The 115,343-nt window shown below is 47.8% G+C and carries 94 protein-coding genes and 3 pseudogenes (2 of these 97 cut by a window edge); 35 read left to right on the top strand and 62 right to left on the bottom strand.

From position 1 onward, the window contains the following. Nucleotides 1-889: the 3' portion of an adenosine deaminase gene (gene add / locus ACL9RG_RS11485; protein ID WP_422792746.1), read on the top strand. The gene continues 113 nt to the left of window position 1, outside the view; 889 of the gene's 1,002 nt are visible here — the last part of the coding sequence; the start codon falls outside the window, past its left edge; its stop codon occupies nucleotides 887-889. An 89-nt stretch (nucleotides 890-978) separates the two neighbouring features. On the opposite strand, the gene ACL9RG_RS11480 is transcribed toward add, so the two are convergent. After that, on the bottom strand, nucleotides 979-1,995 hold the full coding sequence (locus tag ACL9RG_RS11480) for a bile acid:sodium symporter family protein (RefSeq protein ID WP_422792745.1): 1,017 nt from the start codon (nucleotides 1,993-1,995) through the stop codon (nucleotides 979-981). 417 nt (nucleotides 1,996-2,412) lie between these two features. Between ACL9RG_RS11480 and ACL9RG_RS11475 the strand changes: the two genes are divergently transcribed. The 9 genes from ACL9RG_RS11475 to ACL9RG_RS11435 all read left to right on the top strand — a co-directional run bounded on the left by ACL9RG_RS11475 (nucleotide 2,413) and on the right by ACL9RG_RS11435 (nucleotide 9,637). Beyond that, the gene (locus ACL9RG_RS11475) at nucleotides 2,413-2,868 is read left to right on the top strand and encodes a DUF2569 domain-containing protein (RefSeq protein ID WP_422792744.1); all 456 of its coding nucleotides are present in this window, start codon (nucleotides 2,413-2,415) and stop codon (nucleotides 2,866-2,868) included. Nucleotides 2,869-2,966: 98 nt separating this feature from the next. After that, the gene (gene rsxA, locus ACL9RG_RS11470; RefSeq protein ID WP_422792743.1) at nucleotides 2,967-3,548 is read left to right on the top strand and encodes an electron transport complex subunit RsxA; all 582 of its coding nucleotides are present in this window, start codon (nucleotides 2,967-2,969) and stop codon (nucleotides 3,546-3,548) included. After that, a complete protein-coding gene (gene rsxB / locus ACL9RG_RS11465; protein WP_422792742.1) occupies nucleotides 3,548-4,114 on the top strand; it encodes an electron transport complex subunit RsxB in 567 nt (188 codons plus the stop codon). The genes rsxA and rsxB overlap by 1 nt, the downstream gene beginning before the upstream one ends. Nucleotide 4,115: 1 nt before the next feature. Further along, nucleotides 4,116-6,299 carry an electron transport complex subunit RsxC gene (rsxC, locus tag ACL9RG_RS11460; protein WP_422792741.1) on the top strand — a complete coding sequence of 728 codons (2,184 nt, stop codon included), beginning with the start codon at nucleotides 4,116-4,118 and terminating at the stop codon, nucleotides 6,297-6,299. After that, on the top strand, nucleotides 6,300-7,352 hold the full coding sequence (rsxD, locus tag ACL9RG_RS11455; RefSeq protein ID WP_422792740.1) for an electron transport complex subunit RsxD: 1,053 nt from the start codon (nucleotides 6,300-6,302) through the stop codon (nucleotides 7,350-7,352). A gap of 9 nt (nucleotides 7,353-7,361) precedes the next feature. Then, nucleotides 7,362-7,994 (top strand): electron transport complex subunit RsxG, encoded by a 633-nt coding sequence (gene rsxG, locus ACL9RG_RS11450; protein WP_422792739.1) that lies wholly within the window; start codon nucleotides 7,362-7,364, stop codon nucleotides 7,992-7,994. Then, nucleotides 7,987-8,706: an electron transport complex subunit E gene (locus tag ACL9RG_RS11445; RefSeq protein WP_422792738.1), complete on the top strand. Its 720-nt coding sequence runs from the start codon at nucleotides 7,987-7,989 to the stop codon at nucleotides 8,704-8,706. The genes rsxG and ACL9RG_RS11445 overlap by 8 nt, the downstream gene beginning before the upstream one ends. Next, a complete protein-coding gene (gene nth, locus ACL9RG_RS11440) occupies nucleotides 8,703-9,341 on the top strand; it encodes an endonuclease III (RefSeq protein ID WP_422792737.1) in 639 nt (212 codons plus the stop codon). The genes ACL9RG_RS11445 and nth overlap by 4 nt, the downstream gene beginning before the upstream one ends. 71 nt (nucleotides 9,342-9,412) lie before the next feature. Then, nucleotides 9,413-9,637 (top strand): hypothetical protein, encoded by a 225-nt coding sequence (locus tag ACL9RG_RS11435; protein WP_422792736.1) that lies wholly within the window; start codon nucleotides 9,413-9,415, stop codon nucleotides 9,635-9,637. A 161-nt stretch (nucleotides 9,638-9,798) separates the two neighbouring features. Here ACL9RG_RS11435 and ACL9RG_RS11430 read toward each other — a convergent pair whose 3' ends face one another. The 3 genes from ACL9RG_RS11430 to dacD all read right to left on the bottom strand — a co-directional run bounded on the left by ACL9RG_RS11430 (nucleotide 9,799) and on the right by dacD (nucleotide 13,327). After that, complete coding sequence (locus ACL9RG_RS11430; RefSeq protein ID WP_422792735.1) at nucleotides 9,799-10,293, bottom strand: DUF2501 domain-containing protein; 495 nt, start codon at nucleotides 10,291-10,293, stop codon at nucleotides 9,799-9,801. A gap of 147 nt (nucleotides 10,294-10,440) precedes the next feature. After that, the gene (locus ACL9RG_RS11425) at nucleotides 10,441-11,355 is read right to left on the bottom strand and encodes a LysR family transcriptional regulator (RefSeq protein ID WP_422792734.1); all 915 of its coding nucleotides are present in this window, start codon (nucleotides 11,353-11,355) and stop codon (nucleotides 10,441-10,443) included. 802 nt (nucleotides 11,356-12,157) lie between these two features. Further along, nucleotides 12,158-13,327, bottom strand: coding sequence for a serine-type D-Ala-D-Ala carboxypeptidase DacD (gene dacD / locus ACL9RG_RS11420; RefSeq protein ID WP_422792733.1), 1,170 nt, complete (start codon nucleotides 13,325-13,327; stop codon nucleotides 12,158-12,160). A gap of 385 nt (nucleotides 13,328-13,712) precedes the next feature. Between dacD and ACL9RG_RS11415 the strand changes: the two genes are divergently transcribed. Both ACL9RG_RS11415 and ACL9RG_RS11410 read left to right on the top strand, forming a co-directional pair. Continuing rightward, on the top strand, nucleotides 13,713-16,019 hold the full coding sequence (locus tag ACL9RG_RS11415; RefSeq protein ID WP_422792732.1) for an FdhF/YdeP family oxidoreductase: 2,307 nt from the start codon (nucleotides 13,713-13,715) through the stop codon (nucleotides 16,017-16,019). A 145-nt stretch (nucleotides 16,020-16,164) separates the two neighbouring features. Next, nucleotides 16,165-18,129 carry an exoribonuclease II gene (locus tag ACL9RG_RS11410; RefSeq protein ID WP_422792731.1) on the top strand — a complete coding sequence of 655 codons (1,965 nt, stop codon included), beginning with the start codon at nucleotides 16,165-16,167 and terminating at the stop codon, nucleotides 18,127-18,129. A 456-nt stretch (nucleotides 18,130-18,585) separates the two neighbouring features. On the opposite strand, the gene zntB is transcribed toward ACL9RG_RS11410, so the two are convergent. Continuing rightward, nucleotides 18,586-19,566, bottom strand: a complete 981-nt coding sequence (gene zntB, locus ACL9RG_RS11405) for a zinc transporter ZntB (RefSeq protein ID WP_422792730.1) — start codon at nucleotides 19,564-19,566, stop codon at nucleotides 18,586-18,588. Nucleotides 19,567-19,743: 177 nt separating this feature from the next. Beyond that, the gene (locus ACL9RG_RS11400) at nucleotides 19,744-21,378 is read right to left on the bottom strand and encodes a peptide ABC transporter substrate-binding protein (protein WP_422792729.1); all 1,635 of its coding nucleotides are present in this window, start codon (nucleotides 21,376-21,378) and stop codon (nucleotides 19,744-19,746) included. 241 nt (nucleotides 21,379-21,619) lie between these two features. Here ACL9RG_RS11400 and tpx point away from each other — a divergent pair, with 241 nt between their 5' ends. Continuing rightward, nucleotides 21,620-22,123 (top strand): thiol peroxidase, encoded by a 504-nt coding sequence (gene tpx / locus ACL9RG_RS11395; RefSeq protein ID WP_422792728.1) that lies wholly within the window; start codon nucleotides 21,620-21,622, stop codon nucleotides 22,121-22,123. 71 nt (nucleotides 22,124-22,194) lie between these two features. Here the strand turns inward: tpx and tyrR are convergent, their stop codons facing one another. Then, nucleotides 22,195-23,769: a transcriptional regulator TyrR gene (gene tyrR, locus ACL9RG_RS11390; protein WP_422792727.1), complete on the bottom strand. Its 1,575-nt coding sequence runs from the start codon at nucleotides 23,767-23,769 to the stop codon at nucleotides 22,195-22,197. Nucleotides 23,770-24,012: 243 nt separating this feature from the next. Here tyrR and xthA point away from each other — a divergent pair, with 243 nt between their 5' ends. Next, the gene (gene xthA / locus ACL9RG_RS11385; protein ID WP_422792726.1) at nucleotides 24,013-24,822 is read left to right on the top strand and encodes an exodeoxyribonuclease III; all 810 of its coding nucleotides are present in this window, start codon (nucleotides 24,013-24,015) and stop codon (nucleotides 24,820-24,822) included. 440 nt (nucleotides 24,823-25,262) lie between these two features. Here the strand turns inward: xthA and ACL9RG_RS11380 are convergent. The 25 genes and pseudogenes from ACL9RG_RS11380 to tssK all read right to left on the bottom strand — a co-directional run. After that, nucleotides 25,263-25,520, bottom strand: a pseudogene (locus ACL9RG_RS11380) (phage baseplate assembly protein V); the annotation flags it as partial. Between the two features lie 8 nt (nucleotides 25,521-25,528). After that, nucleotides 25,529-27,313: a hypothetical protein gene (locus ACL9RG_RS11375; RefSeq protein WP_422792725.1), complete on the bottom strand. Its 1,785-nt coding sequence runs from the start codon at nucleotides 27,311-27,313 to the stop codon at nucleotides 25,529-25,531. Then, a pseudogene (locus tag ACL9RG_RS11370) lies at nucleotides 27,313-27,853 on the bottom strand (DUF3304 domain-containing protein). The gene ACL9RG_RS11375 and the pseudogene ACL9RG_RS11370 overlap by 1 nt, the downstream one beginning before the upstream one ends. A gap of 220 nt (nucleotides 27,854-28,073) precedes the next feature. Further along, entirely contained in the window at nucleotides 28,074-28,457 is a 384-nt protein-coding gene (locus ACL9RG_RS11365; protein ID WP_422792724.1) for a hypothetical protein, read from the bottom strand. Beyond that, a complete protein-coding gene (locus ACL9RG_RS11360; protein ID WP_422792723.1) occupies nucleotides 28,445-29,419 on the bottom strand; it encodes a DUF6402 family protein in 975 nt (324 codons plus the stop codon). The genes ACL9RG_RS11365 and ACL9RG_RS11360 overlap by 13 nt, the downstream gene beginning before the upstream one ends. A gap of 5 nt (nucleotides 29,420-29,424) precedes the next feature. Continuing rightward, nucleotides 29,425-31,887: a type VI secretion system Vgr family protein gene (locus ACL9RG_RS11355; protein ID WP_422792722.1), complete on the bottom strand. Its 2,463-nt coding sequence runs from the start codon at nucleotides 31,885-31,887 to the stop codon at nucleotides 29,425-29,427. 15 nt (nucleotides 31,888-31,902) lie between these two features. Beyond that, entirely contained in the window at nucleotides 31,903-32,427 is a 525-nt protein-coding gene (tssJ, locus tag ACL9RG_RS11350; protein ID WP_422792721.1) for a type VI secretion system lipoprotein TssJ, read from the bottom strand. Nucleotides 32,428-32,464: 37 nt separating this feature from the next. Further along, nucleotides 32,465-33,547 carry a type VI secretion system baseplate subunit TssG gene (gene tssG / locus ACL9RG_RS11345; RefSeq protein WP_422792720.1) on the bottom strand — a complete coding sequence of 361 codons (1,083 nt, stop codon included), beginning with the start codon at nucleotides 33,545-33,547 and terminating at the stop codon, nucleotides 32,465-32,467. Beyond that, the gene (gene tssF / locus ACL9RG_RS11340) at nucleotides 33,511-35,280 is read right to left on the bottom strand and encodes a type VI secretion system baseplate subunit TssF (RefSeq protein ID WP_422792719.1); all 1,770 of its coding nucleotides are present in this window, start codon (nucleotides 35,278-35,280) and stop codon (nucleotides 33,511-33,513) included. Before tssF ends, tssG begins: the two co-directional genes overlap by 37 nt. Before the next feature lie 125 nt (nucleotides 35,281-35,405). Continuing rightward, nucleotides 35,406-38,777: an ImcF-related family protein gene (locus tag ACL9RG_RS11335; protein ID WP_422792718.1), complete on the bottom strand. Its 3,372-nt coding sequence runs from the start codon at nucleotides 38,775-38,777 to the stop codon at nucleotides 35,406-35,408. 21 nt (nucleotides 38,778-38,798) lie between these two features. Continuing rightward, the gene (locus ACL9RG_RS11330; protein WP_422792717.1) at nucleotides 38,799-39,992 is read right to left on the bottom strand and encodes a hypothetical protein; all 1,194 of its coding nucleotides are present in this window, start codon (nucleotides 39,990-39,992) and stop codon (nucleotides 38,799-38,801) included. Nucleotides 39,993-39,994: 2 nt separating this feature from the next. Then, nucleotides 39,995-40,258 carry a PAAR domain-containing protein gene (locus ACL9RG_RS11325; RefSeq protein ID WP_422792716.1) on the bottom strand — a complete coding sequence of 88 codons (264 nt, stop codon included), beginning with the start codon at nucleotides 40,256-40,258 and terminating at the stop codon, nucleotides 39,995-39,997. A 137-nt stretch (nucleotides 40,259-40,395) separates the two neighbouring features. Next, on the bottom strand, nucleotides 40,396-40,743 hold the full coding sequence (locus ACL9RG_RS11320) for a hypothetical protein (protein ID WP_422792715.1): 348 nt from the start codon (nucleotides 40,741-40,743) through the stop codon (nucleotides 40,396-40,398). A gap of 35 nt (nucleotides 40,744-40,778) precedes the next feature. Continuing rightward, entirely contained in the window at nucleotides 40,779-41,150 is a 372-nt protein-coding gene (locus ACL9RG_RS11315) for a lysozyme inhibitor LprI family protein (protein ID WP_422792714.1), read from the bottom strand. 659 nt (nucleotides 41,151-41,809) lie between these two features. Beyond that, nucleotides 41,810-42,031, bottom strand: coding sequence for a glucosaminidase domain-containing protein (locus ACL9RG_RS11310; RefSeq protein WP_422792842.1), 222 nt, complete (start codon nucleotides 42,029-42,031; stop codon nucleotides 41,810-41,812). Between the two features lie 305 nt (nucleotides 42,032-42,336). Next, on the bottom strand, nucleotides 42,337-42,993 hold the full coding sequence (locus tag ACL9RG_RS11305; RefSeq protein ID WP_422792713.1) for a hypothetical protein: 657 nt from the start codon (nucleotides 42,991-42,993) through the stop codon (nucleotides 42,337-42,339). A 145-nt stretch (nucleotides 42,994-43,138) separates the two neighbouring features. Beyond that, nucleotides 43,139-45,958: an N-acetylglucosaminidase gene (locus ACL9RG_RS11300; protein WP_422792712.1), complete on the bottom strand. Its 2,820-nt coding sequence runs from the start codon at nucleotides 45,956-45,958 to the stop codon at nucleotides 43,139-43,141. Between the two features lie 151 nt (nucleotides 45,959-46,109). Beyond that, on the bottom strand, nucleotides 46,110-46,562 hold the full coding sequence (locus tag ACL9RG_RS11295; RefSeq protein WP_422792711.1) for a DUF3828 domain-containing protein: 453 nt from the start codon (nucleotides 46,560-46,562) through the stop codon (nucleotides 46,110-46,112). Nucleotides 46,563-46,592: 30 nt separating this feature from the next. Then, nucleotides 46,593-47,402: pseudogene (locus ACL9RG_RS11290) on the bottom strand (DUF2345 domain-containing protein); the annotation flags it as partial. 86 nt (nucleotides 47,403-47,488) lie between these two features. Then, a complete protein-coding gene (locus ACL9RG_RS11285; protein WP_422792710.1) occupies nucleotides 47,489-48,349 on the bottom strand; it encodes a hypothetical protein in 861 nt (286 codons plus the stop codon). Beyond that, complete coding sequence (locus ACL9RG_RS11280) at nucleotides 48,346-51,228, bottom strand: hypothetical protein (protein ID WP_422792709.1); 2,883 nt, start codon at nucleotides 51,226-51,228, stop codon at nucleotides 48,346-48,348. Before ACL9RG_RS11280 ends, ACL9RG_RS11285 begins: the two co-directional genes overlap by 4 nt. Before the next feature lie 14 nt (nucleotides 51,229-51,242). Continuing rightward, nucleotides 51,243-53,600, bottom strand: a complete 2,358-nt coding sequence (locus ACL9RG_RS11275) for a type VI secretion system Vgr family protein (protein WP_422792708.1) — start codon at nucleotides 53,598-53,600, stop codon at nucleotides 51,243-51,245. A 271-nt stretch (nucleotides 53,601-53,871) separates the two neighbouring features. After that, nucleotides 53,872-55,518, bottom strand: coding sequence for an OmpA family protein (locus ACL9RG_RS11270; protein WP_422792841.1), 1,647 nt, complete (start codon nucleotides 55,516-55,518; stop codon nucleotides 53,872-53,874). Next, the gene (tssL, locus tag ACL9RG_RS11265; RefSeq protein WP_422792707.1) at nucleotides 55,518-56,189 is read right to left on the bottom strand and encodes a type VI secretion system protein TssL, short form; all 672 of its coding nucleotides are present in this window, start codon (nucleotides 56,187-56,189) and stop codon (nucleotides 55,518-55,520) included. Before tssL ends, ACL9RG_RS11270 begins: the two co-directional genes overlap by 1 nt. After that, nucleotides 56,186-57,535: a type VI secretion system baseplate subunit TssK gene (gene tssK / locus ACL9RG_RS11260; RefSeq protein WP_422792706.1), complete on the bottom strand. Its 1,350-nt coding sequence runs from the start codon at nucleotides 57,533-57,535 to the stop codon at nucleotides 56,186-56,188. The genes tssL and tssK overlap by 4 nt, the downstream gene beginning before the upstream one ends. A 1,127-nt stretch (nucleotides 57,536-58,662) precedes the next feature. Between tssK and ACL9RG_RS11255 the strand changes: the two genes are divergently transcribed. Further along, nucleotides 58,663-60,573 (top strand): NAD(P)-binding protein, encoded by a 1,911-nt coding sequence (locus ACL9RG_RS11255; protein ID WP_422792705.1) that lies wholly within the window; start codon nucleotides 58,663-58,665, stop codon nucleotides 60,571-60,573. Further along, nucleotides 60,570-61,760: a c-type cytochrome gene (locus tag ACL9RG_RS11250; RefSeq protein ID WP_422792704.1), complete on the top strand. Its 1,191-nt coding sequence runs from the start codon at nucleotides 60,570-60,572 to the stop codon at nucleotides 61,758-61,760. Before ACL9RG_RS11255 ends, ACL9RG_RS11250 begins: the two co-directional genes overlap by 4 nt. 83 nt (nucleotides 61,761-61,843) lie before the next feature. Here ACL9RG_RS11250 and ACL9RG_RS11245 read toward each other — a convergent pair whose 3' ends face one another. Then, nucleotides 61,844-63,343 carry a PLP-dependent aminotransferase family protein gene (locus tag ACL9RG_RS11245; protein WP_422792703.1) on the bottom strand — a complete coding sequence of 500 codons (1,500 nt, stop codon included), beginning with the start codon at nucleotides 63,341-63,343 and terminating at the stop codon, nucleotides 61,844-61,846. A 111-nt stretch (nucleotides 63,344-63,454) separates the two neighbouring features. Here ACL9RG_RS11245 and ACL9RG_RS11240 point away from each other — a divergent pair, with 111 nt between their 5' ends. Both ACL9RG_RS11240 and ACL9RG_RS11235 read left to right on the top strand, forming a co-directional pair. Next, nucleotides 63,455-64,738 carry a 4-aminobutyrate--2-oxoglutarate transaminase gene (locus ACL9RG_RS11240; protein WP_422792702.1) on the top strand — a complete coding sequence of 428 codons (1,284 nt, stop codon included), beginning with the start codon at nucleotides 63,455-63,457 and terminating at the stop codon, nucleotides 64,736-64,738. Nucleotides 64,739-64,825: 87 nt separating this feature from the next. Next, entirely contained in the window at nucleotides 64,826-66,058 is a 1,233-nt protein-coding gene (locus ACL9RG_RS11235; protein WP_422792701.1) for an aromatic amino acid transport family protein, read from the top strand. A gap of 37 nt (nucleotides 66,059-66,095) precedes the next feature. Here ACL9RG_RS11235 and ACL9RG_RS11230 read toward each other — a convergent pair whose 3' ends face one another. The 3 genes from ACL9RG_RS11230 to ACL9RG_RS11220 form a co-directional block, all read right to left on the bottom strand. After that, nucleotides 66,096-66,401 carry a DUF1496 domain-containing protein gene (locus ACL9RG_RS11230; RefSeq protein ID WP_422792700.1) on the bottom strand — a complete coding sequence of 102 codons (306 nt, stop codon included), beginning with the start codon at nucleotides 66,399-66,401 and terminating at the stop codon, nucleotides 66,096-66,098. Beyond that, on the bottom strand, nucleotides 66,391-68,328 hold the full coding sequence (locus ACL9RG_RS11225; protein ID WP_422792699.1) for a DNA topoisomerase III: 1,938 nt from the start codon (nucleotides 68,326-68,328) through the stop codon (nucleotides 66,391-66,393). Before ACL9RG_RS11225 ends, ACL9RG_RS11230 begins: the two co-directional genes overlap by 11 nt. 332 nt (nucleotides 68,329-68,660) lie before the next feature. After that, complete coding sequence (locus ACL9RG_RS11220; RefSeq protein WP_422792698.1) at nucleotides 68,661-69,212, bottom strand: NAD(P)H nitroreductase; 552 nt, start codon at nucleotides 69,210-69,212, stop codon at nucleotides 68,661-68,663. A 182-nt stretch (nucleotides 69,213-69,394) separates the two neighbouring features. On the opposite strand from ACL9RG_RS11220, the gene sppA reads away from it, so the two are divergent. The 3 genes from sppA to pncA all read left to right on the top strand — a co-directional run bounded on the left by sppA (nucleotide 69,395) and on the right by pncA (nucleotide 73,320). Beyond that, complete coding sequence (gene sppA, locus ACL9RG_RS11215; RefSeq protein WP_422792697.1) at nucleotides 69,395-71,251, top strand: signal peptide peptidase SppA; 1,857 nt, start codon at nucleotides 69,395-69,397, stop codon at nucleotides 71,249-71,251. 151 nt (nucleotides 71,252-71,402) lie between these two features. Continuing rightward, on the top strand, nucleotides 71,403-72,413 hold the full coding sequence (gene ansA / locus ACL9RG_RS11210) for an asparaginase (RefSeq protein WP_422792696.1): 1,011 nt from the start codon (nucleotides 71,403-71,405) through the stop codon (nucleotides 72,411-72,413). 268 nt (nucleotides 72,414-72,681) lie between these two features. Beyond that, the gene (gene pncA / locus ACL9RG_RS11205; RefSeq protein WP_422792695.1) at nucleotides 72,682-73,320 is read left to right on the top strand and encodes a bifunctional nicotinamidase/pyrazinamidase; all 639 of its coding nucleotides are present in this window, start codon (nucleotides 72,682-72,684) and stop codon (nucleotides 73,318-73,320) included. Between the two features lie 121 nt (nucleotides 73,321-73,441). Here the strand turns inward: pncA and ACL9RG_RS11200 are convergent, their stop codons facing one another. Both ACL9RG_RS11200 and msrB read right to left on the bottom strand, forming a co-directional pair. Next, nucleotides 73,442-73,714, bottom strand: coding sequence for a YeaC family protein (locus ACL9RG_RS11200; RefSeq protein WP_422792694.1), 273 nt, complete (start codon nucleotides 73,712-73,714; stop codon nucleotides 73,442-73,444). A 106-nt stretch (nucleotides 73,715-73,820) separates the two neighbouring features. Beyond that, on the bottom strand, nucleotides 73,821-74,234 hold the full coding sequence (msrB, locus tag ACL9RG_RS11195) for a peptide-methionine (R)-S-oxide reductase MsrB (RefSeq protein WP_422792693.1): 414 nt from the start codon (nucleotides 74,232-74,234) through the stop codon (nucleotides 73,821-73,823). A 350-nt stretch (nucleotides 74,235-74,584) separates the two neighbouring features. On the opposite strand from msrB, the gene gapA reads away from it, so the two are divergent. Both gapA and ACL9RG_RS11185 read left to right on the top strand, forming a co-directional pair. Further along, nucleotides 74,585-75,580 carry a glyceraldehyde-3-phosphate dehydrogenase gene (gapA, locus tag ACL9RG_RS11190; RefSeq protein WP_422792692.1) on the top strand — a complete coding sequence of 332 codons (996 nt, stop codon included), beginning with the start codon at nucleotides 74,585-74,587 and terminating at the stop codon, nucleotides 75,578-75,580. Between the two features lie 130 nt (nucleotides 75,581-75,710). Then, entirely contained in the window at nucleotides 75,711-76,586 is an 876-nt protein-coding gene (locus tag ACL9RG_RS11185) for a D-hexose-6-phosphate mutarotase (RefSeq protein WP_422792691.1), read from the top strand. A gap of 131 nt (nucleotides 76,587-76,717) precedes the next feature. Here the strand turns inward: ACL9RG_RS11185 and ACL9RG_RS11180 are convergent, their stop codons facing one another. Next, nucleotides 76,718-77,467: a MipA/OmpV family protein gene (locus ACL9RG_RS11180; RefSeq protein WP_422792690.1), complete on the bottom strand. Its 750-nt coding sequence runs from the start codon at nucleotides 77,465-77,467 to the stop codon at nucleotides 76,718-76,720. A gap of 475 nt (nucleotides 77,468-77,942) precedes the next feature. On the opposite strand from ACL9RG_RS11180, the gene yeaG reads away from it, so the two are divergent. Beyond that, complete coding sequence (gene yeaG / locus ACL9RG_RS11175) at nucleotides 77,943-79,877, top strand: protein kinase YeaG (protein WP_422792689.1); 1,935 nt, start codon at nucleotides 77,943-77,945, stop codon at nucleotides 79,875-79,877. A gap of 130 nt (nucleotides 79,878-80,007) precedes the next feature. Beyond that, nucleotides 80,008-81,282 (top strand): YeaH/YhbH family protein, encoded by a 1,275-nt coding sequence (locus ACL9RG_RS11170; protein WP_422792688.1) that lies wholly within the window; start codon nucleotides 80,008-80,010, stop codon nucleotides 81,280-81,282. Nucleotides 81,283-81,336: 54 nt separating this feature from the next. On the opposite strand, the gene zigA is transcribed toward ACL9RG_RS11170, so the two are convergent. From zigA to ACL9RG_RS11150, 4 genes are all read right to left on the bottom strand, one after another. After that, nucleotides 81,337-82,560: a zinc metallochaperone GTPase ZigA gene (zigA, locus tag ACL9RG_RS11165; RefSeq protein WP_422792687.1), complete on the bottom strand. Its 1,224-nt coding sequence runs from the start codon at nucleotides 82,558-82,560 to the stop codon at nucleotides 81,337-81,339. Nucleotides 82,561-82,742: 182 nt separating this feature from the next. Beyond that, on the bottom strand, nucleotides 82,743-83,411 hold the full coding sequence (gene alkB, locus ACL9RG_RS11160; protein WP_422792686.1) for a DNA oxidative demethylase AlkB: 669 nt from the start codon (nucleotides 83,409-83,411) through the stop codon (nucleotides 82,743-82,745). A gap of 24 nt (nucleotides 83,412-83,435) precedes the next feature. Further along, on the bottom strand, nucleotides 83,436-84,083 hold the full coding sequence (locus ACL9RG_RS11155; protein ID WP_422792685.1) for a Qnr family pentapeptide repeat protein: 648 nt from the start codon (nucleotides 84,081-84,083) through the stop codon (nucleotides 83,436-83,438). Nucleotides 84,084-84,454: 371 nt separating this feature from the next. Next, a complete protein-coding gene (locus ACL9RG_RS11150) occupies nucleotides 84,455-85,219 on the bottom strand; it encodes a DUF481 domain-containing protein (RefSeq protein WP_422792684.1) in 765 nt (254 codons plus the stop codon). Nucleotides 85,220-85,681: 462 nt separating this feature from the next. Between ACL9RG_RS11150 and nadE the strand changes: the two genes are divergently transcribed. Next, nucleotides 85,682-86,506, top strand: a complete 825-nt coding sequence (gene nadE / locus ACL9RG_RS11145) for an ammonia-dependent NAD(+) synthetase (RefSeq protein ID WP_422792683.1) — start codon at nucleotides 85,682-85,684, stop codon at nucleotides 86,504-86,506. Between the two features lie 207 nt (nucleotides 86,507-86,713). Then, entirely contained in the window at nucleotides 86,714-87,907 is a 1,194-nt protein-coding gene (locus ACL9RG_RS11140; protein WP_422792682.1) for a multidrug effflux MFS transporter, read from the top strand. Between the two features lie 16 nt (nucleotides 87,908-87,923). Here the strand turns inward: ACL9RG_RS11140 and dadX are convergent, their stop codons facing one another. Beyond that, nucleotides 87,924-88,994 carry a catabolic alanine racemase DadX gene (gene dadX, locus ACL9RG_RS11135; protein WP_422792681.1) on the bottom strand — a complete coding sequence of 357 codons (1,071 nt, stop codon included), beginning with the start codon at nucleotides 88,992-88,994 and terminating at the stop codon, nucleotides 87,924-87,926. 202 nt (nucleotides 88,995-89,196) lie between these two features. Further along, complete coding sequence (locus tag ACL9RG_RS11130; protein ID WP_422792680.1) at nucleotides 89,197-90,498, bottom strand: D-amino acid dehydrogenase; 1,302 nt, start codon at nucleotides 90,496-90,498, stop codon at nucleotides 89,197-89,199. Between the two features lie 620 nt (nucleotides 90,499-91,118). Here ACL9RG_RS11130 and ACL9RG_RS11125 point away from each other — a divergent pair. Together ACL9RG_RS11125 and ACL9RG_RS11120 are read left to right on the top strand one after the other, a co-directional pair. Beyond that, on the top strand, nucleotides 91,119-92,651 hold the full coding sequence (locus ACL9RG_RS11125; RefSeq protein ID WP_422792679.1) for a SpoVR family protein: 1,533 nt from the start codon (nucleotides 91,119-91,121) through the stop codon (nucleotides 92,649-92,651). Nucleotides 92,652-93,295: 644 nt separating this feature from the next. After that, the gene (locus ACL9RG_RS11120; RefSeq protein ID WP_422792678.1) at nucleotides 93,296-94,429 is read left to right on the top strand and encodes a hypothetical protein; all 1,134 of its coding nucleotides are present in this window, start codon (nucleotides 93,296-93,298) and stop codon (nucleotides 94,427-94,429) included. A 520-nt stretch (nucleotides 94,430-94,949) separates the two neighbouring features. Here the strand turns inward: ACL9RG_RS11120 and ACL9RG_RS11115 are convergent. The 7 genes from ACL9RG_RS11115 to aspS all read right to left on the bottom strand — a co-directional run bounded on the left by ACL9RG_RS11115 (nucleotide 94,950) and on the right by aspS (nucleotide 100,900). Further along, nucleotides 94,950-95,096, bottom strand: coding sequence for a hypothetical protein (locus ACL9RG_RS11115; protein WP_422792677.1), 147 nt, complete (start codon nucleotides 95,094-95,096; stop codon nucleotides 94,950-94,952). Between the two features lie 373 nt (nucleotides 95,097-95,469). Then, a complete protein-coding gene (ruvB, locus tag ACL9RG_RS11110) occupies nucleotides 95,470-96,486 on the bottom strand; it encodes a Holliday junction branch migration DNA helicase RuvB (RefSeq protein WP_422792676.1) in 1,017 nt (338 codons plus the stop codon). 8 nt (nucleotides 96,487-96,494) lie between these two features. Continuing rightward, nucleotides 96,495-97,109, bottom strand: a complete 615-nt coding sequence (gene ruvA / locus ACL9RG_RS11105; protein WP_422792675.1) for a Holliday junction branch migration protein RuvA — start codon at nucleotides 97,107-97,109, stop codon at nucleotides 96,495-96,497. A 103-nt stretch (nucleotides 97,110-97,212) separates the two neighbouring features. Then, complete coding sequence (gene ruvC, locus ACL9RG_RS11100) at nucleotides 97,213-97,734, bottom strand: crossover junction endodeoxyribonuclease RuvC (RefSeq protein ID WP_422792674.1); 522 nt, start codon at nucleotides 97,732-97,734, stop codon at nucleotides 97,213-97,215. 130 nt (nucleotides 97,735-97,864) lie between these two features. After that, complete coding sequence (locus tag ACL9RG_RS11095) at nucleotides 97,865-98,608, bottom strand: YebC/PmpR family DNA-binding transcriptional regulator (RefSeq protein WP_422792673.1); 744 nt, start codon at nucleotides 98,606-98,608, stop codon at nucleotides 97,865-97,867. A 58-nt stretch (nucleotides 98,609-98,666) separates the two neighbouring features. Then, a complete protein-coding gene (gene nudB, locus ACL9RG_RS11090) occupies nucleotides 98,667-99,104 on the bottom strand; it encodes a dihydroneopterin triphosphate diphosphatase (RefSeq protein ID WP_422792672.1) in 438 nt (145 codons plus the stop codon). Then, nucleotides 99,104-100,900 (bottom strand): aspartate--tRNA ligase, encoded by a 1,797-nt coding sequence (gene aspS, locus ACL9RG_RS11085; protein ID WP_422792671.1) that lies wholly within the window; start codon nucleotides 100,898-100,900, stop codon nucleotides 99,104-99,106. The genes nudB and aspS overlap by 1 nt, the downstream gene beginning before the upstream one ends. A gap of 468 nt (nucleotides 100,901-101,368) precedes the next feature. Here aspS and ACL9RG_RS11080 point away from each other — a divergent pair, with 468 nt between their 5' ends. The 4 genes from ACL9RG_RS11080 (at nucleotide 101,369) to cmoB (ending at nucleotide 104,932) form a co-directional block, all read left to right on the top strand. After that, nucleotides 101,369-101,944, top strand: a complete 576-nt coding sequence (locus ACL9RG_RS11080; protein WP_422792840.1) for a hydrolase — start codon at nucleotides 101,369-101,371, stop codon at nucleotides 101,942-101,944. 359 nt (nucleotides 101,945-102,303) lie between these two features. After that, the gene (locus ACL9RG_RS11075; RefSeq protein ID WP_422792670.1) at nucleotides 102,304-103,122 is read left to right on the top strand and encodes a DUF72 domain-containing protein; all 819 of its coding nucleotides are present in this window, start codon (nucleotides 102,304-102,306) and stop codon (nucleotides 103,120-103,122) included. Between the two features lie 98 nt (nucleotides 103,123-103,220). After that, nucleotides 103,221-103,964 (top strand): carboxy-S-adenosyl-L-methionine synthase CmoA, encoded by a 744-nt coding sequence (gene cmoA / locus ACL9RG_RS11070; RefSeq protein WP_422792669.1) that lies wholly within the window; start codon nucleotides 103,221-103,223, stop codon nucleotides 103,962-103,964. Beyond that, nucleotides 103,961-104,932 (top strand): tRNA 5-methoxyuridine(34)/uridine 5-oxyacetic acid(34) synthase CmoB, encoded by a 972-nt coding sequence (cmoB, locus tag ACL9RG_RS11065; RefSeq protein ID WP_422792668.1) that lies wholly within the window; start codon nucleotides 103,961-103,963, stop codon nucleotides 104,930-104,932. The genes cmoA and cmoB overlap by 4 nt, the downstream gene beginning before the upstream one ends. A gap of 77 nt (nucleotides 104,933-105,009) precedes the next feature. Here cmoB and cutC read toward each other — a convergent pair whose 3' ends face one another. Continuing rightward, nucleotides 105,010-105,768, bottom strand: a complete 759-nt coding sequence (gene cutC / locus ACL9RG_RS11060) for a copper homeostasis protein CutC (RefSeq protein WP_422792667.1) — start codon at nucleotides 105,766-105,768, stop codon at nucleotides 105,010-105,012. Nucleotides 105,769-105,888: 120 nt separating this feature from the next. Here cutC and ACL9RG_RS11055 point away from each other — a divergent pair, with 120 nt between their 5' ends. Then, nucleotides 105,889-107,028: a MalY/PatB family protein gene (locus ACL9RG_RS11055; RefSeq protein ID WP_422792666.1), complete on the top strand. Its 1,140-nt coding sequence runs from the start codon at nucleotides 105,889-105,891 to the stop codon at nucleotides 107,026-107,028. Nucleotides 107,029-107,041: 13 nt separating this feature from the next. Here the strand turns inward: ACL9RG_RS11055 and ACL9RG_RS11050 are convergent, their stop codons facing one another. After that, nucleotides 107,042-107,605 (bottom strand): VOC family protein, encoded by a 564-nt coding sequence (locus ACL9RG_RS11050; RefSeq protein WP_422792665.1) that lies wholly within the window; start codon nucleotides 107,603-107,605, stop codon nucleotides 107,042-107,044. A gap of 291 nt (nucleotides 107,606-107,896) precedes the next feature. On the opposite strand from ACL9RG_RS11050, the gene argS reads away from it, so the two are divergent. Then, nucleotides 107,897-109,630: an arginine--tRNA ligase gene (gene argS / locus ACL9RG_RS11045; RefSeq protein WP_422792664.1), complete on the top strand. Its 1,734-nt coding sequence runs from the start codon at nucleotides 107,897-107,899 to the stop codon at nucleotides 109,628-109,630. 82 nt (nucleotides 109,631-109,712) lie between these two features. Here argS and ACL9RG_RS11040 read toward each other — a convergent pair whose 3' ends face one another. The 8 genes from ACL9RG_RS11040 to ACL9RG_RS11005 all read right to left on the bottom strand — a co-directional run. Next, nucleotides 109,713-110,180, bottom strand: coding sequence for a DoxX family protein (locus tag ACL9RG_RS11040; protein WP_422792663.1), 468 nt, complete (start codon nucleotides 110,178-110,180; stop codon nucleotides 109,713-109,715). Nucleotides 110,181-110,189: 9 nt separating this feature from the next. After that, the gene (locus ACL9RG_RS11035) at nucleotides 110,190-110,975 is read right to left on the bottom strand and encodes a putative DNA-binding domain-containing protein (RefSeq protein WP_422792662.1); all 786 of its coding nucleotides are present in this window, start codon (nucleotides 110,973-110,975) and stop codon (nucleotides 110,190-110,192) included. Beyond that, complete coding sequence (locus ACL9RG_RS11030) at nucleotides 110,975-111,805, bottom strand: DUF692 domain-containing protein (RefSeq protein ID WP_422792661.1); 831 nt, start codon at nucleotides 111,803-111,805, stop codon at nucleotides 110,975-110,977. The genes ACL9RG_RS11035 and ACL9RG_RS11030 overlap by 1 nt, the downstream gene beginning before the upstream one ends. Nucleotides 111,806-111,822: 17 nt before the next feature. Further along, complete coding sequence (locus tag ACL9RG_RS11025) at nucleotides 111,823-112,089, bottom strand: DUF2282 domain-containing protein (RefSeq protein ID WP_422792660.1); 267 nt, start codon at nucleotides 112,087-112,089, stop codon at nucleotides 111,823-111,825. Between the two features lie 240 nt (nucleotides 112,090-112,329). Next, nucleotides 112,330-113,121: an alpha/beta fold hydrolase gene (locus ACL9RG_RS11020; protein WP_422792659.1), complete on the bottom strand. Its 792-nt coding sequence runs from the start codon at nucleotides 113,119-113,121 to the stop codon at nucleotides 112,330-112,332. A gap of 166 nt (nucleotides 113,122-113,287) precedes the next feature. Continuing rightward, a complete protein-coding gene (locus ACL9RG_RS11015) occupies nucleotides 113,288-113,554 on the bottom strand; it encodes a YdgH/BhsA/McbA-like domain containing protein (protein WP_422792658.1) in 267 nt (88 codons plus the stop codon). Nucleotides 113,555-113,739: 185 nt separating this feature from the next. Then, nucleotides 113,740-115,044 (bottom strand): ATP-binding protein, encoded by a 1,305-nt coding sequence (locus tag ACL9RG_RS11010; protein ID WP_422792657.1) that lies wholly within the window; start codon nucleotides 115,042-115,044, stop codon nucleotides 113,740-113,742. Beyond that, nucleotides 115,041-115,343 carry the end of a response regulator gene (locus tag ACL9RG_RS11005; protein WP_422792656.1) on the bottom strand. Its footprint extends 438 nt past the window's final position, so only the last 303 of its 741 coding nucleotides appear in the window; its start codon lies off the right edge, out of view — the gene reads right to left on this strand; it ends in the stop codon at nucleotides 115,041-115,043. Before ACL9RG_RS11005 ends, ACL9RG_RS11010 begins: the two co-directional genes overlap by 4 nt.

Below are 115,343 nucleotides of genomic sequence, written 5' to 3'. Positions count from 1 at the left end.
TGAGCTTGAAGCTCTGCGTCCGCACGTACAAGTAATGGAAACTGCGCCAGATTTAGTCAGTTTCTTGCAAAAACTGGACTGGGGTGTAGCGGTGCTAGGCTCGCTCGATGCCTGCCGTCGAGTGGCGCAAGAAAACGTTGAAGATGCGGCACGCGCGGGTTTGCACTACGCCGAGCTGCGTTTCTCTCCTTACTATATGGCGATGAACCACAAACTTCCGGTGGCAGGCGTGGTTGAAGCGGTGATCGATGGCGTGCGCCGCGGCTGTCAGGATCACGATATCGATGTTCGCCTGATTGGTATTCTCAGCCGTACTTTCGGTGCTGACGCTTGCCGCCAAGAGTTAGAAGGCCTGCTGGCACATAAACAAGGAATTACTGCATTGGATTTGGCCGGTGACGAACTCGGCTTCCCAGGCGGTTTGTTCCTCGATCACTTCAACAAGGGTCGTGATGCTGGCTGGCACATTACTGTGCACGCTGGCGAAGCTGCTGGCCCGGAAAGTATCTGGCAGGCGATTCGCGAACTCGGCGCTGAGCGTATCGGCCACGGTGTGAAAGCCGCACAAGATCCGGCGTTGATGGATTATTTGGCGAAACACCAGATTGGTATCGAATCCTGCCTGACCTCGAATATCCAGACCAGTACTATCGCATCACTGGATAAACATCCGCTGAGTACCTTCTTGCGCCACGGCGTGCTGGCGTCAATCAATACCGATGATCCAGCGGTTCAAGGCATTGAGATTGAACATGAGTACCGCGTTGCCGCGCCGGCTGCCGGTCTGACACCCGCAGAGATCCGTCAGGCACAGCAAAATGGTCTGACAATGGCCTTCTTGTCTACTGCAGAGAAACAAGCGCTGCGCGATAAAGTTGCCGCACGTTAATAAGTCTCTCCCATGATTTAGGGAGGAAGTCACAATAAAAAAGGGCGCAATCTTTGAAGGTTGCGCCCTTTTTCTATCATGTAGCCCGCTTATTTCGCTTCTGGTTTCGCACCTGACGTCCCTAAAGCAGCCTGCTCTTTAGCAACTTTTTTAGCGTAACGCTGCGCCAATACCGCACAAACCATGAGCTGTACCTGATGGAAGATCATCAATGGCAATACCATCGCGCCAACAGCTGCCGCTGGGAAGAGTACGTTCGCCATTGGAATACCGTTCGCCAGGCTTTTCTTCGAACCGCAGAACACAATGGTGATCTCATCCTGGGTATTAAAGCCCAGCCAGCGCGCCACATAGGTATTGATCAGGATAACAATGGCCAGCAGCACAATGGTGCAGCCCAGAATAGCCAACAGCGACCAGCCATCAATTTGATGCCAAATCCCCTCAACGACCGCTTCGCTGAATGCAACATAAACCACCAGCAAAATAGATGACCGGTCAGTAATATTAACAATCTTTTTATGACGAGTAACCCAGGCCGCAATCAGTGGGCGACAAAGATGTCCTACGACGAAAGGCACCATCAGTTGCAGCAGGATTTTGCCGATCGCATGCAACGTATCGCTAGATCCGCCCTGAGTGTGCATCAGCAATCCCACCAGAATTGGCGAGAGGAATACCCCGAGAATACTCGATGCCGATGCGCTACAAATTGCGGCGGCAATATTACCACCGGCTACCGAGGTATAGGCAATCGCCGATTGTACCGTCGCAGGCAATGCACAAAGGTAGAGGAATCCAAGATATAGCGTTGGAGTTAGCACGCCTGGCACCAACCATTGCATTCCCAATCCCAACAACGGGAATAAAGCAAAAGTACTAAGGAACACCACCAGATGGAGACGCCAATGGCCAATACCCGCCAGAATATTCTCGCGAGATAATTTTGCCCCATGCATAAAGAACAACAGTGCAATCGCGATAGTAGTCAAATGCTCAAACAGCACTTTGTAAATCCCCTCACAAGGGAAGAACGAAGCGATGATCACCACAGAAATCAACACCAGTAAAAACTTATCAATACGTAAACGCTGCAACCAAGACATAAAACCGACTTCCCTTAATCAATACGTACCCTGCAAATACCAAACCCTGAGTGTGAACGTCACTCTGTGGCGCTGATAGATAATTTAATCAATTTCACTATCGGTTTACTCATCACTGAACGAGCAACCGACTATTTTTTACAAAAACGCTGTAATTTGACACAAGCAGAAACCCTGCCACAACCACTATGTAAAACAATATTCATTTTGCAGACATTTTCCTTCACAAGACATCGCATAAATTCGATAGAGTCGAGCTCTACAGCAAGGTAAACTGTTGTGTTGAAAAAAGGTCATCGCGCCTAAATAAAGTCACTATGCCTCAAATAAGGTCATTGATCTCATTAACCTTCATTAGATCTAGACTGGTGATGGCAATACTGACGAGCATTCCCTGCATACGAATAAAGGCTAATTATGTCTCACAACTCGCTTGTTAACGACCCAAGCTATCAGCGCATTGGCGGCTGGCTATTGGCCCCATTGGCTTATCTGTTTGTTACCTTTCTTAGCGTACTTTTGATGCTGGCGCTTTATTCGATGGCATTTTTTGTGCCTGAATCGCGCACCTATCTGTTGACCAATTCACAAGCCTTCACCATGCAATGGTTCTTCTCTGTTGTGACTACACTGGCGATGGGATTGTTCACTGCCGTGGTGATATGGCAATTTTGTAAACGTGCTCGTGCCTTACCCAAGCTGTTTATTATTTGGCTGCTCTGTACCGTGCTATTAGCGGTTAAATCTTTTGCCTTTTCGCCGATTAACGACGATATGGCAACACGCAATTTATTAATGCCTTTACTGGCAGCGGCATTATTAGTGCCGTACTTTAAGCGTTCTCGTCGCGTGAAAGGGACATTTACCGAGTAAATTTATCAATAAAATCATTGAAATCAATGCAATAAACCATTGATTAACTCATTGATTTTAATTGATAATGGTTGGGTTTTTTATTTTCAGGCACTATTATGACTTCATACCTTTTATTGTTTGTCGGCACTGTTCTGGTCAACAACTTCGTACTGGTTAAGTTTTTAGGACTTTGCCCGTTTATGGGCGTATCCAAAAAACTGGAATCAGCCATTGGCATGGGCCTGGCGACAACCTTCGTTATTACGTTGTCGAATATCTGCTCGTGGATAATTAACACCTTTGTGTTGATGCCATTGGGTTTAGTGTATCTACGTACCATGGCATTTATTTTGGTGATCGCCGTCGTCGTGCAATTCACCGAAATGGTGGTGCGTAAAACCAGCCCGTCACTTTACCGCTTGCTCGGTATCTTCCTGCCGCTGATCACCACCAACTGTGCGGTGCTTGGCGTGGCGTTACTCAATATCAACGAAGCCCACAACTTTATGCAGTCGGCACTGTATGGCTTTGCTGCCTCACTCGGCTTCTCATTGGTGATGGTGCTGTTTGCCGCCATTCGTGAACGTCTGGTCGTCGCTGATGTGCCTGCGCCCTTCCGTGGCTCGTCGATTGCGCTGGTTACTGCCGGTTTGATGTCTCTGGCCTTTATGGGCTTTACCGGGCTGGTGAAAGTCTAATGTTTGAATTATGGGTTGCTATTGCCGCGTTAACCTTACTGGCACTCATGTTTGGCCTATTGCTCGGCTATGCCTCGCGCCGTTTTGCCGTAGAAGGCAATCCGGTGGTCGATCAAATCGATTCGCTGTTACCACAAAGCCAATGTGCGCAATGCGGTTACCCCGGCTGTAAGCCTTATGCCGAAGCGGTAGCCAACGGCGACAACATCAATAAATGCGTCCCTGGCGGCGAAGGCGTCATGCTAAAACTGGCCACCTTGCTTAACGTCGACCCACAGCCGCTAGATGGCGATATGGCCGTTGCTGAGCCGGTAAAAAAAGTCGCTTACATTGATGAAAGTAACTGCATTGGCTGCACCAAATGTATTCAGGCTTGCCCGGTTGACGCCATCGTTGGCGCAACCCGCGCCGTACATACCGTGATTACCGATCTCTGTACCGGTTGCGACCTGTGCGTCGCCCCTTGCCCCACCGATTGTATTGAGATGAAGCCGATTAAAACCACCACTGCTAACTGGAAGTGGGATATGAAAACTATTCCGATTCAGGTCGTCCATGCTGAATAACATGTTTACTCTCTTTGGTTCGTTTAAAAAAGACAAAATCTGGGATTTTGACGGCGGTATTCATCCGCCCGAAATGAAAACGCAATCAAGCCAGGTTCCACTGCGCGTTGCCCCTCTGCCAGCACGTTTTGTTGTGCCTTTACAGCAGCACCTTGGCCCTGAAGGTGAACTATGCGTGAAAGTCGGCGACCGGGTATTAAAAGGTCAGCCGCTGACCGTCGGTCGTGGCCGGACGGTGCCAGTACATGCCCCAACCTCTGGCACCATCACGGCCATTGAGCCGCATATCACCGCGCACCCTTCTGGCTTAAAAGAACTTTGCGTGGTAGTAGATGCTGATGGTGACGACCGCTGGAATGAAAGACAACCGATAGCCGATTATCAGCAATTAGATGCCGCTGCGCTCAATCGCCTGATTCATCAGGCCGGCATTGCAGGATTGGGCGGCGCAGGCTTCCCAACCGCCAGCAAATTGCAAAGTGGATTAACCTCCACCCGCACGCTGATCCTTAACGCTGCGGAATGTGAGCCTTATATCACCGCCGATGACCGGCTGATGCAGGAGCACGCCGCGGATATTCTGATTGGCACACGTATTCTTTGCCATATCCTCAAGCCAGAACGCGTATTAATCGGTATTGAAGATAATAAGCCTGAAGCGATTGCCGCGTTTAGAGCTGCCATTAAAGCCGAAGCGACTCACGCATTGCGTATTGAACTGCGCGTAGTCCCGACCAAATACCCATCCGGCGGTGCTAAGCAGTTGACCCAAATTTTAACCGGCCAACAAGTGCCTAAAGGCGGCCGCTCGTCAGACATTGGCGTGTTAATGCAAAATGTCGGTACAGCCTATGCCATCAAGCGCGCCATTATTGACGGTGAGCCGCTGATTGAGCGCGTCGTCACCTTAACCGGTGAAGCGATGCAACGTCCCGGCAACGTGTGGGCTCGCCTGGGTACTCCGGTGGCGACATTGATGGCCGAAGGCGGATTCGAACCGCAGGATGCCAAAAAAATGGTGATTATGGGCGGGCCATTAATGGGCTTTACGCTACCATCACTGGATGTCCCGATCGTCAAAATCAGTAACTGCCTGATTGCCCCTTCATCGAGTGAAATAGGTGAACCTGAGCCAGAGGAAGCCTGTATTCGTTGCAGCCTGTGCGCTGATGCCTGCCCGGCAGCATTATTACCGCAGCAGCTTTATTGGTTCAGCCGTGGCGAAGAACACGAAAAAGCTCGCAATCACAATTTGTTCGATTGCATTGAATGTGGGATTTGCGCCTATGTCTGCCCAAGTAACATTCCGTTGGTGCAATACTATCGCCGCGAGAAAGCTGAAATCCGCGCATTGGATCTCGAAGCCGCACGTGCGACAGAAGCCAAAGCCCGCTTTGAAGCCAAGCAGTTGCGCCTTGAGCGCGATAAACTGGCTCGTGAAGAGAAACATAAAAAAGCGGCGGTTAAACTTGAGAACGCCAGCAGTGATACTGACGAGCAGGATGATGCACCAGCGCCAGTTACGCCAATAAACACCGCGCCGGTTGATGTTCAGGCCACCGAGAATACTGCTGAACTTGACCCACGTCAGGCAGCATTAGCCGCCGCCATCGCCCGCGCCAAAGCAAAAAAAGCAGCCGCACAAGAAGAGATCCCTGTTGCGTCTGAGCCGTTGCCTGAATCAGTCGTGTCTGGTGAAGCAGAAGATCCACGCAAAGCTGCAGTTGCCGCCGCCATTGCTCGTGCTAAAGCTAAGAAAGCGATGGCACAACAAGAAGCTGCGGTAACCACTGAGCCAGCGGCTGCGCCAATATCCAATGCCGAAGAAGACCCACGCAAAGCCGCCGTAGCAGCCGCTTTGGCCCGAGTAAAAGCCAAGAAAACCGCACAAGCTGCCGCAATCAGTCCCGTTGAGGACGATCGGCAAAAAGTGACAACGTCACCTAAACCAGCAGCAGAACTCAGCGTTGATGATAAACGTAAGGCTGCTGTTGCGGCGGCGATAGCGCGTGCCAACGCTAAAAAGGCAGCGGCAGAAAACATTGATGCTGATAATACGCCATCCGTTGATAGCGTATTACCTGCACAGCAAGAAGAGATTGATCCGCGTAAAGCCGCCGTGGCTGCCGCGATCGCACGAGTAAAGGCCCGTAAAGCCGCTCAGACCCAGTCGACCGAGGAATAAATGGCCTTTAGAATCGCGAGTTCCCCTTTTACCCATAACCGTCAGAGCACCAGCACTATCATGCTGCTGGTGTCATTAGCCTGCTTGCCAGGCTTGTTCGCTCAGGTGTGGTTTTTTGGTTATGGCACTTTAGTGCAAATTGCGTTGTCGGTTTTCATCGCTTTATTAGCCGAAGGCGCAATATTACAACTGCGTAAATTACCGGTTAAAAAACGCCTTGGCGATAATAGCGCTCTGCTTACCGCGGTGTTACTCGGTTTAAGTCTGCCCCCGCTAGCGCCCTGGTGGATGATTGTGATCGGCACTATATTTGCCATTATCATTGCCAAGCAGCTGTACGGCGGATTAGGACAAAACCCGTTTAACCCGGCAATGGTCGGCTATGTGGTGTTACTGATCTCTTTCCCGATACAAATGACCACCTGGTTGCCCCCAGATGTGCTGCAAGTTCATCATCTAAGCTTTGGCGATACGCTATTGACTATTTTTAGCGGTCACAGCAGCCATGATTTGACACCTTATCAGCTACAAATGAACGTTGATGGCATTACGCAGGCCACGCCGTTGGATGGCTTTAAAACGGGGCTGCGTTCTGGTCATACCGCCGCACAAGTCTTGAACCAGCCGCTCTTTTCCGGCGTGTTGGCAGGACTCGGCTGGCAATGGATCAACGCCGGTTTCCTGCTCGGCGGTGTATTCCTGATGTGGCGTAAAATAATCAGTTGGCATATTCCTGTCAGCATGCTGGTGATGCTGACCTTCTGCGGCGGATTAGCTTGGCTGTTGGCACCGGACGCTTATGCACCACCGATGATTGGCCTGTTCTCAGGCGCAACGATGCTCGGTGCATTCTTTATCGCCACTGACCCGGTTACCGCCTCAACGACACCCAAAGGTCGTTTAATTTTTGGTGCCTTAATTGGCCTGTTGGTGTGGTTAATTCGAGCTTATGGTGGTTATCCCGATGGCATCGCCTTTGCGGTATTACTGGCAAATATCACCGTGCCGTTAATCGACCACTACACGCAACCCCGCGTTTACGGGCATCGCTAAGGAATTATTATGTTTGAAACAATGCGACGCCACGGGCTGACGCTGGCGATATTTGGCGCACTAATGACCGGTATGACGGCGCTGGTGAACCTTTTGACCAAACCGACGATTGCTGAACAGTCTGTTATCCAGCAAAAAGCGCTGTTCGATCAGGTTATTCCATCGAGTGTTTACGACAATGACATGCAAAACGAATGTTACGCTGTCACCGGCGATGCTTTAGGCAGCCCGGGCCCACACCGGATGTACTTAGCGCGTAAAGATGGCAAGCCCGTTGCCGCGGTTGTTGAAACTACCGCACCCGATGGTTATTCTGGCGCGATTAAGCTGTTGGTTGCCGCTGATTTTAGTGGCAAGGTATATGGCACCCGTGTGCTGGAGCATCATGAAACACCAGGCCTCGGCGATAAAATTGAAATTCGCATCTCGGATTGGATTAAAAGCCTCTCCAATCAAATCATCCACGGCGATAATGACACTCGCTGGGCGGTGAAGAAAGACGGCGGCATGTTTGATCAATTTACCGGTGCCACCATTACCCCACGAGCGGTCGTCCGCTCAGTTAAACGTACTGCGTTGTTTATTGAAACCGTTCCAGCGCAGCTTTCTCACCTCTCAGCCTGTGGAGCGCGTGATGAGTGAAGTTAAAGAAAAAGGCGAAGCCAGGAAAATCATTATCCAGGGCTTGTGGACCAATAACTCCGCGTTAGTGCAGTTACTCGGGCTTTGTCCGCTGCTGGCCGTGACCTCAACGGCGACCAACGCACTCGGCTTAGGGCTGGCAACAACGATGGTGTTAACCTGCACCAATGCCATGATCTCCGCTTTCCGTAAATGGGTACCAAATGAAATTCGTATCCCGATTTATGTGCTGATCATCGCCTCGGTAGTGAGCTGTGTGCAGATGCTGATCAATGCTTATGCTTTCGGCCTGTATCAAGCACTAGGGATTTTTATTCCGCTTATCGTGACCAACTGTATTGTTGTGGGTCGCGCAGAAGCTTGTGCCGCCAGCAGCCCAGTTCATATCGCCGCCTTAGATGGCATGATGACCGGCTTAGGGGCAACGTCTGCAATGTTTGTTCTGGGTTCACTGCGTGAAATCCTCGGCAGCGGCGTGCTATTTAACGGTGCAGATCTGTTACTGGGCAGTTGGGCAAAAGTATTGCGCGTTGAAGTCATCCACCTCGACAATCCTTTCCTGCTGGCGATGTTACCTCCAGGTGCCTTTATCGGCCTTGGCATGCTATTAGCGGGTAAATATCTGATAGACCAGCGGATGAAAGCCCGTAAGGCGGCAAAAGCTGCGGCAGAAAACGCCTTACCACAAGGGAATACCGGCAGCGCGTCATGAATAAAGACAAACGCATCAGCATCTTGAGTCGGTTGCAGGCGAATAACCCGCACCCGACCACCGAATTAGCCTTTACCTCGCCTTTTGAGCTGCTGATCTCAGTATTGCTCTCAGCACAAGCCACAGACGTTAGCGTGAATAAAGCCACCGCTAAACTTTACCCGGTGGCGAACACGCCGCAGACCATACTGGATTTGGGCGTTGATGGTGTAAAGGAATACATAAAAACCATCGGTTTGTTTAATACCAAAGCCGAAAACGTGATCAAAACCTGTCGTATTCTTATCGACAAACACCATGGCGAAGTACCCGAAGATCGTGCCGCATTAGAGGCCCTTCCTGGCGTGGGTCGCAAGACCGCCAACGTAGTGCTCAACACCGCCTTCGGTTGGCCAACCATTGCCGTCGATACTCATATCTTCCGCGTATGCAACCGTACCAACTTCGCACCGGGCGATAACGTCGATAAGGTCGAAGAGAAACTGCTAAAAGTGGTACCCGCGGAATTCAAACTCGACTGCCATCACTGGCTGATTTTACACGGCCGTTACACTTGTATCGCCCGTAAACCTCGCTGCGGCTCCTGCATTATTGAAGACTTGTGCGAGTTTAAAGAGAAGGTATACCCGGAGTGAATCCGGTGTTTAATTTTATGATTTTAGTAAAGTCATAAAAATCACATACCAAGTTGAGGCTTAACTCCCAAATGGCCATCGTTTTTATCCCGCCTTTAATTGCAGTGCTAGAAGCAAAGGAGAAAGAAACTGGTCGCAAATTGACTCAGCAAGAAGTTGAGTCGATACGCGATAATGCTACTGCTATTCAATTACCTGAAGAAATTGCGGGAGATCTTGCCCAAGAACGCGGATATTCGGATGTTGCCGCAGAAAATGTTTGGGATGAATGGCAGAAATATCAAAACATAAAGTGATTAAACTAATGAATGGGGATCGGCTTATTTCAGCTTTTTAGTGCCCTTCATACTTCAAATTATAGTAAATAAACTTATCAGCCTGTCGGTGCCTCGAATTCGCAGCGCGGTCTGTAATATTGAACCCGGTAGCATGGCAGCCACCGGGTAAAATATGGCTTTTAGATAAATGATTTAGCCTGCTTCAAAATCACATCACAAGCTTTCTGTTTCACTTTGTCTTTAATCTGTGACAACCCACCGCCAAGATTATTTAAATCGATATTCTGGCCGTTACCAGTCTTCAACAAACCATCCAATCCTTGCTGATAATCTGGGTTTTGTGCGCCAGAAGCATTTTGAAGCCCCAATTTATCGAGCAATTTATCTTTAATGTTTGCGCTGTTAGTCGTCGATAATACTTTGTTTTTCATACAATACTCCAACACACCGGCAGCATTGCTGGCATTGGTTGAAGCAAGTTTATTGTCTCCGCCATTGAGCAGCGATGTCAAATTTGGCAGCGATGATGCGCCCTTTTCGCTCGAGCTATTATTCAATACTTGAGTAGCCGCATCTTGCAAGGAACCGAGCAAGTTATTGTCAGCCTGTGCAGAAGCCGCCAACAACACACCACTCGCGGCAGCAGCCAGCACCAAATTACGAATCGCTTTCATTTTATACAACTCCTTGATCGATACGATGATAGTCAAAATAATTCATCCAAAGCTGATAGATAGTTCCATATTCTGAATGAGTTAGCGTAGCTTGTGACTATTCTCACCTGCTTGCAATAGGAATAGAGCCAGTTTCTGACGCCTGCTTTATTTAAATTCTCCAGCTTGCTGAGCCAACCAGAGACTTGCCGTATTGAAGAAGTGTTGTGCCAACGCGGTAGCTCGCCCTCCTTCGGCGACCACCAGCGCCGCATGACGGCTCATCGGACTAATATCTAGTGGGCAGCGTTTTAGTGCGGGTGACATCTCATCGATTAAATGCCCACGCGGTACCAACGCACAACCAAGTCCGACAAAAACCCCCTGCATCAGTTGAAAAATAGAGGTACTTTCAATAATGGGATGCAGTTCCAAACCTGCCTGGCGGAAATAATTATCCAGATAGCGGCGAAAATAGCGGCTTGGTTCGGATAAACACAGCGGAAGCGCCGCCACCTGCACGGCGCTGAGAGAGCCTGCAACAGCAAGTTCAGGGAAATGATCCGGGTGATACACCACATCAACGCCATCATCATGCAAAGAACAGATCTGAAAACGAAGTTCGTTAAGCGTTGAAAACTCAAAAAAACCAATACCGACGTCTACCGCATGGCTGCTGAGGGATTCAATCAGTTGATCTGCGCTGACTTCTGACACACGATAATCCAGGCCTGGATGTACATCATGAACCGCTTTAATCAACCGAGCTAACGACACGCTGCATTGTGGCATCACGCCAATACGCAACGTCCCGCTTAACCCTTGCTTAAGAGACTCAACCTCAAGTTTCAGCCCTTCATATACCGCAACTATCTCGCGAGCCCAATTGAGCACACGATCGCCCTCAGCGGTAAAACCTTCAAAGTTATTACCCCGGTTAATCAAATTCAGCCCCAGTTCTTTTTCGAGATTTTTCAGGCGCATCGATAAGGTCGGCTGGCTCACGAAACTCGCCTCGGCAGCACGACCAAAATGCCGCTCCCGCTCGAGATTACACAGATAGATTAATTGTTTTATGTCCATGAGATGCAGGCCAAGCGAAGTAATAAATATCCGAAGTATATCAGGTAGACCGAACTGGAGGCGGTTTCTTTAAGCCAGAAGGGCTTGGTGTATTAAAGCAATGACCGTGCTTTAGGCGGTTTTAAATATCGTTCAGTGTTTTTTCGGTTTCTTAAATACGGTGCTCAATATTGCTCCGCAGCCTAAACCGAGTTAAGGGTGGTTAGCGCCACCCTTAACAATCTCGCGCTTTTTCCAACCTTATTAGCCAGTCCAGTGGCGGCCATGTTTCAGAGACTATGGTGACAGGCGCAAATTTCATGGCTCCGCCATGCCTTCCTCGGATTCGAGCCAGCTTCGCCGTCTCTCCACCACTCGTCAGTGAAATTTTGAGTGCGCCAACAAGCTTTTACTTCAAAAACTAAACTGCTTCTGCTTTTTGTTTGTGCTGCTGTTGATTTTAAGTCACCAAGCGCACTCAAAATGCCACCGGTGAAGTGGTGAAAGACAATGGATTTATCGTTGGCTTGAACCCGAAATCGGGAAGCCTGGAAGGCTGGCATTTGCGCTAGCACAGAGGCCGCTGAAACATGGCCGCCACTGGATACCTTGTTATGTTAGTAAAAAGCGCGGGAAGCCTGAAGGGGCGGCGCTTACCGCCCCTTCGGTCGGTTTCGGCTGCGGAGTAACATTAAGCACCGCAGTTGATAAACCGAAAAATTCACCGTTCTGGTTTTCTAAAACCGCCTAAAGCACGGTCATTGCTTTAATGTACCAATGCACCAAGCCCTTCTGGCTTAAAGAAACCGCCCAAGCTCTCGGTCTAGAGCTTCAACTTAACGTAATCGACCAAGCGGCTTACCATTCCACCTTTCGGTACGTCTTCCAGTGCCACCAGCGGCAAGGTTTTGATGGTCTTATCGCCATCAACGATATTGATGGTGCCGACTTGCTGGCCTTTTTGCAGCGGCGCGTCTAACTGAGGATTGGTCAGAACGTATTGCGCTTTAACTTTGTCGCTGTCTGCCTGTGGAATGTTCAGGTAAACATCACTCTGGCTGCCAACTTTCACTTGATGCGCATCACCAAACCAAACTTTTTCGTTAGCGACGCTTTGGCCCGCTTTAAACACCTGCATGCTGGTAAATTCGCGGAAGCCCCAGGTCAGTAATTTACGCGCCTGTTCTTCACGACCTTTACTGCTCTTACCGCCCATCACCACGGCGATTAAGCGACGATTACCTTCGGTCGCAGAAGCGATAATGTTAAAACCAGCGGTTTCGGTGTGGCCGGTTTTCAAGCCATCAACGTGCAGGTTTTGATCCCACAACAGGCCATTACGGTTTTGCTGAGTGATGTTGTCATAAGTAAGGGATTTCTCACCATACATATGATATTCCTCTGGCTCGCCGCCGATAATAGCGCGAGACAGTTTAGCCAGATCGTAAGAGGTCGTGTATTGCCCCGGTGCATCAAGGCCATGTACTGTTTCAAAGTGGGTATTAGTCAATCCCAGTTTATCAACATACTGGTTCATGCTTTGTACAAACGTCGGCTGATTACCTGCAACAAAGTCAGCCATCGCTACGCAAGCATCATTACCCGAGTCAATAATGATCCCGCGGATCAAATCACGCACCGTCACCCGGTCGCCAGGCTTGAGGAACATCAATGAAGAACCAGCCAGGCTTTTATTCCCTGCTACCCAAGCTTCTTGCGGTACCGTAACCACATCGTCCATGCTGATTTTATGGGCGTCGAGCGCACGGTCAATCACATAGCCTGTCATCAGCTTGGTCAAGCTGGCAGGGTTGCGGCGCTCATCCGGGTTACCGGCGGCCAGCACATCACCTGATGCATAATCCATTAACACGAATGACGCGGCATCAATACTCGGTGGCGCGACTTGATAGTCCAGTGGAGCAACCGCCCAAGCACTACCTGCGGAAATTAACAACACTCCAGTTACTATACTCAATACAGTACGCTTCACTCATTCATCCTCAAACTGTGGTCAAGCTGACATAGCCCAAATCAGGGCCGCAACTTCATATTAAAAAAAGCCATTTCGCCGCATAGGGTGCATCAATTCAAGGCTAAGCAAAACAATTAGACTTTTGCGAAGAGTTTCATAATGAAACCATTTGCTTACATTTTGCTTCACTCGTCCCGATAACGCGGGCTTTTAAAGGCGGCAGGCCGCGCATTATCCCTATTATTAAGACAAAGTCATCATCAACCTGCTCTATCCCACGATTGCGATATTCGATTAGACGATATTGCATCCCCCCACTAAACTTGTGACATAAAAATAACAACTCGTTTAACAATCGCTCAAAGAGATTGTTAAGCTCATAACACCTGCGAAGACACAAATTATGAAATTCAAATCTGAGATAAAGCCTTACACTGGAGCAGCCGGTGGCTGGGGCGCGTTGGAGTCAACCACGCGCTTTGTACTCGACAGTAAAAACACCCTAAAAAACCTGCGCAATTTAATGCGTGTTAATAAAGGCCGTGGATTTGACTGCCCGGGTTGTGCCTGGGGCGATGATAATCACAGTACTTTCAGTTTTTGTGAAAACGGTGCGAAAGCGGTCAGTTGGGAAGCCACGCGTAGAGCCGTCGAGCCAGAATTCTTCCAGCAACATAGCGTCAGCAAGCTGCGTGCCCAGAGTGACTATTTCCTCGAGTACCAAGGCCGTCTGACCCATCCGATGCGTTACAACCGCACGACCGATCATTACGAACCTATCAGTTGGGACGATGCGTTTGCTCTTATCGCAAGCCATCTCAACGGGTTAGAAAGCCCAGACCAAGCTGAGTTCTATACTTCTGGTCGCGCCAGTAACGAAGCGTCTTACCTTTATCAAGTTTTTGGCCGCATGTTCGGTACCAACAATTTCCCTGACTGTTCGAATATGTGTCATGAAGCCAGCGGCGTGGCGTTGAAACAAAGTATCGGCGTGGGTAAAGGCACTATCCGTTTGGATGACTTTGAGAAAGCCGATGCTATTTTTGTCTTTGGACAGAATCCCGGCACGAACCACCCGCGTATGCTGCATAGCCTGCGTCATGCTGCCGATCGTGGCGCAAAAGTCGTCAGCTTTAACACCCTTCGTGAACGCGGCTTAGAGCGTTTTGCCGATCCGCAAAAACCACTAGAAGTTGTCACCACTAAATCAGGCCGCATTAGCTCTGCGTATTACCAACCTAATCTGGGCGGTGATATGGCCGTGGTGCGTGGCATGGTAAAAGCCCTGCTCGAAACCCATCGTGAACGTCTGGCCAACGGACAGCCTTCTCTATTCGATGAAGCTTTTATTGCCGAGAACTGCGTCGGTGTTGAAGACTATTTCGCTATCGTTGACCAAACCAGTTGGGAGAAAATTATCGAGCAGTCTGGTTTGAGTGAAAGCGATCTACGCGAAGCTGCAAATATTTATATGCAGGCTGAACGCGTAATTTGCACCTGGGCCATGGGCCTGACTCAACATAAACACTCGGTACCCACTATTCGAGAAGTGACTAATCTCCAGTTGCTATTCGGTCAGTTGGGTAAACCAGGTGCGGGTCTGTGCCCTGTTCGTGGCCACAGTAACGTACAGGGTAACCGCACTATGGGTATCGATGAGAAAGCGCCAAAAGTGCTGCTTGATAACATGGAGCGTCATTTTAAATTCACTCCGCCGCGTGAAATGGGTCATAACACCGTCGAAGCGTTGGAAGCCATGTTGCGCCATGAAGCCAAAGTATTGGTTTGTCTTGGTGGTAATCTGGCATCTGCTGCACCAGACACCCCACGCACGCTGCAAGCGATGAGCAATTGTGAGCTGACTGTACAAATCAGTACCAAACTCAATCGGAGCCATTTGACGCCAGGGCATGATGCGCTGATCCTCCCTACGCTTGGGCGTACCGAATTGGACATCCGTGCGACCGGCTCACAATTTATTACCGTCGAAGACTCCTTTAGTATGGTTCACGCCTCTGAAGGCGTCGGGATACCATTATCACCTGAGCAACGTTCAGAAACCGCTATCGTTTGTGGTATCGCCAACGCCGTGCTCGGTGACAAATATATGGATTGGTTAGCACTGGCCGAAGACTACAATTTGATCCGCGATCATATTGAAGCAACGGTACCCGGCTTTACTGATTTTAATAAACGTTGTGATATTAAAGGCGGTTTCTATCTGGGCAATGCCGCAGCCGAGCTGAAATTTGCAACGCCAAATGGCAAAGCCAACTTTAGCCACGATCCGCTGCCTGAGCGCGTGATCCCGGAAATTAATCAGAAAGCGCCATTTACCCTGCAAACATTGCGTTCGCATGACCAATACAACACCACAATTTATGGTTTAGATGACCGTTATCGTGGCGTGTATGGTCAGCGTGAAGTGTTGTTCATTAACCCGCAGGACCTGGCCGATTTAAATATGGCAGATGGCGAGTTAGTAGAAATAGAGACGCTATGGACCGATGGTATCGAGCGTAAAGTGACCGGGTTTAAGCTGGTCAGCTATGATATTCCGCGTGGCAATTTGGCGGCTTATTATCCGGAAACCAACCCGCTGGTTCCGCTGAACAGCTTTGGTGACCAGACGCATACTCCTACCTCAAAATCTGTTCCTGTGGTGATTCGCCGCTGTGAACAGCAACCCGATCTACAGCGTATCGCCTAAGGTTTAGGTCTGTCGCGTAATTCATCTCCCCTTTAGTGCCAAGGTTATGGTGCTAAAGGGCTAGATGCCACTTGCCCGTCGAGCCCGTTTCGCGTAAAACTGTCTGCCGCTAATCGAGCCTCTTTAACCTTATTCTCTGGACGATATGTTTCAAGATAACCCGCTGCTCGCGCAGTTAAAACAGCAACTTCACTCTCAGACTCCACGCCTTGAAGGTATTGTGAAAGGCACTGAGAAAGGCTTTGGCTTTCTTGAAGTAGATGGTCAAAAAAGCTATTTCATTCCACCACCACACATGAAAAAAGTCATGCACGGCGACCGCATCATTGCCTCTGTTCATACAGAGAAAGATCGCGAGATCGTGCAGCCAGAAACCTTGGTAGAACCTTTCCTGAGCCGTTTTGTTGGTCGAGTGACGAAAAAAGACGATCGTCTGTCCATCCTGCCTGATCATCCTTTATTACGTGATGCCATTCCTTGCCGTGCCGGCCGTCAATTTAATCATGAGGTTAATGATGGTGACTGGTGCGTGGCTGAGATGCGCCGCCATCCGTTAAAAGAAGGCGATCGTGGTTTTCAGGCTGAACTGACCGAATGGATCACCACCGGCAGTGATGATCTGGCACCTTGGTGGGTCACCTTGGCTCGTCATAATCTGGAGCGTGAAGCGCCGGTTGCCGAGTTTGCTGAGCTGGAGAATCAAGGTCTGACGCGTGAAGATCTGACCACCCTGCCGTTTGTGACGATAGACAGTGCCAGCACTCAGGATATGGATGATGCGCTGTATGTGAAAGACAACGGTGATGGCACGCTACAGCTGACTATCGCGATTGCCGATCCGACCGCTTATGTCGCCGAAGGCAGCGAGCTAGACAATATTGCGCGTAAACGCGCGTTCACCAACTATCTTCCGGGCTTTAATATCCCGATGTTGCCACGCGATTTGTCTGATGATATTTGTTCGCTTTGGCCAGACGTTAAACGTCCGGTAATGGCGTGCAGCGTGACACTGTCTGCTGATGGTGCATTAGGCAACGATATTCGCTTCTTCGCCGCCACGATTATATCTCAAGCTAAACTGGCCTATGACGATGTTTCTGATTGGCTGGAGCAGGATGAGAAAAGTGCATGGCAGCCACAAAACGACACTATCGCCGGGCAGATTCGCTTGCTGAAACGCGTCTGTGATGTGCGCAGCGATTGGCGTACGACTAACGCGTTAGTGTTTAAAGATCGCCCAGACTTCCGCTTTGTGTTGGGTGAGAAAGGCAATGTGTTGGAGATCATCGCCGAACATCGCCGTATCGCCAACCGCATCGTTGAAGAGTCCATGATTGCCGCTAACGTTTGTGCCGCTATTGCACTGCGCGACAGTTTGGGCTTTGGCGTTTATAACGTCCACACCGGTTTTGACCCACTGCTGGTGGAACAGGCTGTTACGGTCTTGCAGGCCAATGACATTGAAGCAGATGCAGAAACCTTGCTGACACTGCCAGGTTTTTGCGTGTTACGCCGTAAGCTCGACGCTTTGCCAACCCAGTTCCTTGATGGCCGCATTCGTCGTTTCCAGACCTTTGCAGAAATCAGCACCGTACCAGGCCCACACTTTGGGTTGGGACTAGAAGCTTACGCCACCTGGACATCGCCAATTCGTAAATACGGCGATATGGTCAATCACCGTCTACTTAAAGCGATGATTACCCAGCAAAGCGCTGAGAAGCCACAAGATGATATGACGCTACAATTGGCTGAGCGTCGCCGTCTGAACCGTATGGCAGAACGTGATGTTGGTGACTGGCTGTATGCGCGTTACTTGCAAGATAAAGTCGGCAATGAAGTGAAATTCAGCGCTGAAATTATCGATGTAACCCGCGGTGGCCTGCGCGTTCGTCTACAAGATATCGGTGCGGTTGCCTTTATCCCTGCGCCATTCCTACACGCAGTTCGTGATGAGCTGGTGTGTAGCGTAGAAACCGGCAGTGTGTTGATCAAAGGTGAAGTCGCTTATCGTCAGAGTGACATTATCGATGTAAATATTGCCGAAGTGCGCATGGAAACACGTAATGTGATCGCAAAGCCTGCGGCTGAAGTCGCTAAGCCTACAGCTTAACAATATAACCTGCGGTTTAATGGCCGTGGGTGAAAAGCTATCTGAGAGCCGGTTTGGGTAACTAAACCGGCTTTTTTTCATCTTGAAAAAGATGAGTGCACCATCGAGGTGAAGCTCAACTACAAGGTCAACGGCTACCGCTTTGGACTTTGAGAATGCAATTTGTCTGAGTTTATTGGAATAGATAACGTATTCGACTTCGGAAAAACACCTTATGAGATTCTTCCGCCAAAAGATTGCGCTAAATCAACATGTATAGATGCTAATTGGCGCAATATCTTTCTCGCAGGTGAATACAACGTCAAGCGATGGGCGTTGTGCTCCATATTGTCCTACTTCATTATTTTAAGAATTATTGCATAGCACAATTGATTCAAACGCCGGTCTCTGACCGGTTTTTTTTGCCTGAAATTCGGGCAAGCCGCTGCATCAGATCAGGCTTGCCACGATTTACCGCTATAACCAGTTACTGCGTTTCATCCACCAGGCCACTCCGCCGACTAATACCACCAGCAGTGCACAGAAGATGAGAAAACTGTAATGCGATGATGCGCCTGGAATACCACCAAGGTTGACCCCAAACAAACCGGTCAAAAACGTGGTAGGCAAGAAAACCATCGCCAGCAGAGACATGGTATAGGTTCTGCGGTTAAGGGAATCGGCCATCAATGAGCTAATTTCATCAGCCAACACGCCCGTACGCGCAATGCTGGAGTCTAAATCATCCAAGCCGCGGCCTAAGCGATCGGCAATTTCTTGCATACGTCTGCGCTCGTCATCACTCATCCACGGCAAGCGTTCGCTGGCCAAGCGAGCAAAAACATCGCGTTGTGGCGACATATAACGTCGCAATACGATGAGTTGTTTACGTAGTAGCGCCATCTGCCCGCGTTCAGGCATCCGTTGCTCCATCAGATCGTCTTCAAAATCGATAATTTTATCATGCAAATCTTCAATAAAGTCACTGGTGTGATCGGTCAGCACATCACACATCTCCACCAACCAACTGCCGGTATCCGTCGGGCCGCTGCCATTTTGCATATCAGCAACCAACTCCGTCAGCGAGACTTTACGATGACGGGTAGAAACAATCATTTTATCCGTCAGGTAAACCCGGATTGTTACCAATTGGTCGGGGCGCGCATTGTCATTGAGATTAATACAACGAAGCGTGATCAGCGTACCCTCGCCCATTCGCAGCACTTTAGGCCGAACGCTATTACCAGCTAAGGCCTCGCGAACATTATCTGGCAATAGTGGCGTGTTGGTGATCCACTGTTGACTGGCGGGCAGAGAATAATCCAGATGCAACCAGCAGGGATCTTCCTGCGAAGCCTGCGTTTGGTCATTAATGTCACTGACACCGCCTTTGCCATTCAACTGGTAGGCGTAAACCGCATCAGCAACCTGCAGTTCATTACCTTTAATTACTTCCACGGCAGCCCTCGCTGTATTCGGTAGATTCTTTGCAAGTTTAGCAGAGTTCTATTAAATGATTACTTATCAAAATATTACAAAATAATGCCCAACAAAGATGTTGGGCATTATAGGGACTAAAATGGCGTTTTTGCCCTATCTATTACAAGATAACCAGGCCGCGACACCTGAGCAAAATCAGTGTTTCAGGATATAGAGCTCCTGACTGTAAGCCACATCCTCAGGATTATCTATTGGATAGCCTTTAACCCAAGGTTTTATCAATCTACCATTGGTGTATTGATAAATTGGCGCAATCGGGGCTTCAGATAAGATGATTTGCTCGGCCTTATTGTAATCTTCATTACGCAGCTTCGCATTGGTTTCACGGCTAGCATCAGCCAATAATGCATCGTAGCTGGTATTACTGAATTTACTGATATTGCCGCTATGCGTTGAGCCTAATAAAGAGAGGAAGGTTGATGCCTCATTATAATCACCAACCCATGAGGCGCGAATAACATCGAAATTCCCACTGTTGCGATTATCGATATAAGTTTTCCATTCTTGGTTAACCAATTTAACCTCAGCGCCCAATGCTTTCTTCCACATCGATGCGACAGCAATCGCAATTTTCTGATTACCTTCATTAGAATTATAAAGCAGCGTTAGCTTCAAAGGATGCGTTGGGCCATAGCCGGCGGCAGCCAATAATCCCTTAGCTTGTTGGTCTAATTCTGCCTGAGAATACTGCTGTAGCTCGCTCTTTGCGGGCGCAAAACCATTGGTCACATCAGGGGTGAAGCGCCACGCTGGTTTTTCACCAGAACCTAATATTTTTTCAGCGATAATCGTGCGGTCAATACTGTAAGACAACGCCTGGCGTACCCGAACATCATTGGTCGGCGCCCGTTGAGTATTAAACGCATAATAGTAGGTCGCTAGCTGATTAGGTGTAAAAACTTGTCCAGGAAGCTGTTTGAGTAATTTGTGGTACTGATCTTTCGGAAAGGACTCGGTGATATCTAAATCCCCAGCCAGATAGCGGTTTGTGGCGCTGGATTCTTTATTGATCGGCACAAAGGTGACTTTAGTCAGTACGGTATTTTTATGATCCCAATAGTAGGGATTAGGTTGTGCCACCAGCCTTTCGTTTACCACTCTCTGCTGTAGCGTAAACGCGCCGTTACCGACTATATTTCCGGGTTTAGTCCAATCAGCGCCATATTTTTCGACCGTGGCTTGATGCACAGGGAATAGGCTAAAGTTTGCCAACAGACTGATAAAATAAGGTACTGGATGAGAAAGCTGCACTTTGAGCTGATATTTATCGACCGCGGTGACACCAAGCTTTTCTACCGGCATTTTACCGGCAATAATTTCATCAGCATTTTCAATACCGGCCAGCCCGGCAAACCAAGCGCCGGATAAGGCGTTATGTGGATCAACCAGTCGCCGCCAGCTATAGACAAAATCCTGCGCAGTCACAGGGTCGCCGTTAGACCAGCGAGCATCTTTGCGTAGATTGAAAATATAGATTTGATTGTTTTGCGACGTCCAGCTCGCGGCAACACCAGGAACGCTATTGCCTTTGGCATCCTGATTAACTAACCCTTCAAACAAATCGCGAACCACCTGTGCTTCAGGTAGCCCAATCACCTTGGCAGGATCCAATGAGGCAGGCTCATCTTTGATATGGCGAACGATCTCTTGTTTGGCGGCAAGCTGAGTTCCGGCAGGGACTTGCGCCGCGCCTCCCTGTCCAACATAAAGCGCAATAAAAATGGCACTCAAGCGAATCACTGTTGCGCCAGCCCTGCGTCCTTGTAGCATAAAACCCCCGTTAACCAATTGATTTTTTTAGCACGCCCTAATTTGTATCACTCATTAGATTCATCCGCTAAAAGTTTATACTGTTCTTTGAGGATTTTTTATTTTCTTTGACCTAGCCAAGGATTTATCCTCTGTTAGCCTCTATTTTATATCCTCACTCCTCCCTAAACTTTCACTACCCAACCTCAACACGTTCCCCTACACTGAGGGCCGATTGACACATTGTACAAAGGATAAAATCATGAGCCAGACCGTACATTTTCAAAGCAATCCAGTCAGCGTTGCCGGGCACCTGCCAAAAACTGGCGACACTGCAAAACCTTTCACTCTGGTTGCTAAAGACCTGACTGACGTAGCACTTAGCAGCTACGCAGGTAAACGCAAAGTACTGAACATTTTCCCAAGTATTGATACTGGCGTTTGCGCGACATCAGTACGCAAATTTAATCAGTTAGCGAGTGAAATCGACAACACTGTAGTGCTGTGTATCTCTGCTGATCTGCCTTTTGCCCAGTCTCGTTTTTGTGGTGCTGAAGGATTATCGAATGTTGTGACTTTATCAACGCTGCGTGGCACTGAATTTAAAGCAGATTACGGCGTGGCTATCAGCGATAGCGCTCTTGCTGGTCTGACCGCACGTGCCGTGGTCGTTCTGGATGAGAATGACAAAGTGATCCATAGCGAGCTGGTGAATGAAATCACCTCTGAGCCAGATTACGACGCTGCCCTGGCGGTATTGAAGTAACATCATATCTGGCAAATAGCATGACAAAAAAGCCCCGCAGATCGCTCTGCGGGGCTTTTTATTATCAGTGGTTACTCTTCGCTTTCGCTGGCATCACTTTTACGGTGGCTTAATCCATAGTCGCGCAGCTTGTTGGCAATCGCCGTATGGGAAACACCAAGGCGTTTCGCCAGTTTGCGCGTACTCGGATATGTTTGATATAACCGGGTTAATACTGAACGCTCAAAACGTCTGCTGATATCATCCAGCGAGCCATTAAGCACTTCATCCCCAAGCGTAATTTCCGCATCAAAGTCCGGCAATACGATATCCTGCGGTCGCAGTTCTGCTCCTTCTAATTGGGTCAAGGCCCGATAGATTGAGTTTTTTAACTGACGCACGTTACCCGGCCAACTGTAATTCATTAAATAACCGCCTAACTGCGGCGAAAGCTTAGGTCGAATCATCCCTTGCTCGTCGGAGAACCTTGCGACAAAAAGCTCGGTTAACGGCATGATATCTGCCGGGCGGTCGCGCAATGGCGGCAAATTAATAGTCAGAACGTTAAGTCGATAATATAAATCCTCACGGAATTCACCGCGTTGTACCAACTCAACCAGGTTCTTTTGTGTCGCGCAAATAACCCGAACATTCACCTGAACTTCGTGCTCCTCTCCAACGCGGCGGAAAGTACCGTCATTGAGAAAACGCAGTAGTTTAATCTGCATTCTCGGCGACATTTCGCCGATTTCATCAAGCAGCACCGAACCACCGTTGGCCTGTTCGAAGAAGCCTTTTTTCCCTTCGATAGCATTAGGGTAAGCACCCGGCGCATAACCAAATAACTCGCTCTCTACCACATCATCAGGCAGCGAGGCACAGTTGAGACCAAGGAAAGGTTTCTTGCCACGTGCGCTGCGCAAATGACAGGCTCGCGCTAATAAGTCTTTACCGGTCCCGGTATCACCAATGATCAATAGCGGCGCATCTAGCATTGCCAGTTTGCGAGCTTGCTCTAATACCTGACGCATTTTCATGCTAGTAGCAACGATATGGTCAAATTCGCGCTCATCGTTGACCGTCAAATCCTGCAACTGGCGTCCCATGCGAGCAGTTGATTTCAACATTACAACAGCACCAACGACATCGCTGGATTTGTTACCGTTATCAAGTTGAATTGGCGTGATATCCATTAAGAAGTTCTGATTACGAATAACCACCCGTTCAGTATGTGACTGTGTACTCTCGTGTTCTAACCAACGAGCAAAGTTATAACTGCCTATCAGCCCACTGGCGGTATAGGTACAGATTTTATTTTCATCAAGCTCGAACAACTCTTGCGCCGCAGGGTTGGCTTGTTCAATCTTGCCTTTCATATCAATAGAGAACACCGGTTCAGGCATGGAAACCAATAGTGCTCGCAGTGCTCGCTGTTCGCGCTCAGAAGGCATGTAAGAAACAGTACGAACGTCGGTAACGCCCTCAATACGGCGTATTTCTGCCATTAAGGCACGGAAAGTGTCAAAATCCAGCTGCGAAAAATTGAGATAAATACGGCCTGTGGCAGCAATCTCAATGCCATGTAAATCAATGCTGCGTGAAACCAGCAAATCGAGTAATTCTCGGGCAAGACCTAAACGATCTTCGCAAAAAACTTCCAGACGCATCAGTAGTGACCTTTTTCAGCCAGGGCGGAAAATACTTGTCGTTATAATACCCTGTCATCTTCGCTGTAAGAAGAGACTGTCACAAAATGTTGACAGAAAAATCCTACATTTGTCGGCCGGCTCCTATTTCCTATTGCAGAAATTGCCGCGTAAGCCACAACCTTCGCCCGGTCGTAACGTGACAGAGACTGGAACAATCTGCTAACATCAACGCTTGATTTCCTCGCCAAATGGTTCCTGACTATGAAGTTCGTCTCTTTTAATATCAATGGATTACGTGCACGCCCTCATCAGTTGGCAGCAATAATCGAACAACATCAGCCTGACGTGATTGGCCTGCAAGAAACCAAAGTTCACGACGATATGTTCCCACTAGAAGATGTCAGCCAGTATGGTTATCACGTCTTCTATCATGGACAGAAAGGCCATTATGGCGTGGCAATGCTCACTAAGCAGAAGCCGGTTGCCGTTCGTCGTGGTTTCCCTGGTGATGATGAAGAGGCACAGCGCCGGATTATCATGACTGACCTGGAAACGCCTCAAGGATTGTTAACCGTTATTAATGGTTATTTCCCGCAGGGCGAAAGTCGCGACCACGAAACAAAATTCCCGGCTAAACAACGCTTCTATCAAGACCTGCAAGATTATTTGCAGCAACAATTGTCTGCCGATAACCCGGTATTAGTGATGGGTGATGTCAATATCAGCCCAACCGATCTGGACATTGGTATCGGCGAAGATAGCCGCAAGCGCTGGTTACGCACCGGTAAATGCTCTTTCTTGCCGGAAGAGCGTGAATGGATGGATCGCTTGAAGGGTTGGGGTTTAGTCGATACTTTCCGTGCGGCCAATCCTGAGGTAAACGATCGCTTCTCATGGTTTGACTATCGTTCACGCGGTTTTGATGAAAACCGCGGTCTGCGCATTGATTTGTTGTTGGCCAGCACACCGTTAGCGGCCCGCTGCATCAATACCGGTATCGATTACGATATCCGTGCGATGGAAAAGCCTTCGGATCACGCGCCAGTCTGGGCTGAGTTTGCTCTGGATTAATTAATTCCCTATTTTGCCTGTCGCTACCACCTATTATGTGTAGCGACAACTTCCCCTACTTTCTGAACTTCAATAAACTCATCACGTTCTTAAACTCTCGCTTGTAAGACTTTGCTCACGGCCTCATTATTTATAGCTAAGTTTCGCTATAGCGGTAATCGTCACCACGTCATTGCGCGCACTGACGGTACTGTCTAAGGACAGTGCTTAGTTTACTTCAGGCTCGATATATACACTTCCTTCATCATCACGATTCAAAAGACTCCACACTGCCGGGATAAGGATTTCAGACGCATACATATCACTCTGATATTTCCTGGCCTGTGGCATTAACTCACCTGCCTTAATCTCAATAAACTGCTGCAGCCCCCCTGCGATACTTGCCCAACGCCCTGAATGCGGACAAGGTTCTCCACTCGGGCAAGTAATACGCTTACCGGCTTCACCTTGGCAGGGGTTCGCAGGATATTACGGGTATGATTGTCACGGGTGACGTGGTCTGGATGTGCGGAGTCGTGCAGCGCATAGGCGATATACGGCCGGTCCGGGTCACCGCCGTCGAAAGCTATCGCGACCTCGGTGCCGTCAATCAGCGACGTATGCCAGCCATAAGTCTCCCCGGCATAGGGTTTGGCCTGCCGCAACCACAGATAGGCAAAACCGGTTTCTCTATTGTCGCGGTCGACATCCAGCTTCACTTCAGCATTTATGGTGTTTCCATTGAGCGTATAATCAAAAAATCTTGTGTAATACGCGCCCCTTTATCCACTTTTTGGATATCATGAACAAACCAGGCATAGAGCTCCGATGGTGCACTATCCTCAGGTAATGGGAGTGGTAAACCTTGATAAGCGGCTTGCGAATAATTTAGAAATACTTTCGCTCTTCTTAATGCTGGAATATAGACGGCCGGTATAATAAAGATACGTTTATCATCTCCGCTAGAGTTCTCCATGCTATTTCTCATACCGAGAGCCACGCTGCGCACATCCTCCAGCCAGCCCCAATTTTTCTGCAATATATTGAGCTCATTCTGTAACTGTTCGGCTGCGCCATGCGCTTGCGGTGTAGTACCTAATAAGCCAGCAGATGCATTAGCGGAAAGAAGAACATCACTACGCTGTTTTTCAAGCTTCATACACTCACTACGGTACTGGTAATATTGTCGTCCAAGCCAGTTAACGTAACTATCTAAGTGAATATTTTGCGCTTCGATGCTCACTCTTTTTTCAGGAATAGCCCGCTGATAGCGATTTACCCACTGGGCTACAGATTTATTATCGACGCTGTCCTGCATAATGAAATAGCTAGCAATATCCGTATCAATTTTATCGAGCGTCTGAAAGTCTGGGAAGGGAACACCTGCCATTGCCGCAGCACGGTACATACGATGTAACGCTACTCGGCATAGTTCTGCACTCGGCTTCTGCTCATTTGGTTTAAGCCCTCCGCCAATATCTTCAGAGCAACCGGGTAAAAGTACCTCCGCATGCTTTTTATTATTTCCCCCCAGGCGGTAGAGACTGCGCCAAACCCGCGTTTCATGAGCCGCCACCAAATGCAAAGCATTCTGTACAGCATCGGGCAAGGCCGAATATTGATCGATAGATTTGTCACCAAGCAACACCCCTATCCCTTTTATCGGTCCACCTAAAATAGAGACAAAATAATCCAAACTATTATCGCTGCTAGCAGGCGTATGCCGCGCACAGTCAAATAAACCAGTAAAGAGTATCTCGACCGGAATATCCTGATAGGTATATTTTCCCCCCTGCTTTTGGCAAATATCTTCAAGTAACATATCGATAAATTTACGCGCCAGAGTGGCACCTAGGTCAAAACCGAATAATGAAACAGAAATAAGCTTAACTGGTACTTGGCTACTGGATTTAATTCGTTCAAAAAAATGCTCAAATCGTAATTTGGCCGAGAAGATCCGGGTATCAACGCCAGTGACTAACATATCTGCTACGGTAGGGTTATCACGCAACCAAGGCGTGGCCTCAATACTGACTCGCTTGACCACATTTTCAGTGGAATCTACTAGCAGCTTTTTCCATTCGGTAGGGTTAATTAATTTTTTCCCCAAATCTTTTAATATTTCAGACCAGTTCGCTCCTTTCAGTAATGCCACTCCCGCATCTTTAGCCATCTCACTTGGTTGGCCCTTCAAATCACCTAGTACCGTGCTTTGTGCTCCATCCATAATGGTATGAATTTTCGCGGCTAAATCTTCATTAAACGGCGTACCAAGACCAGAAATATAAAAAGCATCGTAGCTCTGATTACTAGTATTTTGTTGAGGATCTGGGAAAGCCCTGAACAAGCGGGCAACATTACTCAGTCGATGTTCCGATGCATCTTGTTCGATATTGCGATGAACGCCATCAAAAAAGAAGCCAACATGCCAGGTTCGTGAACAGTTTCCAATTACCGCATCATCTGCCTGTTGTGCACGGTTTGCCGCTGCCACAATACTTTCAATATCCATTAGTTACGTTCCTGTTCCGCAGTTTGACGGCTAACATCTGGGTGCTTTTCATAGGGTGACCAGGCATTATCACTCCATCCCAGTAAGACTTTATCTCCTGGTAAAAAATGAACGTGCAAATCATTCTCTCCCCATTTTCTCTTTGGTAATGGCATCACTATCTTGTGAACCTCAGTACGCAGTCCTGCATCGTACTGGGCACGGGTTGTACTTAGAGTCCAAATGACTTCGGCGGTGTTGCCACTGATACTGCCGCAACAGGTTGCTTTCCCCCCCCATTGAATAGGCGTTTTCCTTATATGCAGACGCATTAGCACCAGCTACGCCATTAACGCTAAAACCCCTGATAGGCCGGTCAATTTCACTATGAATGATCAAGGTTACCGGCCCGGTTGGCGGCCCCCACACCGATGCCCAAACTAACCAACCGCACCATGCAACAATAAACAGTAGTAACCCAGCCCAAATCCGTTTCCCCCAACGGACATAACCGCGACTAATGGCACCATCAATTTTTTCTAATTTATTAAACAAATCCATTATTCCTTTCCTGCATCAATAAAATTTCATTATCTATAATTTACGATTATAAATCTGACCTCTCTTGATAAACTCATGAATAAAAATATATAAACAAATACAATTAAAGAGAAAATAACGACCAGACAAAGACGCGAAGCGTTGCTGAAAGATAATTTAAGACACAAGGTATTTTTATTTACAGAGAGAAGGAATATAGAAAATAATATAAAACCCATCTTCATTTACATTCATAAAGAGTCCAACCAGACCAACCTTGATCTGAAGGATATAATACATCTATTCCTGACCACTTAGGTTCAACCAAATCGGAAAATTGGTACTCCCAAAAATACCAAGCTGAACTTTTTAGTTCCTCACTCTCTTTATTATAGACAATAAAAAAAGATTGATTTGAGAAAATTCTGAGCACACGACCAACCCCACCATAAATCTTATAATTCGGTGTGTAAGCTATAAAGTAACACGAGCCAGCATCATTCCAATATTTATAACTTGGCACGGCATTTTTGTACGCAAGAACTTTCACATAAAACAAATAAGTCGAAAATAAAAAAAACACAAGTAAGATAATCAATAGTATTGATTTAATCACTTTATACATAACCCCTTCCTTTCCATATATTCCTCAATATCAATAGAACTTAGATGAATAACAATATCTACAGGAATTTTTTTCACTACCGAATAGACAGAAAAATCCCCACCTTTATTGTTTTTATTTCTATATTTCACAAAAGAGTTATTGGTCACTCTGTAATAATCTTTACTATCTTGAGTTATTTTCTGCTTTTCAAACAGCTCACTTATAACCCCTGGTTTTATAACACCCTCCCACCCCCAATAGCCTAATGGCTGATCGTCTCCATCATTCATGAACTCATATGTATCTCTAATATATAAACCCAATTCATTTATTTTCAAGCGTGCCCCTCCTTCCCCCTCTGTTACCACTATATCCAGAAAAGCTATTTTTATAATAAACGAACCTAAAGCCCCATAAACATCATCCAAATCATCAGTAACTTTTTCCCATAAGGTACTTCCTATGGATATATAATTAAACTGACTTTTCACGTCCAACTCCATTGCAGATAAGGAGCTAAAACTAAAGGCACATGGGTTTAATTTTTTACTCCCTTTGTCAACGATCCCCATATGATCCAACCGTTCAATAATAGTAATCAATCCATTTGACAACTGCTCAAGGATTGTTTTTTTTCGCCCAAGAAATGAATTGTACTCGCGAACATATGATACACCACTTAAAAATTCATTGATGACTGGCTTGACTCTTTTAGATGCTGTAAACAACCAGTCAAAGTCAAGATCCTTAATTACATGCTGTTTATCCACTTTCAGCATATCAACTTTATTCAACTTTTCATCCTTGCTCATTTCATAATATGGATCATTAAACCATTTGCGCATAAAACTTGCTGAGACATCCCACCCCATTTTTTCCATCACATCAGGGATATCTGTTATTTTAAAAAGCTTAACAGCAACCTCTTGTTTATTATCTTTTTCATTAGTCATTTTTGACTTTACTTTTAAGGCATTCATACTTTTCACCCTATTATTAAAAAATCCTGTTCTAAAACAATTAATTCCATATCTAACTCTTCCGTATGGCTTATAAAATTAGTTAATCCATCTCCACCTGTAATCCCTTGTAAAAGCTCACCAGAAGGAGATTTCAATATATATTTAACACCCTCGACTGGTTGTTGAGTCCTATCATCAAGCAATATAAAACGTCGACTATATGCATCAGCTATACCAGGCATAAATGGGATTTCCGGTGACTCTGTATGCTTCGCCCCCCGCATCGTCCTTTTCACCCGGCGCAGATACTGATACCGGGTGCCGTATTCCGCTTTGCCTAGCTCCAGCTTCAGGTAACTGCCGCCGCCTATCAGCGTGATGCGCTTCTTACCGGCAAAGGAGATATCATCCGTCGAGGTGAGCGTGAATTTCTTCTCCGCGAACAACCGCATATTGCCGTTCTGCGCCTGCATCTCCAGCGGCCCTTCCCCCGATTTCAGGCTCAGTTGCCCCGTTCGGGCAAATAACCCCAGCTTCTCGCCCGCCTGCGCGGTCATATTGCCCATCACGCCAACGCTGATATCGCCGCCGGCGTTAATCGCCACATTCTTGCTGGCCGCCAGCTGCAACTCCTCACCGCTGGTCAGCGCCATGCCCTGTGGCGCAGAAAAGTGAATGATGTCATTGAGCGGTTTGAGTCGTTGCGAAAACATCTGTATCTGGCTGTCGATATCCGCCTGCAACGCTTCCGCCTGTTCGGCGGCGGCTTCCAGTTGGGCTAACTGGTGTTGCAGCTGTTCGATTTCCTTCAGCGCCGCCGCCATGTCCAGCATCTCGCCCTGCGCTTTCAGCTGTTCATCGGCGCTGATAAACAACCCCTTCCCAGCGCGGACCGTGCCGTACTCATCGGTTCGCAGTTCGCTGCCCGTACCGCGTAGTTTGCCCTGAGCGTCGACCAGATGACCGGTGTTTAGCTGGGTTTTACCGTATTCTGTGGCCAGCTTGATATGCTCTTCCTGACGCTTATCCTCCAGACGCACTTTATTATTGGCAGGGGTTCGCAGAATATTACGGCTATGATTATCACGGGTGACGTGGTCTGGATGTGCAGAGTCATGCAGCGCATAGGCGATATACGGCCGGTCCGGGTCACCGCCGTCAAAGGCTATCGCCACCTCGGTGCCGTCAATCAGCGGCGTATGCCAGCCATAAGTCTCCCCTGCATAAGGTTTGGCCTGCCGCAGCCACAAATAGGAAAAACCGGGTTCGCTATTATCGCGGTCGACATCCAGCTTCACCCGGTAACGTCCGTGCTCATCGAGGTGCGCGTAAATATCGTGCTTCTCCCGGCTTTCAATGCGGGCCGGTATCGTGCCGTGAACAATCGGACGAGGGATGTCTGGCGGGCGGTAGCAATAACGCTCGCTGTAGGGCATTCCCCATATAGAGACATGCAGCCGCGAATCCCGCGCGGCATAAAAGGTCACCAGCGTGATGATGACGCCATCTTTCAACGCATCAATGTTCGCGCCCTGCGGCTCCAGCACCATACCAACCGTTAGATGTGAGGCGTTGCTGAACAGGTGAATACGGGAGGATTTATTCAGTTCCCGCTCATGATGAAGACGGGCATAAAACGCCCCGCTTTCGGTTTCCGGCTCCGGGTCGCTGTCATCTCCGACCTGCTGATAGGGCGCGGCGTAACGGTAATGTTCGCCGGTGGTCACCGCGTCATTACGCACACTGATGGTGCTGTCTAACGGCGTGCTGGCGGTGCGGTAGTTATAATCACGCGTTGAGGTGCTGCCTGTCACTACGTTGTGCCAGGTGCGCACATCCCAGACTGATTCTTCTGCCCCATCGTAAAGACCCGATGGCTCACGATACGGCAGCCGCACATCAAAGTGATAGTGGAGCTGGCTGTCGATAAATATTACTGTTTCCTGCTCCGTGGCAACCTGCATCTCGGAACGAAATCCTATCCCGACGTCTGACAGGATACGCTGGATAAACGCCAGGTCGGTTTCCCGCCACTGGGTTATCAGCTCACGCGACGGGTAATCCCGCTCCAGCCGGAATTCAAAATCAGGGCCTTCCAGCCCGTGAGCGCGTAACACCTGCTCTACCACCTCTGGTACCGACTGGTTCTGGTAAATCGCACAACCGCGAGAACGGGAAAGCAGTGCCAAACGGGATTGCAAAGTGACGCGATAATGCGACTGATCGGCCGTGGTTGACAGCCATTCAAAGCGGGTCAGTATCCCGTGTACCGTTTTCCCGCTGCGCATCCGCAGGCTGGCATACTTCATCAGCACCTGCGCAGGATCAATATTCGCCTGCGATGTCGTGAAGTCGATATCCCAGGAAAACGGCTCACTGAGGACTTCGCGCCCTTTGAAGGACAAAATATCCGCTATCACAGAACTCTGGTTTATCTCCAGGGCATAGCGCGACTGGCCGTTGAAAAACGGCAGTGGGTTATCCATAACTGACTCCTTAACTTATTCCTTGATTGGCACCAGACTCAGGCCGCTGTTCCCCAACTCGATAGTCCGTGGTTTATCCGGGTCAAGGTCGTTCCGGCTCAATACCAGACGCCAGGTGTTATTTTGCATATCAGGGCGGTTAAATAACCCCACCACCGCGACAAACTGGGCATTTTCATCCATCGGCATATTCAATGTGAGGCTGCCCTGCGGCATCACCAGCAATGATTTGGATGCCAACAGGTCATCCTTGAGTACCGCATCAGCGTTACGCAATAAGGTTTGATAACTCGCGGTATCTACGCTCTTGCGGTCTTTAAGCTGATACACCCACACCATTGTCGCCAACGGAGTCTGGGCACCATCAGTATTGATACCCGCACGTGGGGATAAATCTAAATGCAGGATTTTGATCTTCTTATAAAAAATAGCTTTCGTCATATTGACGGTTCCATCCGTAACGGTCTGGGTAAGACCGCAGCCTGCAAGCAGGCTACAGACGGTAAGCAGAAATATACGCCATCCGGTTGCTGTTGCCATTCAGGGGTTCCTTGATTTAATAATTAAAATACTTCAGTTATTCAAAACGATAATGACCGTCTTCAGCCGCAGAGATTGGCGAACAAATTAGTCCCTCATAACAACCGAGCCTGACGGTCAAAAATTGTCGATTACCACTAAGTTTGCCGTTCTTAAGCCCTAGCAGGCCGGTACGACCAAGTTGAATGCGCCGACCTTTTCCAAGCCGAGGCTCTGGTAGTAATCGCACGGGGACAGTGAGACGTAGACGCACGTCACTCCGGTAGCCAAGGTAAACTCTCATCAGCACTAACAGGTCAGTATGTAACTGCCCTCCAGGGAGCCAGCCTTCTGCTTCTGCCTGATTGCTGGTCGACAGTGTCACCAACACACGGCTACAGGCTTCTTTTCCTGTTTTACCCAGCGTCGCCCGCTGCATCAACGCAACCCGATTCTTCGGCCCCAGCCCCGTGCGGTTAGCAATAGGTACTTTTACCGGGTCATGTGCGGTGATGCTTGCTTGTGTCTCCGGAGCCAACAGTCTGACCAGCGCCCTGATCCCTTCTGCATTACGTGTTGGCAGCCGCATAGTGCCTAACAGCGCCAGAAAACGAGATACCGGTGTGTCAACCTGCTCGGCGGTACCAGGAATACCGAGGCCAACCAGCCCTAATAAGCATTGTGATGTCGCATCTGTGCCACCCGCCTCGAAAGTCGCCGGATAGGCATATTTGCGCCAGATTCGGTAATACTGGGTGGTGATACGGTGGCTGAAGATATCCAAAAATGCAGTGACGACCTCATGCCCATCTCGACATTGCGCGATATCATCCAGATATGTACCAGGAAGCGGTGAGTCAACGCCGTACATCCCCAAAAAGGTAGTGCGAACGGTTGGCGGTAAATCGGGATGCTCTTCGTCAATCTCGACCTTTTTTAGTTCACTAACCGGAAAGCCCATTCCTGGCCAAGGGCGAAAACGCACCGGATCATTTCCTGGGTGACTGGTCGCACCTAGCAGTGGTGATGTCGGATCAGCCTGTTCTACTATCTGACAGAAACGGTAAAAATTGACCCGCCAAATATCATTACGTAATTGCAGCGTCAGCCTGGTACGTGCTGACTGTGATTCTCGTTCCATCGCAGGCGTTTCCCTGTGGGTTGCAGCACCAGCGTGAGCTGGTTAAAAAGATGAATATCCGCATACAGTGCAAAGAAGCGATGCAGCATTTCACCAAACAGATTGACATCGCCTTCACCGGCAAAGTTATCCATATTAAGTGTGACTTCGATATCCACACCGCGCAGCATAAATCCCCGTTCGAAACGGCGGATCAGCGTATGTTTCACCGCTACAATTGCCTCTAAGCGACGGCGGTTCATCTCGTCATCGGTCCAGTCATACAGCGCCAGCGTCCCCCGGAGTACCTCTGGGTTATCCATCATGCTGAGGAAGTTTGAGCCAAGATGGCTCATCACTCGCCAGTGGAAACGGTCGTTTGCAGGTGGATAAAGTGGCAACGTCGGGACAGAAAGATTCAACACTCTGACTGGCACCTTTCCCGCTTTAACGACGCGGTCTAGCAATGTACTTTCCAGCGCCTTGCGCGGAAGCTGTCCGTTGGTGCCGGTAATACGCATGGAAAGTGATTCTGGCTTATCTGACAATTGATCCAGTTCAAAAGAACGTCCGCCAAGGATCAGCCAGGTGTCATACAGCCCAGAAGCGCCGCGTTTCACCCTAGTGTGAAAATAGCGTTCCGGCGCATCGTGACGCATCATGCCGCCACGATGACGGAAACTGGTGAAAGGAATATAGGGATGTTTGCCGTTTTTTACCGCCCCATGAATATTGTCCACACTATAGATTTCAGTATGCCCATCCTGAAGGCGCAACGGCCGCAATAGATATTCATTATCCAGCGGATTCAGCGTCAACGGATCAGCCTCAAGGGTAAAGAGGTTGATCACCGGTGCACAATGCAGGCAGAAGTTTTCCGTCTCAAAGGGTAAGTCAGGCGACCAAGCCTCGCTGAGTACGATATCAATTTCAAACCAGCTGCTGTCTGCTGTCAGCCCAATTGCGTCAAGCCCGCGGAGTTCGATAAACATAAATTTTTGGCGAAAGCTGAAATACTCCAGCAACAACTGATAACCGCTGAAAGCCGAGTCACCTTTCGGCCACAGACTGTCTATATCGTCGAAGCCCATCGGTTTACACCAACCGTCAAATTTCTGACGTTCGGAATGCGTGCCCGCATGACGGCTATACATAGCGTGGACTCGACGGGTCATCGCCAGATGCAATGCGGAGCTCACCGGACTTTCCGCATTCAAATAGATAGCAACCTTATCAAGGCCAGCTTTCGACCAATCGACTTTTTCACTACATTCAAAGCGCAAACGGAGTGCAGAACGTCCATCGGTTTCAGTATGCAAACGAGCATCAGCAAGATGGAGAGGCTGAAGCGTGATGTCGCGGGTCGTGCGGTATTGACAGCTGGTTTTTTGCGGCCCCACCGGGCGAGATAAGACAGAGAAACCTTCAGGCAGACATTCCGATTGCCGAAGATGACGCCAATCAGGACTAAATTCGACAATCGCCAGTGACGGGATGGTACGCATGTAATGCGGCCATAACAGGCTGACTAATCCTTCCGTAAGCTCAGGCAAATCATCATCAAGTTTCTCGCGCATCCGGCCCATGAGAAAGGCGAAGCCCTCAAACAAACGTTCTACGTAGGGGTCACGAGCACCGGGTTTATCCAAGTTAAGCATGGCCGCACGGTCTGGGTGGGCACAAGCAAACTCTTTACCGGCCTCGCGCAAATAGCGCATTTCGGCCTCATAGTAGCGCAGGGTTAAATCATCCATGTTTAGATATCCTGAAAATAATCAGAGAAAAAGAGCCAACCACAAAAGCGATGACTTGGCTCGATTTGATAGAGATAAGGCCTTCACGTTGTAGAATCCGCTCAGAGATGTACGTTCAACGGTCGTTATTGATCGGCCTGCATCTTAGGTTCAACGTTAAAAATCGACTCAGGCAAACGGAATCCCTGAAGCTTTAGCAAGGCTAATGGCCCCTCACCCAGTTCGCTGCGCAGGATAAACTTTAACGAGTTACCTTCCGGCGTGGCCCATACCAGTTGAGTGCGGCTGCTATCGAGCGAAGTGATCTGTGCTTTATTTAGCAGGCGGATTAGCCCCCAATTTCCTTGATTATCGGCATATAAGCGCATGCCAGTTTTCACACTGCGCCAACTAAGCTGCGCGCCGGGATAGTAAGTATTCCCCGGCCAGGTGAAGCTCTGCCAACTTTCCATCTGGTTGAAGTAATCCAGATTCTGCTCGTCAATTGTCATCTGCATGCGGGCAATATCGCGGGAAGGACGCGCCATTAACTCAAAATGTACACCGGCATCACCTTGGGCAAAGGCGATATCCGCGATCTCTGCCAACTGATTAATGGCATTGAGGAAAGTAGGATTTACCGTCATTCCCTGGCTAGCCGAAGGATCGACGACCCAGCGGTTACCCTCTTGATGCAAGATACCGCCGAGGTTGGTTTTTAGAAACGAGGTAATACGCCCGGAGTCTCCACGTAGGAACTGCGCCAATAGCGACAATGACGCATCGCTGCCTGTCGATTTAAACGGATAGCGGCCAGCAAAAGCTTTATTCCACTGATCAACGATCGTACTTTGCCAGCGGGCATTCAGGCTGTCTGCAGCTGGTGCCAGAACCTGTCTCCATGCTAAATCCAATGGCTGTACAAACAACGACTGACCAAAACCATTCCACTCTTGCCCAAGGCTTGCCGCGACCAGACTGCCGTAATCACGGGTATCAGTAAGATCAATAGCTTTCCCCTGGAATACAGTTTGAGCAAGCATCTGTGACATTGCCTGTGGATCTGGCGCACTGGTCACTTGCTGAAGCTTAAGACGGACTTGAGTGACACGCGCTAGCCATGACTGGAAGCTCAAGTTGCCATTATTACCCGTTCCGTCTTTACCCTCTAACAGCCCCATCAACGGACCAAACACGCCGTCTAATGGACCTCTTGGCCCTTGTGCTTGTTCAATGAACTGTTGTGAGTTTTTCTTTTTGCCAATAAATTTTTTCGCAGAATCTACGAGAGTATCCGCCAGTGCACCGCCTTTCTGACCGGTCTTCCCTTGCCAGGCCAACGTATTCATCAGTGCTACTAGCGGGGACTGACGCACATCAGCCAATTGATTAAGTTGGGCAATAGCTTCTGATAATGACCCAGCTTCGTGCCATTGAATACTGTTGACCATATTCAACCAGGCGTTACCGAAATCGGTGAAATACCGCTCGGTCAGACGTGCTTTTAATACCTCTGGCGAGACATCGCTTCCTGGTTGATGGGTTTTATCCGTCAGTACCCAATCGATTTCATCTCGCCGGGTTTTCACTACATCATCAATCGCACCTTGGACCTGTTCTTCCCAAGCTTGACGAGTGAACATCCCCGGCACAACTTCACTAGTACTAAACAAGGTGGAAGCATCCGTATCACCCGTCATATCAGCCAGGGTTAAATCGGGCCAGTTGCTGGCGATACGTTTGAGCATATCCTGATATAAACCGGACTCGGCATTACGTTGCCCTATTTGTTTAAGCAAGATCTGACGCACTGTACTGATAAGTTCAGCATCAGGTTTGGTTTTCCACTCAGGATGCGCGGGGAGATTTTGCGCATAAAAACCCAATAGTTTGGGTGCCAATGACTGCCAAATCCCCTCAGAGATCCCTTGTCGCTTAGGCCAAGCTGTTAGTACATGTTTCGCCATCCAATCCGCATCCGCCTTGTCTGGACGAGCCAGCATCAGATAGCCTTTTAGCAGGCTGTAAGCCCGTTGCGTTCCCTGGCTTCTGGCATCACTGGCAGGTGGCAGTTGGACAAATGCATTCAACTGCTGCTGTAAATACTCGTAAGTAGCATCACGCATCAATTGAGCGTTATTGCGTGCATACAACGGCCAGAGCGCGGCAAGTGCGTCACGGTCCTGATTGAGGCCAAAGCGGGTATACCAAGGTGCACCGGTGGCTTCACGATTCTGTAAGCGGGCAATAGCCTGTTGCAGTATTAGTTGGTTACGCAGGCGTTCCGGTAATGATTTTTGGGTGTCGGCGGCGATACGAGCGGTTTCCTGCGCCTGATAAATCTGGGTACGATTGATCGTTAAAGACAACAGCGTGCCCGCCCCCCACAAAACCACGAGTACAAGCAGTGTAAAATGCAAAAATTTCTGCCAGTTGATGCCTATTTTCTTCGCATGAGAAATCTGGCTGTCCGCCACAACTGCCTGCCACGCAGGGCTACTCAGCCAGATATGTGGTGCCGTTGCCGCACTGACCAATTGGGGACTTAGCATCACGCCGCGAAGTCGGTATGCCGCAGGCCCTTGCATGAGTCCACTGAATAATATGCCGAGTGTAGATTTTAGTTCATTCTGTAACCGAGAAGAGAGCCGTAAGAGCCAGTCATAACGCGACTCACTGAGCACTTGAGTCATCCCCATCTGACGCAAACGTGGTACAAGTTCATTCAATGAGGATACGGCTTCTTCCGGCCTGGTCCGCGCCCCAAATAATGCCCCGCAGGCCGCAAGCGTTCTTCCGTCCTGTGACCAGCTTTCTTTATCTATCAGCCACAGCCATACCGGAGCCTGCCAGCCAAGGATCTTATCGGCTTTCTGGCGACTGCGTAAAAATGCATCTCGTTCGGTTTCTGTGGGCAATAATGCCGTATTGATAACCTGTACGATACCGTCTAATGGACGATGTGGACGCACTTGGCACAGCGCTGCCAGGAACGTTTCATCCGGCACTGACTGGGCATCACCGCCGTGAATCAGAACAATTCCATCACCCTCTTGCCACAGATCACGATTGAGTCGCGGAACAGCTTGCTCAATATCAGCATCTTCGCCTTGTACCAGCAGAATGCGTACTTTGCGTTTCCAGCGACGACCGTAGCGTAAGTTAAGGTGCTCAATGACAGGTTCCGCACTGAATATGGCGTCACTCTTTTCTTCAGTGCTAGTCAGATTACCCGCGATATTATTAGTAACCTGACGTTTGTTCTTACCCCACTGGAGATACACCCCTGATTTACCTGAAATATCGAAGACCTTTTCAATTATCCATCCCATCAGGAGCAATACGGCAGCTACTAAGGCGCATAGGGTTAGGATCCGGTTATTGTCGAATGGCCCCAGCCCGATTGCCGAAGCCATAACCCCCGGAAAGGCAAAAAACAGGAAGCCGATAATCACGATAAGAAAGAGGAGGACAACAACACTGGTCCCGATAACTGTTTTGATTTTTACCTTAGACATTCCCTGGTATCCCTTACGAGGTTATTCCTTGTGAATATTTTCTTTGGCGATCACGACAACCCATATATCGCCTTTGTCGGGGGAGGATTGAGCCGCAATAATTTGTGCCTCCCGCTCATCAATAGTCGACTCAGCTAATGCAATAGCAAGCCAAGGAGAGGCATTACCCGCATATCCCAACACGGGATCAATCATCTTGTTATCTTTGGTCAGGCTGAAAGTAACAGCGTTATCCTCACAAGCTTTATTCCATTGAGAACCTGTCGTCAGTACCGATCCTGTGATCCAACTGCCTGCGAGTGTTTCGGGTTGCCGGTTCGCCCATAACAAAGAACGCGACAAGGTCCGACTCAGATTCTCGGTGATGCCTTTCTCAGGACGATGCAGTCGCGTCGCATCAGGATAAGCGTCTGCTTTTCGGTTACTGAGAATAAAGACGGTGACCGCCTCAGTATCCCCCTCTTTAGGCTCCGCTCGAAGTGAGATAGTGACAGCGATAAAAATTGAAGGCGTATCCCACCGATTATCAAGCCAAGCGTCAAACGCCGCCATTCCACTTCCCGATACGCGGCGATAAACTTTTCCCGTTTTCTCTGCTAGTTCATCATAAATAGCCGCCTCTGCCATCGAGGAAAGCTCATTATCACAGTTAATCATCAACCAGCAGATAACCTCATCGGGTAATACCGTGACAATATCCTGAATATAAGTAGCGACTGTCGATATTATCCCTGCCAAAGCCGTAGACGTGTTTTCCTGAAACGCCGGTAACGCCGCATGTTGTACAGGCGCACCTCCGCTCCGTGGCTGAACGACAATCATTAACGGTGTGGCCTCTTCCATTAGAGAAAGCAACCTAGCCGTTCCATTGCCAGCCTTGGTCAATACGCTAGATCCCAGGATCCACGCTGAACGCTGTCCACGGAAAATTTCACTTTCAAGGAGCTTTTCACGCTCAACATTCCAAGACTGAACACCAACCTGCTCAACCTTATAGGCAAACCGGCGAAGGCTGAAAAAGAGCCCCCAGGTACAAAAAGGTAAACCAAGAGCGGTAAACCAGAAGATAAAACCGCTGCGTTCTGCCGCCCAGTTCCAAAACGTCAGCATCGCCCCGATAAGCATAATAATCACGAGAAAGAGTAACCAACGCCGGTGACTTGGGCGGTCGACCGGCTTTGCAGGCTCGGGGATTATATCCAGTAAAACAGGCATACTCAGCCAACCTTAGCTGGCGCGAACGAGCTGATTAGGCTGCAGCCACAGCCGCATTTATGTCCATGAAAGGCAACGGGTATGCCACCATCCAGATAGTTCGGATTGCCCTCAACAATAATGGTAATACCATGACCCACAATTGGGCATGACACCATATCGCCTTTGCGAGCCACACCGATCCCGCCAAATTTCATGTCGTCTGAACCCATTAGGACCACACCACCATGAGTGGTTTTATCACCTTTACGGATAATTTGAAGCATCGGTTTATTTCCTTTTTTATTGAATTAAATGCATGATTGACTTCTTACGTCATCATTGAGTTAAGCTTTGGAATAAAGAGAGTTCTTATCAATTTCAGAGATGTTATTATTTTAAGTCGCGTGTTAAATCATAGAACTTACCAAGTAAAGTAACTAATCTCTCGTTGATAGCCATTATACAGACAATCATTAACTCCAGATATTTCTGCATCAGTGCCTTTAGAGTCAAAAGTTTCAAGCTGGCATTTTTTTATTATTAGAATTCCCCACGCATTTTTTAACTCTAAAATCCGCTTCTTTTTTTCTGGATTATTACTAATCTGTTCATTTATTGACTTATCCAAAACCCCAATTATCTCTGAGACTCTGTTTTTAGACTTGGTATTAATTTCTGACAACTGTTCACTTTCATTATTAGTAAACGCAGCCATGCTGCTAACTGAGTAAAAAACAGCAGTAAGTAAAAACAATAACTTAATTTTCATAATATTTAATCCTTCTAATAAATCGCTCCTATTATTTAATTATTTTCCTTCAAATACTTTATCCGGTCATTCGTTTTATTAAGAAGGCATTGTGTATATATGCTTTGAAACCCCGTTCCTTTTTTTGATTCGTATGTTTCATAATTACAATCTGCATCTCGCATTTTAATCCATATTTGTTGCGATCTCTTTAAAAAAACATTACGAGAGTCACTTTCACCATAAAATTCACCGCCTTCCTCTTTATATTCCTTAACTTGATATTTATATAAATTATTTAACTCTTGATCTAACTTAATGTATGTATTTTTAATATTAATATAATTTTCCTGCTCATCCTGAGACATGGCGCATACAAATAAAGGCACTACTCCTATAACAATGATAAATTTTTCTATTATTTTCATTATAAACATCCTGTTATTAAATTAAAAACTTAGATGAACTAGAGTTTTCAATGTAGTACTATTAAGTCCTCTAGTAAAATTGGACATTAAAAAATCAAGGTGCTCAGGAGTACTCAATCAGTTTTAGCAAAGCTAAAAAAATCATTATGAAAAACAGATGAATTTTTATTTGAAATAGTTGTTATTTTTTGCATTAAACTTTCACCCTACCATTATTACTGGTTGTATATTCTGCTTTCGCCACCATTAAACAAAGCATATCGCCCATCTCAACACCCTGCTCACAAAGTCATTTTATTGGTCATTATTATTACCGTCAGATGGGGCGATGCCGGTGTCTGTCGGCATTAAACGATTAGATTTAACCCAACCTTCGATATCCTTACCTTCTTTAGTAAAATATATAACATATGTATATCCGCCGTAATCTGCATAGGCATTCACCAAATCTTCAGGAATGATAAATATATTGTTATTCGTACATCTTTCACTTGGCGCATTATGAAAGTAAACGCGCCTTTTTCCTGCAACCTTATACCCTGACTCATCACTAGGTATTATTACTCTTTCAGCATCTGCTTTAGATGAAATATTAGAACAAAAAACCTCTGCATGAGAAAAAAATGATGTTAGGAAAATAAATAATGCAAGTGCAATTTTTATTTTATAAGCCCCTGATTTTTCATGACGGAAATTAAAGAGTTTGCATAATTTGGATCTGTCGCATAACCTGCTTTTTGTAAGCCTTTAGCCCATTCAATTGGGTCGACACTGTTAAATAAGAAAGGATGCCTTCGGTTTTTTTGAAAAAATACAGCTCTCCCATTAATACTTTCATAGTAATTGCTTGAGCAGTAGTTATTTCCGCTGGTACACGTGATGATTTTTCATTCCTTTTGGCCTCTGTAAAAAAAAGTTACGAATTCTTTTTCTGTGATCCTACCAATAACTTAACTTTGGGTATTAGAACTCCCATAAACCTTAACGGATGCATATGCCACAGTTCTGGCCCCAGTTTCTCCGTTGTCACCTCTGCATCCAGGCCATCTTATCGATAAAGTCTTCGCTGTACGTTTTCCAGCCCGGAGCATATATATTTAACTAAGTCAGAAAAGGTCTGCCAGATACTGTAAGAATGTGCTATTCAATAATCTGAAGTCATAACAATTGTTTATGATAGCGTATTTTATGGCCCAATGGGATAATCTTCAAATAGTATCGATTGAACGTTGTTAAATGTGTCTAGGCAAAATGTTAACCGCATATCAAAATACTGAAAATAATTGCACTTATTTTCAGTATCAGCTTTACTATTCCTTCCATACTTTGAGATGACTTTATTCCAACTATCACCTACCGATATACCACGGATAGTTTTATACTGTCTATCGACCAACGTAATACCTGATACATAGGTATCATTATACCCCAGCCTTTTTTCCATTACTTTGTTTGTTTGAGATATGGTTATATATACCCCAGAAAAATCAATATTCCAAGACTCAAACCCTTTATAAAAACCATGATTATCTGGGTCAGATACGCTAATCTTATTGTTGTTTATCCAGTTATCCATATCTTTCGTCGTCTTTCCCAAGAGACGTGTTTTTTCTTTTCCGAGCATCAGTGAGAAATCGATATAGTCTAAACCATTATATTTTTCATTATCGGGGATGATGTTTTTATTTCTTACCCAACCATCAATAACATGACCATTTTTATTTATATAATTTACGTATGAAAAACCTCCAAACTCCCTATACTTTAAGATCTTGTCATTTTTTATTATGAAAATATTTGTTTTACATCCCTCTTGCGGGGAAGAATAAAAATAAGTTTTCACATTCAATTGAACTTTTTTTGCTCTGGCTCTGGAGTTTTATTATATGAATAAAAAATCTTATTTTCTATGCAACTTGCAGCAGCATAAAAATTAAACCCAAATAATATAAGAAGCAACAAACACAATAACAGCTTATTATATCGAATCACTGAGCACTCTCCTTATAAACAGGAATATCGAAATATAACTCTTTATTATATTCATGATAATCGCCACAAATTTCATACATTCTAGTGACAATATGACTTGGCCAATTCACTGCTGTCGCATATTGATGTAACGAAGGGCTAGATGGATTCCAACGCATTTTATAAAGTGTATTTTGTTTCTTATTAACAAACTTCTGTGAGATCCATCCTGCTCCTCCTCTGATGGCTAATTCCGGGGTAAACCATCCGCGAGAGTAGGCGGCTGCTTTACCTCCACCGACAGCATTTCCATCTACAGCTGCAATTCCAAACATATTATAAACTTTTCTTGACTCCTGATGATTATATGAGAATAGAGATCCTTTGCCCAGTACACTGGTCCCATTACCAGTTTCAATGGCAGCATGTGCTGCAAGGTAGCACTCATTGATATTAAAATCATGGGCAGCTTGAATAAATGCTGCCGCAGTGCCATCGAGAGAACCCTTTCCTTTCAAAAAATCATTTAATAACTCAACCGATATTCCCATCGGTTTGTCTATTTCAAGAAATTGAAGCATTTGTATATTACTAAATAAGTTTGAGGGTTTTATTTCTTGAGTTACTTCTCCCCGAGTAGCATTCCTCAAAATTCCCCATTTAGGAGCAGCATTCCCAGGAATACTCATTTGCTTATTTATTGCTTCATCAAGTGTGTAATCATATCGGGTGTGTTTTATAATGTACCTTTGTAATTGCCGAATAGCCCCCAAAAACATCAACGGATGCATATGCCACAGCTCTGGCCCTAGTTTCTCCGTCGTCACCTCCTGCATCCACGCCATCTTATCGAGAAAGTCTTCGCTGTACGTTTTCCAGCCTGGTGCCTCTTTCTTCAGTTCGTTCAGGAACGTCTGCCAAATACCGTCTTCCTTTTTATGGAACCAGTCACTCGGATGCCTGACTATTATTTTGTACAACTCATGTATATATGATGGGTTATGGATCGCACGGCGATATTCTTCCGGGGAATATTTACCCTGCGGGTGGCCGTCAATCTTATCCAGCAGCCGCTGGTAATTGTGCGAGACCAAGGCATGACTGACGCGTAAGTCGATTGTCGCGTGATGCAATAACTGTTCATAAATACTGCGCACCAGCCCTTTTGGCTGCGTTTTGCCGTTCAGGTGGTCAAAGCTGTCTGGGTTATCTTTAATCAGGGTGAATCCGAGTTTAGCCAAATCATACTGCGACAGTCTTTCAGGCGTTTTCTCACTTTTCAGGACATAGCCTTCCTTCAGCTGGTAATACTCCTCAAGGCCTGCCTTGTTTTTGTGGGATTCCACCGGTACTTTTGCCAATGGCAGAATAGCGCTTCCCCTGGTTACCCTCTCCTCCTTGCTAAAGGTGCCGGTCTTCGTTTCTTTTTTGTATAGCGCCAGTCCCGGTAAATATTTCAGGTACAGCGGGTTATCATGTCCCACCTTCTCTGGGTTAGTCAGGAAAGTAGGTAGATTGTCATCCATGCTAAAACATTCGATATGCACCTGATAACGGGATTCATATCCCCCGTCCTTCGGCACCTGGCAATAACCCAGATGGCCGACCGCGTCACCGGCATGAATAGGATAAGGCGTCGGACACACAATCCGGTCATACTGCATTACATCACTCGAAGGCACCTGTAAATGCGACCACCAGGCAGGTTGAACTAACTCCTCCTCGACCAATTTGATATTATTGTTATCGACCAGTATCCAATATTGCTCGCCTTCCGTTAGGGTTGTTTTTACTCCTTTTTTCTTCATTGCTTCCGTCAGCCCTTTAAACCTCACTAACCCGTAATCACGCTGGTTGAAAGCCCGAGTACGAAGATTGCCATCTTTGTCATCCCACTCTATCAATGCCCCCTTGGGCATGACCCCGGCGCGGTGAGTGTGGCTGTGACTAGCGGACAATAGCCATTCTGGCTGGTAAACCGTGAGCGTATCCTGAACGGCCCACAATGGGGTAGTATCTGGTGTTTGATAGGCAGAATGCGGTGCCAGATGCATATACAGCGTATAGAAATGCAGGCCACTTTTTGCCGTTTTCCCCGGCTGGATATAATGACGGACTAATAAGAAAGAGCCTGAAAAACTCAGCGCCCCGTTTCCCCATTTAATCGGCAGATAATCCTGACAAACGCGATAAGCCACAACATCACCGTCAGCCATGCAACGGACGAACTGCTCACCCGTATAAGACACCGGGAAATCGACCTTTTCGAATATCGACTTTCCGCTTAGGGCGCACCACAGCGTAGTCGCGTTGGTGATGTGTATCCCGCCGTGCCACATCCCGTTGCGGCCAATCATATACAGCCCGGTGGATTCGCCGTCCAGATGCGAAAGAATCTCGTCAAGCTGAGTAAAATCACTGCCCTTCTTATTCTTGGGTATCGGGTAGCCAATAGTTATATTATGGGAAGTATCCTTTACTTCGGTGTTACGGGCTTTATTATTGTTATACCGATAAAGTATAAATGCTGGTTTGATATTGCGATATGAGGGGCCAGGATAGAAACCTTTATATTGAACGAAATCAGACACCCAATGTAAGCCATTGAACATGGCTATATGTCCATCCGGATGACCTGCTATTGGTTGAATAACAACGACATCACCAGCTTGCTGCCCTGGGATCACAAGAGAGGTAAATTCAGCCTTACCCGCCCCCGAGTGTGTAAATATAGGGTCAAATCCCTTTTCTTGTAGCGATGGGCCGTAATCACATGCCGAAGCTAGAGTTCTTATTCTTGGAACAGGTATTTTTATCCCCCCCGCTTCTAGCGCCAATCGAACGTATGCCGCACATCGTGAAAGGCCATATCTAAGATGAGGATCTATTTTTTCCTTGAATCGGCGGGCATTATCCTTGGCAATAATGTCAGCATTTGAATTTAAAACAGAAATTCCTTTTTTATATCAAACATTTTCCCCACCATCTTTACTGGTTACATATCCCACTTTCTCTGCCATCAAATTCAACAGAATCCAGCATCCATCTCTTATGCTGTTTTATAAGATGCACTGTGAAAGAGGACATGCTCTTTCCATATCCCAAGTCCACTCGATAAGCAGCAACGTGACTATTTATTGATATTTCTTTCGTATTTATATTATTTTCCCATTCAGGACATATATCTTGAGAGTGCGTAAAATAGTCCGTACCAGAATTATTTGCATTTCCCAATATTTTGAGATGTTTGGTCGTGTAGGTATCCACAGCTTGATGCGACTTTTTCAAACCCTCTTTAACGTCTGGCATATTCCATGCTGTCAAATAATCATGATAAAAATTCCTCACAATATTTTCAGGTGATGACGCATTCCTATTTGCGGCAAAAGGCGCATTAGATAAAAACAATAAGCAACATAAACAAAACGCTTTCTTTAACATTAGCCACTCCAAGCATACGAATGAGTTAAATCAATCATTGAACGATTTACTGGTGACTTGATGCATTTCGGAAATCTCAGTCACACTAAAATTATCGGTTTCATTGGGTAGGTCAGCTCCCGACCCCGGCACCAGATAATTAGCCGCTTTAACAATAAAATCGCCTCCCGAGCCGTGTTCTATTCCGCTTGAACTCAGTTTGAGGTAGGAATCGCCGCCGTTTAGGGTCAACGTTTTGGGGGTGCTGATGACGATTTCATCATCACTGCTGGTGATGGTGACTTGTTGCTCAGCAAACAGTGCCATTGTGTTGTGCTGAGCCTGGATTTCTATATCACCTTGATTGGCAACAAGCTTTTCTCCCGCCTTATGCACAAATATCCCCAATGCTTTTTCTACCATCACAGACAGATTTTTCATGCTGCCAATATCGAGGTGCTGGCCGGCGTTAATCATGGTGTTGCCAGAACTACTCAACTGCAGGTGTTCACCAGAGGTGAAGGCCATGCCTTGCGGCGCACTTGCCAGTAACACGGCTGATTGCAAACCTGACAGGCGGTCGTTAACCAGATTAATTTGCTTCTGTATATCTGATACCAATGCGCCATCCCGTTCTGCGGCATCATTCAGGGCCTGTATTTCGCTATTAGCCTGGTTAATTTGGTTAACCGCCGGGGCCATTTCCAGCATCGCACCTTGCGCTTTTAGTTGTTCATCCGCCGTCAGGAAAAGACCTTTGGCTGCACGGATCGCACCAAACTCATCAGTACGCAGTTCAAAACCGGTTCCACGTTGTTCGCGCACGTTATTGACCAGATGACCCATATTAAGCTGACTTTTACGTCACAATATCCCTACCTCTAGCTTTAATTACCTCATTTAAATAGTTCGTAAAACTATTTAAAGATAGCGAGTGTCAAGAAAAATCATTTAACTAAGGTATCAGCCTTAACCCATGCAACGAGAGGCGTGCCCTTTGCATTAATGTAACCAATATTTACCCATCTATTATCAGGTGAACTTTGTATTACCTTCACCTTATCTCCTGATACCAAGTAAGCTTTGGTCCGACTGTTATTATCTGAAGCAGAAAATAAATATGTTTTTTTTATAATAGTTTTTTCCGAACTGATTCCTCCTAAGTATTTAATAATGCATTCACTCACCAATTCTTTTGATACCTTATTAACCTTTATTAACTCCTGGTACACATTTATATTTTTTTTATCTGGCATATCACATCTCAAATAATTTCTCACTGTAGTTTCATTAAGTAACGGTAGATTATCTTTAATACTATTTATTGTGGGGCGCAAAGAAAGGAAGTCGAACGTTTCAGCCCCTGGCGAATTAGAACTTGCTAACACATCTTCATTTTTTTTCCAATTATATCCACAAACTTCACCATCCCAGTCACTAACGAAACAACCATTTTTCATATCAACAACACTGCAATGAGCTTTATCAATATACTCTCTCTTTCCATCCACTGAATCTAAATACCCCCCTGATATGCTAGTTACAACTAAATACTCTCCAGATGGAGAGACTCTAGATGAACCATCTTCAGTGAAATAACGGCCCTTTATACTCAGATCAATCGGGTCTCTACCATCTTTAAATGATAGTTTTTTCCATGCGTATGGATCATAATTCTCTCCAGTTTTTTTATCGGAAAAAATTAATTCCGTTCCAATAGGTGAAGTTATTATAACATCAGAAAAAGCTACTGATGAAATAGCCACTGACAGAAAAGCAATAATTTTTAATAAAAATTTTAATTTCATAATTTAGCCTTTAGCGAATTAAACCTACCTACTGAATTAGTCATTACTCTTGTTAACTTATATTCTTCCAATAAATTCTTTTCGTTTTTACTGAAATCACTCCCCCACTGTGCTGGATCATGATTAACTTGCGGGTTATTTTTGTAAAAGTTATCCACGGCTTTTTTGAAATCCCTCACTACATTACCTGGCCGATTTACTGAATGATCTAAAACGACGGCTCTTCCAAATTTACTTTTAACAAAATATTTTATTTTTTTGTTAGATACTACAATCTTATTTTCAGCAAGATGAAGTCTGTCAATAAAATCTAGTATTTGAAGATCAATATACTCAGGAAGTAAAAGCACCTTCACTAATGCGGCAAGAGGTTTATTATGCACAACATGTCCATAAGTCTCCTCACTACAGCCCTTTCTTATTAATACTTTCAAGTCAATAGCAGTTATTTTCTTACCATTAGTAAGTATGGCATCGTTATAATAAATAGTTGCTGACGAGCCAGTTCCTTCAACAGTCCAACCACAATTCACCGCATATCTATTGTATAACTCGGGATGTAAAGTTTTAAATATTGAAAATTGTATAGACAGTTCACCTTTCCCTCTAAAATCAATAACAGGACTAGAGTTGGGATTAAAGGTATCCTTAACGGTTTTCTGCATAGCACCAGCAGTAATTACTTCACTATCGTAGGATTGTATGGCATCCATATTTCCCTCATTCTCTGACATTGCGATAAGTATTTCCTTCTCATCCAATGTCACTTTCCCTTTAGAAGCAAGAAAATCCCAACGAGAATAATCTTTCAGGCTTATCTCACCTTTATAAATCGGTCCGTAAACCGCCCCATATCTAGTGACTTTAAATTTATCAGCATATATATTTTCGCAATCACATAATTGATGTTTTATCGCCTCTAAAAACACCACCGGATGCATGTGCCATGGCTCGGCCCCCATCTCCGGCACGTCCTTCATCCATTTCATTTGTTCAATAAACGTTTCCGTGTACGTTTTCCACTGCGGTGCATCTTTAGTCAGCGTCTCCAGATACGTTTTCCACAGCGGATCATCCTTGCCGTAATACCATTCACTGCTGTGTTTGGCGATAATACGGTACAGATGGTCTCGGTATGACACATTGTGGATCGCCTGAATGTACTCTTCTTCTGAATAGTGGCCATCTTTATTGGTATCTATCAGTTCCAGCAGCCGTTTATAATTATATTCGTTCAACACATGACTGGTACGGGTTTCATCTTTTGCTGCGTTATACATCTGCTCCAGGATACCCTTTACTATGTTATCAGGATGTTTTATACCGTCTATCAGGTCAAAACTCTCTGGAGCCTTATCCAGGGTAACAAAACCTAGTTCACCTAACGCATACTGTGACACTTTCTGCACACTTGACGCGGCCAGCCAGCCGTTTTCTTTGTGTATCTGGTAATAGGCGGCTTGTCCGTCCTTGTCTTCCACCGGCACTTTTGAACGTGTCACAATACCCTGTGTCCGGGTTTTGCGGGTACTGTCCACCATTTGCCCCTCGGCATTTTTGGTAAACAGCGTCGCACTTTCCGGATACTTGATAAACGCAGGCTCTTGTTCCCCTACTTTCTCTGGGTTGGTCAGAAACGTCGGCAATTTCTCGTCCATGCTCAGGCACTCAATATGTACCTGATAACGTGAACGCTTACCGTTCTCTTCTGGTAACTGATAAAAACCCATATGCCCAATGCTGTCACCGGCGCTAATAGCAATAGGTGTCAGTGGTTTGACTACCTCACCAAACACTGGCTGGCTGCCAGAAGTCGCTTGAGCAGGTGTCAGACTGTCACCGTCAGACACGACCCAGACTCGATTACCTTTTTTCATCTTACCCACATCCCGGCCTAGCGTGACCAGACTGAAAGTATTCGGCGTGTCCTCCGGGTCTTTTCCGGGACGTGTCACCTGCTGCGCCTTATTATCAGGCTCATACGTTAATGGGAAACCCGCGGCCAATTTACCCGCTATTTTTCTTTGCAGTACATCCTCGCGGCTCAGGTAATACGACCAGTCTGTACGAGAGGTACAATTCACCATATCGGTGGGCTGAGTGCCATAAGCCGGAGCACATTTCGTCCACCATGACGGCACCGGCACGGAAGATACAGCTTTCAGGGCGCCCTGATCGGACACCGTCCAGATTTTCGTTCCCGCCTTCAGAGCGACGCCTGCTGCGTTCTTCGTCTCAACGGTAAGGGTCACTTCAGTAAACTGACGGTGGTCACTCGCACGAGATATAATATTGTCGCTCAGGGTCACACGGGTATCTTTAACCAGTGAACCTGCGGCAGCACCTGCCTGAGTGTTTTCTGCACTTGTGTAATAGCGCTGAGAGCCAGTCGTCTTGCGGTTAAGATCTCCCCCTTGTCGTTCATAGGCGCTAGAAGGGGCTAAATTCATGTACAGGGTATAAAACGTCAAGCCACTGGCGGCTGTATCCCCCGGCTGAACATAGTGTTTTACCAACACAAATGATGTTGAAAGATAAAGCTTTTCACCCCGCCACGTGATAGCTGCGCTTGCATAATCCTTACAGACGCGCCAGGCAATAATCTCGCCATCTGCCATGCAGCGAATAAACTGTTCCCCTTTATAGGGTAAATTGTTGTAGTAGGCTTTCTCAGCGTCACTGTCAGTGCTCAGAGCACACCACGGGATGGTCGCATCTGAAATATGAATGCCTCCATGCCACATCCCCTGACTTCCCACCAGATACTGCCCCGAGCTTTCACCGCCAAGTTTTGACAATAGTTCTTCTGCCGAAGAAAAAGCATGGCCGTTTTTGTTCGACGGTACCGGATAGCTGAATTTTGGTAATTTTGCGGACATATATCACTTCCCTGTTATTCACTGGCCCATTTAGCAGAGTTTTTTGTTGTGATCTTAATTTCAGTTTTTTTAAAATCTGGCGTCTCCAGTGGTAAACTGCCCCCCGACCCCGGTACCAGATAATTAGCCGCTTTAACAATAAAATCGCCTGCTGAGCCGTGTTCTATTCCGCTTGAACTCAGTTTGAGGTAGGAACCGCCGCCGTTTAGCGTCAACGTTTTTGGTGTGCTGATGACGATTTCATCATCACTGCTGGTGATGGTGACTTGTTGCTCAGCAAACAGTGCCATTGTGTTGTGCTGAGCCTGGATTTCTATATCACCTTGATTGGCAACCAGCTTTGCTCCCGCCTTATGCACAAATATCCCCAATGCTTTTTCTACCATCACAGACAGATTTTTCATGCTGCCAATATCGAGGTGCTGGCCGGCGTTAATCATAGTATTGCCAGAACTGCTCAACTGCAGGTGTTCGCCAGAGGTGAAGGCCATGCCTTGCGGCGCACTTGCCAGCAACACAGCTGATTGCAAACCTGACAGGCGGTCGTTAACCAGATTAATTTGCTTCTGTATATCTGATACCAATGCGCCAGCCCGTTCTGCGGCATCATTCAGGGCCTGCATTTCGCTATTCGCCTGGTTAATTTGGTTAACCGCCGGGGCCATTTCCAGCATCGCACCTTGTGCTTTTAGTTGTTCATCCGCCGTCAGGAAAAGACCTTTGGCTGCACGGATCGCACCAAACTCATCAGTACGCAGTTCAAAACCGGTTCCACGTTGTTCGCGCACGTTATTGACCAGATGGCCCATGTTAAGCTGACTTTTACCGAATTCAGTGGCAAGTTTGATGTGCTCTTCCTGCCGCTTATCTTCCATCCTCAGCTTATTATTTGCAGGCGTGCGCCAAATATTGCGGGTGTGATTGTCGCTGGTAACATGGTCAGGATGTTCAGAGTCATGCTGGGCAAAGGCGATATAAGGCCGGTCCGGATCGCCACTGTCAAAAATAACCGAAACCTCCGTACCATCAAGCAAAGGCGCATGCCAGCCATAGGTGTCACCGGCATAGGGTTTTGCCATCCGCAGCCAGAGATACGCATAGCCTTGCTCCGCGTTGCTACGGTCAAAATCAAGCTTCACGCGGTAACGGCCTTGATTATCCAGCCAGGCATAGGTATCGCCTTTCTGAGTACTTTCTACTCTGGCAGGCAGAGAGCCAGAAATCACGGGCCGTTTCAGTAACGGCGGGCGATAACACACTATTTCACTGTAGGGAATACCGGTAAATTTGAGCCGAAAACTGCTTTTACGTGAGCCACTACAGTGAACAGTTGTAATAACTATCCCATCTTGCAGGCCATCTGGCAGAATACCATCGGTTTCTAATACTTGGCCGGGAGACAGTTCGGGACTCGTGGCGCGACCAGTGACGGTATATTGATTGTTAAGAATACGCTCATGACGCAGCCGGGCATAAAACGCGCCGTCTTCCGGATTTTCTAACGCCCCTTCGGATAAAAAGGGCTCCGCATAGTGGTAGGTTTCGCCGATGGTGATCCCTTCCGGGCCGCTGACAGTTTCCGTGCTGTCCTGCGGAGTTAGTGCCTGACGATAATTATAATCGCGGGTGGCAACGCTGCCGCTGACTACATTATGTGCGGTGCGTATATCCCAGACGCTCTCCTGCCCGCTGTCGCTCATTCCTGCGGGATTACGTAATGGCAATGTCAGACCAAACTCGTATTGCTCCTGCGTATCCTGAAATATCACAACATCCTGCTCTAAGCGGCTGTCCATTTCGAAACGCCAGAAAATACCGACTTCAGCCAGTAAACGCTGCACAAATGCCAGGTCATCTTCCCGCCATTGAGTAATCAGTTCCCGCGCAGGATATTCACGCGACAGGCGAAACTCGAAGTCCGGGCCTTCAAGACCGTGCTTACGCAGCACTTGCTCCACCACTTCTGTCACTGACTGGTTTAGGTAAATCTCACTACTTTTGCTATGCCGTAGCAGCGCGATACGCGGTACTAATCTCAATGAATAATGGGTTTCATCTGCCGAGGTTGAGATACGGCAGAAAGACTGCACCACGCCATAAACAGTACGTACCGGGGTCGCTGGCACACCAGTAAACATCGGGGTCTGAAATGTGAATGATGCGGGTTTGAGCAATAACGTGTCGCAGGCGATATCCGCCGCTGGGCTGGTGACTGAAACGTTATAGTACCAAGGCTGACTCAGAGCGTGTTCCGCATGAAAGTTCAGAACATCCAAAAAATGCAAACAGCCATGTACATCTATGCGATAACGAGATTGTCCTAAAAGCTGCTTTACCGAGCTGACTGCATTATTTATCACCGAATCACTCATTTACTACCTCCTTTGACTTTGTCATCACACTCCAGAGAGATCTTCTGTTCCGGCGGTTTCAAGCCCCCGTACTTAGGGATAATTTCCGCATCAGCACAACCATGATTTCGGAGGTGCTGTAAAACAGCAGGCTGACTTTCCATATTCATGCTCTCTTTCATACTGAGGCACGCTACCGCCCATCGCTGTTAACCAAAGCGCACAAGGTCATAAGGGCGAAAGATGAAAGTTACTTTGGTGATCCCCATACTGCGTGATCACCAAAAACACACTATTGGCTGGCGTTCGCCAGACAGGCATTCGCCTGCGGCACCAGACTTATTTCGACCCGGCGATTAAGTGCACGACCTTCGGGGGTATCATTACTGGCTATCGGTTGTGTCGCACCATAGCCTTGTACGGCGAAACAGGTTGGTGACACATCGCTGGTAGATAACATCCAGTCACGAAGCGCTTCTGCCCGTTTGAGTGACAATGTCTGATTTGCCTGTGCATTGCCGGTAATGTCAGTGTGTCCTGCTACTACAATCAGCCATCCCGGCTTGGCTTTGATGCCAATCAGCGCATTGACTAACATTTTGGTACTGTCAGGTTTGAGCTGGAACTTACCTACATCAAACAACGAGAGGCTATCCAGGCGGATAGTTGTTGGAGCCTGAGTCGGCTCGGGAGGAGTTTCCACTACTGAAGGTGCGGGACCAATATAGGTGTCAATCGCTTGTTGCAAAGCTAGCCACAAATGTTGACCAGAATATAATCCCAGCGCTAATTTCAAGGGCTCCCCCTGCCGCTGCCAGCGCTCAAGTAACAATGTGTCTCGTTTAAGGACCGACAGTGCTTGCGCTTTCGGCTCATAATGAGACATCGGTATGGCATGCCAGCGCTGTAAATCGGTCCCTACCTGACGGATAAGGTTACGGTTATTTGCAATAGAAAAACTCAGCGCGCACAAAGCACATAACAGCAGGAGGAAAATCACGCGTCGGGTTGTTTGTCCACCCTGTAGAGGAATGGCAAAAGGCGACAATAGAGAAAGCAAAGGATCGGCAAAGCGATGGGCGTATTCGGTTAGTCCTGATATCTCTGGGAATTCAAGCTGCGCTCGATGAAGTAACCAGTGAGACCATAAAGAACCCACATCCTCACTCGGAGCACCGGATCGCAATACCACAGCCAAAGCATAAACAGGTGGGCAAAGCGGGTCAGTCTTCTCTAGCTCATCCAGTAAAATCTCACGTGTAAACGCAAAAGCCTGGCTCAGTACTGGAATTACCGTGATGTTATTTGCTTTCTGCTGCCATTCCCGCAGGGGAATGAGCGCCTCATCGACAGGGCAAACTACGGGATTATCTCCCTGAACAATGTTCCACGGCGTTTCAGGGCCGGAAAATTGGCCATTGAGGACAACAGGTATCTGGAATCCAGTGAGAGATTTCACTTGCCGAACCTGCTGACGCAATACTTTTACTGATGCCCGCAAAACAGCTTCATCTTGATGCCTGTCAGGCAAACAGGAGTACATGATAGAAAGCTGTCCTATCTGGCGAGGATAATGTGCCTGAATGTTGCGAATAACCGCGGTAAGTGCATCGAGATCACCGACGCGAAGCCAACAGCCTTGCGCCGTTTTTCTCAGTGGCTTATCAGGAAATAAGTCATCCATTCCGTCACCGCACACCAGTACTACAGGACCTAATTGATCTAAGGAGAGGAAATCGAGTGCTTGATCTGTATCAGAAAGTGGTCGACGGCGATAATAATCCAACCCCCCCAGCCGACAAAGAGCAATAACCATCACCAGCGTGACTATCCCTTTAATCCAGATGGGGATGGGAAAGAAGTACCACAGCAGCCATAACAACGCAGCAGCACTGGCGAGGAGGGGTAGCACACTGGATACGATGACGGATTTACGCATTAGTGTCGCAGCTCCGGCAATTGCGAGGACAATAATGCCTGCAGCCAAGTATGCCCTCCCCACCAAACGCTCGCGGTAAGGACAACGGCAAAAGCGATCCAAAACCAGACAGAACGCAGTAGGTTGTAGCGGCGTTTGCCCGTTCGGTGAATAACCAGGGAAAGATCGTTATGAAAAGGAGTAACTCGTTCACTGAGAGTTTTCAGCGTCTCGTCACGCAGAGTCTGACTCACTGCTTGTACGCTGTATAGTCCCTGAAACCCTAGAGATAATACTCGGTGGTAACAGGTCAATACCGCAATAATAGGCGTGGGCTGACGTAACACTTCAGCGATACGATCCCAAAGCGCTTCACCCGCATGCAAAGACCCAAAATATTTAGCTTGTAAGGGCGCGGTTCGCCAGACGAGTTGCCCGGCGTCAGTTTCCCCTTCTTTCGGCTTGCGGCTCATTACTGTTTCATCAAGTAAAGCGCATTGAGCATAAGAAATGTGTTCGATGCTGGCCTCATCGTAATTAGCGCTTACCAGAGCCTCGCGAACACTTTCGACTTGCTTACAGCACTTCTGATACAGTGCATTACCATCTGGCGTGGTAGCGCCATGCCGTAGCATGGTGACCGTAAGCCAGGTTTCTGCCATCAGTTGGTCAATATCTATTTCTTGTCTCATGAGCGTAATACCGCAAACAGTTCGAGTTCGAGTGAGCCAAGAAGAGAAGGCACATAGAACATACATACCCCCTGTTCCAGCATGTCACGAGCAGCCACGCTCTCCATATCCAATGCAAAGAACTGGTTCTCCAGACGTACCGGCAATGCAGCAGGCACTCGGCTAACCGGAATAAGAGGTATGCCTTTTAGTGCCACACTAGAAATTTCATTCACTTCATCAGGAGAACCGGCTTTACAAAGCGCGGGGAAACGTTCAGCAATCTGCCAGGCGGGAATATCGGAACGTACGGAGAGATAGAGATCCGCTTCTTCACGCAAACGAATATCGTGAAGAGATGCCCTCCATGTCTGCTCATCAGTACGTGACATTTCTAAAGCAATAACCCTGGATGGCAGGCTAGCCTCAAGTAACGCAGTAATAAGATCAAACAACGGTGGAAATGAATTACTCGGTTCTGCATGGTCATAACCTGGAATGGCATCAAGATCATGTTCAAGCGAGAAAGTCAGCATACTGCCTGCTAGTCGAGCCAGTTCTGCCCACACGTGTTCAGGGTGACGAGCGGAAAAATGCTCAAATTCGGTTAGTACTCTGGCGTGAGAATTAAGCGCATTCAACAACCAGAATAATGAAACGTCAGCGACAGCAAAGTCAGCCAGTCGTTCGTTACTCTCACGACGCATCGACATCAGGCGCTGACGACGAGAACGTAGTTGGCGGTTTAGCAGGACCAAGCGTTCACGTAATGTCGAACTGGCTGAAAATAGAGCCATTGGAGGAATAAATTGTAGATCCTGTCGCCACCCACCTTGCCCATCACGTACCAGGCGGAGTATTGGGCAGGTCTTCCAAGATTCATTACTTTCATGCTGAAAACGAAGAGATAAATTGAAACGAGCGACAGCCATCGATTCTTCTTCGGGGCCAAATGCATCGGGAATAGTGACCCATTCTTCACGGTAGCGCAGCGGTCTTTCCGTCACCGAGGACTCATGTTGAACATTGATAATGCCGGATTGCATCAGCGGTAACGCGAGTACAACAGTGACAACATCATGACCGGCAAGTTTACCAGCGTCTAATTCTCGAGGTTCTGGTGGTAAATCACTATTAAGCGTGTCAATCAGCGTACCATCTGGGAGCCAAAGCCGTAGATGACGGACCTGGATTACTCCCGAAGACAGTAAGTTCTCATCAAATTCAGCCTTTTCAACTCCCCATGGGAAAGGAGATGTTAGCGCCGACACCCCTGCACTCCTGAAAGACTCCCATTCTGATTGTTGCTGAAACTGCTGGGGAGACAGCAATGCCCCCTCATTCCATAGTGGTCGATAAATTTTCATCGGAACTCCCTTCCGTCCTACACTCAGGCGTTGTCATCACGCCGTGGATGAAACTCTTGCAAGTCATTGCTTGGTTCGTTAATTACAGCACTAAATACGTATCCACTCACGTGAGATCTATTTCTTACAAATATGGTTATTTTTTAGCATTAACTTTTTTACGTTATAATAATGAAGATTATTTCTTTCCTATTGCTATATTTTCACACTATCAGTTCCACAGACTGCCCTACTTTTTTTGATGCCTGGCAAGGCTAAAAGCCAATTTGATATTGGCGCTACCTTCACAGGCTTCACGCTAAAACCCACCACCTATGAGCACAGTTTGTGAATACGATTCGCCACATAGCTAAAAAATTTATAGAAATGCGAAATCCTTCGAATATAGATAAATACCCACTAACAGGCAAGAAATAGAAAACATATATTCCCATATTTCTTCCTCTTAAGAAAAATACCTAACTCAATATGATTACTAGATTTTCTCATTTACGAGAGTGAAATGAAAAACTATTAATACAGAGTTCATTACATGGTAACGACAAGTTCATACCTAAAGACATAAATGGGGGCGGTAATACCATGAAACATTATCACCAATAATTTAATTACATAAAAATAACAATACAACAATAAGCTCAAGGAGTTTATTGTTAAGTAATAAAAATCTTACATGGAATTAATTAAAATTAATCCTAATAAAGGTTATTCATACAAATGTAGACTTAAAAAAACAGACAAGGAAATTATCCTTTTGCCAACGTCATCGGGCCTAAGCTATACTAATTTTTAGGTACAACTAGTAAAAACTCCCTCTCCGCCAAACGCATCACACAAAGCCTAGGGTTATTCCCCTACTCGCTAAGATAAGCTATCATTTAACAGAATGCGGCCAAAAAGATAACAAAACCGTATCCTGGCTAACAATGGGAATCTTACGGAGATAGATAATTTTATTAGTGTTAAATAAAGAAAACTAATGGATTTATGACTATCGCATAAACAAGCCTTATTCGGACTACACAGCATACATCCGAAGCATTCAGAAAACTTTATAATCCATAAGCAGCAAACATGTTTTCTTTTTAATCATGACTGCTGCGAAATAATTAAAACACTAGGTAATTATGAACATAACCCGTAGAGATTTTATCAATGGTGTCGCCATCACCGTTGTTGCTGGCATGACGCCATTTCAAATACTGAAAGCTGCGCCCAATGTGGCACAACAAACCCTGTATTACCCTCCCGAATTAACCGGATTGCGGGGTAATCACGATGGTTCTTTTGAAGGTGCTCATGCTATTGCTCGTAGCGGCAAACAGTATGATTACGCTAGCGTGCCAGTCATCGAAGAGTATGACCTGGTGATTGTTGGGGCCGGTATTAGCGGCCTGTCAGCGGCACACTTTTACCGTAAGCAGATGGGCGAGGATAAAAAAATCCTGCTCATTGATAACCACGACGACTTCGGTGGCCATGCTAAACGCAACGAATTTACTACCCCGGATGGCATGCTACTCGGTTACGGTGGCAGCGAGTCATTACAGTCGCCTAAATCTATTTACAGTAAAGTTGCGAAGAGCGTATTAGCGGACCTCGCCGTCGATGTCGATAAGCTCGGCTCAGGCTTTCAGCGTACCTTCTATCCCGATCTGGGGCTAAGCCGCGGTGTCTACTTTGATAGCGAGAACTTCGGCGTGAATAAAATCGTTGCCGGCGATCCTGGCCGTAACGTTGCTGATGATATTCCACCGGACCGCCTGAATGGCCGCAGCTACGCTGAATTTATTGGCGATTTCCCTCTGCCAGAAGCCGACCGTAAGGCGCTGATCGTACTGCACGAGGAAACGGTAGATTATCTGGCCGGAATGTCGCAGAGCGAGAAAGTTGAATACCTTGGCTCGCACAGCTATACGCAATTCTTGCGTGATAAAGTCAAACTCAGCCCGCTGGCGATTAAATTCTTCCAGCAAAGAACCAATGACTTCCAGGCGGTCGGCATTGATGCTACCTCGTGTTCGGATGCGCGGTTATGTGCGTTACCGGGTTTTGCTGCCTTAGGGTTGCCGCCGCTTGAAGCCGACGAACAGGCTGAACTTGATGACCCGTACATCTATCACTTCCCCGATGGCAACGCCAGTTTGGCACGCCTGTTAGTTCGCCGTTTGATCCCTGACGTGGCACCTGGTCATGACATGGAAGATATTGTGAAAGCCAAGTTTGACTATGCACAACTCGACAAACCAGGTGCGAATACTCGCCTGCGCCTTAATGCTATCGGGCTGCATGTCGAGAATATTGCCGATAACCAGGCAGACGTTACCTATCTACATAAAAACCAAGATTTGCAAAAAGTCAGAGCCAAGAAAGTGATTATGGCTGGCTATAATATGCTGATCCCTTATGTGGTTCCTTCATTACCGGAAGCGCAAAAGGATGCTCTGCGAGAAAACGTTAAAGCACCGCTGGTTTACACCAAAGTAGTGATCCGCAACTGGCAACCTTTCGTCAAGCTGGGCGTGCATGAAATCTATTCCCCCGCTGCGCCTTATAGCCGCGTAAAATTAGACTACCCGGTGAGCATGGGCGGTTATGAGCATCCGAAAACCCCAGATGCGCCAATGTGCCTGCATATGGTTTACGTTCCCACTATGCCAGGCAGCACGCTGTCCGCACGCGAGCAATCGCGCATAGGACGTGCGACATTATTGGCAATGCCGTTCTCCGAACATGAGAAAATGATCCGCAAGCAGCTGCAAGGCATGTTTGGCGAAGCGGGCTTTGATCATGAAAAAGATATTCTGGCGATCACCGTCAACCGCTGGGCTCATGGCTACTCTTACACCGTCAACTCGCTATTCGATAACGAAGACGAATCAGAGAAAATCATCAAGACCGCCCGCCAGCCGTTTGGCAATATTCATATTGCTAACTCCGACTCTGACTGGAGCCCTTATGCGCATTCGGCGATGGACCAAGGCTGGCGTGCTGTACAAGAAATTACTCAATCTGGCGTACAAGGAGGTGAAGCATGAAAAAGTCGCTGTTAGCCTTGTTGCTGCTAAGTACATTACCCGCACATGCCAAAATCGCGGATATCTCTCGCGGAGAATATCTGGCACGTGCTGGAGATTGTACCGCCTGCCATACATCGTCCAACGATAAGCCCTTCGCGGGGGGTAAAGCCATCGAAACACCGATTGGCGTAATTTACTCGACCAATATTACGCCGGACGTTAAGTCTGGTATTGGTGAATATAGTTTTAGCGACTTTGATACCGCGATGCGTGAAGGTAAAGCTAAAGATGGACATAACCTTTACCCGGCGATGCCTTATTCCTCTTTCGCCAAGCTCAGTGATGAAGATATGCACGCGCTGTACGATTATTTCATGCAGGGCGTTCTGCCGCAGGACGTGGGAAATCGTAACAGCGATATCCCTTGGCCACTGAACATCCGCTGGCCTCTCGCCGTCTGGCAGACACTGTTCCATGAGGATAAGAAGTTTGTCCCAGATGCTGGACACGACGCGCAGTGGAATCGCGGAGCGTATTTAGTGCAGGGATTAGGACACTGTGGCGCTTGTCATACGCCGCGCGGCTTGGCCTTGCAAGAAAAAGGGCTGACTCAGGATTCAGCTGATTATTTATCTGGTTCTGAGATTGGTGGCTGGTATGCACCTAATATCCGCGGATCGCAAAGAGATGAAGCGACGTTAGTTGCGTTGCTTAAGACCGGGCAAAGTGTGCATAAATCCTTTGCCGGCCCGATGGCTGAGGTAGTCACGAATAGCACGCAGTACCTTTCAGATGAAGATCTGCAAAGTATCGCCGTCTATCTAAAATCGCTATCAGCCCCCGTTGCCACAGCAGAAAAAACGGCGGCGGTAAGCGTTAATACCTCGGCAGAGAAGCTCTATAAGACTTATTGCTCGACCTGTCATGGCGTAAATGGTCAGGGACATGATTACGTTATCCCGGCGCTGGCCGGTAACGGGCTGGTCACCATTGATAATCCGATTAACCTGATTAACGTCATTTCAATGGGTGCCGAAACGCCGCGTACCGAAGGCAACTTATCTTATAAGATGCCTGGCTATAAAGGCGTATTAGACAACCAGCAAATGGCTGATGTATTGACCTATATCCGCGGCTCATGGGGCAATCAGGCGGCGGCGGTTTCCGCCTCTGACGTTAGCAAAGTCACTAAAGATAAAAAATAATCCTTCTAATAACCCACTTATCTCAGATTGAGATAAGTGGCGCTGGCCCCATTTCGCCTTGGCGGTATGGGGCTTTTTTTATGTTATTTATCGATACTTACGCCTGCATCAAGCAAACAATTACGCAGTGTGCACAGCGCATCGAACATTGCCTTTTCTTCCACGCAGGCAAAGCCCAGTATTAACCCTCGCTGTGGCTGCTGCTGCGTTTGCCAATAATAGGGAGACAAGGCCCGCACCTTAACACCGCGTTTAACCGCTTGTGAGGCAATGGCAAGGTCATCACAAGATTGCGGCAGTTTTACCACCAGGTGCAAACCGGCATCTTGATTAAATTCATGCAAAAAATGCTCGCCCAGATAACGTTTAATCAGATCAACCAAGAAAGCGTGTCGTCGGCCATAAAGCAGTCTCATCCGCCGGATATGGGCCGCGTAATGCCCCTGAATAATAAACTCGGCCAATGTCCGTTGTACCAACAAATGTCCGCTGCGATACAACTCTGCCGCCGCCGCTCGTAATGGCCCAATTAATGTTTTGGGCACGACCATGTAGCCAATACGCAAACCAGGATATAGCGTTTTACTGAACGTACCGATATAGACAACCGGCGCATCGGCTTCTAGCCCTTGTAACGAAGGAAACGGTTGGCCAGAAAATCGAAACTCATTGTCGTAATCATCTTCCACGATCACGCTTTGATAACGTCGAGCCATCTCTAATAATTGCCGGCGGCGAGCAAGACTCAAGTGAGAGCCGAGCGGATATTGATGCGAGGGCGTTACCATAATAATTCGCGGCGGTGCCTTCTCGACATCAGGATCGGGGTTCATTCCTTCGTGATCAACCGGCATCGAAATCACATCAAGCCCATTAATGCGCATGATATTACGAATCCCCCAATAGCAGGGGTCTTCAATCCATGCCCTATCGCCGATGTCACACAGCATACGTGAGACCAGATCGACTGCCTGATGAACCCCTTCAGTAATCAGGATTTGCTCAGCATCGCAACGTACCGAGCGAGTTTCTCGTAAATAGTCAGCCAAAGTAGTGCGTAATACCTCACAGCCGCCTTGGTTGTCATAAATAAGGCGCTCATGATCGGGAGCACGGCTAAATTTTGCATAAAGGCGACTAAACAGCGCGTGGGGGAATTGGGTGACATCCGGTACGCCTGGCACAAATGCTCCCCATTGATGCGGTGACACTCCCGCGGCATTGAGCAAATCAACACCCCTTCGTGACAACGTCACATTTTTAACATCATCGCCCTGCTCGTTGAACGGCATTTTAGCTGCATTCAGGTAGCTTTCTGGCAAGGTTGCAGCTACTCGCGTGCCGCTGCCAATACGCGCACTGACATAGCCTTCGGCCAGTAAATGTTCATAGGCATTGATCACTGTATTGCGTGACACACTCAATTCTTGAGCTAAATCTCGCGTTGCGGGTAGACGACTGTTCGGTAACCAAACGCCCTCAACAATGGCTGCCCGTAAACAAATAAATAGCCGATGGTGCAATGCGCCTTCAGTTTCGCACTGTAGACGTTGCAAAAGATGATCTGCATGCAAAGTTCGCAATTGGTTCCCTCCGTTGACTGATAAATGGCTCTCGTCAAGCCTTTCCACTAGCAGGTAAATAAACGTCAGTATGTGAATTTTGTAAATTACTTGTTATCAAGAGGTGAGGCAATGGAAGACAAAAATGCAGCATTAGGTATGCGTAAACAGCAGGCAACCCCACGTGGTATTGGTGTTATGTGTGATTGGTTCGCTGAACATGCCGATAACGCCACGCTATGGGATGTCGAAGGACGAGAGTTTATCGATTTTGCCGGCGGGATCGCCGTACTTAATACCGGCCATCGCCATAAAAAAGTAATTGCCGCAATAGCTCGCCAGTTAGATAAGTTCACCCACACCGCTTATCAAATCGTGCCTTACGAGAGCTATGTCCATCTGGCCGAGCGTATCAATGACCGAGTGCCTATTCCGGGCGCAGTAAAAACCGCATTTTTTAGTACCGGAGCCGAAGCGCTAGAAAATGCGGTTAAAATTGCCCGCGCCAGCACCGGCCGTCATGGCATTATTACCTTTGGCGGCGCGTTCCATGGGCGCACTTATATGACGATGGCAATGACTGGAAAAACCAGCCCTTATAAGAACAAATTCGGCCCAATGCCCGCGTCGGTGTTTCATGCCCGTTATCCCAATACCTTACACGGCGTCAGTGTCGATGATGCCATGCAAAGCCTGGAGGCGGTGTTTGCCCAAGACATTGCCGCGCAAGATGTCGCCGCCATTGTGTTAGAGCCTATTCAAGGCGAAGGTGGCTTTAATATTGCACCCGCCGATTTTATGCAACGTCTGCGCGAATGTTGTGATCAACACAAAATTCTGCTGATTGCCGATGAGGTGCAATGTGGTTTTGCCCGTACCGGCAAACTGTTTGCCATGGAGCACTATGCCGCCAAGGCGGATTTAATCACCATGGCAAAAAGCCTGGCAGCAGGCTTACCGCTGTCGGCTGTCGCTGGCCGAGCCCAAATCATGGATGCTCCAGAACCCGGGGGATTGGGAGGCACCTATGCAGGTAATCCTTTGGCTATTGCCGCCGCCCATGCGGTGTTAGATATCATTGACGAAGAGCAGCTATGCCAACGTGCGATCAAGCTTGGCGATAAATTGGCCGATACTTTACGGCAAAGCAGTAAAAATCAGCCAGCGATTGCCGAAATACGCGCTCGTGGTTCGATGATCGCCGTCGAGTTCTGCGATCCCAACACTAAACGACCAGACGCCTGCATGACTCGTGACGTGCAACAATACGCGATGAAACATGGCCTGTTACTGCTTATTTGTGGACAACACAGTAACGTTATCCGCTTCCTTTATCCGTTAACTATCCCCGATGACCAATTCCAGCGCGCACTCAATATTCTACAACAAGCAATAGAAGCCCACACGGCGGCATAAAACAGCTGAGTGACACTTGTGATAACCCAATCCCATTTCTCGGGTTATCACGCTCTATCTCAAAAACGTCGTATTGTAGGAGCCGTCATGTCATCACCCCTTATTATCAGTAATGCAGAGCATGCGCGAACGACAGAAAAATCACTGAGCTTTATTGAAGGCGTTGCCATGATTGTCGGTACCAATATTGGTGCCGGAGCCTTGTCGATTGCCTATGCCTCACGCCAGGCTGGTTTTATGCCATTGCTCTTTTGGCTGGTCGTGGTGTGTATTTTTACCACCTTCACCATGTTGTATGTTGCCGAATCAACGCTGCGTACCCGAGCGCAGCTGCAACTGAGCGGTTTAACTTTGCGCTACGTCGGTAAATTTGGGTCGTGGCTGATGTTTGCCAGCGTCTGCGTCAATTCCCTCGGCGCGTTAACAGCCTATATGAGCGGCAGCGGCAAGCTGTTGCAATCGTTGCTAGGGCTTTCCCCGTCGATGGGTAGCCTGGTGTTTTTTGTGCCCGCCGCTGGGGTGTTATGGTTCGGTTTGAAGATGATAGGCCGCAGTGAAAAACTTATTTGTATCTGCATGATATTGATGGTGCTGATTTTATTTATCGCCACCTTTATGCAGCAACAAACCGATCTAACACATTTACTGGCTGGCAATTGGATCTATATGGCGCCGGTGTTCAACGTGGTGGTTTTTTGCTTCTCAGCGCAATACATCGTACCGGAGATGGCCCGTGGTTTTAGTGATAAACCCGCCATGCTGCCCAAAGCGATTGTGACTGGAATGGTGATAACGCTATTACTATTGGCCGCGATCCCTATTTCGGTCATTGCGTTGAGTGGGTTGGATAATATTTCTGAGGTTGCCACTTTAAGTTGGGGCCAGGCACTGGGGGAATGGGCTTTCTTTTCTGCCAATATTTTTGCCTTGTTTGCCATGCTCACATCTTACTGGGGATTGGGCGGTAGCCTGCTGACCAATATAGGCGACCGCTTTCGCTGGGATGTCGACAACGTTGCGCGGCGTCGGTTGTATGCCATATTACTGGTGGTCATCCCACCTTTTGTACTGGCCTATAGCGGGTTAATTTCGTTTGTGAATGCCCTGTATATTCCCGGCGTTTTCAGCGGCGTCGTGCTCTCTATCATGCCGATGTTTATTCTAAAAGGCGCACGACGCAGCGGTGACCAACAGACTCTTTGGCAATGTAGCGCGGCAATTACGCATCCGCTGGTAAAAGGGATGATCGTTTTGATTTATCTGGCAAGCGTTGTCTACGCCATGATGTCGTTATTTGATGTACTGCCGGTTGGGTGGTAATAAACGACCAAGTGACACTGTCACTTGGTCCGTCCGATTATTTATCTAAACGCTGCCAGTGTAAATCATCGCCGCCGGTACTGAGCACATTGGGATCGCGTACGCATTGCAATACCACATTTTTTACCGTGACGACTGCACCTTCGGAATAATTCTGGTCATTATAAATACAGCAGCGATGGCATGGCGGCGCAGCATTGCGGCTGGCGTTACCTGCATCCCAAACTTCCGCGGGTAATTGCACGGCAACGTCAGGGCGATACCCCTGCTGTGCGGCTAATGCCGGAACTGCCGCGCTGAGTGAAGCCACTAACAACAAGGTAAACATACGTTTATTCATCATTTTGTTTCGTATCCTTCACTTTTGACGAGGGTTTACGGCGCTTATTTGGCGCCGCTGTTTTCGGTTTTGCCGAGAGACTGCGAAACGCAGGCGACACACGATTACGCTTGGCCTGAACGATCAAGTCTTGCAATGTCATCTCCAGAGGCTGCATAAAATCCTGATAGCGACAGTTTTTCTCGCTGATACGGGTCAAAGTTGATTCCCAGTCAGCGGTCATATCCGGGCGGGCAGCAATATCCGGTAGCGAGTGAATCAAGGCTCTGCCTGTCTCGCTCGAATGGATATAACGCCCCTTTTTATATAAGAACTCGCGTCGGAACAGTAATTCAATAATCCCAGCACGCGTAGCCTCAGTCCCTAAACCATCGGTCGCACGCAGGATTTTCTTTAGGGCTTTATCTTGCACAAAACGCGCAATACCGGTCATCGCTGATAATAGCGTAGCATCGGTAAACGGACGCGGCGGTTGCGTCTGGCGTTCAACCACTTCCCCCCGCTCACAAAGTAATTCATCCCCTTTGGCAACAACCGGCAGCGGTGTTCCTTCGTTCTCTTCATCGCGCTCTTTGCTGCCAAGCAAAGTACGCCATCCCGCATCGGCCAGAAAACGTGCCTTGGCTATAAACTTACCGCCTGCGATATCTAAATCAATCACACATTTGCGGAATACGGCATCGGGACAGAACTGCATTAAATATTGGCGGGCAATTAGGCCAAAAATCTTACTTTCATCGTGCGTAAGATTAACTTTGCTGCTGCGCGCGGTAGGAATAATTGCGTGGTGTGCATCGACCTTTTTATCATCCCAGCAACGATTTCGGCGATCGCTGTCAACCACCGGTTGTGGCAATAGATCTGGTTGGTGGATGGAAATCGCGTTTAATACCGCGTGACGCCCGGCAAAATGCTCTTCCGGCAGATATCGACAATCCGAACGCGGATAGGTGATTAATTTGTGGGTTTCATACAAACGCTGGCAGATATCCAGAATTTGCTGAGCGCTCAGGCCAAAGGCCTTTGCGCCTTCAATTTGCAATGCAGAAAGCGAAAATGGCAGCGGTGCGGTATCTGGCTCGCGTTTATCATTATAACCGGTAACAATCGCCGGCTGTCCGCCGATACGCGTCACCACATGATCGGCCAATGGACGATGTAATAAACGCCCTTCTTCATCCTGATAAGGTTCGCAAGATTCACTCGGCTGCCAAATGGCCACAAAACGCTCGTCAGCAGGCGTCACGATATGAGCACGAACTTCAAAGAAATCTTTCGGGACGAAATTTTCAATGTCTTCATCACGCCGAACGACCAGACCTAATACCGGCGTTTGTACACGCCCAACCGACAAGACGCCGTTATAGCCGGCATTGCGACCTAAAATGGTATAAGCACGGGTCATATTGATGCCATATAACCAGTCAGCGCGAGCCCGGGCCAATGCGGATACACATAGCGGAATAAAATCACGGTTTGAGCGCAGGCGCTCTACCGCACGTTCCACCGCCTGCGGGTTAAGGTCATTAATCAGACAGCGCTGAACGTTTTGCCGTTTTTCCGCGGTGAGTTCAAGATAATCCAGTACTTCATCCACCAGCAACTGTCCTTCACGATCGGGGTCACCGGCGTGGATCACTTGGCTGGCATCTTGTAATAATGTTTTGATGACATTGAGCTGTTTGCTGACCGAAGGCCTTGGCAGCAAACGCCATTTATCAGGGATGATGGGTAAGTCTTCTAGAGACCAGCGGGCAAAGCGACTGTCATAAGCATCAGGTTGTGCCTGTTCCAATAGGTGGCCAACACACCAGGTGACAACATCATTATTTCCACAAGCGATATAGCCATCTCCACGACGATGCGGCTTGGGCAAAACATCGGCAATCGCACGGGCAAGACTGGGTTTTTCGGCAATAAACAAGCGCATTAGGCCAGGCTCTCAGCTAACAGAATAGAGTCGGTGAAGTGTTCAGAGTTTATTGCTATCAATGTGTTTCCCTTCTGATATGACATGGAACTCTATCTGCACATCTGGCAGACAGTTCGGCAGGTCGCCTATGTTAGCGGTTGAGAACGCAATTGGTAAGTCAGGAAACGCGCGTAATGATCACGCCCGCTCACAAAAACAACGAAACAATGCGTTATCAGAATATTTCCCGCAGAATTTTAACCTGCAACAAACAATTCAGGCAGCCAAATGGCTGCCTGATAATCGAACGACTTATATTATGATCGATAGTTAATCATTAATAATGTCGATTAAAAATAGCTGACAAACGCCGAACTATCTACCGATGTCACCTGCGCGCTGGCTTTTAATTGCGGAGTGCCTAAATAGAGGAAACCTACGATTTTATCTTTCTCGCCACAGCCTAACGCTTCACGGACAATCGCGTGATCGGTCCAAGCGCCGGTGCGCCAAATACCGTTGAATCCTTGCGCCAGTGCTGCCATCTGCATAGCATGCACGGCACAACCTGCGGAGATCACTTGCTCCCACTCAGGAACCTTTGCGCTCTCTTTACAAGCAGCAATAATGGTGATGATTTGCGGCGCACGGAAAGGAGCCTGAGTGGCTTTTTCAATGGCCTGCTCATCCATTCCATCGGCTTCGGCCGCTGCTTTTAATACATGGCTAAAGCGTTGCAAACCGTCGTTTTCAGCAATAATAAAGCGCCAAGGTTGGAGTGCACCATGATCAGGAGCACGCATTCCAGCATTGATAATATTTTGCAGTGCAACACCGGCAGGCGCTGGTGCCGCAAGGCGAGAAGCAGAACGGCGGTTTAACAGTAGGTCCAGGGCTTGCATGTCTCTCTCCTGATAATGAATTTTGTTAATAATGAATCTCATTACGCTTAAGTTAACATACATTAGGCCGACGTTGCTAACGACTACCTAAACGTCTGCTAAATCCTGACATGATTTAAAGCTGACTTTTTAGCTATAGGTCATTAGGATAACCAGACTTTATCTCTCTTCATGGAGTGAACATGCATACATTATGGCGAATTATCGCCGGTTTTTTTAAGTGGACCTGGCGTCTGCTTAACTTTGTAAGAGAATTTATCCTCAATCTGTTTCTTATTCTGCTTATTCTGCTGGGCGTAGGTTTGTACTTCGGTTTGCAGTCTAAACCTGCCGATACGCCAACTAAAGGTGCGCTGTTAGTCAATCTCAGCGGTTCTGTAGTCGATAAACCCTCTGTGAACAATAAAATGCGCCAATTTGGGCGTGAATTATTGGGCACATCAAGCAACCGTCTGCAAGAGAATTCCCTGTTTGACTTGGTCGACACTATTCGCCAGGCAAAAGATGATAAGAACATCACCGGTATGGTGCTGTCTTTGAGTGACTTCACGGGTACCGATCAGGCTTCGCTGCAATATATTGGCAAAGCCCTGCGTGAATTCCGTGACTCGGGTAAACCAATCTATGCCGTTGGCGACAGCTATAACCAGACGCAATACTATCTGGCCAGCTTCGCGAACAAAATCTACCTGTCGCCGCAGGGTATGGTCGACTTGCATGGTTTTGCGACCAACACGCTGTATTACAAAAGCTTGCTCGATAAGCTCAAAGTCACGACCAATATTTTCCGTGTAGGCACGTATAAATCCGCCGTTGAGCCATTAATGCGCGATGATATGTCGCCTGCCGCTCGTGATGCCGATAGCCGTTGGGTTGGTGCGCTATGGAGTAATTATCTCAATACCGTCTCTGCTAACCGCCAACTGACACCAGAGCAACTATTCCCAGGTGCGACAGCAATGCTTACAGCATTGCAGCAAGTGGGCGGCAATACCGCAGAATATGCGCTGAAGAACAAATTAGTTGATGCGCTAACGTCTCGTGGTGAAGCTGAGCAAGATATGGTGAAAGCCTTTGGCTGGAACAAACAAGACAAAGATTTCAACTACACCAGCATCTACGATTATGCACCTGCGCCGAAGCCAGATAGCAAAGATCCACAGATTGCGGTTATCTTCGCTAATGGTGCGATTATCGACGGTCAAGAGCAGCCAGGTGATGTTGGCGGCGATACAACCGCGGACCAAATTCGCCAGGCGCGTTTAGATCCGAAAATCAAAGCGATTGTCTTCCGCGTTAACAGCCCAGGCGGCAGCGTGAGTGCTTCAGAAGTTATTCGCTCTGAACTTGCCGCGGCGAGAGCTGCAGGAAAACCTGTGGTGGTATCGATGGGTGGCATGGCGGCTTCAGGCGGCTATTGGATCTCAACCCCAGCCAATTACATCATTGCCAGCCCAAGTACCCTCACCGGCTCAATCGGTATCTTTGGCGTGATCAATACCTATCAGGACACATTGGGTCAGTTCGGCGTACATACTGATGGCGTTGCAACCTCCCCGTTGGCTGATATTGCTGTTACCAAAGCTTTACCACCAGAGTTCTCGCAGATGATGCAGATGAACATCGAGAACGGTTATAAAACCTTCCTTGATTTGGTGGCCAAATCACGCAATAAAACGCCTGAACAAATCGACCAGATTGCTCAAGGACATGTATGGATTGGTACCGATGCGAAAAACAACGGATTGGTCGATCAGTTAGGTGACTTTGACGATGCTGTTAAAAAAGCCGCTGAGCTGGCGAAATTGCCAAAATGGAAGCTGAACTGGTTTACCAGCCAGCCAAGCCTGACTGATCTTATCTTCTCTCAGGTTAATGCTTCGGTTTATGCGATGTTGCCTGCCGTTGCACAAGCTTATCTGCCAGCGCCAGTCGCACAAGTTGCACTGCAAATGCGTTCACAAGCCGACCTGTTCAATAACATGAACGATCCGCAAAATCGCTATGCGTTGTGCCTGACCTGCGGTGAAGTAAAATAATCACTGTCAGTAAATAGCGAAATATCGGAAATGGCTCCTGCAAAGGGGCCATTTTTTTGTGGCTTCAAGTATGACAACTATACCTCTATAATTCCCCCACCTGGCCTGTCTGGCTATTGAACTTAAGAACAACAATTTAAGAATATTATTAATGAATAAGAAATCTATTTACGTTGCTTACACCGGCGGTACTATCGGTATGCAGCGTTCTGAACAGGGCTATATCCCTGTCTCTGGTCACCTACAACGTCAACTGGCGCTGATGCCTGAATTCCATCGCCCAGAAATGCCTGATTTTACCATCAAAGAATATGCCCCCCTGATGGACTCATCTGATATGACGCCAGAAGATTGGCAGCATATCGCTGATGATATTAAAGCCCATTATGACCAATATGACGGCTTCGTCATTTTGCACGGCACCGATACCATGGCGTTTACCGCTTCTGCGCTCTCTTTCATGCTGGAGAATCTCGGCAAGCCGGTAATAGTGACAGGGTCACAAATTCCGCTCGAAGCGTTGCGATCCGATGGGCAAATCAACCTGCTCAATTCGCTATATATCGCCGCCAACCACCCGGTAAATGAAGTAACGCTGTTCTTTAATAACCGTTTATATCGCGGCAATCGAACCACCAAAGCACACGCAGATGGCTTTGATGCTTTCGCCTCACCAAACCTGACGCCATTGCTCGAAGCCGGTATCCATATTCGCCGTTTAGCAACGCCGTCACTGCCTGCACCAACGGCAGAATTAGTGGTGCATAACATCACCCCGCAGCCCATTGGCGTAGTAACGATTTATCCGGGGATTTCCGCCGAAGTGGTACGTAACTATCTGCTTACACCAGTAAAAGCATTGATTTTACGCTCTTATGGTGTAGGCAATGCGCCACAAAAAGGCGATTTACTTGCCGAGCTAAAACTGGCCAGCGAGCGTGGTATTGTGGTGGTCAATCTGACACAGTGTATCTCTGGTCGCGTGGATATGGGTGGCTATGCAACAGGTAATGCCCTTGCCCATTCAGGCGTAATCAGTGGCTTTGATATGACAGTGGAAGCGGCGCTAACCAAATTGCATTACCTGTTAAGCCAGTCACTATCTGCAGAAGAGATCCGCCACCTGATGCAACAAGACTTGCGCGGTGAGTTAACAGAATAGCTAAAACATTTCGCCTAAATAATTGGGGCTGTATCAAGACGGCAAGTGAACAAGTCTCGATGAGCTTACTCAAGTAAGTGATTCGGGCGAGTGAACGCAGCCAACACAGAGACAGCCCCAAGTATGACGGATACTCCCCTAAATAATTGGGGCTGTATCAAGGCGGCAAGCGAACAAGTCCCGATGAGCTTACTCAAGTAAGTGATTCGGACGAGTGAACGTAGCCAACACAGAGACAGCCCCAAGTATGACGGGGAAAGGAGGCAAGATGACATCAGCACTACTACTGATCGACCTGCAAAATGATTTCTGCCCCGGCGGTGCGTTAGCAGTGACTGAAGGCGACCAGACTATTGCGGTTGCCAATCAGGCTATTGCGGCCTGTAGTAACGCAGGTTGGCACATCGTTGCCTCGCAAGACTGGCACCCGGAAAATCATCGCAGTTTTGCCGTGAATTCTGGGCAACAGGCCTGGACATTAGGTGAACTTGAAGGCTTGCCACAGGTATGGTGGCCAGCACACTGTATTGAACAACAATCTGGGGCCGATTTTCACCCTGAGCTTAATAAAGCGGCGATAACTTTTGTCGTACACAAAGGCCAGAATGCCGATATTGACAGCTACAGTGCCTTTTTCGACAATGGAAAATTAGCCGCTACCGGCTTGGATGAGTGGCTGCATCAACAGCAGATTACGCATCTGGTGGTGATGGGCTTAGCAACGGATTACTGCGTGAAATTCAGCGTGCTGGATGCGTTGAGTTTAGGCTATCAGGTGACATTGATAGCAGAAGGTTGTCGGGCGGTTAATCTCGCCGCGAGCGACGGTGAGCAAGCTATTCTCGACATGCAGCAAGCGGGGGCACAAATACAAACCCTGCAAACCTGGCTCAGCACATTAGCTTGATGAGACACCTTAGTTTGATGAACCACATCGGGCTGACGAATCATCCCAAGCACTAAGCGAACATTAAGAAGTGGCGCGGAGGATATTTTTCGTACCGCGCCCTCTACAGACAACAGAGAAATTATTCAGGTTTAAGGCGGATCAGTGCATCCTGGCTAAACTGTTGTTTCAACTCTTGTTTGCTTTTAGTGACAATCTGCCCGTCAGTACCGACTGTCATGTGCTGTGCATCAACATTGTGGCGGGCCTGATATAGCATCACGGCCTGCAAGCTGTATTCTTTCTGTTCCGGCGTGAGTCTTACGCCATCTGGCCATTTACCTAATTCTACCGCCAGCACTAAACGCTGGTAGATCTCAGGTGTCATCACGCCGATTAATTCGTTTACTTCCATCTTCGCTTCCCCACGTGACTTATTTTGCCCGCAGGCTATTCGTCACGTCATTGAACAGCCAAAGCTGAATCGATTTTGTCGTTAAAATTACAACACGCAACGCGTATTAGCCAGCGGTACGTTCGCCGTTCTCACCGTCGGTAAAGCTCATTGACGCAGAGTTCACACAATAGCGCTCACCGGTCGGCTGCGGACCGTCGGGGAATACATGGCCTAAATGCGCATCACACTGCGCACAGCGAATTTCTACTCGCTCCATATTGTGAGTGTTATCAGTGAGGTAGTTAATGGCGTCGTGGGTGACAGGCTGGTAGAAACTTGGCCAGCCGCAGCCTGATTCATACTTAGTATCAGAATAAAATAGCGGTGCGTTGCAGCACAGGCAGTGATAGATACCTTCGCGCTTGTTGTGCAGTAATTTACCGGTGTAAGGGCGTTCAGTCCCTCTTTCTTGCGTCACATAATGCTGGATTTCAGTTAATTGCAGGGGCTGATTGTTATTTTTAGCGTCGTTAGTCATGGTAATGATTCTCTGCTCAGTAAGAAAAGCAACTAAAATAACTGTATATTCTAACAAAAAATTAACACTAAGTCTGTCGATTTTGACCTAAACTGACTCGCTGCAACACTAACGGTTCATTGCTTGTGATTTAGATCACATATTTGAACCAACCGGTGTTTAATATCGGGCAAGAACCCCCAATATAGACAGCAACTGACTTTTAGAAACGAAACGTGCAATTTGCAAGCAATAGTGAGTCGGAGCTTTGACTTACAGCAACAATTGACACGATTCCGCTTGACGCTCAGCAAGGTTTTTGTAATTTTACAACCAACCTTTTATTCACTATAAATTAGCTGGTGGAATATATGACTATCAAAGTAGGTATCAACGGTTTTGGCCGTATCGGTCGCATTGTTTTCCGTGCTGCTCAAGAACGTTCTGACATCGAAATCGTTGCAATCAACGATCTGTTGGACGCTGACTACATGGCGTACATGCTTAAGTATGACTCAACTCACGGTCGTTTCAACGGTACCGTTGAAGTTAAAGACGGTCATCTGGTCGTTAACGGCAAAACCATTCGTGTTACCGCTGAGCGTGACCCAGCAAACCTGAAATGGAATGAAGTGAATGTTGACGTAGTAGCAGAAGCAACCGGTCTGTTCCTGACCGACGAAACTGCACGTAAGCACATCGCAGCTGGCGCTAAGAAAGTTGTTCTGACTGGCCCATCTAAAGATGACACCCCAATGTTCGTTATGGGCGTGAACCACAAAGCTTACGCTGGCCAAGAAATCGTTTCTAACGCATCTTGTACCACCAACTGCTTGGCTCCACTGGCTAAAGTCATCAACGACAAGTTCGGCATCGTTGAAGCACTGATGACCACTGTTCACGCCACTACCGCAACACAGAAAACCGTTGATGGCCCGTCTCACAAAGACTGGCGCGGCGGCCGCGGCGCATCCCAGAACATCATCCCTTCTTCTACCGGTGCTGCTAAAGCAGTAGGTAAAGTTATCCCAGAACTGAACGGTAAACTGACTGGTATGGCGTTCCGCGTTCCTACCCCTAACGTTTCTGTTGTTGACCTGACTGCACGTCTGGCAAAACCAGCTTCTTACAAAGAAATTTGTGCGGCGCTGAAAGAAGCATCTGAAGGCGAGCTGAAAGGTATTCTGGGTTACACAGAAGACGAAGTAGTTTCTACCGATTTCAACGGTGAAAAACTGACTTCTGTATTCGATGCTAAAGCGGGTATCGCACTGAGCGACACCTTTGTGAAACTGGTTTCTTGGTACGATAACGAAACTGGTTACTCAAACAAAGTTCTGGATCTGATCTCTCATATCTCCAAATAATTGGCTGATGTGATGAACTGATTGAAGGGCGACATTACGTCGCCCTTTTGTTTGTCTCTTTACTCAAAAACCACTTATCAGTTCATCCGAAGGTCGCTGTTTTCATTTAATCTGAACAGGCCACATCATTATGACTGAACAACTCTTTGCCCTACCCGCTAACGAAAAAATCTCTTCTAGTATCAGTAAAAGCCAACAAGGCCAGTTAGACGTTTTGGTCATTAAGCATGATAAATTCCGCGCCGCGCTATCCTTACAAGGTGCACATTTGCTGGCATGGCAACCAACCGGAGAACAGCCAGTTATCTGGTTAAGCACCGCGACAGCTTTCACCCCAGGCACGGCGATCCGCGGCGGTGTACCTATTTGCTGGCCATGGTTTGGTCCTGCTGGAAAACCTTCCCACGGTTTCGCTCGCACCTCACTTTGGCAGTTGAGTGCGCACAGTGAAGATGCCAACGGCGTCGCTCTTACCCTGACGTTAAAAGATAGCGAAGCAACGCGTCAGCTATGGCCGCACGCTTTCACACTGCACGCACATTTCAAACTCGGTGCTGAATGTTCAATTGAACTCGAATCGCAGGGTGATTTCGAAACCACCAGCGCATTGCACAGTTATTTTGAAATTGGTGACATTACTCAAGTGGCGGTGTCAGGTTTAGGCGAGTCTTATATTGATAAAGTACTCAATGGCGAAGCAGGTAAACAATCAGGTGATTTGACCTTTGATGGTCAGGTTGACCGGGTGTATACCCAACCACAAGCCATCAATCACATCAAAGATCCGGTGTTAAATCGCACCATTATTGTAGAGAACCATCATAATAGTGATGTAGTTAGCTGGAACCCTGGTGCGGAGCTGTCGGTGAAAATGCAGGATATGGCTGATGATAGCTATAAGACAATGGTCTGTGTAGAAACGGCAGAGGTGAGCCGCTCAGCAATAAGCACATCCACTGCACCGGCGCGTTTGGCGGTCACTATCAAACTACGTCAGGGTGTTTAAAACCTCGACAGCTAAGCCGATGTTGCATATTGGCATCTGTAGCCACTGAATTTAATGCACTACAGATGTGCAAACGGGGCGTAACGCCCCGTTTTAAATCACAGCAAGCACCAAATCGGTGCGCGAGGCTATTAGAAGGTGTAAGTCACACCAGTCCATACCACGCCGGTATAAGATTTGTTAACCATTGGGCTGTCTTTAACTTCACTCGACAAGCGGATGTAGCGACCGGTGAAGAACGCCTGCCAATCTTGAGTAATGTCGTAACGAGCAGACAACTCAACATAAGGGTCAAAACCACTACTTGGTTTGTAGCTGTCCAGGCCACTGCGGCGCGACTCATTGCTATCGATACCGTAGTAGTATTTATTTTGATTGGCGCTATTCCAGGTCACACCAACGCCCGGTACCAACGACCAGTTATCCTGTTTGAAGGTGTAGAGGTAAGTCGCATCAGCAATGATACCATTGCTGTTATCTAACACATCACCAAGTACTGCGGTACGAATAGTACCCCACTCTTCGTTATGCGAATAAGCCAAGCCGGCCATTGCCGTACCGCGACGTTTATCCAAACGCTTCATTTGGTCATCGTCACTTTTACTTGGTTTAAAACCAAATGGCTGATAACCCGCGGTCAAACTTAATTTATTAGAGTCATCCTTCCACAAATAGTAACCAGCCATCAGTGAACGGAAATAAAAATCATCGCCTTCGTAGTTAATGATAGGAACTGGATAGTAGCGTGTATCTACCCCCTTGTAAGGGCTGGTGTCCATCAATGCTGAGGCACCTAAAGAAAAAGTCCCTGCCATCGCTGTGTGGCCGCATGCTAAGCCAATAGCCACTATTGACAGTGCCTTAATTCGACTCAATTTCATATTAATTCCTTTAAATAACAGTAGCGCGCTAATTGTAATTGATAGTCAATCATCCTGCATATTATTTACATAACAAAACCAACATGATCCGACAATATAATTGCGTAGCATGAAATTAATATGAATAAGATATGTCTAAAATATGTATTACTACGCCCCAAAGCACAGCCAGCAAGGGGTCTGGGATTACTTATAATAACTGAGTCATTGATATGACTTAAAAAACACATGTTATCAGCAGGAAATTTTCACCATCTCAAACTACGCTTATTAACAGAAGAAAAACCGACGTTGAATCAGTCAACCCTGAGATAGCCCTGAAACAGACAACATTTTTATTGACTAAAACGGGCATCATAAGTTGGCATAAGGGTTGCTGTATACCCAGGCGGCAACTGAGGCATCTTTCTTCCGAGAGTACTGTGCTCACTTCAGACTCTCTTTACCTGTGCTAAATAACAAAGGACGGGAAACCATGAACATATTTGACCATTATCGCCAGCGTTACGAGGCAGCCAAGGACGAAGAGTTCACATTGCAGGAGTTCCTTGCCATCGCTCGGCAAGATCGCAGTGCCTATGTTAATGCGGCAGAACGTTTACTAATGGCTATCGGCGAACCAGTAATGGTAGACACCGCATTAGAACCTCGCCTGTCGCGTTTATTCTCCAACCGTGTTGTTGCTCGCTACCCCGCGTTTGAAGAGTTTTATGGTATGGAAGAGGCTATCGAACAGATTGTTTCTTACCTCAAACATGCCGCGCAGGGATTGGAAGAAAAGAAACAAATCCTCTATTTGTTAGGTCCAGTTGGTGGCGGTAAATCCTCTTTGGCTGAGCGCTTAAAAGCGCTAATGCAGCGAGTGCCGATTTACATCCTGAGCGCCAACGGTGAACGCAGCCCGGTCAACGACCACCCGTTGTGTTTGTTCAATCCACAAGAAGACGCGCAGATCCTGGCGAAAGAATACAACATCCCAACTCGCTATCTCGGCACTATTATGTCGCCGTGGGCTGCGAAGCGCCTACACGAGTTTGGCGGAGACATCACCAAATTCAGCGTAGTCAAAGTTTGGCCGTCGATTCTAGAACAGATTGCTATCGCCAAAACTGAACCTGGCGATGAAAACAATCAGGATATCTCGGCCTTAGTCGGTAAAGTCGATATCCGTAAGTTAGAAAACCACGCGCAAAACGATCCCGATGCTTATGGCTATTCGGGTGCGCTGTGTCGGGCTAACCAAGGGGTGATGGAATTTGTCGAGATGTTCAAAGCACCGATTAAAGTTCTACACCCATTGCTGACCGCCACGCAGGAAGGTAACTACAACGGTACCGAAGGTATCTCTGCCCTGCCGTTTAACGGTATTATTCTGGCTCACTCCAACGAATCTGAGTGGGTGACATTCCGCAACAATAAAAACAACGAAGCTTTCCTCGACCGCGTATATATCGTCAAGGTGCCATATTGCCTGCGCGTGTCGGAAGAGATAAAAATTTACGACAAATTACTCAGTAATAGTGAGCTGGTGCATGCGCCATGTGCGCCCGGCACTTTAGAAACATTAGCACGCTTCTCGATTCTTTCGCGTTTGAAAACGCCTGAAAACTCCAGCAGCTATTCAAAAATGCGGGTGTACGATGGTGAAAGCCTGAAAGATACCGACCCGAAAGCGAAATCCTATCAGGAATACCGCGATTATGCGGGCGTCGATGAAGGGATGAACGGCCTCTCTACCCGTTTTGCCTTTAAAATCCTCTCACGCGTGTTCAACTTCGATCATGCAGAAGTGGCGGCGAATCCAGTGCATCTTTTCTATGTGTTGGAACAGCAAATCGAACGCGAGCAGTTCCCGCAGGACATCGCCGAGAAATATCTGGAGCATCTGAAAGGTTATTTGATCCCTAAATATGCCGAATTTATCGGCAAAGAGATCCAAACGGCCTATCTGGAATCCTATTCCGAGTATGGTCAAAATATTTTCGACCGCTACGTCACTTATGCTGACTTCTGGATCCAGGATCAAGAGTATCGTGACCCGGACACCGGCCAGCTGTTTGACCGCGAATCACTGAACGCCGAGCTGGAGAAAATCGAGAAGCCTGCCGGGATCAGTAACCCGAAAGACTTCCGTAATGAGATAGTCAACTTTGTGCTGCGCGCCCGCGCTAACAACAGTGGACGTAATCCGAATTGGACCAGCTATGAGAAACTGCGCACGGTAATCGAGAAGAAAATGTTCTCGAATACCGAAGAGCTGCTGCCGGTAATTTCATTCAATGCCAAGACCTCAACCGATGAGCAGAAGAAACACGACGACTTTGTCGATCGCATGATGGAGAAAGGCTATACGCGTAAACAAGTTCGCCTGTTGTGTGAATGGTATCTACGCGTAAGAAAGTCATCATAACCGTTGTTTCCGGCAACAAGGACGTTGCCATGATATGGCCTGTTTGTGCATCAATAGCTTTTAGTAAATGGCATGTAACATAGCTCAAAGGTGAAGTCATCTATTGAGCTACACGCAGTTTGGGGGCTATATGACTCACTTTATTGACCGCCGACTGAATGGCAAGAATAAAAGCGCCGTGAACCGTCAGCGCTTTTTACGCCGCTATAAGTCGCAAATTAAGCAGTCGATTGCCGATGCCATTAACAAGCGTTCGGTGACCGACGTAGATCATGGGGAATCCGTATCGATTCCGATTGAAGACATCAACGAACCGATGTTTCATCAGGGCCGTGGTGGTTTACGCCATCGCGTTCATCCCGGTAACGATCACTTTGTACAAAATGATCGTATTGAACGCCCACAAGGCGGTGCAGGCAGTGGTGGCGGCCAAGGCGATGCGAGCCAAGACGGTGAAGGTGAAGATGAGTTCTCCTTCCAAATATCTAAAGACGAATACTTGGATCTACTCTTTGAAGATTTAGCGCTACCTAATCTGAAGAAGAACCAATATAAGCAGCTGACAGAATTTAAAACTCACCGCTCCGGTTTTACCTCTAATGGTGTACCGGCAAATATCAGTGTTGTTCGCTCTTTACAGAATTCTCTGGCTCGGCGCACCGCGATGACCGCCGGTAAGAAACGAACGCTACACGAGTTGGAAGACTCATTGGCAGCAATAGAAAATACTGAACCCGCTCAATTGCTGGAAGAAGAGCGTATCCGTAGAGAGATTGCCGAGTTGCGAGCAAAAATCGCCAAGGTACCTTTCATCGATACCTTTGATTTACGCTACAAAAACTTTGAGCGTCGTCCAGAACCCTCCAGCCGAGCGGTGATGTTTTGTTTGATGGATGTTTCTGGCTCAATGGATCAGCCAACAAAAGATATGGCCAAACGTTTCTATATTCTGCTCTATCTGTTTTTGAGCCGTACCTATAAAAACGTCGATGTGGTCTATATTCGCCACCATACTCAAGCGAAGGAAGTAGACGAGCAGGAGTTTTTCTACTCGCAGGAAACCGGCGGGACGATTGTTTCCAGCGCATTGAAATTGATGGAAGAGGTCATTAAAGAACGTTATGACCCAAACGAATGGAATATCTATGCAGCGCAAGCATCTGATGGCGATAACTGGGCCGATGACTCGCCGCTTTGCCGCCAACTGCTGACACAGAAAATCTTGCCGCTGGTACGTTATTACAGTTATATCGAGATAACCCGCCGTGCGCATCAAACGCTATGGCGTGAATATGAAGCGTTACAGAGACAGTTTGATAACTTTGCGATGCAACATATTCGCGAACCAGAAGATATTTATCCGGTATTTCGCGAGTTGTTTCACAAGCAAGTTCAAGATCAATAGGCTTTAACTCATCAAAGCAGCCAGTCATTGAAACTTAACTGGCTGCTTTTTTATTTACTCTTCAAACCACGACTCAACCGGATCAGGATAGCGAGACCACTTTTTAGGCCCCTCAGCCATTTCTGCGTCAGTGAGTAGCGCGGACTCAAGGCTGGCACGAAGTGCAGGCTCATTCATATCCATACCGATAAATACCAATTCTTGCCGCGCATCGCCAATACCCTCTATCCAGTTAGATTGAATAAATTGCAATGACTCTTCATCTTGCGGCCAGCGTTCTTTAGGTACACTTGCCCACCACATTCCTCCCAACTGTTGACGTGCCACACCACCGGCCTGCGACCAAGAACCCGCATATTGTGGGCGACTGGCCAGCCAGAAATAGCCTTTTGACCTCACAACGCCTGCCAATTCGTATTCCATAACTTGCCAAAAACGAGCCGGGTGAAAAGGTCGCCGGGCGCGAAATACAAAACTGCTGATCCCATACTCTTCAGTCTCTGGCGTATGTTCACCACGCAGTTCCTTGAGCCAGCCAGGCGCATCTGCTGCTTTATCGAAATCAAACAGACCAGTATCTAATACGTGATGCAGCGGGACTTGACCAAACTGCGAGACAACAATTTTTGCTTGCGGATTCAATGAGCGCAAAACCGCCATCAATTTCTCTTTTTGCTTTTCATCGATCAGATCAACTTTATTGAGCACCAGGACATCGCAGAATTCAATTTGGTCGATAAGCAGATCGACGACACTGCGTTCGTCACCATCACCAAGCGACTCTCCTCGCGATTGAATACTGTCTTCTGAGCCATAATCTTGCAGAAAGTTAAATGCGTCCACGACGGTAACCATCGTATCTAGGCGAGCTACGGTCGAAAGACTTTCGCCATCTTCACCGGCGAAAGTAAAGGTCTCAGCAACAGGCAAAGGCTCAGAAATACCTGTTGATTCAATAAGTAACTGATCAAAGCGCCCTTCTTTCGCCAAGCGATTCACTTCCAGCAAAAGATCTTCCCGCAGCGTACAGCAAATACAGCCATTGCTCATTTCTACGAGTTTTTCATCGGTACGTGAAAGCTCAGCACCGCCTTCCCTCACCAACCCCGCATCGATATTCACTTCAGACATATCATTGACGATTACCGCAACTCGTCTGCCTTCACGGTTATTGAGAATATAGTTGAGCAGCGTTGTTTTGCCTGCGCCAAGAAACCCAGAGAGTACGGTAACGGGCAAACGGGGATCTTTTCTTAGTGTTGCCGTTGTTTCAGACATTGTGCACAGCTCCTCAAATAGTTGACATATTAACATTATATTTAATGTTATGTTATAACATAACAAATAGAGGTGCTATGCAAGATCGCATTTATTGTGCAGTTACAAAGCGTGCGGATATTTTTATTTTCAGGGGAATGTCCATGTACGAAGAAATAATGTCATTTATAAGCAGGTTATTTTCATGCGGCTAGCACGCGGCGAAACGTGAGGTTATAGCGTACTGCATCGCGTAGCGGCCAGGGTGGAATTCCCTCTTTTAGCGGTAGCACGGCATGATAACGTAAGCGCGAGGGCCCGCCCCACACCATGACATCGCCATGCACTAGCGGAAAACGCTGGCAAACATCTTCACGCTGCAGGCCACCGAATAAAAATGTCGCCGGTAATCCTAATGAGACCGAAACAATAGGCTGAGAAAAATCCCGCTCATTCTTATCCTGATGCAGCGTTAAGCGAGAGCCTGGCTGATAGCAATTAATCAAACAGGCGTCAGGGTTAAAATTAGCAAACCCAGCCACCGCCGCAGCTTCCACCGCCAGCTGCCTAAATATATCTGGCATCAGCGGCCAAGGCGCTTGAGAAACAGGGTCAATACCGCTGTAACGATAGCCAAGTTCATCACTCACCCAACCTAACAAACCACAGTTGGTCATACCGACAGACATCACGTGCCCACCGGGCGTAACTAAATGGCGAAATGGGGCACAACTCGCAATAGCATCAATTTGCTGTAATAGCACCGGAGCCGTATCCAGGACAAAACCACGCAGAATAACTGCGCCTGGAGTCAACGACTCTTGCCATTGGCGGGGCACACTATCGTCATCAGCAAATAAGTCTTCTATCATGCAGTTCCCCTTCGCTTCCTATCGTTATCCAAGCACCACGATGCCAAGACGTTCCATTAAATCTGACACTTGCTGGCTGTCTAATTTGCAACCAGAAAGATCGATATTACGTACATCAAGTTCACCCAACATGGAATTGGTTAAATCACAGTGCGTAAAATTAGCCGAGCGCCAATCAAATGAGGCAAATTCCCCACCAGATAAATCAGAACCACTAAAAGTCGCACTGAGAACATTAGCCCCTGTCCAGCGGTTCTCCCACAGCTCACACTTTTCAAGCACCACCTTTGAAAAGTTGGCATAGCTTAAATTACTCTGCGTGATATAAGCGCTACAAAACCAAGTGCGTGCGCTAATCATATTCATAAAACTGGCACCACGAAAATCGGCACCTTGTGCTTTGCACCCGCTGATCTCTAATCCTAATGCATTAATATTCATCAGGTTACACATAGACAGATCACATTTTTTAAAACTTGCGTCTTTTAAGGTCGCACGACTGAAGTTGCAACCAACCTGGCTTTCCTGACAGTAAAATTGACAGCTTATAAATTGTGTTTCTGTTAGATCAGCGGCAGAAAAATCACAGTTAATAAACAGACATTCTTCTAGCGTAGCGCCCGTGAACTCTTGAGGACTGAAGGTTTGATTACGATAAACTGTAGATGTCATAGCGATACCTGTGTTTTTAACCAGTATCTACGCATCATATAGATTGATGTACCAAAAAGTCTATTGCTATTTATTCACTGACAATCAGCTTATACCCAAAATAATTGGCGTTGCTTCAAGGCGGCAAAGGAACGCATCCCGATGAGCTTATGCGGGTAAGTGATTCGGGTAAGTGACAAATCTGCCAGGAGCAGATTTGAACGCTGCTTGCAGCGGCCCCAACTGGGCGAGGCCCACGGATGGGCCGAGTAACGCAGCTAACACAGAAGCAACTTCAAGTATGACGGGTATAGAAAATAACAAAAAAAGCCAGCATCTAATGCTGGCTTCATGATCGGAACATCTTTAGTGATTTAACTCACTGATAAAACTTATAAACCGTAAACGATGTTAATCGAGGTCACAGTATCTGTTTTGTTCGGCGCGCTAGACGGCGGCTTGGTGTTATAAGTCACGTCATAAGCCAGTTTCAGTGCGAAATCTTTATTGATAGCAACGCTCAATGCCGTTTCGGAGTTAACGGTCGTATCATCGTTAGCCAGCACCGACAGGCCCTGAGTAAACTTCGCGTTGTCACTGATTTTATAGCTGTAAGCACCGGAAGCATAAGCTAGCGGCTTGGTATCGTTACCGCCCGCTTCATATTCGTCATGACGAACACCCGGACCGATTTCCAAATTCAGGGTATGTACTGGGCCGTTCCACACCTGACGACCGTAACCGGCAGTGGCAACGTCACGAGCACGGTAACCGTTATAACGGTCGCTCAACCAGCTAGCCTGACCGAAAAGATAGTTATCATCATCCATGTTGTAACGGGTACGTCCGCCAAGCTGGTACTTTTCAGACGATCGTACATCAGAAGATGAAGTGTTACGTGCAGAACCCCACAGGCTGTAAGCCGTTCTGGTGTGGAACCAGGTCATGGTGGTATCAGCACTTAAGGTTGAGTTCTTGGTATTACCCGTTTGTGCGCTGTAACCAGCCTGAACGTTACCGTCAAAACTTTTCTTTGCAGTGGCAGGGTTATCAAGAGCAGTAAAGATACTGGTGTCAGCAAAACTAGAAATACTAAACAGCGCAGCACCACAAACGACAGCGTAGGCTGGTAAACGTCGAACAACACGAAAAAGCATTTTTTTCCCCAATCTATTTAAGGCAACAACATCACTACAGTAGAAACAAAAATGCCATAACTCGTGGTCCTTAAATCAAGCCTTCAAGCGTCCTGCAATGGCACACTAATAAATTAATCGGCAAATATACACAACCTGACTTCACATATCAGTTGATAGCAGATTTTTTGGATAAATCCGATAGATGAACATGTCCTGAAATACAAACACACAACATTCTCACACAGTAGTGAGTAGTGGCTTATATTTTAAAGACTCATTTAAAGTAAGGGTATAAACCAATGAAGTCTTCTATAACTAAAACTTATCTTATTAAAAAATAATAAGACTTTTGCTCAGTTTTGCTTCGAACTCGCCGCGGTGACTTGTCCTTTTTCTTGGAGCGAGTAAGCTTTAATGCACCGCGAGAATCGTTAATCTTTGCCGCGATAATGTCGCAGGCAGCCTTCAGGAGAAGTGGTCATGGCACTACAGCAACAGATTATTCAGGCGCTGCACGTTAAACCTCAAATCGATGCCGAAGAAGAAGTCCGGGTCAGCGTCGATTTTCTTAAAAGTTACCTACGCGCTCACCCTTTCGTAAAATCTCTCGTTTTGGGTATCAGCGGCGGGCAGGATTCTACTCTCACCGGTAAACTTTGCCAAATAGCAATTAGTGAGTTGAGAGAAGAAAATGCAACACAAAGTTATCAGTTCATTGCCGTGCGCTTGCCTTATGGAGTTCAGGCCGATGAATCCGACTGTGTTGACGCCATTAACTTCATCCAGCCGGATAAAGTGCTGACCGTAAATATCAAGAACGCCGTGCTGGCGAGCGAAGCGACCCTGCGTGATATTGGTGTAGAACTCAGCGATTTTATAAAAGGCAATGAGAAAGCGCGTGAACGCATGAAAGCCCAGTACAGCATTGCAGGAATGAATGCCGGGCTGGTTGTCGGCACCGACCATGCTGCTGAAGCATTAACCGGTTTCTTCACCAAGTATGGTGATGGTGGCACCGACATTAATCCGATTTTCCGTCTGAATAAACGCCAAGGTAAAGCCTTGCTGAAACACTTAGGCTGCCCTGCCCATCTCTATACCAAAGCGCCAACTGCAGACTTGGAAGAAAATCGCCCATCCTTACCTGATGAAGTGGCCTTAGGCGTGACTTATGAGCTGATTGACGATTATCTGGAAGGTAAAACAGTAGAACCGCAATACGCCAGCATCATTGAAGGCTGGTATAAGCGTACCGAGCACAAGCGCCAGCCGCCGGTGACCGTCTTTGATGATTTCTGGAAGTAACACTTTTTAGTGATTACCTCCGCTATGCTCGACATGACTATCGTCGTCATGCCGAGCATAGCGAGAATTCGTGTTGTGATAACTGTCTATTCATATAGTTTTTAGCCGTTACTGCTTTTTAACTTCTCTTTTTCTCACTTTGCTATCAAAAACCGTACTAAATCATTATTCTTACAGCCCTTTGCTCTCTGGTTCACAACATTTTCTATGCAAAAATTTCTATTCCTATTATTAAGCCTTATCATTCTTAGCCCTTTGGGTATCGATTTATACCTGCCAGCTATTCCTGCTATTGCACAAGGGTTGAACAGTTCGGATGAGACCATCCAAACCTCTATTTCCCTATTTATTCTAGTGATGGGACTCGGGCAACTGATTGCCGGGCCGCTGGTTGACCGTTTTGGTCGTCGCCCAATGGCGATTTTCGGCATTCTGCTTTACATGGTCGGTGCGATCATCGCCGCGACCTCGGTCACGGCGATGATGTTTATGGCCTCACGCGTGGTGCAGGCTATGGCCGTGTGTTGTACTGCTGTGGTGGTCTTCAGCGGTGTTCGTGACCGCTTGAGTGGCGACGATGCCGCTCGCGCTTATGGATTCCTCAATGGCACTCTCAATATCATCCCAGCACTGGCACCGCTAGTCGGTGGGCTGATAGCACAACACTTAGGCTGGCGCGCTCCTTTCTGGGCGTTGTTAGGCTATGCCGTATTGGTTTTAGCACTGGTTGTTACTAGCCTGCCAGAAACGCGTCCGGCTGGCACCCAAGTCGCCACCAGCCTGCCACTGCGTCAATATTGGCGCATTTTAAGCGATCGTCGTTTCATTATATTTGCTTTGGTCAACGCCGGAGCAATGGGTATGGCGCTGACTTATGTCTCACTGGCACCGACTGAGTTAATGAAGATTGGTGGCCTATCCACGCTACAGTTTTCATTAGTCTTTGGCGTCAACGGCTTCTGGATCATGTTCGCCAGCTTTGTCGCCAATAAAGTGATCCGCAAAGTGGGACGCCCTTTCTGCCTACTGACTGGAGGCATTTTGATGTTGATAGGTTGTGCCGCGCTGGTGGCCGGATTAACGCTATTAACGCCAGACACCCAGCGTGCAGTCTGGGTATATATGCTGCCAGTTGGCTGCGCGTGCACCGGATTGGCTTTTCTTATGGGGCCCGCAACCAGCTACGCCCTTGAACCATTCTCGAATGAAGCCGGAATTGCCTCAGCATTGGTGGGATTTGTGCAGATGGCAGGCGGGGCCGCCTTTGGATTGGTCGCCATGTCGCTACCATTGCAAGCCAAAGCCAGCCTGGCGTTAGTGATGTTGCTTGGGGGGATTATTGCCCTGCTGGCCCGTCAGCGCAGTAAAACTCAGCAAGGCCAGTTAACCCGCCATTCTTGACGGGGTGTCATCAAGATTAAACCACCACAACCGGAACGCGCGGTGCTAAAGCACTCATCAGCTCATAACCGAGCGTTCCGGCAGCGCTGGCGACATCATCAATCGGTAAGTTTTCGCCCCACAGCTCAACCTGAGTACCAATAGTAGCCTGTGGACAGTCGCTCAAGTCCACCATCACCATATCCATCGACACCGTTCCCAGCGTTGGGCAGCGTACGCCATCAATCCACATCGGCGTCCCCGTTGGCGCATGACGCGGATAACCATCGGCGTAACCACAAGCCACCACGCCAATTCGCACTTTATCCGAGGCACAATAACGGCCGCTGTAGCCCACGCTATCACCCGCTTTTAGTGATTGAATCGCTATCAGCTCAGTGCGTAACGTCATCACTGGCCGTAGCCCAGTATCAGCAATATCGGCAACCTGGCCGCTTGGCGATGCACCGTATAACACGATACCAGGCCTCACCCAGTCATAGTGTGTATGCGGGTGCCACAGCGACGCCGCCGAGTTGGCTAAACAACGTGGTCCCGTTATTCCTTCTGCCGCCTGATTGATCACCTGCATCTGTTGCCCAACGCCCTTTTCGCTATCGGCATTGGCAAAATGACTCATCAGCGTTATCTGCGCGACTTGCGGCAACACTCGCAAACGTTGCCATACGTTAGATACCTGCTGCGGCGCAAAACCCAAACGGTTCATGCCGCTATTTATCTTCAAATATACATCAACAGGCGCACTCAGACGCGCTTGTGCCAACGCGGCCAGTTGCCACTCGCTATGTACCGCAGTAGTCAGTTTATATTGGTCGATCAACGGCAAGTCATCAGGGCTAAAAAATCCTTCTAACAACAATATCGGCCCTTGCCAGCCCGCTTCGCGCAATAAAATAGCTTCATTAAAATCCAACAGTGCAAAACCATCGGTAGACGCCAGACTCTGCCAAATACGGGCAATTCCGTGTCCGTAAGCGTTTGCCTTAACCACTGACCAGATTTTACTGTGTGGCGCATGACGGCGGACAATTTCAAGGTTATTGCTCAAAGCGGAAAGTGAAATAGACGCACAAATCGGGCGAGGCATTGTGGCTCCTGAAAGATGAAAACCATCCCCTTAGCTATCGCCAGCAAAAGGGATGCAATAAGGACAATATACCCAAAATAATTGGAGTTGCCTCAAGGCGGCAAGGGAACACATCCCGATGAGTTTACTCAAGTAAGTGACTCGGGTAAGTGAGCGTAGCCAACGCAGAAACAACTTCAAGCATGACGGGTATAAAATGATGTTAGCGCGCAGGATGCATCGATGAATGATCAATGCTGCTATCAACAAAGCCCGGGCTATAGCGAGCAACCGACAAATCATCATGCGGGATAGCAGGTGTGACACCCGAAATAATATCCGCCAACAGTTGGCCGGATCCGCAAGCCATTGTCCAACCGAGCGTACCATGTCCGGTATTGAGGTATAAATTACGGATAGGTGTTTTGCCTACAATCGGTGTGCCGTCTGGCGTCATTGGGCGCAGGCCAGTCCAGAACTTAGCATCTTCAATACGCCCGCCGTGCGGATAGAGATCACGCACCACCATCTCTAGCGTTTCGCGACGCGCTTGCGCTAATTTGGTATTGAAACCGACAATTTCGGCCATTCCCCCCACGCGAATACGTTGATCAAAACGCGTGATAGCAATTTTATAGGTTTCATCCAGAATGGTTGAAAATGGCGCCGAAGCTTCATCAGTAATAGGAATTGTTAATGAATAGCCTTTGAGTGGATAAACCGGGATCGAGACGATATCTTGCAGTAATGCGGTTGAGTAAGAGCCAAACGCGACAACATAAGCATCGGCTTTCACTAACTCATCGCCACATTGCACCGCGCTAATCTGGCCGTTCTCCACCAGCAGGCGATCGACGGTTTTATTGTATTCGAAAGTCACACCGGCCTGACGCGCCATCTCCATTAATTGGCGGGTAAACAGTTGGCAATCACCGGTTTCATCATTAGGTAAACGCAAACCACCGGTAAGTTTATGGGCGACTTTGGCAAGTGCGGGTTCAACACTGCCTAACTGTTCAGCTTCCAGCAGTTGATAAGGCACCCCTGCTTCCTCAAGCACCGCAATGTCTTTCGTCGCACTTTCAAATTGCTGTTCGGTACGAAACAGCTGCAATGTCCCGCCCTGACGCCCTTCATATTGAATACCGGTGTCGTCACGCAAGGCTTTCAGGCAGTCGCGGCTGTATTCAGACAAACGCACCATACGGCTTTTGTTAGTCTGATAATGACGCATATCACAGTTACGCAGCATCTGCCACATCCATTTCAGCTGGAAACTGCTGCCATCAAGACGGATAGCCAGTGGCGCATGGCGCTGGAACATCCATTTAATTGCTTTGAGTGGTACACCAGGTGCTGCCCAGGGAGCGGCATAGCCCGGTGATATTTGCCCTGCATTGCCAGCACTCGTCTCTTCTGCCGGGCCTGATTGACGATCGATCACCGTGACTTGATGGCCCGCTTTAGCCAAATACCACGCACTGGCGACACCAACGACACCACTGCCTAAAATTACTACTTGCATACTTGACTCCACTCGACGGCAATACAAAGCATATTATGCTGCTTCGCCATCAGAATTTCTTATAGATGGCGCGTTAGTTTTCAGCGGTTAAAACCGGATAAATTCACAATCATTTATCGTTCAATCCGCATTTCTTTTCAATAGGTGCCATTAAATAACGATAATTTGTAACATTATAGGTAGTTAACCGCTTAAAACCTTCATTTTGATATCAATGATATCAGTGAAGTCATCCATATCACAGATGAAAGCACCTTAATTATAGATGGAACAAAAAACCAGTAAATAGGCAAATATGCAGAATTTAAAACCAAAAAAATCACATTAAACTATATTCTCTGAATCTCCGATGTTGATTGACTGTTTACTCACTCTGGCGAATTATAAATAAGGTTCTGTCATCGAACCCGATCAAGGTTGTACCAGACGCCATGCCAACATAAAAATAGCTATCAATAATCAGCTTAACGCCTTCAAATAATTCAGATTGAACTACGATTAGAAATGGATACATCGGGATGACAGCGATGACGAGCTATACCCCATAGACTTCGAAGTGAAGTATGGCAGGTATAAATAAAATGCGATGTTGTGTCCGTAACTGACTGAGGGTGCGCTTTATGACAACCAAGACCCAGCAACATAAAACTGCCGACAAACATTTAAGCGATGGACCGGATTGGACATTTGAGCTGTTACAAGTCTATCTCGACGAAATCGATCGGGTTGCCAAACACTATCGACTCGAGACCTATCCTCATCAAATAGAAGTTATTACCTCCGAACAGATGATGGATGCCTATTCCAGTATTGGGATGCCGATCAATTACGCACATTGGTCATTCGGTAAAAAATTTATCGAGACCGAGCAGCTTTATAAGCATGGTCAGCAAGGGTTAGCCTATGAAATTGTCATCAACTCCAACCCTTGTATCGCCTACTTGATGGAAGAAAACACCATGACAATGCAAGCATTGGTCATGGCTCACGCCTGCTACGGGCATAACTCTTTCTTCAAAAATAATTACCTGTTCCGCAGTTGGACTGATGCCAGTTCAATTGTCGATTATCTATTATTTGCCCGCCGCTATATTAGCCAGTGTGAAGAGCGCTATGGCGTAGAAGAAGTCGAGCGTTTACTCGATTCCTGTCATGCATTAATGAATTACGGGGTGGATCGCTATAAACGCCCGCAGAAAATTTCGTTGCAGGAAGAGAAAGCGCGTCAACAAAGCCGCGAAGCTTATCTGCAAAGCCAGGTGAATGAGCTGTGGAAAACCTTGCCGCGCCATGACAAAGAAGCGGCTCCTGAGAAAGCACGACGTTTCCCCTCTGAACCGCAAGAAAACATTCTCTATTTTATGGAGAAAAACGCCCCGCTGCTTGAACCTTGGCAACGCGAAATATTGCGTATCGTACGTAAAATAAGCCAATATTTTTATCCGCAAAAACAGACTCAAGTTATGAACGAAGGGTGGGCTACGTTTTGGCATTACACCATCCTCAATCACCTGTATGACGAAGGGAAAGTCAGCGATCGCTTCATACTGGAATTTCTACATAGTCATACCAATGTGGTCTATCAACCGCCGTATAACAGCCCGTATTACAGCGGCATCAACCCTTATGCGCTGGGCTTTGCCATGTTCCAGGATATAAAACGCATCTGCCAGTCGCCAACGGAAGAAGATAAACATTGGTTCCCTGATATCGCCGGTTCTGACTGGCTGGAAACCTTGCATTTTGCGATGCGCGATTTCAAAGACGAGAGTTTTATCAGTCAGTTCTTGTCGCCGAAAGTGATGCGTGATTTTCGCTTGTTCACCGTGTTGGACGACGATCACAATAACTATCTGGAGATCGCCGCGATCCACAATGAAGAAGGCTATCGAGCGATTCGACAGGAGCTTTCAGCACAATACAACCTCAGTAATCACGAACCGAATATTCAAGTTTGGGACGTGGATTTGCGTGGTGACCGTTCGCTTACGTTGCGCTATATCCCGCAGGATCGCGCCCCGCTGGATAAAAGCCGTCGTGAAGTTGTTAAGCATATCCATCGCTTATGGGGATTCGACGTGTACATCGAACAACTTAATGAAGATGGCAGTATAGAAATGCTGGAACGCTGTCCGGGGAAACAGACGATTTAAGTTTTAACAGACGGGGGGTTACGGCCCCCCTCATTACCTAGAGGGGCTATTCGAATCAATAGCAGGATTTAGAAATAAATGCCGTGTAGATTTCGGTTCTTCAAATGCAGTTTTCAATGTAGTACCCGTGACCGAACCGACCTAAGAGGAAATTGGGCTTTCCTCTTAGGCATCTCCAGCCCTTTCAATACATTAGCATCCATTCCGGTGGAGGCTATGTTTCAGTCACTTCCGTTCTAGCGCAAATTTCATCCCTCCGGGATGCCCGGCTGCGGATACGAGCCAACGATAATACTGTTGTCTCTTAACCACTTGCCGGTGAAATTTTGAGTGCGCTTAGCGGCTGAAAATCAACGGAAAAAAGACGCTTACTCTGCACGTTATCGGTTTTTATCCACCTCCCTCCACTCAAGAACACCACTAAATATGTTCCAAGTGCATAATTTAAATTATTTATTAATTTTAATTTCAATTAGTTAGTAATAATTACGCATTTTCAAAACAAATAATATGTTTTAAACACAAAATATTTCTTGATCTTACAATTTCTAACATTTAAGTTACTGCCTATGCACACGGCGCATCTAAGACGCTCTATGTGTATAAAACAAAAACCTTTTTATTTATTTTTTTGAGAGACTTTTATGACTACTTTAACGATTTACTTCTGCGGTACCGGATCTAGCAAGTTTGATAGCTCAAACCCGAACTATTGGAACGGTGAATTAGTTTCAACGCTGGCAAACAATAACTTAGGTCGTGAGTTTGCAGAATGGGTTGTCATCGATGGCCCGGGCAGCGGTAATTTGCAAGACGATGAGCTGTGGGTGAAAAGCGGTGAGCATTACGACTGGACTGGCAACCTGTTTGGCATGGGCTGGAAAGAAAATATCCAACATGCCATGCAGATCATGAAGGGCAATGTTGATTGGCAGCGTGAGAAACTGACTGAGGAACAATACAACCAGCTGAAAAAAGCCGGGATCCCTATTCAGGATGTTGAAGTCACAGGTTCATTCTTCTGGCGTCACTATGATTACGGCACCAAAAAAGTAACCCAACAGCAATTGCAGCAGCAGATCATCAAAATGTTCCGCAAGGATGGCATCATTCCGACCCGGGTTAACCTGGTTGGCTGGAGCCGCGGCGGTGTCAGTTGTCATATGCTAGCGAATGCCATGCTGGCTGACCCGGCATTAAAAAATATTCCGGTGAATATCTTTGCCATCGACCCAGTTCCAGGCCCATTAAATTTCCAAAATGACAAAGTCACGTTGGGCCCGAATGTCAAAGAGTATGTTGCGTTCTATGCGCAAGATGAACGTTCAAAAGGCTTCTCTTGTGTCATCCCTATCATGGATAAATCCACCGTTGCGCATATTTATCCAATGCGTGGACGTCACGGCACGCTGGTAGGCAACGCCTCTGCGGATGGTTCCGGCAGCGGTAAAGTACTGTTTGAACCAGGTATGATCGTGCGTCATTTTGCTGAAGTCTGCCTAACCCGATGGGGCGTAAACCAAGATAAAAAACTGGCTCAGAACGACGGTCAACTGGTACAGCTGCATGAAGCGGTGAAAAAGAACGCGGCGCTTTACACCAAAATGCAGAGCAACTCTTACACCGTCGTCACTGAGAATGACAAAGGCGAACGCTACGTTTCTCTAGGCAGCAAAGGCACCAATTTCTCATCAATTAAAGGCGGCCAATATTCACCAGCAGCAGGGTTAACCGCCGATTATCTGGGGGACCGATCAATTTATAATGTCATTAAGTAGGTGAGTTTTTTTGGGGGGATGCGTCCCCCCAACTCGCCGGGGAATGGCGTTGGAATCAACGCCGGGATTTTTATAATAATAATAGAGCAGTGTAATTTTCGGTTCTTTAAATGCAGTGTTCAATGTGACATTTCAGCTTGAACCGCTTCAAGGGTGGGTGGCGCCACCCTTGAAAATCCCCCGCCTTTTCAAGCATTAACATCCAGTCCGGTGGAAGCCATGTTTCAGCGGGTTCCGTGATAGCGCAAATGCCAGCCTTCCAGGCTCCCCGCCTCCGGGTTCAAGCCAATGATAAATCTATTGTCTTTCACCACTGCACCGGTGGCATTTTGAGTGCGCCAGGTAACGTTCGAATCAACGCGGGGATTTTTATAATAAAAGAACAGTGAATATTTCGGCTTTTCAAATGCAGTGTTTAATTTGGCACTGCAGCCAAAGCCGCCATAAGGGTAGCGCGCTACCCTTAAGAATCCCGCGCCTTTTTTGATACTTCAACTCAGCATCCAGTGGAAGCCATGTTTCAGCGGGTTCCGTGATAGCGCAAATGCCAGCCTTCCAGGCTCCCCGCCTCCGGGTTCAAGCCAACGATAAATCTATTGTCTTTCACCACTGCACCGGTGGCATTTTGAGTGCGCTTGGCGGCTTTTAAGGTCAAGTTCAAAGACAAAGGCAGTTTTTGCTTTTGACGTTAAAAAAGCCAGCGGGGCGCGCTCGAAATGGCGCTGAAGGAGTGGTGAGAAATCGCGAAGTGTTTATTGAGCGAGTCCGAATCCCGACTGAAGGCACTGCGGAGCAGAGGCATTTGCGCCTATCACGGAAGTACCTGAAACATGGCTGCCACTTGACTCAGGGTAAATGTTTGAATAGGCGCGGGATTGCAAAGGGATGCGCCCTACATCCCTTTGCTCGGTTTCGGCGCGAAGGCCATATTGGACACTGTAATTTGGAAACCGAAACATTCACTATCCTTGCCATGCCCCATCAACCTTACGCGTTTTCCCAAAACGCACATTTAGCTGGTTTTTCCAAAAAACCAAAACCTAACGTGTTTCCACGTCATCCCTTGTGATACCAAAATGCTTATAAGCATGATTGGTCGCCATACGTCCGCGCGGCGTCCTCTGGATGAATCCTTGCTGAATCAGGAAAGGCTCAATGACATCCTCGATGGTTTCGCGTTCTTCACCAATCGCCGCTGCCAGGTTATCAAGACCGACCGGGCCGCCGGTGAATTTATCAATGATCGCCAGTAATAGCTTGCGGTCCATGTAGTCAAAGCCTTCTGCGTCGACATCGAGCATGTCCAGTGCGCCGCACGCAATGTCTTCGTTGATAGTACCGTCACTTTTTACTTCGGCGAAATCTCGCACTCGACGCAGCAGGCGGTTGGCAATACGCGGGGTACCACGCGAGCGACGGGCGATTTGGTGCGCGCCCTCTTGCGATAATTCCAGTCCCAGGCAGGCTGCACTGCGTCCCACGATATGTTGTAGATCGGCGACTTGATAAAACTCAAGGCGTTGCACAATGCCAAAACGGTCGCGCAGTGGAGAGGTTAAAGAGCCTGCTCGCGTCGTCGCACCAACCAAGGTGAACGGCGGCAAATCCAGTTTGATAGAGCGTGCAGCCGGCCCTTCGCCAATCATGATATCCAGTTGGTAATCTTCCATCGCCGGATACAGCACTTCTTCAACGACCGGAGACAAGCGGTGGATCTCATCAATAAACAGCACATCATGAGGTTCAAGGTTCGTCAGCATGGCTGCCAAATCCCCGGCTTTCTCAAGCACCGGACCGGAGGTCGTACGGAGATTCACGCCCATCTCGTTGGCGACGATATTGGCCAGCGTCGTTTTCCCCAGTCCCGGCGGACCAAATATCAGCAAATGGTCCAGCGCGTCGCCACGCTGTTTGGCTGCCTGAATGAAGATCTCCATTTGCGAACGCACATGCGGCTGACCGACATATTCGGATAACAGCTTGGGACGGATCGCGCGATCAATCACTTCCTCTTCGCTAATAATGCCAGGGGAAATAAGACGGTCAGCTTCTATCATCAGTTACCTCAGAGCGCAGCGCGCAGCGCATCACGGATCAGGGTTTCACAATCGGCACCCGGTTTGGCTATTTTGCTGATCATGCGGCTAGCTTCCGGTGGTTTATAACCTAAAGAAATCAGCGCAGATACGGCTTCACCTTCGGCGTCAGATTCCGCCGCTTTGGCGCTGGCCGCTGGCAGCGAAATATCGCTTACTTGATTGAACAAGTCGCCATTCAAGCCTTTGAATCGGTCTTTCATTTCGACCACTAAACGCTCGGCCGTCTTTTTACCCACGCCCGGCAGTTTAATCAGGGTGGTAATTTCTTCTTTCTCTACCGCGCTGACAAATTGTTGTGCCGACATACCAGAAAGGATCGCTAAAGCCAGCTTTGGCCCAACGCCGTTAACTTTAATCAGCTCACGGAACAGCGCTCGCTCCTGCTTATCATTAAAGCCATATAACAGTTGCGCGTCTTCGCGCACGATAAACTGGGTGAAAATGATCGCTTCCTGACCGAGTTCTGGCAGCTCATAAAAACAGGTCATCGGCATATGCACTTCATAACCGACGCCGTTGGTTTCCAACAGCACTAGCGGCGGCTGTTTTTCCAGAATAATGCCTCTGAGACGACCAATCACATTCACCTTCCTTTCCAGGTTGAGTTCTTCGGAATAAAACTGTTACGTATAATATCGCAAGCGTTATAACATAAATTTAGCTGGATGAATATCCAGCCTATCGCTATCGCAGGCGCCCTCTGGAGAGCAAAAGTTTATCGCTGCCTAAACGCACAGCATTTTGGCTGACATGGCAATGCGTGATGGCAATTGCCAAGGCGTCGGCGGCGTCGGCCTGAGGGTTGGCAGGCAGTTTTAATAATGAGCGCACCATATGCTGTACCTGCGATTTTTCTGCCGCGCCGCTACCCACTACGGTTTGTTTAACCTGCCTTGCCGCATATTCAAAGACCGGCAAATCCTGATTGACCGCCGCGACGATAGCCACACCGCGCGCCTGTCCGAGTTTTAATGCTGAGTCGGCATTTTTCGCCATGAATACCGATTCAATAGCAAAAAAATCCGGCTGAAACTGAGTAATAATTTCCGACACACCGGCATAAATCAGCTTAAGCCGCGTTGGCATATCATCAACACCAGTGCGAATACAGCCGCTGCCAAGATAACTGAGTTGTCTACCCTGTTGGCGAATAATGCCATAGCCGGTAATGCGTGAACCGGGGTCGATACCCAGAATTATAGCCATAGCTTATCAATACCTTGTGATATCGGATTAAAAGAGGGCCAACGAAGAGAAGAGTATAACCCGCTAAGGGGAAAGCGGATATCCAGCCGATAACGCGAGCCTGTTGTCGCGCTACCGGCTGAGAAAAAAATCACAGAGTTTCTGCGATCTCGTCGGAGATTTCACCGTTGTGGTAAACCTCCTGCACATCATCACAATCTTCCAGCATGTCGATCAGACGCAGCAGTTTTGGTGCAGTTTCTGCATCCATATCTGCTTTGGTCGAAGGGATCATTGACACTTCTGCAGCGTCGGCAACAAAACCGGCGGCTTGCAGTGCATCTTTCACTTCGCCCAGGTTTTCCCACGCGGTAAAGACATCAATGGCGCCATCATCGTAGGACAGAATGTCTTCAGCACCCGCTTCCAGCGCCGCTTCCATTACTGTGTCTTCATCCTGGCCAGGTGCGAAAGTGATCACGCCTTTTTTGGCAAACAGGTAAGAAACTGAACCATCCGTTCCCAGGTTGCCACCGGTTTTAGTGAAGGCATGGCGCACTTCAGATACGGTACGGTTACGGTTGTCACTCAAGCACTCAACCATTACCGCTGTACCGCCTGGACCGTATCCTTCATAGATGATGGTTTCCATATTGGTATCATCATCGCCGCCCACACCACGAGCAACGGCACGGTTCAAGGTATCACGCGTCATGTTGTTAGACAGCGCTTTATCAATCGCAGCACGCAGACGTGGGTTTGAACCTGGATCACCGCCACCAAGTTTGGCCGCTGTTACCAGCTCGCGAATAATTTTAGTGAAAATTTTACCGCGTTTTGAATCTTGTGCTGCTTTGCGGTGTTTTGTGTTGGCCCATTTACTATGACCTGCCATATCTATCTCCAAAAGCCTATATACAGGCTGAAACTATTCGAAACTTGTTGGGTAATTATTAAAAAATAACAAATTCTTCAATCGCCTGTTGATTACTTGGCGATTTCGTCAAGGCTGCCGCAGCCGCCTTATCCAACCAACGGAAAACGTGATGTTCAGTAAGGACAACATCACGTTCTTCAGGTAACGCCAAAAAGAACCAATGTTCCTTATTACGCGTTACTCCTGGCGCATAACGGTGACGCAAATGCGCAAACAGTTCAAACTCAACGCAACGCTGGCAATCTTCAAGTTTGAGGTTTTCGCCGGCGATATCAATACCGACCTCCTCCATCACTTCACGTTGCGCGGTTTGCGCGGGTGACTCTCCTTCTTCCAGGCTGCCAGTCACTGACTGCCAGAATTCGGTATCGTCACGCCGCTGGAGCATCAGCACCCTGCCGCTATTGCTGGCAAAGATAACAACCAGTATCGACTCAGGACGCTTATGGCTCATTAGTTACTCTCAGTATTTGTGTCGTTGCTCGCATCTTTCTTCGCCACAACCTGAATACCCAGCTCTTGCAACGAAGCAGGATTTGCGAAGCTTGGCGCTTCGGTCATCAAACAAGCTGCAGCCGTGGTTTTAGGGAATGCGATAACGTCACGAATATTTTCTGTGCCGGTCAACAGCATTACCAGACGGTCCAGACCGAAGGCCAGGCCAGCATGCGGAGGCGTACCGTATTTCAGCGCGTCAAGCAGGAAGCCAAACTTCTCGCGCTGCTCTTGTTCATTAATACCCAGAATACCGAACACAGTCTGCTGCATTTCGCTGCGGTGAATACGCACTGAACCGCCGCCAACTTCATAGCCGTTGATGACCATATCGTAGGCGTTAGCAATCGCAGATACCGGATTAGCACCCAATTCTTGCGCAGTCATCTCTTTCGGCGCAGTAAATGGATGGTGCATCGCGCTCAAGCCACCTTCGTCGGTGTCTTCAAACATTGGGAAGTCAATTACCCACAGCGGTTGCCAGCTCTTCTCTTGCGTAATACCCAAGTCACGGCCGACTTTCAGACGCAGCGCACCCAGCGCATCAGTAACAATCTTGGCACTTGCCGCGCCGAAGAACAGCATATCGCCATCTTGTGCCGCAGTGCGTTCGATCAATGCAGACAACATCTCTGCACTCAGGAACTTAGCAACCGGGCTTTGGATACCTTCCAAACCTTTCGCCACTTCGTTGACTTTGATATAAGCCAGACCGCGCGCGCCGTAAATTTCAATGAATTTAGCGTATTCGTCAATCTGTTTACGGCTCAGCTGTGCACCACCCGGTACACGCAGCGCAGCAACGCGGCCTTTCGGATCGTTGGCAGGATCGGCAAATACTTTGAAATCGATGTCTTTAACCAAGTCCGCAACGTCAACCAACTCCATCGGGTTACGCAGGTCTGGTTTGTCAGAACCGAAACGACGCATGGCTTCGGCATAGGTCATGCTAGGGAAATCGCCCAGATCAACACCCTTCACTTCCAGCCACAGTTCACGAACCATTTTTTCCATCAGTTCACGGACTTGTTCAGCCGACATGAAAGAGGTTTCCACGTCGATCTGGGTGAATTCTGGCTGACGGTCAGCACGTAAATCTTCGTCGCGGAAGCATTTAACAATTTGATAGTAGCGATCAAAACCAGACATCATCAGCAGCTGTTTAAACAGCTGTGGAGACTGTGGCAACGCGTAGAATTTACCTTTATGCACACGACTCGGTACCAAATAGTCACGCGCACCTTCTGGCGTGGCTTTAGTCAACATTGGGGTTTCAATGTCGAGGAACTCGTTGCTATCCATGAAACGACGCACAAAACTGGTGATTTTTGCACGCGCCTTAAGGCGGTTAGCCATTTCAGGACGACGCAAGTCCAGATAGCGATATTTCAGACGCGCTTCTTCGGTATTGCTGTGGTTGGAGTCCAGCGGCAATGGCTCAGAACGGTTAATAATGTTCAACGCATGGGCGAACACTTCGACTTCACCCGTTGCCATATCTTTATTGAATTGGCTTTCTGGCCGAGCACGCACGGTACCGGTGATTTGAATGCAGAATTCGTTACGCAACTCTGATGCCAGGCCGAAAGCATCACTCTGGTCTGGATCGAAGAACACCTGAACGATGCCTTCACGGTCACGCATATCGATAAAGATCAAACCACCCAAATCGCGGCGACGGTTAACCCAACCACTCAATGTCACTTCCTGGCCCACGTTGGACGCATTCAGTCGTCCACAATATTCAGTACGCATAACGATATCCTTTTGTATCCTCCCCCAACGAGTACGCCGGGCACGAGGAAACGGTTATTTACTCTAGTCGCCTATCCGCAAGTACCCTGCGGCGTAGCGGAAAATGGGTGCTGTAATTGGTTTCTGGCCCGTCGTTGCTTTGTTTTCAAGCAATCAGCAGACTTTCCGCATTTGTCGGAAGCCTCCGGGGCGAAAAAAGGCAATCATTATAAAGGAAATTCTGCCATAGGATAAGTGCGAACAAGCGTCAGGTCGGCGAGAAATTGTCTGAATCGATATTTCACACATAATTTAACAATATAATTAATAAAATCAGCAAAACTTTGACATAGACTGGAAGCTCTTCTGTTGCTGACCAGCGTGGCTGCGGTTGTGCTATCCAACAACTGCCATTCAACGACTGCTATTCAACAAACGGTCCGTACGACACGTTGGTCGCCTCGTTTTACTATTATGAGTGAGCCTGCAATGACCCTTGAACTCGATCCTAAAACCACCGCTCTCGTATTAATCGATCTGCAAAAAGGTATCTTACCTTACGCCGGTGGCCCGAATACTGCGCAACAAGTCCTGGACAGGTCTACCGAACTGAAAGCTCGCTTTAACAAATTAGGCGCGCCGGTATTTTTAGTACGCGTAGGCTGGTCAGCTGATTTTGCTGAAGCGTTGAAACAACCGGTTGATGCACCAAACCCAGGTCATGCGCTGCCAGAAAATTGGTGGGAATTCCCAGAACAGTTGAACGTCACTGATAAAGATATCAACATTATCAAACGCCAATGGGGTGCATTCTTCGGCACCGACTTGGATCTGCAACTGCGTCGTCGCGGCATCACCACTATCGTACTGACCGGTATTTCCACCAACATCGGCGTAGAGTCCACCGCGCGTAACGCCTGGGAACATGGCTACCAGTTGGTTCTGGCAGAAGATGCTTGCAGCGCCGGCCACCCAGACCACCACGAAGCTAGCGTGAAATATATCTTCCCGCGAATCAGCCGCGTGCGTTCAACCGCCGAAGTGCTGGCGGCACTTCCAGAATAAAGCGATGCCCTTCGCTACTTTACGCCGTCTGAATAAGGCGGCGTTTTTATTTGGACCTGGTCATCACTGGATCAGCGTAAAGAACCTATGGCGTTTACATAACATTGCATCCGTTATTTCCCTTAACCAATAAAATGTACGTTGAAAGTTCTAGAGATTGAAAGTTTGAAATCTGCAGCACATTCAATATGATTGCACTTAGTGTTAAGCCACATAGTACAGTCAACATTTCATCAGATCGCTGAACTTAAAAAACTGAAAAATTCGCCGTTCGATTAGCAAAATTTCTGCCGGTTTTAAAACCGGCCCTATTTACGCCGCTTTCCTAAAGTGGCCCAATCACCAGGATGACGCCACCTATGTATATTGGCCTCCCACAATGGCACCACAGTGCATGGAATCGCATCGGCCTGCACGATTTGGCCGATTATGCGCAGTATTTCAACTGTGTTGAGGGCAATACCACTTTTTATGCCTTACCCAAAGCCGAGGTGGTACTCCGTTGGCGCGAGATGACCCACGATAATTTTCGCTTCTGTTTTAAATTTCCCTCATCGATCAGCCATCAGGCCGCGCTGCTGGATTGCCAATCCGAGATTGATACCTTCTATCGTTGCATTGAACCGCTCGGGCAACGTATCGGCCAACTCTGGTTGCAACTACCCGCGGCTTTTAGTCCTAACGATTTGCTCCGACTTTGGTCATTTATTGATGCCTTACCGGCAGGATTTGATTACGGCGTAGAAGTGCGTCATCCGCTGTTTTTTGCTAAAGGTGAAGAAGAGCGTTTACTCAACCAAGGCTTACAGCAACGCGGGGTTAACCGCACGATTCTCGACAGTCGCCCGGTGCATCACGCGACCGCAGATACACCGGCGTTGCGCGATGCCAAACGTAAGAAACCCATGCTGCCGGTGCACGCATTAGTCACGGCCTCTCGCCCGATTGTACGTTTTGTTGGTGGCGACGACATTATCGCTAACCAGAAATGGTTCAGCCAATGGACAAACAAGCTAACTCAGTGGCAACAACAAGGTCACGCGCCCTATCTGTTCATTCACTCACCAGATTGCAGCGATGCCCCGCAACAGGCACAAACTTTGTGGCGCGACCTGCGCCAAGCGCTGCCACAGCTGCCTGCCGCACCCGATTGGCCGGAGCAGGATTCGTTGTTCTGAACACGGATGTGAATTTTACGGGCAACGAGCCAAGGTGATCTGCTAGAATACGCGCCATTATTATTTGTCGTACTCCTATTCTGGTCTCACTTAGTACAATGACTAACCACGATAAACTTTTTTCCGCGCCGATTGATAAGCTCGGTGACTGGACATTTGACGAACGCGTCGCCGAAGTATTCCCGGACATGATCCAACGTTCGGTACCGGGGTATTCCAATATCATTTCAATGATCGGCATGTTGGCCGAGCGTTTTGTTCAGCCAGACAGCCAGGTTTATGACCTCGGTTGTTCGCTAGGTGCCGCCACCCTCTCGATGCGTCGCAATATCCATGTGCCTGGCTGTAAGATCATTGCTGTCGATAATTCTCCAGCCATGGTCGAGCGCTGCCGCCGTCATATCGATGCATTTCGCGCCGAAACGCCGGTTGAGGTGATAGAAGCCGATATTTTGGATGTAGAGCTTAGCAACGCCTCAATGGTGGTACTCAATTTCACTCTGCAATTCCTCAAACCTGACGACCGTCAACGCCTACTCAATCAGGTTTATCAGGGGATGCGTCCGGGTGCAGCGCTGGTGTTGTCTGAGAAGTTCAATTTCGAAGACGCCGACGTTGGCGAGCTATTATTTAATATGCATCATGACTTCAAACGCGCGAACGGCTACAGCGAATTAGAAATCAGTCAGAAACGCAGCATGTTAGAAAATGTCATGCTGACCGACTCTGTTGAAACCCATAAAGCACGCTTGGCACAAGCAGGCTTCGAGCATGCTGAGGTGTGGTTCCAGTGTTTCAATTTTGGCTCGCTGATTGCCCTGAAAGCCGGAGACGCGCAGTGATTGAATTTAGTGATTTTTACCGATTAATTGCTAAGGGACCATTAAGTCCGTGGCTTAATACTCTACCTTCGCAACTGACGGCGTGGCAAAAAGAGTCGCTGCACGGTAAGTTCAAAATGTGGTTTAACGCCGTTGAACGCCTGCCTTTGCTGCAACCAGAACGTCTTGATCTGCTGCACAGCGTCACCGCAAATATGTTAGAACCTCTGCCGCAAGGCCAGTGTGAAGGTGTCGAGAACTTATTGCGCAACTTGATGCCATGGCGTAAAGGGCCATTCAGTCTCTATGGCGTGGATATTGAGACAGAATGGCGCTCGGATTGGAAGTGGGATCGTGTATTGCCCCACATCTCCTCTTTGGCGGGCCGTACCATTCTTGATGTCGGCTGCGGCAGCGGTTACCACATGTGGCGTATGATTGGCGCAGGTGCGCATCTGGCTATCGGTATTGATCCGATGCAGCTGTTCCTATGCCAATTTGAAGCCGTACGTAAACTGCTTGGTGGCGATCAGCGTGCTCATTTGCTGCCGCTGGGGATTGAACAGCTACCCGAATCAAACGCCTTTGACACCGTGTTCTCAATGGGCGTGCTTTATCATCGCCGCTCTCCGCTCGACCATTTGCTGCAATTGAAAAATCAGTTAGTCAGCGAAGGTGAGCTGGTGCTGGAAACGCTGGTCATTGAAGGCGACAGCCATCAAGTATTAGTACCGGGTGACCGCTATGCGCAGATGGGAAATATCTACTTTATTCCGTCAGCAGAAGCGTTGAAAGGTTGGCTAATTAAATGTGGCTTTGTTGATGTACGCATTGCCGACGTTAGCGTAACGACCATAGAAGAACAGCATCGTACGAGCTGGATGACCAGCGAGTCGCTGGCTGAATTCCTTGACCCTAATGACAGCAGCAAAACCATTGAAGGCTACCCGGCACCGCGCCGTGCGCTGCTTATCGCCCGCAAGCCCTAATAAAGCTAAAAAACAGCCACCAACGCCTTATCAATAGCGTGAGTGGCTGTTTTTTTACTCGCCATTACCTATCCCTGTCAAGCCGAGCGCTCTAACGGTTCGCTAAGATCCAGCGCATTTTTCATGGCCGCGACAATATCGGCATCTACGCAGTAACGGCTAAACTCATCAAAATCGGTATCTGAACTCATGCTGACGCCTGCTTTACGATAGCGCATCGCAGAAGGTACCTGTGTACCGCCAGAACTGTGTAACTCCGTCAGCCCGATATCGACAAACTTTTGTAGATTGGTTAAGCGAACGCCTGCACCAGCCATAATAATCGGCCCTTGGGTCAAGCTATGCAACTCGCGCAGCAGCGGTAAGCCAACCTCTGCATTTTGCTGCTGCCCAGAAGTCAGAATACGGGCGACACCCAGTTGAGTCAGCTGTTCGAGCGCAACTTTAGGATTGAGACACATATCAAAAGCGCGATGGAAAGTGACCGCCATGCCATCACAAAGCCGCATGATTTCAGTCATGCGCGGAACATCAATATGCCCTTCCTCATTAAGCAGCCCAACCACCAGCCCCGGAAAACCAAAATCACGAATACAGGCAATATCGTCTTTTAAGGTGGCAAATTCGCTGCGGCTATATAAAAAATCACCGCCACGTGGCCGTACTATCGGATGAACAGGAATTTGTACCTGCTCGATGACTTGCTTTAATGTGCCAAAGCTTGGCGTAATACCGCCATCGGCCTGACTGGCACAGAGTTCAACCCGGTCAGCTCCAGCACGCTCGGCAGTTAGTGCACATTCTACGCTGTAACAACAGACTTCTAGCTTCGTCATGTTCTCTCTCCTAAGTTACTGCCAATGCTACAATAATTGTCAAATGCTAGATAGCCGCATATCTTATCGCTAGCCCGCCAATCTATTTAGCGAAAAAAAGATCCGATAGGAAAAGCAACTATGACATTCAATTTTGATCAATGGGTCGACCGCAGTCACAGCGATAGCGTTAAATGGAATAGATATGACCCAAGTGTGATCCCATTATGGGTGGCCGATACCGATTTTGCCTCTCCCCCGGCGGTAAAGCGTGATCTACAACAACGTGTTGCTGAGGGACTATTTGGCTACGGTTCCACACCTGACGAATTGATGCAACTCGTGATTAAGCGTCTACAGCAGCGCTATCACTGGGCGATTAAACCCGAATGGATTGTTTGGATGCCGGCCGTTGTCTCGGCGTTAAATATTGCGGTCAGAGCTTTTAGCACCGCACAGGATAGTGTTTTCCTGCCAACACCAATTTATCCGCCGTTTATTCAGGCTGCCCAATATGAGGGCCGCAGATTGCGTCCTCTATCGAGCAAAGTTGAGGCCGGGCACTGGGTCACCGACCTAAACAGCCAGGATAGTGAGATCGACGGCAGCGAAAAATTGCTGATGCTATGTAATCCGAATAATCCCACCGGCACGGTATTTCGCCGCGAAGAATTACTACAACATCTAGCCTTTGCACAGAAGCATCAATTAGTCGTTTGCTCCGATGAGATTCACAGCGATCTGATCTTAGAACAAGGGGTAGCGCATATTCCCTTTGCATCACTCAATGACGATGCCGCACAGCGCTCTGTTACCCTGCTCTCGCCATCAAAAACGTTCAGCATTGCCGGTTTGGGCCTCTCAATGGCGATTATCCCTAACCCAGAACTGCGTCAGCAATTCAACGACGCCAAAGGACATCTGTTACCCGACATCAATCTGTTGGCCTATGTCGCGGCAACCGCGGCCTATCGCGAAGGCGATGCGTGGTTAGAGGCGTTGCTAGACTATTTGCGCGGTAATCGAGCGCTGGCAATGACACGCATTAATGCGATGCCAGGCTTAAGCATGCTCAATATTGAAGGGACTTATCTCGGCTGGATTGATACCACGCAAAGCGGAATTAGCGACCCACACCGCTTTTTCCTCGAGGCTGGAGTGGCGCTGACCTCCGGTAAAGATTTCGGCAACCCGGCATTTGTGCGTATTAACTTAGGTTGCCGACGAGCGTTATTGCAAGAAGCGTTGGATCGCATGGAAACGGCGCTTCTTGCCGGTTAATCTGATGAAGATATTACTCTCGTTCGCTCGCCACGATGTCACGCAGGCTGTGCGGGTGGAGTTTGATAGTCACGGTACCGTCGGTGATGGCCAGCGTTGGGTTTGGCAGGCGCTCATTCTCGCCTTTTGGTGAGCTTTGCTTAAGCTTAATGCCCGGCGTCACCAGTGCTTCATCAGCGAGTTGTTCTAATGCTCTAGCATAGAAATCTTCAGCACCGCCGCCGAGTACCAGCTCCACATGCTCCCAGCCTTCGTGCGGATAGCGCTTATCGCCGGGATATGGCAGTTCAATCAAATCAATTTTCCACGGACCAAGTTCAAGAGGTTCGGCTAAATCAAACAGGCAAATAGGACGTCCGTTAATTAGCGTTTCGTTGAGTAAGGTACCACACTGGGAAAAACCAGCGCGCCAACGGTCGGCAGTGGTATTTTGGTGGCAACGTACCGAAATATGGTCAGCCGGATACTTGGCTAAATCAAGATGCAGTTTCTGGGCAAAACGCGTCAGTACATCGCTAAAACGTGGCAAATCAGCCACAAGATCCGCAAGCTCAGGGATGGCGTTCATCGTAGACATATTAGGGTTCCTGGTCGTCTATTTTGCGGCATAATTTACACAGCCAACGCTAGGCTTGCCAGCACGCGATGGCCTTTAGCGTTCAATAGCCTTTTTTATCCCCGATTCGCCACTGATTATTCCCCGTGTCAATTCGGCACAAAGCTGACTCGCTAAGGCTTATATGTTATAAATACGCCTCTTTTTTGGCATCGGCAGTCAATGGCGTGATTTTCATCCAATGATTGCCGGTGCCTGTTATTCAATACGGCACCCGTTAGGTGTCTTACGTTCAATCATTAAGGTATTCCGGTGAATATACAGGCCCTTCTTTCAGAAAAAGTCAGCCAGGCACTGCAAGCAGCAGGTGCACCTGCTGATAGCGAACCACAGGTTCGTCAGTCTGCAAAAGCTCAGTTTGGTGATTATCAGGCTAACGGCATCATGTCCGCAGCTAAAAAACTGGGTATGCCACCGCGACAATTAGCTGAAAAAGTAGTGGAACTGTTGGCACTGGACGGCATCGCTAGCAAAACTGAAATCGCCGGCCCTGGTTTTATCAATATTTTCCTCGATCGCCAGTTTGTTACTGACCATGCTGATGCGGCGTTGAAAGACGCTAAATTAGGCCTGACGCCGGTTAAACCACAAACTATCGTTATCGACTACTCAGCACCTAACGTGGCAAAAGCCATGCACGTTGGCCATATCCGCTCAACGATTATTGGTGATGCGGCTGCACGCGTTAATGAACTGCTCGGCCATAAAGTGATCCGCGCCAACCACTTGGGCGACTGGGGTACTCAGTTCGGCATGCTGATCGCCTATCTGGAAAAAGTACAGAACGAAAATAGCGAAGAGATGCAACTCTCTGACTTCGAAGAGTTCTATCGTGCTGCCAAGCAACACTACGATGAAGATGAAGAGTTTGCCCTACGCGCTCGCGGTTACGTGGTGAAGTTGCAAAGCGGCGACGAATATTGCCTGAAGATGTGGCGTCGTCTGGTTGATGTCACCATGACACAAAACCAGCAAACCTATAACCGTCTGAACGTCACCTTGACCCAGGATGATGTGATGGGTGAAAGCCTGTATAACCCAATGCTGCCGGGTATTGTTGCCGACTTGCAGGCCAAAGGTCTGGCGGTTGAGAGCGAAGGCGCTATCGTGGTTTATCTTGATGAATACAAGAATAAAGAAGGCGAACCGATGGGCGTTATCATCCGTAAAAAGGATGGCGGCTATCTGTACACCACCACGGATATTGCCTGCGCCAAATATCGTTATGAAACGCTGAAAGCCGATCGCGTTCTCTACTACATCGACTCCCGTCAGCACCAGCACCTGATGCAAGCCTGGACTATCGTGCGTAAAGCCGGTTATGTACCAGAATCCGTACCGCTTGAGCATCACGCTTTCGGCATGATGTTGGGCAAAGATGGCCGTCCGTTTAAAACTCGTGCTGGTGGCACCATTAGCCTGTCTGATCTGCTCGATGAAGCCATCAGCCGTTCGCGAGCATTAATCCAGGAAAAAAGCCCGCATATCACTGGCGAAGAACTGGATGCATTAGTGAATGCGGTCGGTATCGGCGCGGTGAAATACGCCGACCTGTCGAAAAGTCGTACTACCGATTACATTTTTGACTGGGATAATATGCTGGCGTTTGAAGGCAATACCGCGCCGTATATGCAATACGCTTATACCCGCGTGGCTTCAATCTTTAAGCGTACCGAAGTGGATATCGATGCCCTGCTCGCTCAGCCATTGGTGCTAGCGGACGATCGCGAAATCGCGCTGGCAACCCGCCTGCTGCAATTTGAAGAAGTGCTGACCACCGTTTCCCGCGAAGGGACACCGCATCTGACTTGTGCTTATTTATTCGATGTGGCGGGCCTGTTCTCTAGCTTCTACGAACACTGCCCAATCCTCAATGCAGAAGACGAGACGACTCGTCAAAGCCGCTTGAAGTTGGCGTTGCTAACGCAACGTACTCTAAAAATGGGTCTGGATACGTTAGGTATTGAAACCGTAGAACGTATGTAATTAACGGACTACGCGTTAACACACAAAATGCCAGCTAAGGCTTCCTTAGCTGGCATTTTTTATTAGGCAACTACCGGCACATTTATTTCAGTTTCAACACATTATCTAGCGATAATTTGCCCGCCCCGCGCGCCATAATCAGCAGCAGTAAACCGGCCCATGTCAGATGCGTTGGCCAGGCATCCGGATAAACAAAGATTTCAATAACCAATGTCATAAACAGCAAACCAGATGCGGCAAAACGGCTGAATAGGCCCAGCACCAACAATAACGGGAAGCCATGTTCAGCGTAAGTCGCCAAATGTGCCGCAATATGCGGCGGGATCAGCGGCAAAGCATATTCAGTGCGAAACAGTTCATAGGTGCTTGGTTTCAGCGTTAGAAAGCCGCTAACTTTGGTGCGCCCTGATAAGAAAAACGTTGCTGCAATTCCAATGCGCGCAATAAGCAGCAGTAACGTTTCGCCAATACCGCGTTGTACTTTATTCCATAAAATATTCCAGTATCGACGCAGGCCGTTATCTGCTGCCTGATAAGGGTAAGTATTCATATTCGCCTCTTAATCTTTATCATATGGGGTGAAAACTTTGCATTGCAGCAAACGGGTAAATAGCACGCTAAAATCGACTAAAGGTTCAGCAACCAACGCGGATAAGCTGGCTTCTTCGACGGTTTTCCCGCATTGGCAAGCCTCAAGAAACGCACAACCACCGGCACCGATAGGCTCCCATATCACCCGATCGCAGTAGCGATACAGCAAGATGCCCTCAGCTTGCCAACGCAGGTTATGCGGCGCTGATATTTGTTCGCGGTTGAAATTCCACAGGCTGTAAATAGGCCACGCATCACTCCAATACCAACGCACTGCCGCTTTAGGCGATAATTTCATCTGAGCTAACTCTTCAATCGTCAGTCCTGGTGCAATTAAATCCAGACTCGAGTCTTCTTGGGCGGAGAAAACCTCAAGCCACAAGCTATCTACTCTGGCGATATCCACCAGATACGCCACCAAAGCCGCCGGCGGAAACTCGCTAATAAATGTCGCGAAACTGCCTTCATTATTCTTCGCGTTGTCAGCATGCCCTTGTCCATAACGCAGCAGTTCAACAGAGTGCGGCGGCGTCTGTCGCACGTACTCAGTCGCCATGGCGCGAAAAAATGTCTCGCCCACGACACTGACAACGCTGGGAAAGTTGGCCTGTAAGGCATCAACGCAGCTTTTTATTACCGTATTGCGGTAAACCGCAAAGCCAGGCTGCGAAGTCACCTCCGGCAACTCATGATCATCACCGGCATAAAGCGCGGCAATAAATGCACGTTGAAACTGGCTCAATGAACTGGTCATTATGGTTTTCTCCAACGCGCTAATATCTGCTGGGCAAGTCCACGCTCACTAAGTAATACTGAAAAATCTGGTAGCCGGTCATCTCGCTCTATCAGCGTAGGACGAGGCCCGATGCGCTTAATTAAACGCTCGTACAGTTGCCATACTTCACGACTCACCGGGCTATCATGACTATCTATCAATAACTCGCTGTCGTTATCAGACTGGAAACCCGCTAAATGAATTTCCATAATGGCCTCAGCAGGAAACCGGTCCAGATAACTACCGGCATCAAACCCTAAATTATTCGCGCTCAGATAGACGTTATTAATATCGAGCAGCAGCCCACAACCACTGCTTTTGCTCAAGGCCTGTAGAAAGTCAATCTCGTCCCATTGGTGTTCGCTCATCGCTAAATAATGCGTAGGATTTTCGATAGCTATCTGGCGGCCTAATGCATCTTGCGTACAACTGACGTTATCAATAATGTGTTTCAGCGCTGCCGAGGTACGTGGGAACGGCAGTAAATCCGGGTAATAATTGCCCTGCCATTGCGACCAGGCTAAATGTTCAGAAACCAGCGCTGGCTCAAAGCGGTCTACTGCGGCACGAAAACGCGCTAACTGCTGAGGATCGGGCAAGCTATCCGAGGCTAAAGACAGCGACACACCGTGTAATGAAATCGGGTGCCGCTGGCGAATAGCATCAAGCCAGGTAATACGTGGGCCGCCATCAACCATGTAATTTTCGCAGTGCACCTCATACCAGATATCGGTAGGACCTGAGTACGCTTGTGAGTAATGCTCTGGTTTTAAACCTAAACCAGCACCGAGTTGCACTGCGTTATTCATCGCGATAGCTCCCGTCATTAGCCTTGCAGTGAACCGTGAACGCCGGTCGGGGTTTGAATTGAGGTACAGGTACCTGCCGGTACCATTTTGTAAGCATCTTTCTGGTAGTCTTTCTTGGCGGTCCCAGCACAGGTGGTACCAGCCCCAGCTTTACAATCGTTATCTCCGGCTTTGGCAATACCAAAACATTTTTCCAAATTTGGACCGGTAGCTTCCGCAGCCAGAGTAGAAACAGAGAAAGAAGCCAATGTTAATGCCAATGCTGTCATTGCGATATTTTTCATACTATTCTCCAAAATATAATAGTGTATTAACCAAGTGATATTTAACGTTCAAACAAGCTACAAGGATTATTAAATGTAATTAACTCACCCCCGTTAATTTGAGAGTTTTATTTTACTGCTACTTAATTACCTTCCAGTTTCGCCGTGAATTATTTAATAAAATTCACATCAAAAATAACCTCAACATGAATTATGACTAAAAAAAATAATCACCACTGATATTCAAAGCAACAAAATAAATCAGTTGCCAGAAGTAATATTTACCGCTTTAAAAATAGTCCGTGCAACATTTAGTGGATCATAGAACATTACCGCATGACTGGATGGCAACTCGGTAACATGGGCGTGGATTTTCTTCGCCATGTCGCGTTCTAACTGTGGGTTAATCATTCGATCGTTGCTGCTTACCACATACCAACTCGGCTTGGTTTGCCAGGCGGCTTGCGTAACTTTTTCATCGAAGTTAGCGGCACGGATCGGCCCTTGTGTTATCGCTAACAGATTTTTCGTGGCGGCAGGCGCATCCTGAGCAAAATCATCGGCGACAGCATCCGCTGGCAAATAGGCATAACCCTGCTTAGTCACCTGAATTTTGCTGGCCCCCGGCGTGGCCGGATAATTTTTACCTAAATCAGCCGAAGACTGACCGACCGAGGGCGCGAAGCCAGCGACATAAACCAACCCTTTGACTTTCGGGTCGTTACCCGCTTGGGTGATCACTGTACCGCCCCAGGAATGCCCAACCAAAATCACATCACCTTGCGCCTGTTCGATAGCACGTTGGGTCGCAGCCACATCGTCAGCCAGCGACGTCATTGGGTTTTGAACTACAATGACTTGATAATGGCGCGATTGCAGCGCGGGGATAACGTTATCCCAGCTAGAACCGTCAGCAAATGCACCGTGAACTAGGACGATGGTGTGAATTTTTGTCTCTTGTACCGTGTTATCGGCATTCATTGCATAAGCTGATGCGGTACTAGCCAAACCAGCGATAGTCATTGCCAGAAGAGCGCGTTTTAGTAATTTCATTTTGTCTCCTTTGATGGCCCTTACAGGCCGGATAATCGATACCCAATATCAGTATCTCGTTAGCCTTTAATGTACTTATTAATTGTTTCGACAACGTATCAAACATATAGCCAATTAATGTGGCAATGTATCTTGGTCATCGTAGATACATTGCGATACAAAACGGTTAGTTTTCTTTATGGAAGATCTCGGCCACACCGAAATAATGATTATCACCACCAGCAGAAATAATACGGTAAGCATTAGCCCCGGCTTTATCTGCTTTTTCTGATAAGTTCATGGCCAACTCACTAAGCGTTAACGCACCGCTGCTATCAGAAATAACACCTATTTTGGTTAAGTTATTTTGTTGCGTGACCTCAGTGGCGGCCAGAGTATTAAATGCAATGCCAGATAATGCGATAGCGAAAAATGCAGGAAGAATAGATTTCATTATTAACCTCGTGAGTAAAATATAATAAACATTTACGTCTTGCCGGTAAGATCGTTATTGCTTACCGGCTGATGGGGTTAATCTAAACCTAATTTGTATTGCCAAGGTGTCAGCAAAGAGGGGAATTGTATGCGTTTGGATGTCATCGCGGGGTAATTACACTGTGATACATAGATCTAATCATCTCAGTTTAAATTGGAAACACGCACGCTGACCAACAAACCACCGCCATTGCGATTGGACAGCGTTAAATTTCCGCCAATGGCATGTGCCAGTTGCTGGGCAATCGCCAGGCCGAGCCCGGTTCCGCCGGTATCACGATTGCGAGAACTTTCGACGCGATAGAAAGGTTGAAGTACCGCTTCAAGCTCGGCATCAGGAATACCCGGGCCACGGTCGGTAATGACAATATCAATATCATTGTCTGCTAATGGCTTGATAGCCACTTCGGCACTACCCGCGAATTTCAGTGCATTATCGATAAGATTACTCAGCACCCTCCGCAACGCTTTGGGCCGCGTCAGCAGCAATTGCCCGGTTTCACCGTGCAACGATACCGCTTTGCCTATATCCTGATAGTCACATACCAGACTGTTGATAAACGCATCGACGTTAATATTTAAGGCTTTCTCTTCTACGCTTTCCGAGGTGCGAGCATAGGCGATACCTTCACGGACTAGATGCGTCATCTCATCTAAATCTTGTAGCAGTTTGTCGCGCAATTCAGGCTGGTCAGCCAACTCCGCACGCAGCTTCATCCGGGTAATAGGGGTTTGCAGGTCATGAGAGATCGACGCCAGAATATGCGCACGCTCTTTCAGATGGGTATTGATACGCTCTTGCATGGCATTAAATGCCCGCGCCGCATAGCGCACCTCCATCGGTCCCTTTTCATTCATCTTGCTCGACATCAACATATTAGGGTCAAGAGATTCGGCGGCTGAAGTCAATGCGGTTAAAGGACGCACCGCCAGACGCACGGCAAACCATGAACATACGCATAACAATAGTAATTGCGCCATCAACACCACGGGTAACCAATTGGCGACACTCACTGGATGGGGTTTCAAATCAATGGTTAGCGGCGAGCCGTCGCGGAGGATTAAATGCGCCTGAAGATGTACTTGCTTATCGGCAATCGAATTGATCTTTACCCTGTATTTGTCGCCAAGCGCATTAATTAATGTTTTAGCCGCTTCACGAGAATGCGGGGTCGTAGGATAGTTGCCGCTCTGTCCGGCGCTGAGCAAGTAATGATAGTTACCGCGTCCCAAGCGTTCAATCCACGCCGGGCGCTCAGCGGCAGGGAGTCGGTCGATAATCGCCACGCTGGTGGCAACGTCGAACTCCATATTATCGATCATGACCGTTTTCGCGCTTTCCATGCGTTCGTATAACACCAGGCTTAATGACAGGCCATTCGCCAGTAACAATCCCAGCAGAAATATTAGGGAAAGGCGGGAAAGCAAGGTTCGTGGCCATAACCTCATTGATAAGCCTCACAGATTTCTACCGGCATAGAAAAGACATAGCCTTCGCTGCGCACCGTTTTGATATAGGTTTGATCGCGCGCGCCATCATTTAAGCGTTGACGCACACGGCTCACCAGCAAGTCAATCGAGCGTTCAAACAGTTCGGCATCGCGCCCTTGTGTCAAATTCAACAGTTGATCGCGATTGAGCACTCGCTGAGGATGGTCGAGGAAGACGCGCAGCAGTCGATACTCGGCGCCGCTTAGAGCCACGACCACGCCATCGGGATCTAATAAATGGCGTGCTGAAGTATCGAG

The sequence above is a fragment of the Rouxiella sp. Mn2063 genome, assembly GCF_049319665.1.
Lineage (GTDB): Bacteria > Pseudomonadota > Gammaproteobacteria > Enterobacterales > Enterobacteriaceae > JBMOUD01.
This window is presented reverse-complemented; position numbering and strand designations above follow the sequence as displayed.

What these genes read in the sequence shown, in the direction of transcription:
- ACL9RG_RS11480 (WP_422792745.1), bottom strand. Translation starts at nt 1,995, where the DNA reads ATGTCTTGGTTGCAGCGTTTACGTATTGATAAGTTTTTACTGGTGTTG.
- ACL9RG_RS11475 (WP_422792744.1), top strand. Translation starts at nt 2,413, where the DNA reads ATGTCTCACAACTCGCTTGTTAACGACCCAAGCTATCAGCGCATTGGC.
- rsxA (WP_422792743.1), top strand. Translation starts at nt 2,967, where the DNA reads ATGACTTCATACCTTTTATTGTTTGTCGGCACTGTTCTGGTCAACAAC.
- rsxB (WP_422792742.1), top strand. Translation starts at nt 3,548, where the DNA reads ATGTTTGAATTATGGGTTGCTATTGCCGCGTTAACCTTACTGGCACTC.
- rsxC (WP_422792741.1), top strand. Translation starts at nt 4,116, where the DNA reads ATGTTTACTCTCTTTGGTTCGTTTAAAAAAGACAAAATCTGGGATTTT.
- rsxD (WP_422792740.1), top strand. Translation starts at nt 6,300, where the DNA reads ATGGCCTTTAGAATCGCGAGTTCCCCTTTTACCCATAACCGTCAGAGC.
- rsxG (WP_422792739.1), top strand. Translation starts at nt 7,362, where the DNA reads ATGTTTGAAACAATGCGACGCCACGGGCTGACGCTGGCGATATTTGGC.
- ACL9RG_RS11445 (WP_422792738.1), top strand. Translation starts at nt 7,987, where the DNA reads ATGAGTGAAGTTAAAGAAAAAGGCGAAGCCAGGAAAATCATTATCCAG.
- nth (WP_422792737.1), top strand. Translation starts at nt 8,703, where the DNA reads ATGAATAAAGACAAACGCATCAGCATCTTGAGTCGGTTGCAGGCGAAT.
- ACL9RG_RS11435 (WP_422792736.1), top strand. Translation starts at nt 9,413, where the DNA reads ATGGCCATCGTTTTTATCCCGCCTTTAATTGCAGTGCTAGAAGCAAAG.
- ACL9RG_RS11430 (WP_422792735.1), bottom strand. Translation starts at nt 10,293, where the DNA reads ATGAAAGCGATTCGTAATTTGGTGCTGGCTGCTGCCGCGAGTGGTGTG.
- ACL9RG_RS11425 (WP_422792734.1), bottom strand. Translation starts at nt 11,355, where the DNA reads ATGGACATAAAACAATTAATCTATCTGTGTAATCTCGAGCGGGAGCGG.
- ACL9RG_RS11415 (WP_422792732.1), top strand. Translation starts at nt 13,713, where the DNA reads ATGAAATTCAAATCTGAGATAAAGCCTTACACTGGAGCAGCCGGTGGC.
- ACL9RG_RS11410 (WP_422792731.1), top strand. Translation starts at nt 16,165, where the DNA reads ATGTTTCAAGATAACCCGCTGCTCGCGCAGTTAAAACAGCAACTTCAC.
- ACL9RG_RS11400 (WP_422792729.1), bottom strand. Translation starts at nt 21,378, where the DNA reads ATGCTACAAGGACGCAGGGCTGGCGCAACAGTGATTCGCTTGAGTGCC.
- tpx (WP_422792728.1), top strand. Translation starts at nt 21,620, where the DNA reads ATGAGCCAGACCGTACATTTTCAAAGCAATCCAGTCAGCGTTGCCGGG.
- tyrR (WP_422792727.1), bottom strand. Translation starts at nt 23,769, where the DNA reads ATGCGTCTGGAAGTTTTTTGCGAAGATCGTTTAGGTCTTGCCCGAGAA.
- xthA (WP_422792726.1), top strand. Translation starts at nt 24,013, where the DNA reads ATGAAGTTCGTCTCTTTTAATATCAATGGATTACGTGCACGCCCTCAT.
- ACL9RG_RS11375 (WP_422792725.1), bottom strand. Translation starts at nt 27,313, where the DNA reads ATGGATATTGAAAGTATTGTGGCAGCGGCAAACCGTGCACAACAGGCA.
- ACL9RG_RS11365 (WP_422792724.1), bottom strand. Translation starts at nt 28,457, where the DNA reads ATGTATAAAGTGATTAAATCAATACTATTGATTATCTTACTTGTGTTT.
- ACL9RG_RS11360 (WP_422792723.1), bottom strand. Translation starts at nt 29,419, where the DNA reads ATGAATGCCTTAAAAGTAAAGTCAAAAATGACTAATGAAAAAGATAAT.
- ACL9RG_RS11355 (WP_422792722.1), bottom strand. Translation starts at nt 31,887, where the DNA reads ATGGATAACCCACTGCCGTTTTTCAACGGCCAGTCGCGCTATGCCCTG.
- tssJ (WP_422792721.1), bottom strand. Translation starts at nt 32,427, where the DNA reads ATGGCAACAGCAACCGGATGGCGTATATTTCTGCTTACCGTCTGTAGC.
- tssG (WP_422792720.1), bottom strand. Translation starts at nt 33,547, where the DNA reads ATGGAACGAGAATCACAGTCAGCACGTACCAGGCTGACGCTGCAATTA.
- tssF (WP_422792719.1), bottom strand. Translation starts at nt 35,280, where the DNA reads ATGGATGATTTAACCCTGCGCTACTATGAGGCCGAAATGCGCTATTTG.
- ACL9RG_RS11335 (WP_422792718.1), bottom strand. Translation starts at nt 38,777, where the DNA reads ATGTCTAAGGTAAAAATCAAAACAGTTATCGGGACCAGTGTTGTTGTC.
- ACL9RG_RS11330 (WP_422792717.1), bottom strand. Translation starts at nt 39,992, where the DNA reads ATGCCTGTTTTACTGGATATAATCCCCGAGCCTGCAAAGCCGGTCGAC.
- ACL9RG_RS11325 (WP_422792716.1), bottom strand. Translation starts at nt 40,258, where the DNA reads ATGCTTCAAATTATCCGTAAAGGTGATAAAACCACTCATGGTGGTGTG.
- ACL9RG_RS11320 (WP_422792715.1), bottom strand. Translation starts at nt 40,743, where the DNA reads ATGAAAATTAAGTTATTGTTTTTACTTACTGCTGTTTTTTACTCAGTT.
- ACL9RG_RS11315 (WP_422792714.1), bottom strand. Translation starts at nt 41,150, where the DNA reads ATGAAAATAATAGAAAAATTTATCATTGTTATAGGAGTAGTGCCTTTA.
- ACL9RG_RS11295 (WP_422792711.1), bottom strand. Translation starts at nt 46,562, where the DNA reads ATGTTAAAGAAAGCGTTTTGTTTATGTTGCTTATTGTTTTTATCTAAT.
- ACL9RG_RS11285 (WP_422792710.1), bottom strand. Translation starts at nt 48,349, where the DNA reads ATGAAATTAAAATTTTTATTAAAAATTATTGCTTTTCTGTCAGTGGCT.
- ACL9RG_RS11280 (WP_422792709.1), bottom strand. Translation starts at nt 51,228, where the DNA reads ATGTCCGCAAAATTACCAAAATTCAGCTATCCGGTACCGTCGAACAAA.
- ACL9RG_RS11275 (WP_422792708.1), bottom strand. Translation starts at nt 53,600, where the DNA reads ATGAGTGATTCGGTGATAAATAATGCAGTCAGCTCGGTAAAGCAGCTT.
- ACL9RG_RS11270 (WP_422792841.1), bottom strand. Translation starts at nt 55,518, where the DNA reads ATGCGTAAATCCGTCATCGTATCCAGTGTGCTACCCCTCCTCGCCAGT.
- tssL (WP_422792707.1), bottom strand. Translation starts at nt 56,189, where the DNA reads ATGAGACAAGAAATAGATATTGACCAACTGATGGCAGAAACCTGGCTT.
- tssK (WP_422792706.1), bottom strand. Translation starts at nt 57,535, where the DNA reads ATGAAAATTTATCGACCACTATGGAATGAGGGGGCATTGCTGTCTCCC.
- ACL9RG_RS11255 (WP_422792705.1), top strand. Translation starts at nt 58,663, where the DNA reads ATGAACATAACCCGTAGAGATTTTATCAATGGTGTCGCCATCACCGTT.
- ACL9RG_RS11250 (WP_422792704.1), top strand. Translation starts at nt 60,570, where the DNA reads ATGAAAAAGTCGCTGTTAGCCTTGTTGCTGCTAAGTACATTACCCGCA.
- ACL9RG_RS11240 (WP_422792702.1), top strand. Translation starts at nt 63,455, where the DNA reads ATGGAAGACAAAAATGCAGCATTAGGTATGCGTAAACAGCAGGCAACC.
- ACL9RG_RS11235 (WP_422792701.1), top strand. Translation starts at nt 64,826, where the DNA reads ATGTCATCACCCCTTATTATCAGTAATGCAGAGCATGCGCGAACGACA.
- ACL9RG_RS11230 (WP_422792700.1), bottom strand. Translation starts at nt 66,401, where the DNA reads ATGATGAATAAACGTATGTTTACCTTGTTGTTAGTGGCTTCACTCAGC.
- ACL9RG_RS11225 (WP_422792699.1), bottom strand. Translation starts at nt 68,328, where the DNA reads ATGCGCTTGTTTATTGCCGAAAAACCCAGTCTTGCCCGTGCGATTGCC.
- ACL9RG_RS11220 (WP_422792698.1), bottom strand. Translation starts at nt 69,212, where the DNA reads ATGCAAGCCCTGGACCTACTGTTAAACCGCCGTTCTGCTTCTCGCCTT.
- sppA (WP_422792697.1), top strand. Translation starts at nt 69,395, where the DNA reads ATGCATACATTATGGCGAATTATCGCCGGTTTTTTTAAGTGGACCTGG.
- ansA (WP_422792696.1), top strand. Translation starts at nt 71,403, where the DNA reads ATGAATAAGAAATCTATTTACGTTGCTTACACCGGCGGTACTATCGGT.
- pncA (WP_422792695.1), top strand. Translation starts at nt 72,682, where the DNA reads ATGACATCAGCACTACTACTGATCGACCTGCAAAATGATTTCTGCCCC.
- ACL9RG_RS11200 (WP_422792694.1), bottom strand. Translation starts at nt 73,714, where the DNA reads ATGGAAGTAAACGAATTAATCGGCGTGATGACACCTGAGATCTACCAG.
- msrB (WP_422792693.1), bottom strand. Translation starts at nt 74,234, where the DNA reads ATGACTAACGACGCTAAAAATAACAATCAGCCCCTGCAATTAACTGAA.
- gapA (WP_422792692.1), top strand. Translation starts at nt 74,585, where the DNA reads ATGACTATCAAAGTAGGTATCAACGGTTTTGGCCGTATCGGTCGCATT.
- ACL9RG_RS11185 (WP_422792691.1), top strand. Translation starts at nt 75,711, where the DNA reads ATGACTGAACAACTCTTTGCCCTACCCGCTAACGAAAAAATCTCTTCT.
- ACL9RG_RS11180 (WP_422792690.1), bottom strand. Translation starts at nt 77,467, where the DNA reads ATGAAATTGAGTCGAATTAAGGCACTGTCAATAGTGGCTATTGGCTTA.
- yeaG (WP_422792689.1), top strand. Translation starts at nt 77,943, where the DNA reads ATGAACATATTTGACCATTATCGCCAGCGTTACGAGGCAGCCAAGGAC.
- ACL9RG_RS11170 (WP_422792688.1), top strand. Translation starts at nt 80,008, where the DNA reads ATGACTCACTTTATTGACCGCCGACTGAATGGCAAGAATAAAAGCGCC.
- zigA (WP_422792687.1), bottom strand. Translation starts at nt 82,560, where the DNA reads ATGTCTGAAACAACGGCAACACTAAGAAAAGATCCCCGTTTGCCCGTT.
- alkB (WP_422792686.1), bottom strand. Translation starts at nt 83,411, where the DNA reads ATGATAGAAGACTTATTTGCTGATGACGATAGTGTGCCCCGCCAATGG.
- ACL9RG_RS11155 (WP_422792685.1), bottom strand. Translation starts at nt 84,083, where the DNA reads ATGACATCTACAGTTTATCGTAATCAAACCTTCAGTCCTCAAGAGTTC.
- ACL9RG_RS11150 (WP_422792684.1), bottom strand. Translation starts at nt 85,219, where the DNA reads ATGCTTTTTCGTGTTGTTCGACGTTTACCAGCCTACGCTGTCGTTTGT.
- nadE (WP_422792683.1), top strand. Translation starts at nt 85,682, where the DNA reads ATGGCACTACAGCAACAGATTATTCAGGCGCTGCACGTTAAACCTCAA.
- ACL9RG_RS11140 (WP_422792682.1), top strand. Translation starts at nt 86,714, where the DNA reads ATGCAAAAATTTCTATTCCTATTATTAAGCCTTATCATTCTTAGCCCT.
- dadX (WP_422792681.1), bottom strand. Translation starts at nt 88,994, where the DNA reads ATGCCTCGCCCGATTTGTGCGTCTATTTCACTTTCCGCTTTGAGCAAT.
- ACL9RG_RS11130 (WP_422792680.1), bottom strand. Translation starts at nt 90,498, where the DNA reads ATGCAAGTAGTAATTTTAGGCAGTGGTGTCGTTGGTGTCGCCAGTGCG.
- ACL9RG_RS11125 (WP_422792679.1), top strand. Translation starts at nt 91,119, where the DNA reads ATGACAACCAAGACCCAGCAACATAAAACTGCCGACAAACATTTAAGC.
- ACL9RG_RS11120 (WP_422792678.1), top strand. Translation starts at nt 93,296, where the DNA reads ATGACTACTTTAACGATTTACTTCTGCGGTACCGGATCTAGCAAGTTT.
- ruvB (WP_422792676.1), bottom strand. Translation starts at nt 96,486, where the DNA reads ATGATAGAAGCTGACCGTCTTATTTCCCCTGGCATTATTAGCGAAGAG.
- ruvC (WP_422792674.1), bottom strand. Translation starts at nt 97,734, where the DNA reads ATGGCTATAATTCTGGGTATCGACCCCGGTTCACGCATTACCGGCTAT.
- ACL9RG_RS11095 (WP_422792673.1), bottom strand. Translation starts at nt 98,608, where the DNA reads ATGGCAGGTCATAGTAAATGGGCCAACACAAAACACCGCAAAGCAGCA.
- nudB (WP_422792672.1), bottom strand. Translation starts at nt 99,104, where the DNA reads ATGAGCCATAAGCGTCCTGAGTCGATACTGGTTGTTATCTTTGCCAGC.
- aspS (WP_422792671.1), bottom strand. Translation starts at nt 100,900, where the DNA reads ATGCGTACTGAATATTGTGGACGACTGAATGCGTCCAACGTGGGCCAG.
- ACL9RG_RS11080 (WP_422792840.1), top strand. Translation starts at nt 101,369, where the DNA reads ATGACCCTTGAACTCGATCCTAAAACCACCGCTCTCGTATTAATCGAT.
- ACL9RG_RS11075 (WP_422792670.1), top strand. Translation starts at nt 102,304, where the DNA reads ATGTATATTGGCCTCCCACAATGGCACCACAGTGCATGGAATCGCATC.
- cmoA (WP_422792669.1), top strand. Translation starts at nt 103,221, where the DNA reads ATGACTAACCACGATAAACTTTTTTCCGCGCCGATTGATAAGCTCGGT.
- cutC (WP_422792667.1), bottom strand. Translation starts at nt 105,768, where the DNA reads ATGACGAAGCTAGAAGTCTGTTGTTACAGCGTAGAATGTGCACTAACT.
- ACL9RG_RS11055 (WP_422792666.1), top strand. Translation starts at nt 105,889, where the DNA reads ATGACATTCAATTTTGATCAATGGGTCGACCGCAGTCACAGCGATAGC.
- ACL9RG_RS11050 (WP_422792665.1), bottom strand. Translation starts at nt 107,605, where the DNA reads ATGTCTACGATGAACGCCATCCCTGAGCTTGCGGATCTTGTGGCTGAT.
- ACL9RG_RS11040 (WP_422792663.1), bottom strand. Translation starts at nt 110,180, where the DNA reads ATGAATACTTACCCTTATCAGGCAGCAGATAACGGCCTGCGTCGATAC.
- ACL9RG_RS11035 (WP_422792662.1), bottom strand. Translation starts at nt 110,975, where the DNA reads ATGACCAGTTCATTGAGCCAGTTTCAACGTGCATTTATTGCCGCGCTT.
- ACL9RG_RS11030 (WP_422792661.1), bottom strand. Translation starts at nt 111,805, where the DNA reads ATGAATAACGCAGTGCAACTCGGTGCTGGTTTAGGTTTAAAACCAGAG.
- ACL9RG_RS11025 (WP_422792660.1), bottom strand. Translation starts at nt 112,089, where the DNA reads ATGAAAAATATCGCAATGACAGCATTGGCATTAACATTGGCTTCTTTC.
- ACL9RG_RS11020 (WP_422792659.1), bottom strand. Translation starts at nt 113,121, where the DNA reads ATGAAATTACTAAAACGCGCTCTTCTGGCAATGACTATCGCTGGTTTG.
- ACL9RG_RS11015 (WP_422792658.1), bottom strand. Translation starts at nt 113,554, where the DNA reads ATGAAATCTATTCTTCCTGCATTTTTCGCTATCGCATTATCTGGCATT.
- ACL9RG_RS11010 (WP_422792657.1), bottom strand. Translation starts at nt 115,044, where the DNA reads ATGAGGTTATGGCCACGAACCTTGCTTTCCCGCCTTTCCCTAATATTT.